This is a genomic window from Micromonospora purpureochromogenes, assembly GCF_900091515.1.
In the GTDB taxonomy this organism is placed as follows: Bacteria; Actinomycetota; Actinomycetes; order Mycobacteriales; family Micromonosporaceae; genus Micromonospora; species Micromonospora purpureochromogenes.
The window spans coordinates 4066152-4176342 of the sequence record NZ_LT607410.1 but is presented as its reverse complement, the minus strand read 5'-3'; the positions used below and the strand labels follow the sequence as shown (position 1 = coordinate 4176342).

120 protein-coding genes and 5 pseudogenes (1 of these 125 running past the window's edge) are annotated in these 110191 nt (G+C 72.9%); 67 read left to right on the top strand and 58 right to left on the bottom strand.

The features are described 5' to 3' along the window. Positions 1–736, top strand: partial view of a zinc-dependent alcohol dehydrogenase gene (locus tag GA0074696_RS19425; protein ID WP_088962410.1) — the 3' portion only. It extends 437 nt beyond the left edge of the window; 736 of the gene's 1173 nt are visible here — the last part of the coding sequence; its start codon lies off the left edge, out of view; the stop codon is at positions 734–736. A gap of 42 nt (positions 737–778) precedes the next feature. Here GA0074696_RS19425 and GA0074696_RS19420 read toward each other — a convergent pair whose 3' ends face one another. Next, positions 779–2257: a glutamate--cysteine ligase family protein gene (locus GA0074696_RS19420; protein ID WP_088962409.1), complete on the bottom strand. Its 1479-nt coding sequence runs from the start codon at positions 2255–2257 to the stop codon at positions 779–781. Positions 2258–2421: 164 nt separating this feature from the next. On the opposite strand from GA0074696_RS19420, the gene GA0074696_RS19415 reads away from it, so the two are divergent. Beyond that, on the top strand, positions 2422–2760 hold the full coding sequence (locus GA0074696_RS19415) for a DUF3817 domain-containing protein (protein WP_088962408.1): 339 nt from the start codon (positions 2422–2424) through the stop codon (positions 2758–2760). On the opposite strand, the gene GA0074696_RS32655 is transcribed toward GA0074696_RS19415, so the two are convergent. From GA0074696_RS32655 to GA0074696_RS19405, 3 genes are read right to left on the bottom strand one after another with little or no spacing between them, the layout of a single operon-like run. Then, positions 2757–3140: an alpha/beta fold hydrolase gene (locus GA0074696_RS32655; RefSeq protein WP_231925081.1), complete on the bottom strand. Its 384-nt coding sequence runs from the start codon at positions 3138–3140 to the stop codon at positions 2757–2759. The two genes, GA0074696_RS19415 and GA0074696_RS32655, sit on opposite strands and share 4 nt — an antisense overlap. A 45-nt stretch (positions 3141–3185) precedes the next feature. Continuing rightward, positions 3186–3626, bottom strand: coding sequence for an alpha/beta fold hydrolase (locus GA0074696_RS32650; RefSeq protein WP_231925080.1), 441 nt, complete (start codon positions 3624–3626; stop codon positions 3186–3188). A 39-nt stretch (positions 3627–3665) separates the two neighbouring features. Continuing rightward, positions 3666–4220 (bottom strand): hypothetical protein, encoded by a 555-nt coding sequence (locus GA0074696_RS19405; protein WP_172894681.1) that lies wholly within the window; start codon positions 4218–4220, stop codon positions 3666–3668. Positions 4221–4364: 144 nt separating this feature from the next. On the opposite strand from GA0074696_RS19405, the gene GA0074696_RS19400 reads away from it, so the two are divergent. Genes GA0074696_RS19400 through GA0074696_RS19390 form a run of 3 tightly spaced genes read left to right on the top strand, consistent with a single transcriptional unit; the run spans position 4365 to position 8340 of the window. After that, the gene (locus tag GA0074696_RS19400; RefSeq protein ID WP_088962407.1) at positions 4365–5483 is read left to right on the top strand and encodes a baeRF2 domain-containing protein; all 1119 of its coding nucleotides are present in this window, start codon (positions 4365–4367) and stop codon (positions 5481–5483) included. After that, a complete protein-coding gene (locus tag GA0074696_RS19395; RefSeq protein WP_088962406.1) occupies positions 5476–7236 on the top strand; it encodes a thiamine pyrophosphate-binding protein in 1761 nt (586 codons plus the stop codon). The genes GA0074696_RS19400 and GA0074696_RS19395 overlap by 8 nt, the downstream gene beginning before the upstream one ends. Positions 7237–7287: 51 nt before the next feature. After that, the gene (locus GA0074696_RS19390) at positions 7288–8340 is read left to right on the top strand and encodes an iron-containing redox enzyme family protein (RefSeq protein WP_088962405.1); all 1053 of its coding nucleotides are present in this window, start codon (positions 7288–7290) and stop codon (positions 8338–8340) included. Between the two features lie 88 nt (positions 8341–8428). On the opposite strand, the gene GA0074696_RS19385 is transcribed toward GA0074696_RS19390, so the two are convergent. Next, on the bottom strand, positions 8429–8659 hold the full coding sequence (locus tag GA0074696_RS19385; RefSeq protein WP_088962404.1) for a CDGSH iron-sulfur domain-containing protein: 231 nt from the start codon (positions 8657–8659) through the stop codon (positions 8429–8431). Between the two features lie 234 nt (positions 8660–8893). Between GA0074696_RS19385 and GA0074696_RS19380 the strand changes: the two genes are divergently transcribed. Next, entirely contained in the window at positions 8894–10264 is a 1371-nt protein-coding gene (locus tag GA0074696_RS19380; protein WP_088964678.1) for a hypothetical protein, read from the top strand. 280 nt (positions 10265–10544) lie between these two features. Then, entirely contained in the window at positions 10545–11696 is a 1152-nt protein-coding gene (locus GA0074696_RS19375) for a SigB/SigF/SigG family RNA polymerase sigma factor (protein WP_088962403.1), read from the top strand. A gap of 185 nt (positions 11697–11881) precedes the next feature. On the opposite strand, the gene ctaD is transcribed toward GA0074696_RS19375, so the two are convergent. The 5 genes from ctaD to GA0074696_RS19350 all read right to left on the bottom strand — a co-directional run bounded on the left by ctaD (position 11882) and on the right by GA0074696_RS19350 (position 17631). Then, positions 11882–13885: an aa3-type cytochrome oxidase subunit I gene (gene ctaD, locus GA0074696_RS19370; protein WP_088962402.1), complete on the bottom strand. Its 2004-nt coding sequence runs from the start codon at positions 13883–13885 to the stop codon at positions 11882–11884. Positions 13886–13972: 87 nt separating this feature from the next. Then, a complete protein-coding gene (locus GA0074696_RS19365; RefSeq protein ID WP_088962401.1) occupies positions 13973–14701 on the bottom strand; it encodes an ATP-binding protein in 729 nt (242 codons plus the stop codon). A 91-nt stretch (positions 14702–14792) separates the two neighbouring features. After that, entirely contained in the window at positions 14793–15257 is a 465-nt protein-coding gene (locus GA0074696_RS19360; RefSeq protein ID WP_088962400.1) for a DUF4383 domain-containing protein, read from the bottom strand. A gap of 99 nt (positions 15258–15356) precedes the next feature. Further along, a complete protein-coding gene (locus GA0074696_RS19355) occupies positions 15357–16514 on the bottom strand; it encodes a glycosyltransferase (protein WP_088962399.1) in 1158 nt (385 codons plus the stop codon). A gap of 103 nt (positions 16515–16617) precedes the next feature. After that, on the bottom strand, positions 16618–17631 hold the full coding sequence (locus GA0074696_RS19350) for a glucosyl-3-phosphoglycerate synthase (RefSeq protein ID WP_088962398.1): 1014 nt from the start codon (positions 17629–17631) through the stop codon (positions 16618–16620). 219 nt (positions 17632–17850) lie between these two features. On the opposite strand from GA0074696_RS19350, the gene GA0074696_RS19345 reads away from it, so the two are divergent. The 7 genes from GA0074696_RS19345 (at position 17851) to GA0074696_RS19315 (ending at position 26553) form a co-directional block, all read left to right on the top strand. Beyond that, positions 17851–18864 carry a Gfo/Idh/MocA family protein gene (locus GA0074696_RS19345; protein WP_088962397.1) on the top strand — a complete coding sequence of 338 codons (1014 nt, stop codon included), beginning with the start codon at positions 17851–17853 and terminating at the stop codon, positions 18862–18864. Continuing rightward, positions 18857–19945: a zinc-dependent alcohol dehydrogenase gene (locus GA0074696_RS19340; RefSeq protein ID WP_088962396.1), complete on the top strand. Its 1089-nt coding sequence runs from the start codon at positions 18857–18859 to the stop codon at positions 19943–19945. Before GA0074696_RS19345 ends, GA0074696_RS19340 begins: the two co-directional genes overlap by 8 nt. 55 nt (positions 19946–20000) lie before the next feature. After that, positions 20001–21749 carry an ABC transporter ATP-binding protein gene (locus GA0074696_RS19335; RefSeq protein ID WP_088962395.1) on the top strand — a complete coding sequence of 583 codons (1749 nt, stop codon included), beginning with the start codon at positions 20001–20003 and terminating at the stop codon, positions 21747–21749. Positions 21750–21859: 110 nt separating this feature from the next. Next, positions 21860–24151: an accessory Sec system translocase SecA2 gene (secA2, locus tag GA0074696_RS19330; protein WP_088962394.1), complete on the top strand. Its 2292-nt coding sequence runs from the start codon at positions 21860–21862 to the stop codon at positions 24149–24151. 176 nt (positions 24152–24327) lie between these two features. Next, positions 24328–25068 (top strand): GAF and ANTAR domain-containing protein, encoded by a 741-nt coding sequence (locus tag GA0074696_RS19325; protein WP_088962393.1) that lies wholly within the window; start codon positions 24328–24330, stop codon positions 25066–25068. Positions 25069–25145: 77 nt separating this feature from the next. Continuing rightward, entirely contained in the window at positions 25146–25649 is a 504-nt protein-coding gene (locus GA0074696_RS19320) for a DUF2231 domain-containing protein (RefSeq protein WP_088962392.1), read from the top strand. A gap of 145 nt (positions 25650–25794) precedes the next feature. After that, positions 25795–26553 (top strand): class I SAM-dependent methyltransferase, encoded by a 759-nt coding sequence (locus GA0074696_RS19315; RefSeq protein WP_088962391.1) that lies wholly within the window; start codon positions 25795–25797, stop codon positions 26551–26553. A 6-nt stretch (positions 26554–26559) separates the two neighbouring features. On the opposite strand, the gene GA0074696_RS19310 is transcribed toward GA0074696_RS19315, so the two are convergent. Both GA0074696_RS19310 and GA0074696_RS19305 read right to left on the bottom strand, forming a co-directional pair. Next, complete coding sequence (locus GA0074696_RS19310) at positions 26560–27504, bottom strand: DUF3500 domain-containing protein (protein WP_088962390.1); 945 nt, start codon at positions 27502–27504, stop codon at positions 26560–26562. 9 nt (positions 27505–27513) lie between these two features. Continuing rightward, positions 27514–27720, bottom strand: a complete 207-nt coding sequence (locus tag GA0074696_RS19305; RefSeq protein ID WP_231925079.1) for an ankyrin repeat domain-containing protein — start codon at positions 27718–27720, stop codon at positions 27514–27516. A 66-nt stretch (positions 27721–27786) separates the two neighbouring features. On the opposite strand from GA0074696_RS19305, the gene GA0074696_RS19300 reads away from it, so the two are divergent. The 9 genes from GA0074696_RS19300 (at position 27787) to GA0074696_RS19255 (ending at position 33780) form a co-directional block, all read left to right on the top strand. After that, positions 27787–28161 (top strand): cupin domain-containing protein, encoded by a 375-nt coding sequence (locus GA0074696_RS19300; RefSeq protein ID WP_088962389.1) that lies wholly within the window; start codon positions 27787–27789, stop codon positions 28159–28161. Positions 28162–28266: 105 nt separating this feature from the next. Then, a complete protein-coding gene (locus GA0074696_RS19295; RefSeq protein ID WP_088962388.1) occupies positions 28267–28716 on the top strand; it encodes a cysteine dioxygenase in 450 nt (149 codons plus the stop codon). A gap of 53 nt (positions 28717–28769) precedes the next feature. After that, on the top strand, positions 28770–29264 hold the full coding sequence (locus GA0074696_RS19290; protein ID WP_088962387.1) for a rhodanese-like domain-containing protein: 495 nt from the start codon (positions 28770–28772) through the stop codon (positions 29262–29264). Positions 29265–29283: 19 nt separating this feature from the next. Further along, entirely contained in the window at positions 29284–29880 is a 597-nt protein-coding gene (locus tag GA0074696_RS19285; RefSeq protein WP_407940492.1) for a winged helix-turn-helix domain-containing protein, read from the top strand. A 280-nt stretch (positions 29881–30160) separates the two neighbouring features. Then, positions 30161–30769, top strand: a complete 609-nt coding sequence (locus GA0074696_RS19280; protein ID WP_088962385.1) for a winged helix-turn-helix domain-containing protein — start codon at positions 30161–30163, stop codon at positions 30767–30769. A gap of 118 nt (positions 30770–30887) precedes the next feature. Beyond that, entirely contained in the window at positions 30888–31607 is a 720-nt protein-coding gene (locus GA0074696_RS19275) for a nucleoside/nucleotide kinase family protein (protein WP_088962384.1), read from the top strand. 116 nt (positions 31608–31723) lie between these two features. Continuing rightward, a complete protein-coding gene (locus GA0074696_RS19270; protein WP_088962383.1) occupies positions 31724–32122 on the top strand; it encodes a TraR/DksA family transcriptional regulator in 399 nt (132 codons plus the stop codon). 51 nt (positions 32123–32173) lie between these two features. Next, complete coding sequence (locus tag GA0074696_RS19265) at positions 32174–33046, top strand: DUF72 domain-containing protein (protein ID WP_088962382.1); 873 nt, start codon at positions 32174–32176, stop codon at positions 33044–33046. A 305-nt stretch (positions 33047–33351) separates the two neighbouring features. Further along, entirely contained in the window at positions 33352–33780 is a 429-nt protein-coding gene (locus GA0074696_RS19255; RefSeq protein WP_088962380.1) for a DUF2267 domain-containing protein, read from the top strand. A 61-nt stretch (positions 33781–33841) separates the two neighbouring features. On the opposite strand, the gene GA0074696_RS19250 is transcribed toward GA0074696_RS19255, so the two are convergent. Together GA0074696_RS19250 and GA0074696_RS19245 are read right to left on the bottom strand one after the other, a co-directional pair. Then, positions 33842–34591, bottom strand: coding sequence for a DUF72 domain-containing protein (locus GA0074696_RS19250; RefSeq protein ID WP_088962379.1), 750 nt, complete (start codon positions 34589–34591; stop codon positions 33842–33844). 9 nt (positions 34592–34600) lie between these two features. Beyond that, the gene (locus GA0074696_RS19245) at positions 34601–35347 is read right to left on the bottom strand and encodes a PIG-L deacetylase family protein (protein WP_088962378.1); all 747 of its coding nucleotides are present in this window, start codon (positions 35345–35347) and stop codon (positions 34601–34603) included. 221 nt (positions 35348–35568) lie between these two features. Here GA0074696_RS19245 and GA0074696_RS19240 point away from each other — a divergent pair, with 221 nt between their 5' ends. Together GA0074696_RS19240 and GA0074696_RS19235 are read left to right on the top strand one after the other, a co-directional pair. Then, positions 35569–35859 carry a hypothetical protein gene (locus GA0074696_RS19240; protein ID WP_088962377.1) on the top strand — a complete coding sequence of 97 codons (291 nt, stop codon included), beginning with the start codon at positions 35569–35571 and terminating at the stop codon, positions 35857–35859. 7 nt (positions 35860–35866) lie between these two features. Further along, entirely contained in the window at positions 35867–37135 is a 1269-nt protein-coding gene (locus tag GA0074696_RS19235; protein ID WP_088962376.1) for a cupin domain-containing protein, read from the top strand. 74 nt (positions 37136–37209) lie between these two features. On the opposite strand, the gene GA0074696_RS19230 is transcribed toward GA0074696_RS19235, so the two are convergent. The 5 genes from GA0074696_RS19230 to GA0074696_RS19210 form a co-directional block, all read right to left on the bottom strand. Continuing rightward, positions 37210–37875 (bottom strand): hypothetical protein, encoded by a 666-nt coding sequence (locus GA0074696_RS19230; RefSeq protein WP_088962375.1) that lies wholly within the window; start codon positions 37873–37875, stop codon positions 37210–37212. Beyond that, entirely contained in the window at positions 37872–40556 is a 2685-nt protein-coding gene (locus GA0074696_RS19225) for an FtsK/SpoIIIE domain-containing protein (protein WP_088964677.1), read from the bottom strand. Before GA0074696_RS19225 ends, GA0074696_RS19230 begins: the two co-directional genes overlap by 4 nt. Then, a complete protein-coding gene (locus tag GA0074696_RS19220; protein ID WP_231925078.1) occupies positions 40549–41466 on the bottom strand; it encodes a hypothetical protein in 918 nt (305 codons plus the stop codon). Before GA0074696_RS19220 ends, GA0074696_RS19225 begins: the two co-directional genes overlap by 8 nt. A gap of 10 nt (positions 41467–41476) precedes the next feature. After that, entirely contained in the window at positions 41477–41737 is a 261-nt protein-coding gene (locus GA0074696_RS19215) for a hypothetical protein (RefSeq protein ID WP_088962374.1), read from the bottom strand. Between the two features lie 214 nt (positions 41738–41951). Then, positions 41952–42347, bottom strand: coding sequence for an NYN domain-containing protein (locus tag GA0074696_RS19210; RefSeq protein ID WP_088962373.1), 396 nt, complete (start codon positions 42345–42347; stop codon positions 41952–41954). Between the two features lie 122 nt (positions 42348–42469). On the opposite strand from GA0074696_RS19210, the gene GA0074696_RS19205 reads away from it, so the two are divergent. Genes GA0074696_RS19205 through GA0074696_RS19200 form a run of 3 tightly spaced genes read left to right on the top strand, consistent with a single transcriptional unit; the run spans position 42470 to position 45551 of the window. Then, positions 42470–45022 (top strand): ATP-dependent Clp protease ATP-binding subunit, encoded by a 2553-nt coding sequence (locus GA0074696_RS19205; protein ID WP_088962372.1) that lies wholly within the window; start codon positions 42470–42472, stop codon positions 45020–45022. A gap of 14 nt (positions 45023–45036) precedes the next feature. Further along, positions 45037–45201: a hypothetical protein gene (locus GA0074696_RS30880; RefSeq protein ID WP_157746027.1), complete on the top strand. Its 165-nt coding sequence runs from the start codon at positions 45037–45039 to the stop codon at positions 45199–45201. After that, the gene (locus tag GA0074696_RS19200) at positions 45201–45551 is read left to right on the top strand and encodes a DUF3140 domain-containing protein (protein ID WP_088962371.1); all 351 of its coding nucleotides are present in this window, start codon (positions 45201–45203) and stop codon (positions 45549–45551) included. Before GA0074696_RS30880 ends, GA0074696_RS19200 begins: the two co-directional genes overlap by 1 nt. A 65-nt stretch (positions 45552–45616) precedes the next feature. Here the strand turns inward: GA0074696_RS19200 and GA0074696_RS19195 are convergent, their stop codons facing one another. The 3 genes from GA0074696_RS19195 to GA0074696_RS19185 form a co-directional block, all read right to left on the bottom strand. Then, positions 45617–45856 (bottom strand): hypothetical protein, encoded by a 240-nt coding sequence (locus GA0074696_RS19195; protein WP_088962370.1) that lies wholly within the window; start codon positions 45854–45856, stop codon positions 45617–45619. A 19-nt stretch (positions 45857–45875) separates the two neighbouring features. Beyond that, complete coding sequence (locus GA0074696_RS19190) at positions 45876–46856, bottom strand: LysR family transcriptional regulator (RefSeq protein WP_088962369.1); 981 nt, start codon at positions 46854–46856, stop codon at positions 45876–45878. A gap of 67 nt (positions 46857–46923) precedes the next feature. Beyond that, positions 46924–47541 (bottom strand): hemerythrin domain-containing protein, encoded by a 618-nt coding sequence (locus tag GA0074696_RS19185; protein ID WP_088962368.1) that lies wholly within the window; start codon positions 47539–47541, stop codon positions 46924–46926. A 189-nt stretch (positions 47542–47730) separates the two neighbouring features. Between GA0074696_RS19185 and GA0074696_RS19180 the strand changes: the two genes are divergently transcribed. Together GA0074696_RS19180 and GA0074696_RS19175 are read left to right on the top strand one after the other, a co-directional pair. Beyond that, positions 47731–49059: a M20/M25/M40 family metallo-hydrolase gene (locus GA0074696_RS19180; protein WP_088962367.1), complete on the top strand. Its 1329-nt coding sequence runs from the start codon at positions 47731–47733 to the stop codon at positions 49057–49059. Between the two features lie 49 nt (positions 49060–49108). After that, positions 49109–49768: a hypothetical protein gene (locus GA0074696_RS19175; protein ID WP_088962366.1), complete on the top strand. Its 660-nt coding sequence runs from the start codon at positions 49109–49111 to the stop codon at positions 49766–49768. Between the two features lie 87 nt (positions 49769–49855). Here the strand turns inward: GA0074696_RS19175 and GA0074696_RS19170 are convergent, their stop codons facing one another. Next, positions 49856–50047, bottom strand: a complete 192-nt coding sequence (locus GA0074696_RS19170; protein ID WP_053655860.1) for a DUF5703 family protein — start codon at positions 50045–50047, stop codon at positions 49856–49858. A gap of 181 nt (positions 50048–50228) precedes the next feature. Between GA0074696_RS19170 and GA0074696_RS19165 the strand changes: the two genes are divergently transcribed. Both GA0074696_RS19165 and GA0074696_RS19160 read left to right on the top strand, forming a co-directional pair. Then, on the top strand, positions 50229–50699 hold the full coding sequence (locus tag GA0074696_RS19165; protein WP_157746025.1) for a GNAT family N-acetyltransferase: 471 nt from the start codon (positions 50229–50231) through the stop codon (positions 50697–50699). A 78-nt stretch (positions 50700–50777) separates the two neighbouring features. After that, the gene (locus GA0074696_RS19160; protein ID WP_088962364.1) at positions 50778–51521 is read left to right on the top strand and encodes a hypothetical protein; all 744 of its coding nucleotides are present in this window, start codon (positions 50778–50780) and stop codon (positions 51519–51521) included. 267 nt (positions 51522–51788) lie between these two features. On the opposite strand, the gene GA0074696_RS19155 is transcribed toward GA0074696_RS19160, so the two are convergent. Next, a complete protein-coding gene (locus tag GA0074696_RS19155; protein ID WP_088962363.1) occupies positions 51789–52820 on the bottom strand; it encodes an SseB family protein in 1032 nt (343 codons plus the stop codon). Then, on the bottom strand, positions 52817–53236 hold the full coding sequence (locus GA0074696_RS30875) for a YbaB/EbfC family nucleoid-associated protein (protein ID WP_157746023.1): 420 nt from the start codon (positions 53234–53236) through the stop codon (positions 52817–52819). The genes GA0074696_RS19155 and GA0074696_RS30875 overlap by 4 nt, the downstream gene beginning before the upstream one ends. Before the next feature lie 100 nt (positions 53237–53336). Here GA0074696_RS30875 and GA0074696_RS30870 point away from each other — a divergent pair, with 100 nt between their 5' ends. The 3 genes from GA0074696_RS30870 to GA0074696_RS19140 are packed head-to-tail and all read left to right on the top strand — an operon-like array spanning position 53337 to position 55670. Beyond that, complete coding sequence (locus GA0074696_RS30870) at positions 53337–53669, top strand: hypothetical protein (protein ID WP_157746021.1); 333 nt, start codon at positions 53337–53339, stop codon at positions 53667–53669. Further along, positions 53666–54730, top strand: a complete 1065-nt coding sequence (locus tag GA0074696_RS19145; RefSeq protein WP_088962361.1) for a WXG100 family type VII secretion target — start codon at positions 53666–53668, stop codon at positions 54728–54730. Before GA0074696_RS30870 ends, GA0074696_RS19145 begins: the two co-directional genes overlap by 4 nt. A gap of 22 nt (positions 54731–54752) precedes the next feature. Further along, the gene (locus GA0074696_RS19140; RefSeq protein WP_088962360.1) at positions 54753–55670 is read left to right on the top strand and encodes a hypothetical protein; all 918 of its coding nucleotides are present in this window, start codon (positions 54753–54755) and stop codon (positions 55668–55670) included. 29 nt (positions 55671–55699) lie between these two features. Here the strand turns inward: GA0074696_RS19140 and GA0074696_RS19135 are convergent, their stop codons facing one another. Next, positions 55700–56671: an aldo/keto reductase gene (locus GA0074696_RS19135; protein WP_088962359.1), complete on the bottom strand. Its 972-nt coding sequence runs from the start codon at positions 56669–56671 to the stop codon at positions 55700–55702. Positions 56672–56871: 200 nt separating this feature from the next. On the opposite strand from GA0074696_RS19135, the gene GA0074696_RS19130 reads away from it, so the two are divergent. From GA0074696_RS19130 to mshC, 11 genes and pseudogenes are all read left to right on the top strand, one after another. Further along, positions 56872–57924, top strand: coding sequence for an LLM class F420-dependent oxidoreductase (locus GA0074696_RS19130; protein WP_088962358.1), 1053 nt, complete (start codon positions 56872–56874; stop codon positions 57922–57924). Next, positions 57921–58757, top strand: coding sequence for an undecaprenyl-diphosphate phosphatase (locus GA0074696_RS19125; protein WP_088962357.1), 837 nt, complete (start codon positions 57921–57923; stop codon positions 58755–58757). Before GA0074696_RS19130 ends, GA0074696_RS19125 begins: the two co-directional genes overlap by 4 nt. A 964-nt stretch (positions 58758–59721) precedes the next feature. Next, positions 59722–60399 (top strand): NAD(P)-dependent oxidoreductase, encoded by a 678-nt coding sequence (locus GA0074696_RS19120; RefSeq protein WP_088962356.1) that lies wholly within the window; start codon positions 59722–59724, stop codon positions 60397–60399. 98 nt (positions 60400–60497) lie between these two features. Beyond that, entirely contained in the window at positions 60498–60971 is a 474-nt protein-coding gene (locus GA0074696_RS19115; RefSeq protein ID WP_197700756.1) for a DUF1772 domain-containing protein, read from the top strand. Continuing rightward, complete coding sequence (locus tag GA0074696_RS19110; protein WP_088962355.1) at positions 60955–61614, top strand: alpha/beta fold hydrolase; 660 nt, start codon at positions 60955–60957, stop codon at positions 61612–61614. Before GA0074696_RS19115 ends, GA0074696_RS19110 begins: the two co-directional genes overlap by 17 nt. 200 nt (positions 61615–61814) lie before the next feature. Further along, a complete protein-coding gene (locus GA0074696_RS19105) occupies positions 61815–62306 on the top strand; it encodes a MarR family transcriptional regulator (RefSeq protein WP_088962354.1) in 492 nt (163 codons plus the stop codon). A gap of 33 nt (positions 62307–62339) precedes the next feature. Next, positions 62340–62429 (top strand): annotated as a pseudogene (locus GA0074696_RS32645) (IS5/IS1182 family transposase); the annotation flags it as partial. A 193-nt stretch (positions 62430–62622) separates the two neighbouring features. After that, on the top strand, positions 62623–63336 hold the full coding sequence (locus tag GA0074696_RS19100; protein WP_088962353.1) for a histidine phosphatase family protein: 714 nt from the start codon (positions 62623–62625) through the stop codon (positions 63334–63336). Positions 63337–63448: 112 nt separating this feature from the next. Then, the gene (locus GA0074696_RS19095) at positions 63449–64030 is read left to right on the top strand and encodes a DUF3090 domain-containing protein (protein ID WP_088962352.1); all 582 of its coding nucleotides are present in this window, start codon (positions 63449–63451) and stop codon (positions 64028–64030) included. Continuing rightward, the gene (locus GA0074696_RS19090; RefSeq protein WP_088962351.1) at positions 64027–64845 is read left to right on the top strand and encodes an SCO1664 family protein; all 819 of its coding nucleotides are present in this window, start codon (positions 64027–64029) and stop codon (positions 64843–64845) included. Before GA0074696_RS19095 ends, GA0074696_RS19090 begins: the two co-directional genes overlap by 4 nt. A 68-nt stretch (positions 64846–64913) precedes the next feature. After that, the gene (mshC, locus tag GA0074696_RS19085; RefSeq protein ID WP_088964676.1) at positions 64914–66152 is read left to right on the top strand and encodes a cysteine--1-D-myo-inosityl 2-amino-2-deoxy-alpha-D-glucopyranoside ligase; all 1239 of its coding nucleotides are present in this window, start codon (positions 64914–64916) and stop codon (positions 66150–66152) included. A gap of 140 nt (positions 66153–66292) precedes the next feature. Here mshC and GA0074696_RS19080 read toward each other — a convergent pair whose 3' ends face one another. Both GA0074696_RS19080 and GA0074696_RS19075 read right to left on the bottom strand, forming a co-directional pair. Continuing rightward, a complete protein-coding gene (locus GA0074696_RS19080; RefSeq protein WP_088962350.1) occupies positions 66293–67084 on the bottom strand; it encodes a GntR family transcriptional regulator in 792 nt (263 codons plus the stop codon). A gap of 126 nt (positions 67085–67210) precedes the next feature. Further along, positions 67211–68080 (bottom strand): PAC2 family protein, encoded by an 870-nt coding sequence (locus GA0074696_RS19075; RefSeq protein ID WP_088962349.1) that lies wholly within the window; start codon positions 68078–68080, stop codon positions 67211–67213. 260 nt (positions 68081–68340) lie between these two features. Here GA0074696_RS19075 and metH point away from each other — a divergent pair, with 260 nt between their 5' ends. Continuing rightward, positions 68341–71856: a methionine synthase gene (metH, locus tag GA0074696_RS19070; RefSeq protein ID WP_172894335.1), complete on the top strand. Its 3516-nt coding sequence runs from the start codon at positions 68341–68343 to the stop codon at positions 71854–71856. Between the two features lie 200 nt (positions 71857–72056). On the opposite strand, the gene GA0074696_RS19065 is transcribed toward metH, so the two are convergent. The 5 genes from GA0074696_RS19065 to GA0074696_RS32300 all read right to left on the bottom strand — a co-directional run bounded on the left by GA0074696_RS19065 (position 72057) and on the right by GA0074696_RS32300 (position 76852). Next, the gene (locus tag GA0074696_RS19065) at positions 72057–72575 is read right to left on the bottom strand and encodes a hypothetical protein (protein WP_088962347.1); all 519 of its coding nucleotides are present in this window, start codon (positions 72573–72575) and stop codon (positions 72057–72059) included. 325 nt (positions 72576–72900) lie between these two features. Further along, complete coding sequence (locus GA0074696_RS19060; RefSeq protein WP_088962346.1) at positions 72901–73242, bottom strand: hypothetical protein; 342 nt, start codon at positions 73240–73242, stop codon at positions 72901–72903. 502 nt (positions 73243–73744) lie between these two features. Further along, entirely contained in the window at positions 73745–74638 is an 894-nt protein-coding gene (locus GA0074696_RS19055; protein WP_088964675.1) for a helix-turn-helix transcriptional regulator, read from the bottom strand. A gap of 275 nt (positions 74639–74913) precedes the next feature. Continuing rightward, a complete protein-coding gene (locus GA0074696_RS19050) occupies positions 74914–75933 on the bottom strand; it encodes a zinc-dependent alcohol dehydrogenase family protein (RefSeq protein ID WP_197700755.1) in 1020 nt (339 codons plus the stop codon). A 787-nt stretch (positions 75934–76720) separates the two neighbouring features. Then, complete coding sequence (locus GA0074696_RS32300; RefSeq protein ID WP_269458682.1) at positions 76721–76852, bottom strand: hypothetical protein; 132 nt, start codon at positions 76850–76852, stop codon at positions 76721–76723. Positions 76853–77379: 527 nt separating this feature from the next. Between GA0074696_RS32300 and GA0074696_RS32745 the strand changes: the two are divergent. Beyond that, positions 77380–77671, top strand: a pseudogene (locus tag GA0074696_RS32745) (IS701 family transposase); the annotation flags it as partial. A gap of 12 nt (positions 77672–77683) precedes the next feature. Here the strand turns inward: GA0074696_RS32745 and GA0074696_RS19040 are convergent. Next, positions 77684–77977 (bottom strand): helix-turn-helix domain-containing protein, encoded by a 294-nt coding sequence (locus GA0074696_RS19040; protein ID WP_088962345.1) that lies wholly within the window; start codon positions 77975–77977, stop codon positions 77684–77686. A gap of 76 nt (positions 77978–78053) precedes the next feature. On the opposite strand from GA0074696_RS19040, the gene map reads away from it, so the two are divergent. Beyond that, complete coding sequence (gene map / locus GA0074696_RS19035) at positions 78054–78872, top strand: type I methionyl aminopeptidase (protein WP_088962344.1); 819 nt, start codon at positions 78054–78056, stop codon at positions 78870–78872. Positions 78873–79274: 402 nt separating this feature from the next. Here the strand turns inward: map and GA0074696_RS19030 are convergent, their stop codons facing one another. Continuing rightward, the gene (locus tag GA0074696_RS19030) at positions 79275–79631 is read right to left on the bottom strand and encodes a hypothetical protein (RefSeq protein ID WP_088962343.1); all 357 of its coding nucleotides are present in this window, start codon (positions 79629–79631) and stop codon (positions 79275–79277) included. A gap of 350 nt (positions 79632–79981) precedes the next feature. Here GA0074696_RS19030 and GA0074696_RS19025 point away from each other — a divergent pair, with 350 nt between their 5' ends. Beyond that, on the top strand, positions 79982–80563 hold the full coding sequence (locus GA0074696_RS19025; protein ID WP_088962342.1) for a hypothetical protein: 582 nt from the start codon (positions 79982–79984) through the stop codon (positions 80561–80563). Positions 80564–80594: 31 nt separating this feature from the next. Here the strand turns inward: GA0074696_RS19025 and GA0074696_RS31935 are convergent, their stop codons facing one another. From GA0074696_RS31935 to GA0074696_RS19005, 4 genes are all read right to left on the bottom strand, one after another. Continuing rightward, positions 80595–80933: a hypothetical protein gene (locus tag GA0074696_RS31935; RefSeq protein WP_088962341.1), complete on the bottom strand. Its 339-nt coding sequence runs from the start codon at positions 80931–80933 to the stop codon at positions 80595–80597. Then, positions 80933–81142, bottom strand: a complete 210-nt coding sequence (locus GA0074696_RS19015) for a hypothetical protein (RefSeq protein WP_157746019.1) — start codon at positions 81140–81142, stop codon at positions 80933–80935. Before GA0074696_RS19015 ends, GA0074696_RS31935 begins: the two co-directional genes overlap by 1 nt. Further along, positions 81105–81776: a DUF402 domain-containing protein gene (locus GA0074696_RS32640; RefSeq protein ID WP_407940613.1), complete on the bottom strand. Its 672-nt coding sequence runs from the start codon at positions 81774–81776 to the stop codon at positions 81105–81107. The genes GA0074696_RS19015 and GA0074696_RS32640 overlap by 38 nt, the downstream gene beginning before the upstream one ends. A 410-nt stretch (positions 81777–82186) precedes the next feature. Further along, a complete protein-coding gene (locus GA0074696_RS19005; protein ID WP_088962338.1) occupies positions 82187–82672 on the bottom strand; it encodes a carboxymuconolactone decarboxylase family protein in 486 nt (161 codons plus the stop codon). A gap of 170 nt (positions 82673–82842) precedes the next feature. Here GA0074696_RS19005 and GA0074696_RS19000 point away from each other — a divergent pair, with 170 nt between their 5' ends. From GA0074696_RS19000 to GA0074696_RS31925, 4 genes are all read left to right on the top strand, one after another. Then, positions 82843–83784 (top strand): RNA polymerase sigma-70 factor, encoded by a 942-nt coding sequence (locus GA0074696_RS19000; RefSeq protein ID WP_088962337.1) that lies wholly within the window; start codon positions 82843–82845, stop codon positions 83782–83784. Positions 83785–83883: 99 nt separating this feature from the next. Continuing rightward, the gene (locus GA0074696_RS18995; RefSeq protein WP_088962336.1) at positions 83884–84648 is read left to right on the top strand and encodes a hypothetical protein; all 765 of its coding nucleotides are present in this window, start codon (positions 83884–83886) and stop codon (positions 84646–84648) included. Positions 84649–84881: 233 nt separating this feature from the next. Continuing rightward, positions 84882–85466, top strand: a complete 585-nt coding sequence (locus GA0074696_RS31930) for an IS110 family transposase (protein WP_231925077.1) — start codon at positions 84882–84884, stop codon at positions 85464–85466. Continuing rightward, positions 85427–86044, top strand: coding sequence for a transposase (locus GA0074696_RS31925; RefSeq protein ID WP_231925076.1), 618 nt, complete (start codon positions 85427–85429; stop codon positions 86042–86044). The genes GA0074696_RS31930 and GA0074696_RS31925 overlap by 40 nt, the downstream gene beginning before the upstream one ends. A 39-nt stretch (positions 86045–86083) precedes the next feature. Here the strand turns inward: GA0074696_RS31925 and GA0074696_RS18985 are convergent, their stop codons facing one another. After that, positions 86084–86476 carry a hypothetical protein gene (locus GA0074696_RS18985; protein ID WP_088962335.1) on the bottom strand — a complete coding sequence of 131 codons (393 nt, stop codon included), beginning with the start codon at positions 86474–86476 and terminating at the stop codon, positions 86084–86086. Between the two features lie 298 nt (positions 86477–86774). On the opposite strand from GA0074696_RS18985, the gene GA0074696_RS18980 reads away from it, so the two are divergent. Next, positions 86775–87746: a hypothetical protein gene (locus tag GA0074696_RS18980; RefSeq protein ID WP_088962334.1), complete on the top strand. Its 972-nt coding sequence runs from the start codon at positions 86775–86777 to the stop codon at positions 87744–87746. Between the two features lie 154 nt (positions 87747–87900). Here GA0074696_RS18980 and GA0074696_RS31920 read toward each other — a convergent pair whose 3' ends face one another. From GA0074696_RS31920 to GA0074696_RS18955, 6 genes and pseudogenes are all read right to left on the bottom strand, one after another. After that, positions 87901–88377, bottom strand: a complete 477-nt coding sequence (locus GA0074696_RS31920) for a GNAT family N-acetyltransferase (RefSeq protein ID WP_331716501.1) — start codon at positions 88375–88377, stop codon at positions 87901–87903. Positions 88378–88715: 338 nt separating this feature from the next. Then, positions 88716–88910 carry a hypothetical protein gene (locus tag GA0074696_RS31195; protein ID WP_172894107.1) on the bottom strand — a complete coding sequence of 65 codons (195 nt, stop codon included), beginning with the start codon at positions 88908–88910 and terminating at the stop codon, positions 88716–88718. A 107-nt stretch (positions 88911–89017) separates the two neighbouring features. Then, a pseudogene (locus tag GA0074696_RS32635) lies at positions 89018–89338 on the bottom strand (low temperature requirement protein A); the annotation flags it as partial. A 249-nt stretch (positions 89339–89587) separates the two neighbouring features. Next, on the bottom strand, positions 89588–90091 hold the full coding sequence (locus GA0074696_RS18965; RefSeq protein ID WP_088962333.1) for an O-acetyl-ADP-ribose deacetylase: 504 nt from the start codon (positions 90089–90091) through the stop codon (positions 89588–89590). A gap of 96 nt (positions 90092–90187) precedes the next feature. Beyond that, positions 90188–90481 (bottom strand): hypothetical protein, encoded by a 294-nt coding sequence (locus GA0074696_RS18960; RefSeq protein ID WP_088962332.1) that lies wholly within the window; start codon positions 90479–90481, stop codon positions 90188–90190. 49 nt (positions 90482–90530) lie between these two features. Continuing rightward, a complete protein-coding gene (locus GA0074696_RS18955; protein WP_088962331.1) occupies positions 90531–91271 on the bottom strand; it encodes a class I SAM-dependent DNA methyltransferase in 741 nt (246 codons plus the stop codon). 142 nt (positions 91272–91413) lie between these two features. Here GA0074696_RS18955 and GA0074696_RS18950 point away from each other — a divergent pair, with 142 nt between their 5' ends. Continuing rightward, positions 91414–91992 (top strand): dienelactone hydrolase family protein, encoded by a 579-nt coding sequence (locus tag GA0074696_RS18950; protein ID WP_088962330.1) that lies wholly within the window; start codon positions 91414–91416, stop codon positions 91990–91992. Positions 91993–92043: 51 nt separating this feature from the next. Here GA0074696_RS18950 and GA0074696_RS18945 read toward each other — a convergent pair whose 3' ends face one another. Further along, on the bottom strand, positions 92044–93120 hold the full coding sequence (locus tag GA0074696_RS18945; RefSeq protein ID WP_088962329.1) for a sigma-70 family RNA polymerase sigma factor: 1077 nt from the start codon (positions 93118–93120) through the stop codon (positions 92044–92046). A gap of 69 nt (positions 93121–93189) precedes the next feature. Here GA0074696_RS18945 and GA0074696_RS18940 point away from each other — a divergent pair, with 69 nt between their 5' ends. The 3 genes from GA0074696_RS18940 to GA0074696_RS18930 are packed head-to-tail and all read left to right on the top strand — an operon-like array spanning position 93190 to position 94764. Continuing rightward, positions 93190–94023 (top strand): alpha/beta fold hydrolase, encoded by an 834-nt coding sequence (locus tag GA0074696_RS18940; RefSeq protein WP_088962328.1) that lies wholly within the window; start codon positions 93190–93192, stop codon positions 94021–94023. A 19-nt stretch (positions 94024–94042) separates the two neighbouring features. Further along, on the top strand, positions 94043–94372 hold the full coding sequence (locus GA0074696_RS31445) for a DUF6959 family protein (RefSeq protein ID WP_197700753.1): 330 nt from the start codon (positions 94043–94045) through the stop codon (positions 94370–94372). Positions 94373–94404: 32 nt separating this feature from the next. Further along, positions 94405–94764: a hypothetical protein gene (locus GA0074696_RS18930; RefSeq protein WP_088962327.1), complete on the top strand. Its 360-nt coding sequence runs from the start codon at positions 94405–94407 to the stop codon at positions 94762–94764. Positions 94765–94777: 13 nt separating this feature from the next. Here the strand turns inward: GA0074696_RS18930 and GA0074696_RS18925 are convergent, their stop codons facing one another. Next, positions 94778–96025: a hypothetical protein gene (locus tag GA0074696_RS18925; protein WP_088962326.1), complete on the bottom strand. Its 1248-nt coding sequence runs from the start codon at positions 96023–96025 to the stop codon at positions 94778–94780. Between the two features lie 121 nt (positions 96026–96146). Here GA0074696_RS18925 and GA0074696_RS18920 point away from each other — a divergent pair, with 121 nt between their 5' ends. Further along, a complete protein-coding gene (locus tag GA0074696_RS18920; RefSeq protein ID WP_231925073.1) occupies positions 96147–96638 on the top strand; it encodes a nitroreductase/quinone reductase family protein in 492 nt (163 codons plus the stop codon). A gap of 10 nt (positions 96639–96648) precedes the next feature. On the opposite strand, the gene GA0074696_RS30860 is transcribed toward GA0074696_RS18920, so the two are convergent. The 5 genes and pseudogenes from GA0074696_RS30860 to GA0074696_RS18900 all read right to left on the bottom strand — a co-directional run bounded on the left by GA0074696_RS30860 (position 96649) and on the right by GA0074696_RS18900 (position 99562). Then, positions 96649–96819: a hypothetical protein gene (locus GA0074696_RS30860; protein WP_157746017.1), complete on the bottom strand. Its 171-nt coding sequence runs from the start codon at positions 96817–96819 to the stop codon at positions 96649–96651. Between the two features lie 38 nt (positions 96820–96857). Then, on the bottom strand, positions 96858–98099 hold the full coding sequence (locus GA0074696_RS18915) for an RNA polymerase sigma factor (protein WP_088962324.1): 1242 nt from the start codon (positions 98097–98099) through the stop codon (positions 96858–96860). Beyond that, positions 98099–98503 carry a YciI family protein gene (locus tag GA0074696_RS18910; protein WP_088962323.1) on the bottom strand — a complete coding sequence of 135 codons (405 nt, stop codon included), beginning with the start codon at positions 98501–98503 and terminating at the stop codon, positions 98099–98101. Before GA0074696_RS18910 ends, GA0074696_RS18915 begins: the two co-directional genes overlap by 1 nt. A 78-nt stretch (positions 98504–98581) precedes the next feature. Then, a pseudogene (locus GA0074696_RS32630) lies at positions 98582–98698 on the bottom strand (DUF397 domain-containing protein); the annotation flags it as partial. A gap of 65 nt (positions 98699–98763) precedes the next feature. Next, positions 98764–99562, bottom strand: a pseudogene (locus tag GA0074696_RS18900) (helix-turn-helix domain-containing protein). Between the two features lie 403 nt (positions 99563–99965). On the opposite strand from GA0074696_RS18900, the gene GA0074696_RS18890 reads away from it, so the two are divergent. Both GA0074696_RS18890 and GA0074696_RS18885 read left to right on the top strand, forming a co-directional pair. Further along, positions 99966–100184 carry a hypothetical protein gene (locus GA0074696_RS18890; RefSeq protein WP_088962320.1) on the top strand — a complete coding sequence of 73 codons (219 nt, stop codon included), beginning with the start codon at positions 99966–99968 and terminating at the stop codon, positions 100182–100184. Next, the gene (locus GA0074696_RS18885) at positions 100181–100429 is read left to right on the top strand and encodes a flavin reductase (RefSeq protein ID WP_231925072.1); all 249 of its coding nucleotides are present in this window, start codon (positions 100181–100183) and stop codon (positions 100427–100429) included. The genes GA0074696_RS18890 and GA0074696_RS18885 overlap by 4 nt, the downstream gene beginning before the upstream one ends. On the opposite strand, the gene GA0074696_RS18880 is transcribed toward GA0074696_RS18885, so the two are convergent. Next, positions 100392–101189, bottom strand: a complete 798-nt coding sequence (locus GA0074696_RS18880; RefSeq protein WP_197700752.1) for a class I SAM-dependent methyltransferase — start codon at positions 101187–101189, stop codon at positions 100392–100394. The genes GA0074696_RS18885 and GA0074696_RS18880 overlap by 38 nt on opposite strands. A 96-nt stretch (positions 101190–101285) precedes the next feature. Here GA0074696_RS18880 and GA0074696_RS18875 point away from each other — a divergent pair, with 96 nt between their 5' ends. From GA0074696_RS18875 to GA0074696_RS18855, 5 genes are all read left to right on the top strand, one after another. Further along, positions 101286–101501 carry a hypothetical protein gene (locus GA0074696_RS18875; RefSeq protein ID WP_088962318.1) on the top strand — a complete coding sequence of 72 codons (216 nt, stop codon included), beginning with the start codon at positions 101286–101288 and terminating at the stop codon, positions 101499–101501. Next, on the top strand, positions 101498–101701 hold the full coding sequence (locus tag GA0074696_RS18870; protein WP_088962317.1) for a hypothetical protein: 204 nt from the start codon (positions 101498–101500) through the stop codon (positions 101699–101701). Before GA0074696_RS18875 ends, GA0074696_RS18870 begins: the two co-directional genes overlap by 4 nt. Positions 101702–101720: 19 nt before the next feature. After that, on the top strand, positions 101721–102236 hold the full coding sequence (locus GA0074696_RS18865; protein ID WP_157746015.1) for a hypothetical protein: 516 nt from the start codon (positions 101721–101723) through the stop codon (positions 102234–102236). A 101-nt stretch (positions 102237–102337) separates the two neighbouring features. Continuing rightward, positions 102338–103096 carry a neutral zinc metallopeptidase gene (locus GA0074696_RS18860; protein ID WP_088962315.1) on the top strand — a complete coding sequence of 253 codons (759 nt, stop codon included), beginning with the start codon at positions 102338–102340 and terminating at the stop codon, positions 103094–103096. A 124-nt stretch (positions 103097–103220) separates the two neighbouring features. Beyond that, positions 103221–103868: an HAD family hydrolase gene (locus GA0074696_RS18855; protein WP_088962314.1), complete on the top strand. Its 648-nt coding sequence runs from the start codon at positions 103221–103223 to the stop codon at positions 103866–103868. A 59-nt stretch (positions 103869–103927) separates the two neighbouring features. On the opposite strand, the gene GA0074696_RS18850 is transcribed toward GA0074696_RS18855, so the two are convergent. The 4 genes from GA0074696_RS18850 to GA0074696_RS18835 all read right to left on the bottom strand — a co-directional run bounded on the left by GA0074696_RS18850 (position 103928) and on the right by GA0074696_RS18835 (position 110150). Further along, positions 103928–106477, bottom strand: coding sequence for an ABC transporter permease (locus GA0074696_RS18850; RefSeq protein WP_088962313.1), 2550 nt, complete (start codon positions 106475–106477; stop codon positions 103928–103930). Continuing rightward, entirely contained in the window at positions 106477–107244 is a 768-nt protein-coding gene (locus GA0074696_RS18845) for an ABC transporter ATP-binding protein (protein WP_088962312.1), read from the bottom strand. The genes GA0074696_RS18850 and GA0074696_RS18845 overlap by 1 nt, the downstream gene beginning before the upstream one ends. A 492-nt stretch (positions 107245–107736) precedes the next feature. Then, a complete protein-coding gene (locus GA0074696_RS18840) occupies positions 107737–109776 on the bottom strand; it encodes a glycogen debranching N-terminal domain-containing protein (protein ID WP_088962311.1) in 2040 nt (679 codons plus the stop codon). Beyond that, positions 109773–110150 carry an SCP2 sterol-binding domain-containing protein gene (locus GA0074696_RS18835; protein WP_088962310.1) on the bottom strand — a complete coding sequence of 126 codons (378 nt, stop codon included), beginning with the start codon at positions 110148–110150 and terminating at the stop codon, positions 109773–109775. The genes GA0074696_RS18840 and GA0074696_RS18835 overlap by 4 nt, the downstream gene beginning before the upstream one ends. Positions 110151–110191 lie beyond the last annotated feature (41 nt).

Sequence of the window (110191 nt, the reverse complement as noted above, 5' to 3'; positions counted from 1 at the left end):
GTTCGCCGACGTCGGCCCGATCAAAATCCCCGACGAGGTGCCCGACGACCAGGCGCTGATGCTCGCCGACATCTTTCCGACCGCCTACATGGGGGCCGAGATGTGCGACATCGCCCCCGGCGACGTGGTCGCGGTCTGGGGTGCCGGGCCGGTCGGCCTGCTCGCCGCCGCCAGCGCCCGGCTGCTCGGCGCGGAGCGGGTCATCGTCATCGACCGGTACCCGTACCGGCTGCGGCTCGCCGCCGAGCGGGCCGGCGCGGAGACGATCAACTACGAGCAGCTCGACGTGCTGGACGAGCTGAACCGGCTCACCGCCGGCCGGGGTCCGGACGCCTGCATCGACGCGGTCGGGCTGGAGGGGCACCACGGCAACGCCGCGATGTACGCCTACGACCGGGTGAAGCAGGCCGGCCGGCTGGAGACCGAGCGGCCCTTCGCTTTGCGCGAGGCGATCCTGTCCTGCCGCAGCGGGGGAGTGGTCTCGGTGATCGGGGCGTACGGCGGGTTCGTGGACAAGTTCCCGATGGGCGCGTTCATGAACCGCTCGCTGATCATGCGGACCGGGCAGTGCCACGTGCAGCGCTACACCCGGCCGCTGCTGGAGCGGATCGTGAAGGGCGAGATCGACCCGAGCTTCGTCATCAGCCACCGAATGCCGCTGAAGGACGCCGCCAAGGGCTACAAGATCTTCCAGAAGAAGCAGGACGACTGCACCAAGGTGGTGCTCAAGGTCTGACGGCGCGGGCCGCGCGACGATCCGTCACCCTGGCTGATCCGCTCAGGGCAGCGGCCACTCGTGCACCGGGCGGTTGCTGTGCATCAGGTCCACGTAGTGGCGCACCACCTCGCACAGCGCCGCCGGCCGGTCCAGGTGGTCGGCGGACTCCAGCCGGTGCAGGGTCTCCACCTGCCAGGTCGCCCCGTTGCGCCCGGTCAGGCAGCGCTGCTCGATGATGCTGAGCAGCCGGTCGCGCTCGGCCGGCTCCAGCCCCCACCGGTCCAGCCCGTGGTACGCCAGCGGCAGCAGCCGCCGCAGCACCAGCTCGGTCACCGGCAGGTAGCCCAGGCCGGGCCAGTAGACCTGCGCGTCGATGCCGTGCCGGGCGCAGTTGGTGAAGTTCTCCTCCGCGGCGCTGAACGACATCTGCGACCACAGCGGACGGTCGGACTCCGCCAGGGCCCGGACCAGCCCGAAGTAGAACGCGCCGTTGGCGACCGTGTCCAGCACCGTCGGCCCGGCCGGCAGCACCCGGTTCTCCACCCGCAGGTGCGGGCGGCCCTTGAGCACGTCGTAGACCGGCCGGTTCCACCGGTAGACGGTGCCGTTGTGCAGCCGCAGCTCGGCCAGCTTCGGCACCCCGCCGGCGGCCAGCGCCTCGGCCGGGTCCTCCGGGTCGCAGACCGGCAGCAGCGCGGGGAAGTAGCGGACGTTCTCCTCGAACAGGTCGAACACGCTGGTGATCCAGCGTTCACCGAACCAGACGCGGGGGCGTACCCCCTGGGCCTTGATCTCCTCGGAGCGGGTGTCGGTGGCCTGCTGGAAGAGCGGGATGCGGGTCTCCCGCCACAGCTCCCGGCCGAAGAACAGCGGCGAGTTCGCGCCGAGCGCCACCTGGATGCCGGCGACCGCCTGGGCGGCGTTCCAGTAGTCGGCGAACTGTGCCGGGCTGACCTGGAGGTGGAACTGGGTGCTGGTGCAGGCCGCCTCCGGGGTGATGGTGTCCGCGGTGGTCGCCAACCGCTCCACCCCGTTGATCGAGATCCGCAGGTCCTCGCCCCGGGCGGCGAAGATCTGCTCGTTGAGCAGCTCGTAGCGCGGGTTCTGCGACAGCGTCGCGGCGGTGAGGTGCTCCGGGCGCAGGGTGGGCAGGATGCCGATCATCACCATGTGCGCGCCGACCGTGCGCGCCTTCTGCTCCGCCGCGTTCAGGCTGGCCCGGACGTGCTCCTCGAACTCGGCGGTGCCGGTGCCGGCGAGCCGGCGGGGCGCCACGTTGATCTCGACGTTGAACTGCCCCAGCTCGGTCTGGAAGCTGGGGTCGGCGACGGCGGCCAGCACGTCGGCGTTGCGCATCGCCGGCATCGACTCCTCGTCGACCAGGTTCAGCTCGATCTCCAGCCCGGTCATCGGCCGCTCCACGTCGAACCGCGACTCGCGCAACATCTCGGCGAAGACGTCCAGGCAGCGGCGTACCTTCTCGCGGTAGCGGGCCCGGTCCTCTCGGCTGAAGGTCCGCGCGCCGACGTCTTCGCCCATTGGTCACCACCCTGTCACCCTTGGTTCCCCCAACCTCGCACGTTCCGGCGCGGGCGGGGAAGACCCGAAGGACTCTTACCTACCCATTCGCGGCCTGCGTGATCCCCGTCCCTGCGCTGCCGTTCCGCCCCGGGTCGAGCGACCCGGCTGGTTAACATGGCGCGATGCGTGAGAAGACGACCCGGCTGTTCGTGGCAGCGGCGATCGCCGAGGCGTGCTCCTGGCTGGCCCTGCTGGTCGGCATGGCCGTCAAGTACGGCCCGCCGGCCAACGAGATCGGCGTCAAGATCTTCGGGCCGATCCACGGCGGACTCTTCGTCGCCTACGGGCTGCTGGTGCTGGTGATGGCCCGGACCCACCGGTGGAGCCTGCCGGTCACCGCCGTCGCCCTGGTCAGCGCCGTGCCGCCGTTCGCCACGCTGTTCTTCGAGCGCTGGGCCCGGCGGCGGGGCATGCTCCGCACCATCCCCGAGCCGGCCCGTCCGCTCACCCCGGTCGGCTAACCGCCCCCGGCCGTCAGGAACGCCCCCAGCACGGCGGCGAGCTGCTCCGGCGCCTCCTCGGCCAGGTGGTGCCCGGAGTCGACGGCCGCCACCCGCAGGTCCGGGGCCCACTCGCGCCAGATCGCGGCCGGTTCGCCGTACAGCTCCGCCAGGTCGTCGCGGGTGGAGAAGCAGAACAGCACCGGGCAGCCGATCCGCCGCCCGGCGGCCCGGTCGGCCTCGTCGGCCGCCCGGTCCGGCCCGAGGCCGGCCCGGTAGTCCTCGCACATCGCGTGCACCGTCGCCGGGTCGTGGATGGCCCGGTGGTAGTCGGCGTACGCCTCCGCACCCATCTCGTCAGGGGAGCCGCCGTACCAGGCGTCGGGGTCGGCGTTGATCACCCGCTCGGCCGGCTTGTCCGACTGGGCCAGGAAGAACCAGTGCCATCACCGGGCGGCGAAGCGGGCGTCGCACCGGGCCAGCGCCTCGCCGATCGGCACCCCGTCGAGGACGCCGAGCCGGCTCACCCGGCCCGGGTGGTCCAGCGCCGTACGCATCGCCACGTAGCAGCCCCGGTCGTGGCCGACGACCGCCGCCCGGTCGTGGCCGAGGGCGTCCAGCAGGCCGACCACGTCGGCCGCCATCGCCCGCTTCGCGTACCCGGCGTGGTCGGGACCGGCCGGCGGCTTCGACGAGCCACCGTAGCCGCGCAGGTCCGGGCAGATCACGGTGAACCGCTCGGCGAGCAGCGGCGCCACCCGGTGCCAGGTGGCGTGGGTACGCGGGTGCCCGTGCAGCAGCACCACCGGCGGACCGGACCCGCCGTGCCGTACCCGCAGCCGGACGGGGCCGACGTCGATCTGTTCCAGGGCGAATCCGGCAAACATGGCATCCCCGGTGCCCGGTGCGGCGGGCGGGGAAACTCCTCAGCCGGTGACCACCGAGCAGGCCGCCACGCCGGCGAGCAGCAGCGCGCCGAGCAGCGCCTGGAGCAGCAACGGCGGCCCCAGGTGCGACCAGACGGTCGCGGTGCGCGGGGTGAGCAGCTGCCCGGTGGTGACGTTGACGATCCGCTCCACCCGGGGCGGCAGGTCCGGGTCGGGCTGCCGGCGCAGGGTCAGCTGCACGTGGTCGGCCGGGTGCAGCGCGCTCTGCGGCAGGTGGCCGTGCAGCTCCACCTCGTAGAGCAGGCCTGCGGCGTCGCGCACCCGCAGCGGGGTGACCAGGAACTCCGGGCCCTTCTTGAGGTCTTTCCAGCCGCGCCGCGAGCCGCCGCCCCCGCCACCGGTGGCGAGCAGGCTGCGCACCAGCAGCATCAGCAGCCCCACCACGCTCGCCGCGGTCAGCACCGCGACCAGCACCGGCTGGCCGACCCGCACCTCGCGGGGATATCCCTCCAGCAACCGGACGACCCGCCCGGTGAGGATCCGCTGCGTCGGATGCACGACGCGGAGCCGGAGATCGCTGTCCATGGCCACCACCGAGAGTCCGGATACGTGCACTGATGGTAGCGGTCCCCCCGGTCGAACGACGTGAATGAACCCCGGTCACGCGGTCGTGCCGGCGAGGTGACATCCCCGGCGGCGCGGGTAAGCGTGCGGCCGAGCTGGAAAGGGGTCTCGAGCATGCAGCTGTCCTTCCTGCGCCCGCTCTACGACCGTCCCGGGCCGTGGTGCTCGGTCTACCTGGACGCCTCCAGGGACACCCACGACGCCCACCCCCAGGTGGACCTCCGCTGGCGGGACCTCAAGGGGCGCCTGCTGGAGCAGGGGGCCGACGCGGTGACCGTCGAGGCGATCGGGCAGGTGGTGCGCGGACACGATCCGATGCCCGGGGACTACGGCGTGGCGATCTTCGCCGCCGGTGGGCGGGTGGTGCTCACCGAGTACCTCAGCGCGCCACCGTTCAAGAACCTGGCCGTCTGGTCCGCCCTGCCGCACACCATGCCGCTGGTCGCCCAGCGGGGCGAGCAGATCGCGTGGGTCCGGGTGCTGGCCGACCGGACCGGCGCCGAGGCGATCGCGATCAGCGCCGGTGGGGTGCCCCGCCGGGCCCAGGTCGCCGGCCGGGAGAGCGGCCAGTTGCGCCGGGTCCAGCCGGGCGGCTGGTCGCAGTCGCGCTACCAGCGCTCCTCCGTGGAGGCCTGGCACCACAACGCCGGCGACGCCGTCGCGGCCACCGTCCAGCTGGCCGAGCAGGTCGGCGCCGAGGTGGTGGTGGTGGCCGGGGACGTCCGGGCCACCGGCATGATCGCCGCGCAGCTGCCGGAACGCTGGCAGGACGTGATGGTGCGTACCGACGCGGGCGCGCGCGCCGGCGGTGCCGACCCGCAGCTGATGGACGACATCACCGTGCAGGCCATCGCCGAGGTCGCCGAGCAGCACATCAACGCCGCCCTCGACCGCTTCGGCATGCAGGAGGACGTGGGTGCCGGGCTGGAGGCCGTGGTGGCCGCCCTGCAGCGCAACCAGGTCGACACCATGCTCATCGTCGACGACCCGTCGGCGACCGGTCAGCTCTGGATCGGTCCGGAGCCGACCGACATCGCCATGGAGCCGGGGCACCTCGCCGCGGTGCGCGACCCGCAGCAGGTCCGCGCGGACGCGGCCCTGGTCCGCGCCCTGGTCGGCACCGACGCCGAGCTGGCCGTCCTCGGCCGGGACGAGGCACCCGACCTGACCGACGGCATCGGCGCGGTGCTGCGCTACGTGGACGCCGGCACCCCCGGGCGCGGCAATGGCTGACCGGACGGTCGCGGACCTGGTGGTGGACCGGCTGCGGGCCTGGCGGGTGCCGCGCGCCTTCGGCTACCCGGGCGAGGCCATCGCCCCGCTGGTCGAGGCGCTGGACGCCGCCGGGGGTGACCCGGAGTTCGTGCCGGCCCGCCACGAGGAAACCGCCTCGTTCATGGCCACCGGGCATGCCAAGTTCACCGGTGGGATCGGCGTCTGCCTGGCCACCCAGGGCCCCAGCGCGGTGCACCTGCTCAACGGCCTGTACGACGCCAAGCTGGACAGCAAGCCGGTGGTGGCGATCGTCGGGGAGGACGTCACCGGTCCGCTGGGCGGCGCGCACGAGGAGATCGGGCTGAGCCGGCTCTTCGGCGACGTGTGCAACCAGTTCGTCCGGTACGGCCGCGCCCCGGGGCAGGTGGTGGTCCTGCTGGACCAGGCGTTCCGGACCGCCGCGGCCACCCGCAGCCCCACCTGCGTGGTGCTGCCCCGGGAGCTGCAGGAGACCGCCGTACCCGATCTCCAGCCGCAGGCGGCCGGGGTGCTGACCGCGACGCCGGGAGAGCCGCTGGCCCGGGTGCTGCCGCACGACGCGGACCTGGACGCCGCCGCGTCGCTGCTCACCGTCGGGCAGCGGGTGGCGATCCTGGTCGGTCAGGGCGCCCGGGGCGCGGAGGACGAGGTCGTGGCCCTGGCCGACCGGCTCGGCGCCGGGGTGGCCACCTCGCTGCTGGGCAAGCCGGTGCTCGACGAGCGGCTGCCGTTCCACACCGGGGTGCTCGGCGAGGCCGGCACCACGGCCGCCGCGCAGCTGATGGGCGGCGCCGACACGCTGCTGCTGGTCGGCACGAACGACCCGTGGACCGACTACTTCCCGATGGCCGGGCAGACCCGGACCGTTCAGATCGACATCGACGGGCGGCGGATCGGCACCCGCTACCCGGTGGACGTGCCGCTGGTCGGCGACGCCGCCGAGACGCTGCGCGCGCTGCTCACCCGGGTGCACGACCAGCCGAACCGGCAGTGGCGCGCCACCGTCGAGGGCTCGGTGGACCGCTGGCGGCAGGAATCGATCGCCCGGGCCGGGGCGCCAGCCCAGCCGGTCAACCCCCAGCTGGTGCTGCACGAACTCTCCCACCGGCTGCCCCGGCGCGGCTCGGTGGCCGTCGACGTGGGCTCGGTCATCTACTGGTACGCCCGCCACCTGGAGCTACCGCCCGGGGTGAACGCGCAGCTCTGCGGCACGCTCGGCTCGATGGGCTGCGCGCTGCCGTACGCGCTTGCCGCCAAGCTCGCCCATCCCGACCAGCCGGTGCTCGCGTTGCTCGGCGACGGCGCCATGCAGCTCAACGGCCTCGCCGAGCTGATCACCGTGGCGCACCGCTGGCACGAGTGGGCGGATCCGCGGTTGGTGGTGCTGGTGCTCAACAACCGCGACCAGTCCGGCATGGGCGGCGGCCGGCAGGTCACCGACCCCACCCACCGCCGCCCGGACGTGCCGTACGCGGGCTGGGCCCGGCTGCTCGGGCTGCACGGGGTTCGGGTCGACCGGCCGGACCTGGTCGGGGCGGCCTGGGACGAGGCGCTCGCCGCGGACCGGCCGTGCGTGCTGGAGGCGGTCGTGGACCCGGAGGTGCCGCTGCGCCCGCCGGAGCCGGCGCTGGCCGACCTGCGGGGGGTCTTCGCCGACGGAGACGCCGCCCGCCGGGTGCGCGAACGGATGCTCGCCACCCGGATGACCGTGGAGGCGGAGGACCTCGTTTAGGGCAACCGGGGCAGGGCATCAGGAGACCCCCAGCCGTTACCGGGAGGTTCCATGTCCGACTCCGTCGACCGCCGCTACGGCCCCGCGCCGCTGCCGCAGCCCCGGGGCACGGTCTCCACCGCCGTCATCGAGGCGCTGGTCCGGCCGCCGCACGAGCTGCCGGCCGGGCTGGGCGCGGAGTTCGACCCGGCGGACCCGGTGGTCGACGAGGACCTCCAGCTCACCCTCTTCCTCTGCTACGAGCTGCACTACCGGGGCTGGCAGGGGGTGGACGAGGACTGGGAGTGGCAGCCGTCGCTGCTGGCGCTGCGGTCGGCCGCCGAGCGGCCCTTCGAGGCGACGCTGCGCCGGCTGGTCGGCCCGCTGCCGGCGGTGCTGCCCGGCGGGGTGCCGCGCGCGCTGGCCGACCTGGTGGCCGCCGACGACGGCCCGTCGCTGGCCGCCGCGCTGCAGCGCCGGGCGACGCTGGCCCAGTTCCGCGAGTTCGTCGCCCACCGGTCGATCTACCACCTGCGGGAGGCCGACCCGCACAGCTGGGGGCTGCCCCGGCTGGCCGGTCCGGCCAAGGCCGCGCTCGTGGAGATCCAGATGGACGAGTACGGCAACGGCCGGCTGGACCGGATGCACGCCGAGCTGTTCCGCCGCACCCTGGGCCGGCTCGACCTGGACACCGGGTACGCGGCGTACCTGGACCGGGTGCCCGCGGTCACGCTGGCCACCAACAACCTGATCTCGCTGTTCGGCCTGCACCGGCGGCTGCGCGGCGCGCTGCTCGGTCACCTCGCCGCCTTCGAGATGACGTCCTCGCTGCCCAACCGCCGGTACGGCAACGGCCTGCGCCGCCTCGGGCTGGACGACACGGCCACCCGCTTCTACGACGAGCACGTCGAGGCCGACGCGGTGCACGAGCAGATCGCCGCACACGATCTCTGCGGCGGGCTGGTCCGCACCGAGCCCGGCCTCGCCGCCGACGTGCTGTTCGGTGCGGCGGCCGCCCTGGCGGTGGACCGGCTCTTCGCCGGCCACCTGCTGGACAGCTGGGCGGCCGGCGGCTCGTCGCTGCGGGCCGTCGCCGAACCCTCCCGGCTCGCCGTGGCCGCCTGAGCCGTCCCGGCGGCACGCCGCGCAGCCGTCCCGGCGGCAGGCCGCGCCGGTTGCACCGTTGAGCGGGCGGTGCCCTCCCGGCGGCGGGTCAGCACTCCCGGTCGGTGCCCGCGCGGAAGTTGATCGCCTTGTGCGTGCCGTCGCAGAACGGCTTCAGCGCCGACTTGCCGCACCGGCACAGCGCCACCGTGCCCCGCCGGGCGTCGATGCTGCGTCCGTCCGGGGTGACCAGCGCGAAGTCTCCCCGGACCAGCAGCGGTCCGTCCTCGTAGGGGGTGATGGTGGCCGCCGCGTCGGCGGCGGGGTGCTCGGCGCTCATGGGACCGGATGTGCCCCTGCCGGCCCGGCCGAAACCCCCTGGCATGGCCGGACGCCGGTGGGCGGCGACTCACCCGAGCGCCCCGGACCGGCGTACCGCCGCCCAGCCGAGCATTGCCCCCAATGCCCGTTTAGACCCCATCCGGACGGGAAGCCGGGCCGCGTGGTGAGCGAACGAGGCAAGGTGGGGCCGGTGCCCAAGGTGCAGAAGGGGCTGACGGCGGACGGCGCCGGCATGGCCGGCGACCGGGTCGTCGCCGTGGGCAGCACGGCCCGGGTGCTGGTGGCGGCCACCGCCCGGGCCCTGCGCGGCGACGACTGCGGCGACCTCGGCCAGTCGACGCCGCTGTCCCGGTTCACCGCGGCGCCCGAACCGGTCCGCCGGGCCGCCGCCGCGCGGGCCGCCAGTCGGGTCGCGCTCACCCCGGACCAGACGGCCGAGGTCGACGCCGAGCGGGTCGCCCGGTGGATCGTCGACCAGTACCCCCGCCGCCGGTACCCCGGGGTGGTGCTGGGCTCCCCGCACGCCTCGGCGATGCACCTGGCGGTCGCCCTGGGCGTACCGTGGCTGCCCGCCGCCTTCGAGATGAGCGCGCACTGGACCCGTGGCGCGGTGGACCGGCCGCGCGCGGCCCTGGACCACGGCGCGGCGCTCGCCGCCCGGGTGCTGGCCGGCAACCCCGAGCTGCACCTGCGGCAGGTGCACTGCCCGGCCAGCCGGGGCGCGCTGGCCGGGTCCACGGTGTCGCTGGTGGCCCGCTGGCAGGCCCTGCCCCAGGCGTACGCCCGCTTCCTGGCCGACCGGCTGGAGCCCGCCGCGTCGCTGCTGGTGGTCCGGGACGCGCGCACCTGGCCGGTCAGCGACGAGGGGCAGGGGCACAGCTTCCAGCTCGGCTGCCCGGGCAGCGGCCTGGAGCCGGTGGACTTCCACCCCGACTCGCACGCGCTGCGCCAGGTGCTCCGATCGGCCGGCGGCGACGGCGGGCACTGGGAGCCGCCGGAGGTCTCCGCCGCCGGCGAGCACGCCGAGCACGGGGTGGAACCCGGCTTCGTCGACGGAGCGCGGCGCTGGGGGGGGCGCCACGGCCACGGGCTGCACGAGGTGCGCGTCCCGCAGCCCACGGCCCTGAGCGCCGCCGTCGCCGACCTGTACCGGCGCTGGCTGCGGCGGGCCGGCAAGACCGGCGACCGGCTGGTGGTCGAGTGCGGCCGGCTGCTCGACCCGTGGCAGGTGGTGCGGGCGGGGCTGGTGCCGTACTGGTGCGAGAACGCCACCCGGCGCAGCGTCGACGGGGTGGAGTTGTGGCTGGCCGGCAGCGAGCCGTTCAGCTCGGTGGACGTGCTGCCCGAGTCGCCGGGGATGCGCTCGCCCGCCCTCGCCGGGCTGCCCCAGTGGCTCGCGGTGGCCGCGTTCGGCCGCCGCCGCCGGGCGCTCGACCGCACCGCCGCCCGGGGCTACCCGGTCGCCTCGGTGCCCACCCGCCGGGCCACCGAGGTGCTCCGCAACCAGCCGTACGACCTGCCGGTTCCGCCGCCGCTCGGGGTGGCCGAGGCCCTCGCCGCGCTGCGGGAGGACGGTGCTCCGATGGGCCTCGCCGTCTCCTGAATCCGGCGGGAAATCGGACGCCCGGCGGTTTCCCGTCGACCCGCCGGACCGAGCTGCCGAAACATCCTCGCGAACCCGGGGTCGCGTGATTGAGTACCTACGGAGCGGGAACACCGCTCGCTGCGACGGACCGAGCACGCCGCGTAGCGTGCTGTCGTCGCTCTCGCGCGTCCGGTGACACCGGCGCGGCACGTGACCCAACTTCCGGCCCGGTGCGTGGCCCGACCACGCGCACGACCGGCTCCCATCCGGGCGGGGGACCTTCCTGAGGGAGGCGCGGATGTTAGGACAGACCACCACAACCACCACCACAACCACACCACCGCCGACGGAACGCGGCCTGGAGGACCTGGACGCGGCCGCGCTGGCGTACGCGGCGCGGATCGCGGGCCTGCCACCCGAGCGTCGGCAGGAGGCCCGGGACGACCTCGTCCGGTTCGCCCTGCCCTTCGCCGGCCGGCTGGCCCGCCGCTACCGGGGGCGCGGCGAGCCGCTGGAGGACCTGGAGCAGGTGGCCCGCCTCGGCCTGGTCAACGCCGTCGACCGGTACGACCCCGAGCGGGGTTCGTTCACCGCCTACGCGGCGATCACCATCGTCGGCGAGATCAAACGGCACTTCCGGGACCGCACCTGGGGGGTGCACGTACCCCGCCGGCTGCGCGACCTGATCCTGGAGGTCGGGCAGGCCACCGCGGCGCTGACCAGCGAGCTGTCCCGGGCGCCGAGCGTGGCGGAGCTGGCCCAGCGGCTGGAGACCCCGGAGGAGGAGATCCTCGCCGCGCTGGAGTCGGCCGCCGGCTACAGCCCGGCCTCGCTGAACGCGCCGGTGGGCGGGGAGAGCTCGGCCGAGTTCGGCGACCTGGTCGGCGAGTCCGACAACGCGCTGGAGTCCGTCGACGACCGGGTGACGGTCAGCGGACTGCTGCACCGGCTGCCCTGGCGGGAACGGCGCATCCTGGCCATGCGGTTCTACGGCAACCAGACCCAGGCGGAGATCGCCGCCCGGTTCGGCATCTCCCAGATGCACGTCTCCCGGCTGCTGTCCCGGGCGCTGACCTGGCTGCGCCAGGCGATGCTCGCCGACGCGCCGCCGCCCTGGCAGAACGGCGCCGCCGAGTGCGAGACCGGCCGGAACCGGATCGCGCTCAAACGCACCGGCGACCGGGTGGTGGTCGAGGTCGGCGGCGAGATCGACCGGGACGGCGCCGACCAGCTGCGCCGGGTGATGCTGGAGGCGGTCACCGGCCAGCCCCGCGAGGTGGTGGTCGACCTGGACGGCGCCGGCGGGGTCGACGCCGGCGGGATCGCCGCCCTGATGGCCGGCCGCGACGCGGCGGCGCGCACCGGCGTCCCGCTGCGGCTGACCCGGGTCCAGCCCGCGGTACGCCGGTCGCTCACCGCCGCCGGCCTGCCCGCCACCGCCGACGCCTGATCATCGCCGCCCGACCCCGGCACGGTTCCCTCGTGCCGGGGTTGGCGGCTGCCCGCTTCCCGCGACAGTTGTCGCCGCATCGGCCGGCCGCGGCGCGAGGGCGCCACGGGGGCGACACGGTGCGGCCGCCACCACCTAATCGCGGTGATGGCGGCCACGTGCCCGTCGGCGCGGCGAGCGCCCGGTCAGTGCTCCTCGGGGTCGCCCTTGGTGTGCGGATGCCGCCAGCGCTCGTCCGGCTCCGGGCGTTCCTGGGAGCCGAGCGGGTTGCCCTCCGGCTCGTTGGTCTGCTCGAAGCTGGGCCGGCGCACCACCTCGGGCTCCGGTACCTCGACCGGCCTGGCCCCGGACTGCGGGGCGGGCTGGTACTCCACCGCCTCCCGCGCGCCGTGCGCGCCCTCGGCCGCCGGCGACTCCGGGACGTGCCGCTCGTGGTGCAGCTCCTCGCGGAACTCCTGGGGCGGGCGGGTGGTGCGCTGCGGCAGGTCCCGGCCCAGGTCGGCGACGTGCGGGCCGTACTTGGCGTCGAACGCCGGGCGCTCGGAGCGGATCCGGGGCATCCGGTCGAAGTTGCGCAGCGGGGGCGGGCAGGTCGTCGCCCACTCCAGGGAGTTGCCGAAGCCCCACGGGTCGTCCACGTTCACCATGGCCCCGTACCGCCAGGACTTCCAGACGTTGTAGATGAAGAACAACGTGGACGCGCCGAGGATGAACGAGCCGATGCTGGAGACCGTGTTCAGCGTGGTGAAGCCGTCCTCCGCCAGGTAGTCGGCGTACCGGCGGGGCATACCCTCGTTGCCCAGCCAGTGCTGGACCAGGAACGTCATGTGGAAGCCCAGGAACATCGTCCAGAAGTGGATCTTGCCGAGCCGCTCGTCGAGCAGCCGGCCGGTCATCTTCGGGAACCAGAAGTAGATCCCGCCGAAGAACGCGAAGACCACCGTGCCGAAGAGGACGTAGTGGAAGTGGGCGACCACGAAGTAGGTGTCGGTCACGTGGAAGTCCAGCGGTGGACTGGCCAGTTGTACGCCGGTGAGGCCGCCGAGCAGGAAGGTGACCAGGAAGCCGACGGCGAAGAGCATCGGCGTCTCGAAGGTGATCTGGCCCTTCCACAGGGTGCCGATCCAGTTGAAGAACTTGACCCCGGTGGGCACCGAGATCAGGAAGCTCAGCACGCTGAAGAACGGCAGCAGCACCTGCCCGGTGCCGAACATGTGGTGCGCCCAGACGGTCATCGACAGCACGGTGATCGCGATGGTGGCGAGCACCAGACCGGTGTAGCCGAAGATCGGCTTGCGGGAGAAGACCGGAACGATCTCTGAGATGATCCCGAAGAACGGGATCGCGATGATGTAGACCTCGGGATGGCCGAAGAACCAGAACAGATGCTGCCACAGCATCGGCCCGCCGGTGGTCGAGTCGAAGACGTGCGAGTCCAGGATCCGGTCAGAGGCCAGCGCGAGCAGCGCGGCCGCCAGCAGCGGGAAGACGAACAGCACCAGGACGCTGGTGAGCAGAATGTTCCAGGTGAAGATCGGCATCCGGAACATGGTCATCCCGGGCGCGCGCAGCGTGAGGATGGTGGTGACCAGATTGACGGCGGTGAGGATGGTGCCCAGACCGCCGATGACCAGCCCGACCACCACCATGTTCGCCCCGACGCCGGGGGAGTGCTCCAGCGTGCTCAACGGCGGGTAGGCGGTCCATCCGAAGTCGGCCGACCCGCTTGGCGTGGCGAAGCTGCCGTACAGCATCAGGCCGCCGAACAGGAACAGCCAGTAGCCGAACGCGTTCAGTCGGGGAAACGCGACGTCCGGGGCGCCGATCTGGATCGGGACGATGTAGTTGGCCATTCCCAGAGCCGCGGGTGTGGCGAAGAGCAGCAGCATTGCCAGCCCGTGCGTGGTGAAGAGTTGATTGTACTGCTCGGACGAGAGGAGCTGCAGCCCTGGCCGGGCCAGTTCGCCTCTGATCAGCATCGCCTCGATCCCGGCGACCAAAAAGAAGAAGAAGGCGGTGACCAGGTACATCAGGCCGATCTGCTTGTGGTCGGTGGTGCCGAGCAGCTTGATCAGGTGGTTGCCCGGCAGCGCCGTGCGGACCGGGCCGGGGAAGCCGCCGAACCGGGCCGGCGCCAGGATCGCCGGCCCCCGGTCTCGTGCCGGCTCCGTGGTTACCCGTCTGGGCATGGCTTCTCACCCCGTCATGACGACAGAAAGGACGAGCGCGACTACCCGTCCCTCCGCCATGTAACCAGGCGAGAGCGGTAATTTCGGTCAATTCGCCTGGACGAGTGCCCAGACCACCTTGCCGTCGACCAGCGGCGAACTGCCCCAGCGCTGCGCCATCTCCCGAACCAGCAGCAGGCCGCGGCCGCCCTCGGCGCGCAGCCCGGGACTCGCCGCGTGGGCGGCCGTCCGGCTGCCGTCGGTCACCGCCACGTGCAGGTACGGCCGGCGCAGGGTCAGCGTCACCTGCATCGGCGTGTGCGCGTGCCGCACCACGTTGCCGACCAGCTCGCTGAGCACCAGCGAGGCCGGGCCGACCAGCTCCGGCGCGTTCCACCGGCCGCAGGCCTCGCCGACCAGCTCCCGGGCGCGCCGGCAGGCGCTCGCCACCGGCTCCAGCCGGGCCCGCAGCCGCGGCGTGGCGACCTGGCCGGCCAGCCGGGTCGCCTCGGCGCAGTCCCGGTGCACCGGCACCACCCGGCAGGTGGTGGACGCGGCGAGCCAGGCGGCCGCCTCCGACGGGGGAGCGCAGACCAGCAGCGGCACGGCCGGCCACCCGTCGGCCTGGCGGGCCGTGGCGGCGAACACGGACAGCGCGAGCCGGTCGGCGACGGTGACGTCCTCCAGGTCCACCACCAGCGCGTCCGGCTGGGCGGAGAGGCAGCGGTCCAGCACGGTGTGCACCGACCGCATCGTGCCGAGGTCGAGCTCGCCGTGCAGGTGGACGACGGTCACGGGTGACTCGTCGCGCACCTCGCAGGTGATCCGGCTCGCCATCGGCCCCTCGATTCCGCTCGCATGCCCAGATCCAGCCAGGTACCCGGGGGTTCTCCGGGTGAAACCGGACCGACCGGATACGGTGGCCGGGTCAGTGGCGATCCCCGTCACGGCGGGCGAGCACGCCGAGCGCCAGCATTCCCACGCCGAGCGCGAGGTGCAGGACGTCGTCGGCGGGGTTGACCGGGATGACGTTCGCCGCGCTGCGATGGTCGACGGCCAGCCCGTAGAGCCACAGCACCAGGTAGACCGCCCCGCCGCCGACCAGATAGGCGCGCGCGAGCCCGACGGTGCGCGACAGGGCCAGCCCGGCCACGCCGAAGGCCAGGTGCAGCAGGTTGTGCAGCACCGACACCTGGAACAACCCGAGCAGCAGGGCACCGGACTGATGCCCGGCCAGCCGCAGGTCGGCGTAGTCGCTGGTCACCCCGGGCACGAACCCCAGGGCCCCGATCAGGAGGAACACGGTGCCGACCGTGGCGGCGGCCCGGCGTACCGGCGCGCGGCCGTCCGCCGGGTTGCGCCGGGCCCGGGAGTGGGCCATCGGACCGGCCATCGCGCGCTCCCTCCGTCGCGGCGTGGCGTTCCCGCCTCCCGGTGAGACAAACGGGCCCGGACCGCGCCGGTCCGGGCCCGTGAGAGCAGGGGGTACGCCTCAGGCGACCTGCAACTGCCGGGCCCGGGCGCCCTGGCGGACCCGCTCGTACAGCTCGACGTAGCGCTGCGCCATCAGCGCCGGGGTGAACCGGGTCGCGGCCTCCCGCCGGCACTCGTCCGCGTCGAGCAGGCTGGCCGCCAGCAGCAGGTCGCCGAGCTCGTCCTCGTCGGTGGTGAGCAGGCCGGTGCGTCCGTGCTCGATCAGCTCGGGCAGGCAGCCGCGGGCGGTCGCCACGACCGGGGTGCCCAGCGCGAGGGACTCCACCACGGCCGTGCCGCCCGGTTCCTCCCAGCGCAGCGGAAACAGCGAGGCCTTCGCCCCGGCCAGCAGGTCGTCGCGCTCCTGACCGGCCACCGTGCCGACCCAGCGGACCAGCTCGCCGTCGACGTGCGGGGCCACCTCGTCGTAGAAGAAGCGCACGTCGGGGTTCTGCCGGGCCTCGTCCCCGGCGGCGGCCAGGTCCTCCGGCCGGTGGTACGGCCCGACCGGCCCGGCGAGCACCAGCGGCACCCCGACCCGCTGGGCCAGCCGGGCGCCCACGTCCTGCCCCTTGCCCGGGTTGATCCGCCCCAGGATGATCGCGTAGTCGCCCTTCTCCGGGCGCGGCGCGCGGTCCGCGCCCACGGCCAGCGGGGTGGACAGGTGCACGTGCCCCACCGAGTGCTCCCGCAGCGCCCGGGGAGCGCGGGCCAGCTGGGAGGCGGAGACGCCGTTGACCCGGACCCGGTCACCGGCGTCCAGGTTGCCGTAGAGCTCGGGGTGCTTGGCCAGGTCCCAGTGCAGGGTGTGCAGCACGGGCGGGCCGTCCGGCCCCATCGCGGCCAGGGTGGCCAACCCGACCGCCTCCACGTGGTCGTGCACCAGGTCGATGTCGTCGCGGTGGTGCAGCTGCCGGATCACCCCGTTGAGGTGGGCCTGGGAGACGCCGCACACCTGGTTGTAGGGGCGTTGCAGGGCGTGGAACTGCCCGTCGGGAAAGACCGAGAACTTCTCGTCCACCGGCAGGGTGCTGCTCTCCACCGAGGCCAGCACCACCCGTACGCCCAGGCGCCGCAGCTCCGGCACCAGGGTGGCGATGACGTTCTCGATCCCGCCGTAGCCGGGAGGCGGCACCGACAACCACGGGCCGGCGTTCATCAGGACGGTGAGGCTCATCGCGCTGTGGTCCTTCCCTCGGCGGCGAGCCGGTCGGCCCTCCGCTCTCCGCCCCCGGCCGGCTCGTGCCGGCCGTCGGGTACCCGTCGCGGCGACCCGCCGCTCACGCCGCCACCCGCCGGCGCGGCACCCGGTGCCGCAGCTCGGCCAGCGGCGGGCGCTCGGCCACCGAGACGTCGCTGACCACGATCTCCCGGTCCAGGTTGGGCAGCGCCTCCGAGCCGCCCCGGCGGAACTGGGTCAGCATGGTGGCTGGCATGGTGCCGGGGCTGGCCCAGCCGCGGCGCTGCAACCGTGACCAGGCGGTGTGCATGATCTGCGCGGACATCCGGCCCAGCGCCGCGGTGTCCTGGTGGCGGTGCTTGCGCTCGCCGAGATCGACCTGGGCGAGGGCGTCGAGGCCGACCAGCTCCAGCAGGTCGATCAGCATCGCCGTCTCGACCCCGTAGCCGGAGACGAACGGCACCTGCTCCAGCACCTCCCGGCGTCCGGCGTACTCGCCGGCGAGGGGCTGCACGAAACCGGCCAGCTCCGGCCAGAAGAGGTTGAGCAGGGGGCGGGCCATCAGCTCCGTCACCCGCCCGCCACCGTCGGCCTCCACGCTGCTGGCGCCGACCAGCGGCCGGTGGTAGAAGCCCTTCACGAAGTCCACCGACGGATCGGTCAGCAACGGTCCGATCAGTCCGGTCACGAAGTGCGGACGGAACTCGCGCAGGTCGGCGTCGATGAAGGCGACCACGTCGCCCTCGGCGGCGGCCAGGCCGGCCCAGAGCGCGTCGCCCTTGCCGGTCAGTCGGGGCAGCCCCCGGGTCATCGCGTCCTGGCTGACCACCTCCGCGCCCGCGGCCCGGGCCACCTGCGCGGTCCGGTCGGTGGACCGGGAGTCCACCACGATCAGCTCGTCGACCAGGGCGACCCGGTCCATCAGGTGTTCGCGGATCGTCGACACGATCGCGCCGACGGTGACCTCCTCGTTGCGCGCGGGCAGCACCACACTGACCCGGGTGTCACCCTTGGCCCGCATCAGCCGCCGCGTCGGCCAGTCGTCGGCCGAAGTCGTCCGGTAAGTCGCCCATGCCTCCACCACTGGTGAGACGATCGAATCTGTATCCCGCACTGGCACACCCCCAGATCGTGGCGGAAAACGCGGAGTTGGTTTTCCCATCTCCGGCCGCGCGCTAACCGGATCATGCTTAACAGCTTGATCACGGACCGTGCACCAGCCGGTTCCCGGCAGATGAACGGTTCGTTGCCGAACGCCCGGGGTTTCGCGTTCGGGCGGTGCGGGGAGTGCTGTTCCCGCGAGTCGGAGAACAGCGTCGAGAGGGTCGGTGGAATGCGCAGGTGCCGGGTGGGACTGGTAGGGGCCGGTGGGGTGGCACAACGCCACGCCCGCGTGTTGAGCGGTTTCGAGGACGTGGAGCTGCTCGGGGTGCACGACGTGTCCCGGGACGCGGCCGCGGAGCTGGCCGGCGCGTACGGCGGCCGGAGCTTCGTCGACGTGGACGAACTGCTCGCCGCCGGACCGGACGCGGTGTACGTCTGCGTGCCGCCGTTCGCGCACGGGCCGGTGGAGGAGGAAATCATCGCCGCCGGCGTCCCGATGTTCGTGGAGAAGCCCGTCGCGGTCGACCTGGACACCGCCGAACGGATCGCCGCCCTGGTGCAGGAGAAGCAGCTGCTCACCGCCGTCGGGCACCACTGGCGCTACCTGCACGTGGTGGAGCAGGCCCGCGAGCTGCTGGCCGACACCCCGGTGCGGATGGTCAACGGTTCCTGGCTGGACAAGGTCCCCCCGGTGGCCTGGTGGGCCGTGCGGGACCGCTCCGGCGGCCCGGTCGTCGAGCAGGCCGCGCACGTGCTGGACCTGGTGCGGTCGCTGGTCGGCGAGGTGGTCGAGGTGACCGCGTACGGCGACGGCAACCCGCCGCCGGTCGAGGGCGCCGACATCGACTCGGTGACCGCGGCCGCGCTGCGCTTCGCCAACGGGGCGGTGGGCACCCTCGCCGCGGCCTGCGTGCTGACCTGGAAGCACCGGGCGGGGCTGGAGATCCTCGCCGACGGCCTGGCGCTGTCGCTGGCCGAGGACGGCCTGGTGATCCGCGACGCCGACGGGGAACGCCGGATCGAATCCGACCCGGACGGTGCCCGGATCGCCGTCGACCGGGCCTTCATCGACGCGGTGACCGGCGTCGGCGACGACGTCCGGGTGCCGTACGCCGAGGCGATGCGGACCCAGCGGCTGGCCCTCGCGGTCGCCGAGTCGGCCCGTACCGGGCGCGCCGTGACCCTGCCGACCGGCCCGGCGTCCCGGCCGCTGGCCACCACGGCGGTGAGTGTCGATGCGTGACAAGGTCGTGGTGGTCAGCGGCCCCGGCGCGGTCGAACTGGCCGAACAGGACGCCGCGGAGCTACGCGAGGGCACCTTCCGGGTGGAGACCCTCTACAGCGGCATCTCCGCCGGCACCGAACTGAGCTTCGTCAAGGGCACCAACCCGTACCTCAACGTCACCTGGAACCCTGACCTCTGTCTGTTCCAGCCCGGTGCGGCGAGCACCCCGTACCCGGTCAACCGGCTCGGCTACATGCAGGTCGGCCGGGTGGTGGAGAGCCGCACCCCGGCCGTCGCCGTCGGCACGGTGGGCGCCATGACCTACGGCCACCGCACCGGCTACGTCGCCGACCCGGTCGCCGAGCGGTTCGTCCCGCTCCCCGACGACCTCGATCCGCTGCTCGGCATCTACGTCGCGCACATGGGCCCGATCTGCGCCAACGGCCTGCTGCACGCCGCCGCCGACCTGTGCGGCACCGACGTGCGCTCGCTCGGCGACGGGGTGCGCGGCCGGCGGGTCGCGGTGGTCGGCAGCGGCGTCGTCGCCCTGCTCACCGCCCTCTTCGCCAAGCGGCACGGCGCCGCCTCCGTGGTGGTGCTGGACCCGACGCCACAGCGCCGCCAGGTCGCCGAGGCGCTCGGCCTGGAGACGCTCGACCCGGAGGCCGACGACCCGGCGGTGGTGCTCAAGACCCGGTGGAACCACGCCGCCGGGGACCGGGGCGCCGACGTGGTGTTCCAGTGTCGCGGCCAGGCCTGGGCGCTGCACCTGGCGCTGCGCCTGCTGCGTCCGCAGGGCACCGTGATCGACCTGGCCTTCTACCAGGACGGCGCGGACGCCGTCCGGCTCGGCGAGGAGTTCCACCACAACGGGCTGTCGCTGCGCTGCGCCCAGATCGGGCGGGTGCCGCGCGGCCTGACGCCGACCTGGGACCGGGAACGGCTCTCCGCCGAGACGATCGAGCTGCTGCGGCAGTACGGCGACGTGATCCGCAAGCACCTCGTCTCGGCGGTGGTGCCGATGGAGGAGGCGCCCGCCCTGCTGACCGACCTGGCCGAGCGTCGCCGGCAGGAACTCCAGGTGGTGCTGACCGGCTGAGTCGGGCACCCGGCACCCGGCACCCGGCTGGGCGCGGGCGGCTACGGTCGGGCCCATGACCACCGTCGCCGCCCGCCGACCCGCCGGCCTGGCCGCCCTGCTGCCGTACCTGCGCGCCCACCGCGGCACCCTCGCCGTGGTGGGCGCGTTGTCGTTGGCCGGCGCGGGCGCCGCGCTGGCGCAGCCGCTGCTCACCCGCCAGGTGCTCGACCGGATGGCGGCGGCCCGCCCGGTCGCCGGCCTCGTCGCGGCGCTGGTGGCCCTGGTGGTGGCCGGCGCCGCCCTCGGCGGCCTGCGCGACTTCCTACTGCAACGCACCGCCGAGGGCGTCGTGCTGGGCACCCGGCGCCGGCTCGCCGGGCACCTGCTGCGGCTGCCCATCGTCGAGTACGACCGGCGCCGCACCGGCGACCTGCTCTCCCGGGTGGGCTCGGACACCACCCTGCTGCGGGCCGTGGTCACCTCCGGGCTCTTCGAGACGGTCACCGGCGCGGTGATGGTGGTCGGGGCGGCCGGCGCGATGGCGCTGCTCGACCCGGTGCTGTTCGGGGTGACCCTGCTGGGGTTGGCCGCCGGCGTCGGTTTCGCGCTCACCGTGGCCCGCCGGGTGCGCGGGCTGTCCCGCGCCGCCCAGGAGCGCGTCGGGGAGATGACCTCCGCCGTCGAGCGGGCCATCTCCGCCGCCCGGACCATCCGCGCCGCCCGGGCCGAGCACCGCGAGGCCGAGGCCGTCGGCTCCAGCGCCGCCCAGGCGTACGCGGCGGGGCTGCGGGTGGCCCGGGTGCAGGCGGTGGTCGGCCCGGTCAGCACGGTCACCATCCAGGGCGCGTTCCTGCTGGTCCTCGGCGTGGGCGGGGCCCGGGTGGCGGCCGGGGCGATCACCGTGGGCGACCTGGTGGCCTTCGTGATGTTCCTGTTCTTCCTGGTCCTGCCGCTGGGCCAGGCGGTGCACGCGTACACCCAGTTGCAGACCGGGCTGGGCGCGTTGCAGCGGATCGAGGAGGTGCTGGCCGTACCCGCGGAGGACGCCGGGGACGGCGCGGACCAGGCGGCGACCCCGCCCGCCGGCCGGCCGGCGGCGATCGAGTTCGACCGGGTGGGGTTCGGCTACCCGGACGGTGCCCCGGTGCTGCACGAGGTGAGCTTCACCGTGCCGGCCGGCAGCCGCACCGCCCTGGTCGGCCCCTCCGGGGCCGGCAAGTCGACCCTGCTCGCGCTCGTGGAGCGCTTCTACGAGCTCGACTCCGGGTCGCTGCGGCTCGACGGGGTCGACGTGCGCCGGCTGCCCCGCGACGCTCTGCGGGCCCGGCTCGGCTACGTCGAGCAGGAGGCCCCGGTGCTGGCCGGCACGCTGCGGCAGAACCTGCTGATCGGCGCCCCGGACGCGACCGACGCCGCGCTGCTCGCCGTCCTCGACGAGGTCAACCTCGGCCACCTCGCCGAGCGCACCGACGCCGGGTTGGACGTGCAGGTGGGGGAGGGCGGGGTGCTGCTCTCCGGCGGCGAGCGCCAGCGCCTGGCGATCGCCCGGGCGCTGCTCGCCGGCCCGCCGGTGCTGCTGCTGGACGAGCCGACCAGCAACCTCGACGCGCGCAACGAGGCGGCGCTGCGCCGGGCCATCGACGCGGTGGCGGTGCGGCGCACCCTGCTGATCGTCGCGCACCGGCTCGCCACCGTCGTCGACGCCGACCAGATCGTGGTGCTCGACGGCGGCCGGGTGGTCGCGGTCGGCACCCACGACGAATTGACCGTCACCAGTCCGCTCTACCGCGAGCTGGCCGCCCACCAGCTGCTGGTGAGCTGACCCGACCCGCCGCCCCTGACCTGCCCGGACGTGCCGGGACGGGGACACCCGGGACGCCCCGGACGAGCCGGGCAGCGCCGGCCCGGCCGGTTCGCGTACCGTTGCCGCTCATGGGTGTGTCGCAACGGTTGAAGAGCAGGTTCCGGCGGTTCCTCCAGCGCCCGGGGACGACGGTCGACCTGGCCCCGCTGGAGAAGTTGCTGCCGCAGATCGCCGCGCGCGAGGACGAGCTGTCCGCCCTCGACGACGCCGAGCTGACCGAGGCCGCCGGCACCGCCACCGAGTACGCCGAGATCTGCGCGATCGGCCGCGAGGCCGCCCGCCGCGGGCTGGACCAGCGGCCGTACGACGTGCAGCTGCTCGGAGCGATGGCGCTGCTGTCGGGCAAGGTCGCCGAGATGGCCACCGGTGAGGGCAAGACGCTCACCGCCACCATCGCCGCGTACGGGCACGTCCGGCTGGGCAACGGGCCGGTGCACGTGCTCACCGTCAACGACTACCTGGCCCGCCGCGACGCCGAGTGGATGGCGCCGGTCTACCGGCTGCTCGGGCTGAGCGTGGGCTGGGTCAACGAGGCCTCCACCCCCGAGGAGCGGCGCGCCGCGTACGCCTGCGACGTAACCTACGTCGCGGTCAGCGAGGCCGGTTTCGACTTCCTCCGCGACCAGCTCGTCACCGACCTCGCCGACCGGGTCCAGCCGCCGCTGAAGACCGCGATCGTGGACGAGGCCGACTCCATCCTGATCGACGAGGCCCGGGTGCCGATGGTGCTCGCCGGCGCGGTCGCCGGCGAGCAGGACCCGGCGCACGCCGCCGCGGCGCTGGTGCGCGGCCTGCGCAAGGGCAAGCACTACACCGTCGCCGAGGACGGCCGCAGCGTGGCGTTCACCGCCGCCGGCCTGGCCACCGTCGAGGCCAAGCTCGGCGGCATCGACCTGTACGACACCGAGCACGTCGGGCAGCTCTCGGCGGTCAACGTGGCGCTGCACGCGCACGCCCTGCTGCACCGTGACGTGGACTACATCGTCCGGGACGGCTCGGTCGAGCTGATCGACGAGATGCGCGGCCGGGTGGCCCAGCGCCGCCGCTGGCCGGACGGCCTGCAGGCGGCGGTCGAGGCCAAGGAGGGCCTGGACGCCACGGCCGAGGGCGAGGTGCTGGGCACCGTCGCCGTGCAGGCGTACGTCGCGCTCTACCCGACCGTCTGCGGGATGACTGCCACCGCCGTGCTCGTCGGCGACCAGCTGCGCGAGTTCTTCGGCCTCGAGGTGGCGGTGATCCCGCCGAACACCCCCTGCGTGCGGGAGGACGAGCCGGACCGCATCTACGCCACCCGGGCGGAGAAGGAGGAGGCGCTGATCGACGAGATCACGCGCTGCCACCGCGCCGGCCGGCCGGTGCTGGTCGGCACCCTGGACGTCAAGGAGTCCGAGGGGCTGGCCGCCGGCCTGCACGCCGCCGGGGTGCCCTGCGTCGTGCTGAACGCGAAGAACGACGACGAGGAGGCGGCGATCATCGCCGAGGCGGGCGCGTACGGCGCGGTCACCGTCTCCACCCAGATGGCCGGCCGGGGCGTGGACATCCGCCTCGGCGGCAGCGACCAGAGCGACCGGGACCGGGTGGCCGAGCTGGGCGGCCTGTACGTGATCGGCAGCGGCCGGCACGACAGCCGCCGGGTCGACGACCAGCTGCGCGGCCGGGCCGGCCGGCAGGGCGACCCGGGTGGTTCGGTCTTCTTCGTCAGCCTGGAGGACGACCTGGTGGTCCGGCACGCCGGCGACATCGTGCCGGCCTCGCCGCGGATGAACGCCGACGGCCTGGTCACCGACGAGCAGGTGGACTACGCCGTGGAGCACGCCCAGCGGGTGGCCGAGGGCGTCAACCACGAGATCCACCGCAACACCTGGCGGTACAGCGTGGTGATCGAGCAGCAGCGCAAGGCGCTGGCGGAGCGCCGCGAGCGGCTGCTCACCAGCGACGTGGCCGCGCTGATGCTGCTCGACCGGGTGCCGGACAAGGCCGGCGAGATGGACGAGGACCTGCTCGCCCGGGTGGCCCGGTCGATCGCCCTCTACCACCTCGACCGGCTCTGGGCCGAGCACCTGGCCGAGCTCTCCGAGGTCCGCGAGGGCGTGCACCTGCGGGCGCTGGGCCGCCTCGACCCGCTGGACGAGTTCCACCGGTCGGCGGTGCCGGCGTTCAACAACCTCGTCCCCGAGATCGAGACCCGCACCATCGCCACCTTCACCGAGACCGAGTTCGACGCCGACTGGGAGCCGGACGCCGCCAAGCTGGTGCGGCCGACCGCCACCTGGACGTACCTGGTCCACGACAACCCGTTCGGCTCTGAGCTGGACCGGCTGATCGCCTCGATCGGCCGGCGGCTCTCCGCCGCGCGCTGAGCGGTCACCGGGGTCCCTTCCGGCGCGGGTCCACGCCGGGAGGTCCCCTTTACGCGGTTTCGATCCTGGTTTGCGAGGGTAGAAGCCCGGGGCTCATGAGTCAGGGGAGATCACACGATGGGACAGGCAATGGGGCCGGACGACGGGGTCGGTCGGCGCGCGGGGGCCGTGCGCCGGTGAACCTGGACATGCGGGAGCCGATGATCGACACCCTCGGCGTGCTGGAGACCGCCGGCCTGCTGCGCGAGCTGACCGCCGGCCTGATCGCGGCCGACAACTTCGACGAGGCGCTGGCCCGGCTGGTGCGGATCGCCCGGGACGCCGTACCGGACGTGACCTGGTGCGGCTTCACCGCGCTGCGCGCCGGGGAGCCCGCCGGGGTGGCCGCCTCCGACCCCGGCCTGGCGGAGCTGGACGACCTGCGGCACGGCCCGGAGTCGCCGGCGATGAGCGCCATCGGCCGCCGGGAGATGACCTTCGCCCCGGACCTCGCCGTCGAGGAGCGCTGGCCGGGCTGGACGGCCCGGGCGCGGGGCCTCGGGGTGCGCGGGGTGATCTCCGCGCCGGTCGACGTCGACGAGCAGGCGATCGGAGTGATCAACCTCTACACCGACTCCGCCGGCACCTTCACCACCCGGCACCAGCTCACCGCGATGCTGCTCGCCGAGCACGCCGGCCTGCTGCTGGCGGCGGTGCGCGACCGGGTCAAGCAGGCCGAGCGCGCCGGTGAGCTGGACGAATCGCTGCTGGGGGAGGGCGTCGTGGGCCAGGCGGTCGGGGTGATCATGACCCAGCGCGGGTGCCCCGCGCCGGAGGCCCTCGACGTGCTGCGCAACGCCGCCTCCTCGCTGGACATCCCGCTGCGCGAGGTGGCCGAGCGGCTGGTCGCGACGGTGTCGCGTCCCCGGGAGGGTTGAGCGCGTCGTTTCGCCGGACTGGTGGCCGGGTAGCACCCTGGTTTCGTGAGCTGACACGAAACCTGGGGGAGGAACCGATGGAGAGCCGGCTGCGGGTGCAGGGGCATCCGATCCAACCGATGCTGGTGACGTTCCCGTTCGGGCTCTTCGTCAGCGCGGTCCTCTTCGACCTCGCCGACGTGGCCGGCGGGCCGGCCTTCCTCGGCGAGGTCGGCTACTGGACGGCGGTCGCCGCCCTGGTCGCCGCCGCGCTCGCGGGGGTGGCCGGCATGGTCGACCTGTGGGACGTCCGGGCCGGCCGGACCCGCCGCACCATGGTCACCTTCAACCTGGTCAACGCCGGCATGGCCGCGCTGTTCCTGCTGGCCTGCCTGATCCGGGCCGACGCGCCGCAGCGCGGCGCCACCGCGGTCCTGGTGATCACCGAGCTGGTCGGCCTGGCCGTCGGTGCGGTCGGGGTCCGGTTGGGCGCCCGCCTGATGCGCCAGTTCGACGCGGGCCGCCGTGAGCCGGGCGGCTTCGACGCCCTGGCGGGCGTGCCCGCCGCCGCCACCGTGGAGATCATCCGCCCCCGCGCCTGATCCCGCCGCCCGCGCCGGGCCACCGGCCCAGGTCGGCGACGGGGCGGTGTCCCCCCGGGGCGGCGGGGCGACTCCCCGACCTGGAGTCGACGCGGCCGGCGGAATCCGGTTGTCGGCCAGCCCTCGGGTCCGGCAGGGTGGCCGGATGGCAGAGCGGGCCTTCGCCGAACTGGTCGCCGAGGCGGCGGCCGCGCCCGTGCACGGTTGGGACTTCTCCTGGCTCGACGGCCGGGCCACCGAGGAACGCCCGCCGTGGGGCTACGCCCGGTTGGTGGCGGCCCGGCTGGCGGCGGTCTCCGCCGCCCTGGACGTCGACACCGGCGGGGGAGAGGTGCTGGCCGAGGCGCCCGCCCCGCCACCGCTGCTAGTCGCCACCGAGGCCTGGCCGCCGAACGTGGCGGTCGCCCGGCGTACGCTGCGCCGGGTCGGCGCCACCGTCGTCCAGGTCGGCCCCGCGTCCGGACTGCCGTTTCGGGACGCCTCCTTCGACCTCGTCACCAGCCGGCACCCGGTCGCCACCGGCTGGGCCGAGATCGCCCGGGTGCTGCGCCCCGGCGCGGCGTACCTGTCCCAGCAGATCGGCCCGGGCACGATGCGGGAGCTGAGCGAGGCGATCCTCGGCCCGCTGCCGCCGGCGACCAGCCGGCAGCCGGAGCGGGCCGTGGCCGCCGCCCGGGCCGCGGGCCTGTCCGTGGTCCGCCTCGAACAGGCCACCCTGCGGGCGGTCTTTCACGACGTCGGCGCGGTGGTCTGGTTCCTGCGCAAGGTCGTCTGGACGGCGCCGAGCTTCGACGTGGACCGGCACCGGCCGCAGCTCGCCGCGCTGGACCGGCGGATCCGCGCGGAGGGGGCCTTCGTCGCCCACGCCCGCCGGTTCCTGATCGAGGCGGTCCGGCCGGCCTGACCGGCGTCAGTGGGCGCGGGCGTGGTGGGCGGCGAGCACGTCCGCGCCGAAGTCGCCGGCCGGGCGGCGCAGCACCGTGTGCGCGTGGTTGCCGTCCTCGGTGGTGTTGTCGTACTCGATCAACAGGTCGTCACCCTGCACCCGGTAGTAGTGCCGCCCACCCGGCCGGGTCGACCCGGCCCAGGCGAAGTGCAGCTCGCCGCCGGCGAGCCGGTCCGCCTCGCGGACCGCCAGCTCGCCGGGGAGCCGGTCCAGGTAGAGCGCCACCAGCTGGTCGAGCAGGGCGCGGCCGGTGACGCCGAGCCGGTCGCCGGGCACGCCCAGCGGGGTGAGTGGCCCGTCGACCGCCGGTCGGGTGGCGCTCACGATGTCCGCCGGGGCCTCGTCGGCGATGATCGCGGCGGCCCGCCCGGCCGGCCCGATCGCTTCCAGCAACTCCCGGCCGAGGTCCTCCTCGATGCCGAGCGGGCGGGAGACGGGCCGTCCGGCGTGCCGGACGGTGGCCGGGTTGGCGCCGAGGAAGAGCGGGGCGGGAGAGACCTCGTCGTCGACCACCGTCATGCTCACCGACAGGTGGTGCCCCTCGAACCGCCACGCCCAGCGGTCGTCGCGGGCCGGGTCGCCGTAGAGCGCCACCCAGTAGTCGCCGCTGTGCCGGCCGCGCCGCCACTCCTCGGCCCGGTCCAGCACCTCCTCCAGCGCCACCACCGTCATCGCCTGGGCGTACGCGGGTGGGCTCAGCGCGGTGGCCAGCAGCCGGTGCGCCGCCTTGCGCCCGGCGCGGTCCAGGTCGGCCAGGCACACCCCCGGGCGGGGCCGGGGCCGGTACTCCAGCCACCGCCGGCCCTCGTCGTCGAAGGCGTGCCCGGCGGCGGCGCGGGCCGGCTCGTCGAGCGTGGCCAGCAGCGCGCCGGCCGCCGTGCGCATCCGCTCCGGTACGGGATCGTCCATGGTGTCGCCTCAGCGGGAGGTGAGCAGGGCCGCCACCGTCGCCGGGTGGGCGTGGTAGGCGGCGAGGATGAGCAGGGTGTCGCCCCTGTCGTTGGTCATGTTCACCGGCGGGCCGGCCTCGACGTGGCCGCTGAGCTCCTCGGTCTGACCGGCGCGGGCCAGGTCGAACATCCGATGGGCGAAGGCCAGCGTCTCGGCGTCCAGGTCGTCGGTCACCCGTCCAGGCTAGTCGGCCGCCGCGCCCGGCGGACTGGTAGCTTGCCTGCCCACGACGGGAGGGCCATGGACGACGTGTACGTCGGCAACGCGGGTGTGGAGGGTGCCACCAACGCCGGTTGGCTGCTCGGGCACTTCATGCCCGCCGGCGATCCCCGGCACAGCGCCGAGGTCGAGGTGAAGTGGGGCGTGCACCCGCCGGGGGAGGCCCGCTCGCGGTGGGCCACCCGGGAGCGGCGGATCGCGCTGCTGGTTCTGGTCAGCGGCCGGTTCCGGGTGGAGTTCCCGGACCGGACGGTGGTGCTGGGCACGCCGGGCGACTACGTGGTGTGGGGCCGCGGGGTGGACCACTGCTGGTACGCCGAGCAGGCGTCGGTGGTGCTGACCGTGCGTTGGCCCTCGGTGCCGGGCTACCGGGTGGACCCGCCGGTCTCGCGCTGATCCCCGGTGGATCCGGTCCCCGTCCCAGCATCCGGTATTACCTACTAAACCTATAGGCTTTGCCTCCTATAGTGGTGGCCGGACGCATCACCACGGGAGACCGCCATGACCGACCCGCACACCGACCTGCTCGCCGTCGCCGCCTCGTACGCCGACCCGGCCGGCTGGCCGGTGCCGCTGCGCTTCGACCCGGTCGAGCGCTGGTACGCCCGGCTCGCCGGCACCGACACGCACGAGGTCTGGGCGTTGAGCTGGCTCCCCGGCCAGGGCACCGACCTGCACGACCACGGCGGCTCCTCGGGCGCCTTCCTGGTCGTCGCCGGTGAACTCACCGAGGAGACGGTGTCCGGTGCCCGGCTGCGCCGGCATCGCCTCGCCGCCGGGACCGGGCGACGGTTCGGCCCGCGGCACGTGCACGTGGTGACCAACCGCGCCCACCAGCCCGCGGTCAGCGTCCACGTCTACCGGCCCGCGCTGCGCCGGATGACCCGCTACCGGCTCGACGCCGGCCGGCTGCGGGTCGCCGACGTGGCCGAGGCCGGCGTCGCCTGGTGACCCCCACCGCCCCCACACCCACCCGCCGGCTCGTTCCTGGAAGGACCGCGAGGATGCCGCAGCAGCACCACCCGAGTACCGACAGCCCGCCGGTGCCACCACCGGGATCCCGGGGCATCGACGAGATCCTCGCCGCCGCCCGCGCCCGGCTGCGCCGGCTCGACCCCGAGGCGGCGCACCTGGCGTACCGTGCCGGGGCCCTGCTGGTCGACATCCGGCCGGCCGCCCAGCGGGCCGCGCACGGCACCGTGCCGGGCGCGCTGGCCATCGAGCGCAACGTGTTGGAGTGGCGGCTCGACCCGCGCTGCCCGGCCCGGCTGCCCCACGCGGTCGGCTACGACCTGCCGGTCGTCGTGATCTGTCAGGAGGGCTACACGTCCTCACTGGCCGCCGCCGCGTTGCAGGACCTCGGCCTGCACCGGGCCACCGACGTGGTCGGCGGCTTCGTCGCCTGGCGCATCGCCGGCCTGCCCGCGCTCGGCCCGACCCCGCCGGCCGGCTCCCCGGCCACCGCGCCCCCGGTGACCGCCGGCCGGGCGCCGCGCTGACCGCCACGCTCCACCGGGCGTGGCGGACGACCCGTCATCTCAGGAGGCACCGATGTCCGTCGTCGCCATCACCTCGCGCCCGCACCCGCCGGGCCGCTCCGACCGGCCCGGGCCGCCCCGGCCCCGGCCCGCCCCGACGCTGACCATCACCCTGGACCTGGCCGCCGCGCCGCTGACGCCCCGGCTGGCCCGCCTGGTCGACCTGCTCGGCGAGCTGGCCGAGGCGGGGGAGGGCGTGGTCCGGCTGGCCGAACCGGTGCCGGTACGGGCGGTCCCGGCCGTGCCCGCGCCGGCCCCCGCCGACCAGCACCCCGACACGCTGCGGATCCTGGCCGGCTCCCGGGTGGTCCGGCAGGGCGACCGGGAGATCCCGCTCACCCGGATCGAGTTCGACCTGCTGCTCTTCCTCGCCGAGCACCCGCACCGGGTCTTCACCCGGCTTCAGCTGCTGGGCAGCGTCTGGGGCTACGAGCACGCCGTGGCCCGTACCGTGGACGTGCACGTGCGCCGGCTGCGCGCCAAGCTCGGCGCGGACACCCCGCTGGTGACCACCGTGTACGGCGTCGGCTACCGGCTGGCCGACGAGACCCGGGTCCGGGTCGACCGGTTCCGCTGACCGGTCGCCGGCGCGGCGCGCCCCGGGGACCGTCCGCGCTGGTGCGTCGGGCCGGACCGGCCAATGTGAACCGGAGCGGGTACCCCCCGTATCCGGCCGCCCCGGCGACTCTGCTGTAATCATCTGGCTCGTACGCAGAGCGAGGGTTCGGCTGCGATGTGTTCGTCAATTGTCACATTCATGCAACGTAGCCGCCCCTTGACCCTCGCTCAGGGGCCGGGAAGCATCGATGAAGCGGCGTCCCGGGCCGTGGGTTTACCCGGACCAGCCAAGGAGGACCATGTCGGTCAGCCCCGCCTCGTCGCGCGCCGGATGGCATACGTCCCAACCTGCGGTTCCCGGTCGTCCCCCCGGCGGCCAGCGCCGACCGGCGAACACGGCCGCACCCGTGCTCACCGTGACCCTGTCCATCCCGTTGGCGTGTGAGGAGTCGTTGACCCCGCCGGCCCGCCGGCTGCTGGAGGCAGCCCGCGAGATGTTGGAACGCGGTGAGGGCACCATCACCACCAACGGTGTCCCCGCCGAGCGGTGGCCCGAGCCGCTGCCCGGCGGCCGGTCCCCGGCCCGGTCGCTCGCGCCGACCATCCCGGCGCTGCACATCCTGGCCTCCTCCCGGTCCGTGCTGCGCGACGGCGAGCCGCTGCCGCTGACCCGGCTGGAGTTCGACCTGCTGCTGCACCTGGTCGCCCACCCGCGCCGGGTCTTCACCCGGTTGCAGCTGCTCAACGCGGTCTGGGGTTACGAGCACGCCGGGGTCCGCACCGTCGACGTGCACGTGCGCCGGCTGCGCGGCAAGGTCGGCGTGGACGTCCCCCTGGTGACCACCGTCTACGGGGTCGGCTACCGGCTCGCCGACGACGCCCGGGTCACCATCGACCGCACCGGCTGACCGCCCGAGCCACCCTCGCCCGCACCGGCTGACCGCCCGGGGCAGCACTGACCGCACCGGCTGAGCGGCCGGGGCATCATCGACCGCACCGGCCGACCGGCCGGGGCACCATGGTCGGATGCGCGTCCGACCCATCTCGCCCGAGCGGCTCGTCGCCGAGCTGACCGAGCGGCTCCTCGCCGCCGCCCCCGAGCCGGGCCTCCCGGCCGTGACCGGTGCGGGCCCCGACGCTGCGGCCGACCGGCCCGGCCGACTGCGGGTCGCCCTCGACGGCCCGCCGGCCGCCGCACCGCAGCGCCTCGCCGAGGCGCTGGTCGACCCGCTGCGCGCGCTCGGCCGCCCGGTGCTGCACGTGCGCGCCGAGGATTTCCTGCGGCCCGCCTCGATCCGCTTCGAGCAGGGCCGGACCAACCCGGACGCGTACTACGAGAGCTGGACCGACGAGGCCGGGCTGCGCCGCGAGGTGCTCGACCCGGCCGGCCCGGGCGGCTCCGGGCAGGTGCTGCCCTCCCTCTGGGACCCGGCGACCGACCGGGCCAGCCGGGCGGCGTACGTCCCGCTGCCGCCCGGCGCGGTGCTGCTGGTCAGCGGGGCGCTGCTGCTCGGCGGCGGGCTGCCCTTCGACGTCGCGGTGCACCTGGCGCTCTCGCCGGCCGCCCTGGCCCGGCGTACCGACCCGGAGCTGCGCTGGACCCTGCCCGCCTTCGCCCGGTACGCCGACGAGGTCGACCCGACCTCCTTCGCCGACGTGGTGGTCCGGGCCGACGACCCGCGGCACCCGGCCCTCGTCGAGCCGGACGAACCGGTCGACCGAGGCCGGAAAAACTCGTCGGTTTGATCCACTGCGGAGGTGGGTATTCGCCCGGCTCACAGAGCACGGGTGATCTCGCCCGTGCGGACCGTATCCGGGCGACCGGCCCGGCCGGGCCGGAGCCCCACGAAAGGCAGGCAGCGATGCTCGTCCACGACACCGTCGGAACGGGCCGATCCCAGGCGGAGATCGACCAGATCCGACTCTCCCTGCAGGCCCGCTACGACGAGCTGTCCGCGGAGTACGAGCAGGCCGTCGCGCAGAGCCAGGTGCTGCGGCTGGTGGAGGTCGGTGACACCGCCGGCGACGACCAGGCCGACAGCGGCACCAAGACCGCCGAACGGGACACCGCGCAGTCGTTGCTGCGCACGATCCTCGATCGTCGCGCCCAGTTCGAGCACGCGCTGACCCGCCTGGAAGAGGGCACCTACGGCTTCTGCGAGGGCTGCTCGGCGCCGATCCCGGTCGAGCGCCTGGAGATCTTCCCGTCGGCCACCTCCTGTGTGGCCTGCAAGCAGACGCGGGAGCGGCGGGCCGCCTGAGCGGCGTGCGTCGCGGTTGCCGGTCAGCTCCGGGCGCGGTGAACTCCTTGCATGGGTGACATCAAGGTGGGCACCGCGTCCTGGACCGACCGGACCCTGCTGGAGTCCGGGTGGTACCCGCAGACCGCGGACACCCCGGAGAAGCGCCTCGCGTACTACGCCCGGCGCTTTCCGCTGGTCGAGGTGGACGCCACCTACTACTCGCCGCCGGCCGAACGGACCGCCCAGCTGTGGGCCGAGCGCACCCCGGCGGGGTTCACCTTCAACGTCAAGGCGTTCAGCCTGCTGACCGGGCACCCGACGAAGGTGTCCGCGCTCTACAAGGACCTGCGCCCGGAGACGGAGAAGAAGAACCTCTACCCGGACGACCTGCCCGCGCAGGCGTACGAGGAGGTCTGGACCCGGTTCCTGTCCGCGCTGGACCCGCTGGTGGCGGCCGGCAAGCTCGGCGCGGTGCTGTTCCAGTTCCCGCCCTGGTTCACCATCAAGCGGGAGAACAAGGAGTACCTGCTGGAGGTGGAGCGGCGCTGCCGCCCGCTGCGGCCGGTCTTCGAGTTCCGGCACGCCTCCTGGTTCGACGGCGCCAACGCCGACGAGACCGTGGCCTTCCTGCGCAAGCACCGGCTGCCGTACGTCTGCGTGGACATGCCGCAGGGGCACCGCTCGTCCGTACCCCCGGTGCTGGCCGCCACCGCGGACCTCGCGGTGGTGCGCTTCCACGGGCACAGCGACAAGTGGACCAGCAAGGACATCCACGAGAAGTTCGGCTACCACTACTCCGACCGGGAGTTGCGGGACTGGGCGCCGAAGCTGCGCGAGCTGGCCGACTCGGCCGGGCAGACCCACGTGCTGATGAACAATTGTTACCGCGATTTTGCCCAGACCAACGCCGCCACCCTGGCCGGGTTCCTCGACGCCGGCTGACGCGGTCGCCGGAGTTCACCCGGTCGGGGTGACGCCGGGTCACCCGTTGGCCGCGCAGCATGGTGGTGTCTGCGGTCCGTCGACCGACGGAACGTGAGGCCGACAGCGACGGAGGTGTCCCATGGCGGTTCGGGTCGTGACGGACAGGCGACGCGGCGGGGTGCTGCACGTGGTCGGTACGGCCGACGGCAACGCCCGCGCGCGACCCGGGCGGTTCCGGCCGACCCGGCTCTGGCGGGGGCCGAGCGGGCCGCCGCGCCGCGCTGACGACCGACGGTGGGAAGACGACGCACGGGGGTGGACAGATGGCTGAGCAGCTGAAATCGGCGTTCGAGTCCTCTTTGGAGAAGACGAACCTGATGCTCAAGGACATCGAACAGGCATACGGTTGGCCGAAGGAGCAACGCAACCAGTCCTACTGCGCGCTGCGCACCGTTCTGCACCTGCTGCGCGACCGGATGCCGGTGCAGGAGAGCGTGGAGTTCGCCGCGCAGTTGCCGGTGCTGGTCCGCGGGATCTACTTCGACGGCTGGAAGCCGATGGACGTGCCGATCAAGCTCAATCGGGACGACTTTCTTCTCGAGGTCCGGCGGCACTTTCCGTACGACGTCGAGGGCGGCACCGAGCGCGTGGTGCAGGTGGTGCTGGACGCCCTGAGCCGGCACGTGACCCAGGGCCAGTGGGACGACGTGAAGGACACCATGCCCAGTGACCTGCAACGGATGATGCCGTGACCCATGGCCCGTCCCGCCCCTCCGGCGGGGCGGGCCGCCGCGTGCTCCGGGCCCGGGCACCTCAGGCCGTCCGGCTGACCGGGCGCCCCGCCCGGCGGGCCAGCCCGGCGAACGCGACGGCGTCGACCACCGCCGCCCCGCCCGGGTCGTTGTTGAAGTAGACGTACGCCGGCTCGGCGTCGTCGAAGGTCTCGGCGAGGCGGCGTACCCAGGAGGCGAGCGCGGCCCGGCCGTAGCGCGGCCACGGCTGCGCGCGGCCCTCGTGCAGCCGCAGGTAGCCGAAGTCCGTGGTGCGCCACAGCGGCGTCACCGGCCGGCCCCGCCGGTCCGCCCAGACCAGCGCGGCCCGCCGGCGTTCCAGCACCTGCCGCACCGGCGCCGTCCACCAGGACGGGTGCCGGGGTTCCACGGCCACCCGCACCTCGGCCGGGAAGAGGCGCAGGGTGGCGTCCAGCGCCGCCGGATCGGCGGGCAGGTTCGGCGGGAGCTGCACCAGCACCGGCCCGAGCCGGTCGCCGAGCGCGGTGGCCCGGCCCAGGAACCGGGCGACCGGCTCGGCCGGGTCGCGCAGCCGCTTGATGTGGGTCAGGTAGCGGCTCATCTTCACCGCCACGCAGAAGTCCTCCGGGGTACGCGCCCGCCAGGCGGCGAAGGTCTCCCGTTCGGGCAGCCGGTAGAAGGCGTTGTTCACCTCGACGGTGGCGAACCGGGTGGTGAAGTGCTCCAGCCAGAGCCGCTGCGGCAGCTTCGGCGGGTAGAAGCGCTCCCGCCAGTCGCGGTACTGCCATCCCGAGGTGCCGACCAGGATCATCGCTGCCGCCTAGTGCAGGCCCAGCGGGAAGACCTCGAACGCGGCGCCGTAGCGGACCCCGAGCCGGGTGCCGACCGGGCGGCTGATGCTCTCCAGGAACTCCGCCGGGTCGAACCCGCCGTCGCCGAGCCCCCGCAGGTAGGCGTCGTGCGCGCGCAGCGAGGCCAGCCCGGCGGCGAAGGTGGCGGTGACGTCCACCCCGTGCCGGGACAGCGGCGAGGCCGCGGCCCACACCTCCCGGACCCGGTTCCACGGCCCCACACCGCCGGTCAGCTGCTCCGGAAAGATCCACCGGTTGCCGGCGTCGCGGGCCGCGTCGAGCACGGCCCGCCCGGTCGCGATGTGGTCGGCCTGGTTGAGCGCGTACGCCCCGTCCCAGGTGTCGCGGAAGTTGTTGGTGATCACCACGTCGGGGCGGTGCCGCCGGATCACCTCGGCGATCGCCCGGCGCAGCGGCACGCCGTACTCCAGCCCGTCGGGCCGGCCGAGGAACTCCACCGTGCTCACCCCGACCACGGCGGCCGAGGCGCGCTGTTCCTCCTCGCGCACCACCCGGGCCCGCTCCGGGGTCGTCCCGTCGATGCCGGCCTCGCCGCTGGTGACCAGGCAGTAGACGATCTCCTTGCCCTGCCCGGTCCACCGGGCGACGGCGGCGGCCGCGCCGAACTCCAGGTCGTCGGGGTGGGCCACCACGGCCAGGGCCCGCTGCCAGTCCTCGGCCAGCGGCGTCAGCGGTGCGGGCTGCGGCTGCCCCATGGTGACCTCCCTGCCGGACGGGCCGTCCCCCCATCCTGGCACCGCCGTCGCCGCCGCGCCCGGTTCGCGGCGCGCCGGTGCGCCCCGGCGGGGCCGGGCGAACTGTCCCGCCCGCCGGGTCCCGCCGTCTACGGTGTGGTTAGAGAAGATCGCGCGTGGGGTACCACCCGCTGCACGACGGACCCCGCCTGCGGCGGGGCGGCACACCCGAGGGAGCACCCATGGCACTCAACGACGACGACATGCAGACCACCAGCGGCGGCGGCCTCGAAGGCCCGGCCGACGGTGGCGCGACTCCCGGTCACCAGGACGGCGGCGCCGACGGCGGCGCGGACCGTGGTGCGGAGCGCGGCGCCGACCAGGGCGCCGACCAGGGTGCCGAGGGTCCGGCCGACGGTGGCGCCACCCCCGGCCAGCAGGACGGTGGCGCCGACGGTGGTGCCGAGGGTCCGGCCGACGGCGGTGCGACCCCGGGCCAGCAGGACGGCGGCGCCGACGGCGGCGCGCGCTGACGACGTCATGACGATCATCGACCCGCCGGGCGGCCACGGCCGCCCGGCGGTTCCGTCCGCCGCCGCGGCCCTGGCGCGCTGCGCCAGCGTGGAGCCGGCGAAGTTCGCCGCCGCCCACTGGGGACGGGCCCCGCTGCTCTCCCGCGCCGACGAGCTGCCCAACCCGGACGGCTTCACCGACCTGCTCAGCCCCGCCGACGCCGACGAGCTGCTCAGCCGCCGGGGTCTGCGTACCCCGTTCCTGCGGGTGGCCAGGGACGGCCAGCTCGTGCCGGCGGCGCGCTACACCGGCGGCGGCGGCGCCGGCGCCGAGATCACCGACCAGGTCCTCGACGAGAAGGTGCTGGAGCTGTACGCCTCCGGCGCCACGCTGGTGCTCCAGGGACTGCACCGCACCTGGCCCGCCCTGGTCGACTTCGCGCGCGACCTCGGCACCGCGCTGTCCCAGCCGTTGCAGGTCAACGCCTATCTGACCCCGGCCGGCAGCCAGGGCTTCGCCACCCACTACGACACCCACGACGTCTTCGTGCTCCAGGTCGACGGCCGCAAGCACTGGCGCATCCACCCGCCGGTGCTGCCCGACCCGCTGGAGCAGCAACCCTGGGGCGGGCGGGCCGACGAGGTCGCCGCCACCGCCGACGGGCCCGCCGCGCTGGACGTGGTGCTCGCCCCCGGCGACGCGCTCTACCTGCCGCGCGGCTGGCTGCACAGCGCCCGGGCGCAGGAGTCCAGCTCGCTGCACCTGACCGTCGGCATCCGCGCGCTGACCCGGTACGCCATGGTCGAGGAACTGCTCACCCTGGCCGCCGAGGATCCCCGGCTGCGCGCCGGGCTGCCCTTCGGCACCGACGTCGCCGACCCCGACGCCGTCGAGCCCGAGCTGACCGAGACCGTCGAGGCGCTGCGGGACTGGCTGCTGCGGGTCGACCCGGCGGCGGTCGCCGCCCGGCTGCGGCAGCGCGCCTGGCCCGCCGCCCGGCCGGCCCCGATCCGGCCCCTCGCCCAGGCCGCCGCGCTCGCCGCGCTCGACGCCGACAGCCGGATCGCCCCGCGGGCCGGGCTGCGCTGGCAGCTCACCGCCACCGACGACCACCGGGTGGCGCTGCGGCTGCCCGACCGGACTCTCACCCTGCCCGGCACCTGCGAGCCGGCGGTGCGCACCCTGCTCACCGGCACCGTCACCCGGGTGGGCGACCTGCCCGGCCTGGACGACGACGCCGACCGGCTGGTGCTGGCCCGCCGGCTGCTGCGCGAGGCCGTCGCGGTCCCCGCCTGAGCCTCGACCCGTCCACCGAGCCGACCGGGCGGCCCGCCGCCCGGTCCCGCCTCAACCCGGCCGGACCGCCGGGTTCAGCGGGTCAGCACCAGCAGGGCCACCGTGGTCGCCACCCCGGCGACCAGCACGATCGCCATCGGCCGCGGCCCCAGCAGGGCGTGCCGCCGGTCGGCCAGCCGCTTCGCCGGCGCCAGGCCGGCCAGCGGTCCGAGCAGCGTCACGACCAGGGCCAGCACCGGCATCCCCACCGCCAGGTCACCGCCGTAGCGGTGGCCGAGCGCGCGGGCGCCCGCCCCGAGGCCGTACGCGACCAGCGCTCCCGCCGCCCCGCAGAGCGCCAGCAGCGGGTTCACCGACCCGGGCAGCTCACCCGGCTGCCCGGCCCGGTCCAGCAGCTCCCGCACCCCGCGCAGCGACGACACCGGGTCACCGGCCGCGTCCCGGGCCGGCCCCGGCGCCGGGCCGAGCCGCCGCCCGCCCAGTCCCAGCCGGCCCCGCAGCTCCGCCCAGAGGTGCCCGACCTCGGCGTCGACCCGCTCCACCATGGACCGGGCCTCGGCGACCTCGGCCTCGGCCCGGCGCAGCTGCGCGGTCGCCTCGGCCACCACCCGTTCGGCGGCGGTGCACTGCTTGTCGTGCCAGGCCTGCGCCTCGGCCCGCTGGGCCCGGACCCGGCCGGTCAGCTCGGCCAGGCGGCGGACGTGCGCGGCGTACGTGTCACTGGCGACCGGTTCGTTCATCGCGACGGACCATAAGGGATGATCACCTGTCCGGTGCGGTGCACCGCCCGGTCGAAGAAGAGCCCGCGCCACGGGCGGGGGTACCAGTCCGGGCCGCCGGTGCCCGGGTAGAGCGAGGAACCCAGCTCCGCGCCCTGCACGTCGAGGGCCACCCAGGCCCCGATCTGGTCGGTGCGGGCGGCCGGCCCACCGAGGTCCACCCGCATCCGGGCGATCCCGCGCCACCAGGCCAGCACGTGGGTACGCCGTTCCGGCCCGTCGTGCAGGATCCGGCGCAGCTGCTCCAGCCCGCTGCGCCCGCCGGCCGGCGCGGCCAGCCGCCCGGCCGCCGCGTCGACGGCGAACAGCAGCAGGTAGTGCGGGGTGCTCGGGGTGCCCGGCCGACTCAGCGCCTCGGCCGTCTCGGCCATCAGCTCCGGCACCGTCTCCTCGTCGTACCAGGCCGCGTCGTCGGCCAGGTCCTCGTAGAGGGCGCGGGCGGCCGGGTCGGCGTCCGGGTCGAGGCAGGCGATGGAGAACCGGGCGGTACCCGGCCGGTGCTGGCGGGCCAGCGACCGGGCGGCGGCGTCGAGGACCGCGCACGCCTCGTCCACCCGGGTACCCAGCACCGCCAGGTTGCGCCCGGGGGCGCGGGGCAGCCGCAGCGACGCCGAGCGGGCCTGCACGTCGATGATCTCGCCGAGCAGGGCGACCGGCCCCCGGGGCGGCGGGGTGTCGCCCTGCGGGGTCAGCGCGCGGTAGTCGGGCGCGTCGACCAGCCGGGGGACGGCGTCGCCGTCGAAGAGCCGCGCCGGCGCGGCGTCCTGCGGCCGCATCCGCCACAGCCGGTGCTGCAGTTCGCTCCAGGTCTCCCAGTCGCTGGCCGACGGGATCCGAGCCACCTGGTTGCCCTCGGTCATCCCGGACTCGGCGTTGACCACCGCGTGGTGCCGGGGCAGCGCCTGTGCCGCGTCGTTGCGCTCGGCCAGGATGCGCAGCGCCTTGGGCAGCGCGATCCGCAGGGTGAACTGCGCGACCAGCGCGGGCCGCCCCCACAGCGCCTCGATGCCCCGCACGTCCTGCGAGGCGAGCACCAGGTGGATGCCCTGCGACCGGCCCCGCCGGGCCAGGTCCTCCAGCAGGTCGGCGGCCTCCCGGGCCACCACGTCCCGGCCGGCCAGCAGCGCCTGGAACTCGTCGACCACCGCCACGATCCGCGGCCAGTGCCCGGTCGGGTCCACCGCCCGCAGCTCGGCCAGCTTGGTGACCTCGTGTTTCTTGGCGGCGTCGGCCCGGCGGCGCAGCTCCTCGGCGAGGAACCGCAGCAGGGCCAGGCCGAACTCCCGGTCGGTGTTGACGTTGATCCCGACCAGCCGCATGTGCGGCAACCAGCTCGGGTCGCGCCGGCCCTGGGCGAACCGGGCGAAGGACACCCCCTCCTTGAAGTCGAGCAGATAGAACTCCAGCTCGGCGGGGGAGTAGCGAGCGGCGAGCGCGCCGATCCAGGCGAAGATCAGGTTGGTCTTGCCGGTGCCGGAGGGGCCGCCGATCAGTGCGTGCGGCGGGTAGTCGCCCAGGGTCAGCAGGACCGGTCGCCCGTGCGGGCCCTCGCCGATCGGCGCGCTCAGCCCGTGCGCCGAGTCCTCCTTCCACATCTGCTCCGGCGGGGGCAGCAGGTCGGTGAAGGGCGTCGGGGGCGGGCCGGCGTTGACCCGGGAGGCGATCTCCCGGCAGGTCTCGGTGACCAGCGTGGCGGGCGGCGGCGGGTCGAGGCGTACCGGCAGGCCGGGCGGGGCGCCGACGCGGGCGTCGCCCGGCTCGGCGACGATCCGGGTGACCGTCGGGTCCTCCGGCAGCGGGATGCCCCGCACCACCAGGTGCACCCCGCACGCCGCCCCGGCGCGGACCACCCGGTCCAGCTGGCCGCGTTCGTGCCGGGACAGCTCGTCCCCGCCGAGCAGCACCGCCACCCGCCACGGCTCCGGTCGGCGGCCGGTCGCCGCGGCCAGTTCGCGCAGCGAGGCGTACTCGCCGGCCAGCACCGTCTCGTTGATCCGGCGGATCTGCTCCACCAGGTCGTCGAGCAGCCGGCCGAGCCCGCCCGGACCGACGAAGGTGAGCAGCCCGGCGGTGCCCAGCGGGGCGAAGCCGGCCAGCCCGCCGCCCAGGTGCTCCGGGTCGTAGCCGTACAGCCGCACCGCGCCCGGGTCGGCCCGGCCGACCCCGCGCAGCAGCAGCGCGCCGACCACCGCGTCCGCGCCGTCCCGGTCGCCGCCGGAGAGGTGCACGTGGCCGGCGTCCAGCAGCGGGACCAGCGCCGGGACCGGTTCCGCGCCGGCGATGCGCAGCGTGCCGACGCGTACCGGACCGACCGGCTGCCCGCGCCCGGCCGGCGCCGCCCGCCAGTCCGTCCACGACGCGGACGCCGCGCCCGGCGCCTCCCGCAGCGCGGCGGCGGCGGCCCGGCGGGCCAGCTCGGCGATTCGCGCCGCGTGCCGGTCGTCGATCTCGGCCAGTCGGCGGTCGCGTTCCGCGCCGACCCGCTGCGGCACCGCCGCGGCGGCCCGCCGCACCCGGACCAGCCGTTCGCGGGCGGCGGTCAGCTCCGTCTCGGCGCCGGCCAACCGGGTACGCGTCGCGCCGAGGGCCTCGGAGAGCATCCCCCGTACCCGCGTGACCAGTTGGCTGCGCAGGTCAGCCACGGTGCCCACCGTCGGGCCGGCGCCCGGCGACCGGCGCGGCGGCGGCCGGTGCCCGGCGGGCGTCGGGCTCGTCGCGGGGCAGGTCCCGACCGAGCCGGGCCAGCAGCACGCCGGTCACCACCCCGGCGGTGACCGCCGGGTCCGCGGCGTGCGGCTGCTCGCCGACGCGGGGCGGGGGCATCCGGCAGACCCGGGTGAGCAGGGTGTCCAGCACCGGCGGCGGCAGCCCGGGGAGCAGGTCGCGGACCCGGCCGTCCAGCTCGCGCCGCAGCCGGCCCAGGTCGTCGGCGCGGGGCGGGTGCCCGAGCAGTTCCCCGGCCAGGTCGCGCAGCAGCGGCGGGGCCACCGCGGCCAGCCCGAGGCCGACGTCGGCGTGTGCCGTGCGCAGCTCCCGGTGCAGCCGGTCCCGGTCGCCGGAGCGGACCCCGGTGACCACCCGGCGCAGCAGCTCCCGGGAGTCGGCGATCCGCTCGTCCGGCTCGTCCGGCGGGCCCTCCCGGCCTCCGGTCAGCTCCGCCACCCGCACCGACCACCACCGCTTGACGGTCGGGTCGGCCGGCGGCTGCGGTGCCGGTCCGGCCGGCGGTACGGCGTCCGCGCGGGGCGCGTCGTGCTTCGGCTCCCGGCGGCCCGGCGCGGCCGGGGGCGCGCCGTCGGGGGCCAGCCCGATCGCGGCCAGGTACGCCGACAGCTGCTCCTGGGCCACCCGCAGCGCGTGCCCGGCGGCCTCGGCGTGCTCGGTGGCCGCAGCGAGCTCCGGTACCCCCATCGGGTTGGCCGACTCCTGCCGGACCCAGCGCAGCCGCTCGGTGGCCTGCCCGAACTTTTCCAGCGCCTGGGCCAGCGGCGCCAGCGGCAGCTCCTCGGCGGCGGCGCGCACCTGCGCCCCCACGTCCTCGATGATGGACACGGCCGCCGGCTCAGAGCGTCGAGACGTAGAGCTGCGCCTGCTCGACCGCGACGAGGGTCGCGGCGAGGCACTCCTCCAGCTCCTGGCCGGCCTGGGTCAGCGAGGCCTGCGCGCTCTCCACCGTCTCGTGCCCGCTGCCCTCCAGCGCCCCGGCCAGGGTCTGCTGCGCCTCGGAGAGCTTCTCACCGGCCGCCTGCACGGCTGTCTGCCCGTCACCGATCTGTTGGAGGGCGACCTCGATGGCTGCCTTCAGCTCGGCGACGCTCGCCACGGTGACCTCCTGGGGGCGGGGAGAGGTCCATTACAACGTATACCCGCCGGGTAGAGAACATCCGCCCTGTCGGTGTTCCCGCCCCGGTGTCCGGTTACCCCCGTGACGTGCGGGAAAGCGTTCACCGCCGGTGCGCCCGGTCCCGCCAGGGGATGCGCCGGTCCTGTCGGCGGGACCGCTCCGGCCCGCCGCCCGCGGACCGGAAACCGGCCGGTCAGCCGCTCGGGTGGGTGTGCTCGCGCAGCCAGCGCGGGCCGTGCAGCTCCGCGCCGAGGGCCGCCACCCGGTCGCGCAGCTCCCGGTCGGAGGTGACCACCAACCGGCGCCGGTCCGGTGCGTCGCGCACCAGCGCCACGATGGCGTCGTCGCCGGAACCGGGCGCCGGCACCGTGTGCACCCCGGCCACCCCGGGCACCTCCCGCGCCGCGCCCTCCACCACCAGCACCACCTCCACCGGCGGCGGCAGCTCCGGCGGCAGCCCCCGGTCGGCCAGCGGCGCCAGGGCGTCGCGCAACCGGACCGCCGCCCCGGCCCGGTCCCGCCACCAGCCGTCCGGGCGGGAACCGACCACGTTGGCACCGTCGACGATCAGCAGCGGGCGGGAGTCCATGCCCCCAGCCTGCCATCCCCTGGCGTTTGTCGCGCCGGCCGCCGGGTAGCCACCGGCGACCGTGCCGCGCCCGCGGTGTCGCTCCCGGCGACCGTGCCGCGCCCCGACTGCGGAGGACAGAGATGATGGGACCCGGTGACTACGGCTCCGACCCCTGGGACGAGTTCCTGGCCCGGTACTTCGGCCGGGGTGAGGGCGGACGCCGACCGGCCCACCGGGTCGACATCACCCGGCTGATGACCGCCGACGCCCGGGAGATGCTGGCCGACGCGGCCCGGCGGGCCGCCCAGAAACACAGCAACGACCTGGACACCGACCACCTGCTCTGGGCGGCGCTGCAACGCGAGCCGCTGCGCGACCTGGTACGCCGGGCCGGCGCCGACCCGGACGCCCTGGTCAACGCCCTCGGCGGGCGGGGCGACGGCGCGCCCGGGGGCGAGGTGCCGCCGAACCTGTCGCTCACCCCCGCCGCCAAGCGGGCGCTGCTCGACGCCCACCAGCTGTCCCGGGCGATGGGGGCGAACTACATCGGCCCCGAGCACATCCTGATGGCGCTGCCGCTCAACCCGGAGTCGCCCGCCGGCCGGATGCTGGCCGCCGGCCGGATCCAGCCCGAGTCGTTGCAGGCGGCCAGCGCGGAACGCGGACCGATGGGCGGGCCGAGGCCCGACCGGGGCACCCCGACCCTCGACCAGTACGGGCAGGACCTCACTGAGCTGGCCCGGATGGACCAGATCGACCCGGTGATCGGGCGGGCCGACGAGATCGAGCAGGCCGTGGAGATCCTGTCCCGGCGGACCAAGAACAACCCGGTGCTGATCGGTGAGGCCGGCGTCGGCAAGACCGCGATCGTGGAGGGGCTGGCCGAGCGGATCTGCGACGGCGACGTGCCGCAGACCCTGCTCGGCAAGCGGGTGGTGCAGCTCGACCTCGCCGGCCTGGTCGCCGGCACCCGCTACCGCGGCGACTTCGAGGAACGGCTGAAGAAGGTCATCGACGAGATCCGGGCGCACCGGGACGAGCTGATCATCTTCCTGGACGAGATCCACACCCTGGTCGGCGCGGGCGGCGCCGGCAGCGAGGGCGGCATGGACGCGTCCAACATGCTCAAGCCGGCGTTGGCCCGCGGCGAGCTGCGGGTGATCGGCGCGACCACGCTGGACGAGTACCGCAAGAGCATCGAGAAGGACGCCGCGCTGGCCCGCCGCTTCCAGCCGGTCCTGGTGCCCGAACCCAGCGTCGAGGACACCGTCGCCATCCTGCGCGGCCTGCGCGACCGGTACGAGGCGCACCACCAGGTCCGCTTCACCGACGAGGCGCTGGTCGCGGCCGCCGAACTCTCCGACCGGTACGTCACCGACCGCTTCCTGCCGGACAAGGCGATCGACCTGATCGACCAGGCCGGCGCGCGGGTACGGCTGCGCACCCGCACCCCCGCCGCCGACGTGCGCGAGCTGGAGCAGCAGCTCGACGAGGTGCGCCGGGACAAGGAACAGGCGGTCGCCGACGAGCAGTACGAGCGGGCCTCCGCGCTGCGCGACCGGCTCGCCGAGATCGAGGCGCAGATCCGCCGCGCCCAGGGCGACGAAGGCACCAACGGCGTCCCCTCGGTCGGCCCGCAGGAGATCGCCGAGGTGGTCTCCCGCGCCACCGGCATCCCGGTCAGCCAGCTCACCGAGGAGGAGCGGGACCGGCTGCTGCGGCTGGAGGGGCAGCTGCACGAGAAGGTCGTCGGCCAGGACGACGCGGTCACCGCGGTGGCCGAGGCGGTGCGCCGATCGCGTACCGGGCTGGCCGACCCGAACCGGCCGATGGGCAGCTTCCTCTTCCTCGGCCCGACCGGCGTCGGCAAGACCGAGCTGGCCCGGGCGCTGGCGGAGGCGCTCTTCGGCGAGGCCGACCGGATGGTGCGGGTCGACATGAGCGAGTTCCAGGAGCGGCACACCGTCGCCCGGCTGGTCGGGGCGCCCCCCGGCTACGTCGGGTACGAGGAGGCCGGCCAGCTCACCGAGGCGGTGCGCCGCCGCCCGTACGCGGTGGTGCTGCTCGACGAGATCGAGAAGGCGCACCCGGACGTCTTCAACATCCTGCTCCAGGTGCTCGACGACGGCCGGCTCACCGACAGCCAGGGCCGGACGGTGAACTTCAAGAACACCGTCCTGATCATGACGAGCAACCTGGGCTCGGAGTTGATCACCGGCACCACCCGCGCGGTGGGCTTCGGCCTCGGCGAGCCTGGCGGCACCCAGGAGAGCGACGAGCTGCGCGAGCGGCTGATGCGCCGCCTCCAGGAGAACTTCCGCCCGGAGTTCCTCAACCGGATCGACGAGACGATCATCTTCCGCCGGCTGGAGGCCCAGCAGCTGCGGCAGATCACCGAGCTGCTGCTGAAGGAGACCCGCCGCCGGCTGCACGCCCAGGACGTCCAGGTCGAGTTCACCACCGCCGGCGTCGACTGGCTCGCCGAGCACGGCTACCAGCCGGAGTTCGGCGCCCGGCCACTGCGCCGAGTGATCCAGCGGGAGGTCGACAACCGGCTGTCCCGGATGCTGCTGGAGAACCAGCTCGCGCCGGGCCAGAAGATCACCGTCGACGCGCGGGACGGACAGCTCACCTTCGACGTGGCCGCGGGAGAGCGGGGCTACACCCCGGCCTCGACGTCCCACCCGCGATGACCCGGAGGGCGGAGATGACCGAACCCGAGGAGAGCGACGAGGAGACCGACCGCACCGAACCGATCCTCGCGCCGCCGACGGCGAACCCGGCCCGGGTGCAGGTGCCGCCGGAGGGCCTGAAGCAGGAGACCGACGACGGGAACCCGGCGCCGTCCGGGCCACCGGAAGAGGAGGCGTGATGGTACGCGAGCAGCGACTCGACCCCGAGGTCGAGGTGATCTGGGACGACTTCCACGCCGAGGTGAACGTCCCCTCCGAACAGCTGCGGCAGTGGCTGTTGACCCGCGGCTCGGGGGAGGAGTCGTTCGGTCCGAACCCGAACATGGACCTGCCCGAGCCGGGCCGGCAGATCCTGCGGGTGCTCAGCAAGCGCAAGGTGGACCTGACCCCGGAGGACATCGAGGTGATGCGGGAGGCGATCGACCGGATCCGGGCGCTGACCGCGGAGAAGCCGCCCGGCGGCAACGCCGACAACGAGTGGCGGCACTCCCTGCTCGACCTGGGCCACGACGTCCTGGTCGAACGCTGACCCGCACGGGCGGCGGCACCCGGGACGATCTCCCCGGTGCCGCCGCCCGTCGTCGTCGGCTCGCGCTACGGCTCGGTGCCGAGGCTGGGCAGCTCCAGGCCGGCGGCGGTGGCGGCGGCCTGCCGCTCGGCCCGGGTCTGCTCCTCCCGGGTGAGCAGGTTGGCGTACTCGGTGATGTCGGCCGGGTCGGGCACGTCCGGCAGCCGACGCAGGAACGCCTCGAGGTCCCGGACGGCGGCGGAGTGCGCGGCGGCCGCCTCACGCAGCAGTTCCCGCTCGTCGAGGTCGGGGTAGCGATCGGTCATGGGGTCCAGGTACCCGCCGTCAGGCGATTCGCACCCCGCGGGCCGGCCGGGCCCCGAACTCCGGGTGGCGCAGCAGCCAGGCCAGGTAGTCGGGGTGCGGCGCCAGCGAGTCGGTGTACGCCGCCACCGCCGTCTCCAGCACCGCCTCGGCGACCCGGCCGGCGGGCGACTCGGGGTGCCAGCCGAGCAGCAGCCGCCAGCGCAGCGGCACGCCGGCCAGCCGGCGGGTGACCAGACCGTCGACCGGGCGGAAGGTGGCCTGGCACAGCGCCACCGCCTCGCCGGCGTCGACCAGGTCCACGCAGCCGCGCACGTCGGTCTCGTACACCTTGCGGGGGGTGAAGCCGGCCCGGGCGCAGGCGGCGGCGAAGCAGTCGCCGAAGCAGCCGTCGCCCGGCGCGGCCACCCACTGTTCGCGGCGCAGCTCGGCCAGGTCGATCTCCTCCCGGCCGGCCATCGGGTGGCTGGTCGGCAGCAGCACCAGCACCGGGTCGACCGCGACCTCCCGCCAGCAGAGCCCGAACTCCGGGGACGGCGTGGCGTCGCCGCAGACCCCGGTGAGCGCGAAGTCGAGCCGCCCACCGGCCACCAGCCCGGCCAGTTCCCCGGCCGACCAGGAGGCGTACGTGGTGATCTGCGCCTGCGGCTGCTCGGCGACCAGCCGGTGCACCAGCCGGCCGAGGATCGGGCTGTTCACCCCGCCGAAGCGGTACCGGCCCAGGCTGTCGTCCGCCCCGGCCAGCCGGGCCGCCTCGTCCTGGAGCCCCTTCATCGCCGGCAGCAGCACCCGGGCCCGGGCCAGCACCAGCTCGCCCAGCGCGGTGGGCCGGGCGCCGCGCCGGTCGCGTTCGAACAGCGGGCCGCCGAGGGTGCGCTCGATGCGCTGGAGCTGCGCGGTCAGGGCCGGCTGGGCCAGGCCCAGGGTGGAGGCGGCCTTGGTCACGCTCCCCGTCTCGGCGATCGCGCAGACGACCCGCAGGTGTCGCAGCTCCAGATTCATAACGTGACGGTAGGACCACCGCACGGGCCGGCGGAAGGGCCTGGGCGGATCGGCGTCGGACGATGGATCAGTCGCCCGCGTCCCGCTTCAGGTCGGCCAGGTACGTCCGCCGCCCGGTGACCGCGTCGCGCACCTTGTCCACCACGCCCAGCGCCGGCTCGACCACCCGGTTCCACGGCGGGGTGGCCGGCGTACCCGGGTGCGGGCGGGTGGGGGCCGCCTCCTCGGCGATCTCCCACCGGTTGCCCAGCCGGATCAGCTCCGCGTCGGTGGCCACCTCACGCAGCGGGGTGATCAGCGCCGACACCGCCTCGACGTGCCGGCGGACCCGCGCGGCGACGTCCGCCAGCGCCGGGTCGTCCGGCCCGGCGAGCACCTTGAGCGCGCCCAGCAGCGCCGCGTCGGCCGCCAGTTCCCGGTCCACCCGCTCGGCGCTCTCGGGCAGCGCCGCCCGCGCGGCGGGCAGCAGGTACTGCTCCTCGGCGGAGAGGTGCCGCGAGATCGCCGCGGTCAGCACCTCGGCCACCTCCCGGCGCCGCTCGGGGCTCAGCCGCTGGTCGGTCACCTGGTCGGCCAGGCCGAGCAGTTGCCGGTGCTCGGTGTCGGCGATGTCGGCCATGCTGCGCCCGCCGGGCCGGTAGGCGTCGTCGGCGGTGGGCGGCAGGGGCGGCAGCGGGACGGTCATGGGGCCCTCCTCGACGGGCGGCCGGAGCCTGGGGACGGCCGGCGCGACGGGCGGTGCGGGGTCGCCGACGCGGTACCCGTACCGCAAGATCGTGAAACGGGCACGGCCCGGGAGTGCCGCGCGGACCCCGACGCGCGCGAGCGCCGGCCGGGCCGCCGCGACAGCCCGCCCGACTGGTAGAAAGAGCCGATGACGAGCGACCCCGCCTCCGCCCGACCCGACCCCACCGACGAGGTCGTGGAACTCTGCCGCGACCTGCTGCGCATCGACACCACCAACACCGGTGACAACGCCACCAGCGCGGGGGAGCGGCTGGCCGCCGAGTACGTCGCGGAGAAGCTGGCCGAGGTCGGCGTCGAGTCGCAGATCCACGAGTCGGCGCCCGGGCGGGCCAACCTGGTCGCCCGGATCCCCGGCACCGATCCGGGCCGGGACGCCCTGCTGGTGCACGGCCACCTGGACGTGGTGCCCGCGGACGCCGACGAGTGGTCGGTGCACCCGTTCTCCGGGGAGATCCGCGACGGCTACCTGTGGGGCCGGGGCGCGATCGACATGAAGGACTTCGACGCGATGGTGCTGGCCGTGGTGCGGGACTGGCAGCGCACCGGCGTCCGCCCGCCGCGCGACATCGTGCTGGCCTACACCGCCGACGAGGAGGCGGGCAGCGACTACGGCGCGCACTTCCTGGTACAGCGGCACCGGGAGCTCTTCGACGGCTGCACCGAGGCGATCGGCGAGGTCGGCGGCTTCTCCTACGCCATCGACGACGCGTCCCGGCTCTACCTGATCGAGACGGCGGAGAAGGGGCTGGACTGGCTGCGGCTGCACGCCAAGGGCCGCCCCGGGCACGGGTCGTTCATCCACGACGACAACGCGGTCACCGCGCTCGCCGAGGCGGTCGCCCGGATCGGGCGGCACCGCTTCCCGGTCACCGTCACCCCGACCGTGCGGGCCTTCCTCGAGGAGGTCTCCGACGTGCTCGGCGTCGAGCTGGACCCGGACGACCCGGAGGCGGCGATCGCCAAGCTCGGCCCGATCGCCAACATCATCGGGGCGACGATCCGCAGCACCGCCAACCCGACCCGGCTCGCCGCGGGCTACAAGGACAACGTCATCCCCGGCCGGGCCACCGCCACCATCGACTGCCGCAGCCTGCCGGGGCAGTCGGAGATGCTGGAGCGCCAGCTGCGCGAGCTGGTCGGACCGGACATCGACATCGAATACATCCAGCGCCAGCCGGCCCTGGAGACCACCTTCGACGGTGACCTGGTCGAGGCGATGTCGGCGGCGCTGCGCGCGGAGGACCCGGGCGCCCGCCCGGTGCCGTACATGCTCTCCGGCGGCACCGACGCCAAGGCGTTCTCCCAGCTCGGCATCCGCTGCTTCGGGTTCGCGCCGCTGCGCCTGCCGGCGGATCTCAACTTCTCCGCCCTGTTCCACGGCATCGACGAGCGGGTACCGGTGGACGGACTACAGTTCGGCGTGCGGGTCCTCGACCGGTTCCTGCGCACCTGCTGACCGGGTCCGTCGCCGGACCGCATCCTCCCCATCGCGAAGGGACTCCCTCATGACCGACCAGCACGGTGAGCTGGACGCTGCTCTGGAGCGCGTGATCGACGCCGCCCGGGCCCACCTGACGGCCGTGCGCGCCGCCCAGGGCCGGATCGACGACGACGGCGTCTGGCAGGCGTACGTGGCGTTGAACAACGCCTCGTACGCCTACGACGAGCAGCTGCTCGACGCGTTCGGCGAGGTCACGCCGTGGGACGTCGAGTCGATCGACCCCGACGAGGCCGACGAGCGGTTCGGCGGCGCCGAGGGTGTCGAGGCCAGCGACCCGCACCCGGCGGTGATCTCGGTGCGGCAGCGCCGCGACTACCGGGTGCCGAGCGTGTCCGCGCTGATCCGGATCGCCGAGGCGGCCCGCCGCGAGGGCACCCCGGAGGAGGACGAGCCGGCGCCCGTCGAGGGGGTCGGCGAGGCGGTGCTGGAGCTGCTGCAGAGCGGGGACGGCTCGCTGAGCGCGCTGGACGTGCCGGAGCTGGAACCGCTCGACGGCGTGGTGATGGTCAGCGAGGTGGGCACCCCGGTCGACCTGGAGTCCTTCGACGACGACGACCCGGTGGGCCCGTTCCAGCCGGCCGCCGACGACCGTCTCGTCGGGCGGCTCGACGAGCACCCGTTCCTCGACGAGGACGACCACGACCACGCCGGACACCACCACTAGGCCACGACGCGCCCGGGGCCCGACCGAGCGGTCCGGCCCCGGGCGCGTGGGCCCCCGACCCGGGTACGCCGGGCGGCGTGCCCGCCGTCAGTAGGACAGACCCGGCTGCGGCTGGTTGACCCGCCGACGGCGCAGCACGACCTGCCGCGTGCCGTCCCGGAACAGCCGCACCCGGGCCAACTCCCAACCGGAGAACTCCGCCTGGATCGCCAACTGCGCCGCGGCGGTCAACCGGTCGACGTTCGGCGGCAGCCGCAGCGGCGCGTATTCGTAGTCCATGGACCTATGCTGCCCAGCCCGCAGGCCGTCCGCCACCCCCTCCCGCGTGACCCGCGCCGCGTGTCGGCCACCCCCGGCGCCGCCACCGCCCGGCCCGGCACCGCTCGCCCGGTTTCCACGGGTATGCGTGCGGCGTCCCTCGGGGCACCCGGCCGCGCCGCCACGCCCCTATGGTGCGCTCGTGACGACCGTCCGGCTGGAACCGATGACCGAGGCGCAATACGCCCGCTACCGCGAGCGGGCGGAGGCCGACTACGCCGACAGCATCGCCGCCAGTGGTCTCCTGCCCCCGCCCGAGGCGCGGGACAAGGCGCGCCGGGACTACGTCCGACTGCTCCCCGACGGCCTGCGCACCGAGGGCCACCGGCTGTGGACCGCCTACGCCGGTGACGACGAGATCGGCGTGCTCTGGCTGCACCTCGAGCGACGCTCGGACGGCCTGCACGCCTTCGGCTACGACTTCGAGGTCCGCGCGGACCTGCGTCGGCGCGGCCACGGCCGGGCGATGGCGCGGGCGGCGGAGCAGCTCTGCCGGGAGCTCGGCGTGGTGTCGATCGGGCTGAACGTGTTCGGCCACAACTTGGGCGCCCGCGCCCTGTACGAGCAGCTGGGCTACGAGGTCACCTCCGTGCAGATGGCCAAGCGGTTGTGACGGGCACCGCCGCGTCGGCCGCGGCCGGTCGGTACCGACGGGGTCTCCCCCCGCCGCGCCCCGCCGTACCATGCGCCGGTGCCGCTCACCATGATCGTGACCCGACCACGCCGTCGCCGCGTCGCTCCGCTGTTCCCGCGAGTCGTCGCCGCGCTGGTCGTCCCGCTGCTCCTCGCCGGCTGCGGCCTCGTCGTCCGGCCCCGCCCCGCCGCCGCGCTGCGGTTCGAGTTCGCCGCCACCACCGGGGACGGGTACATGAACCAGGTACTCACGATCGTCAACGACGGCAACCGGGTGCTCGCGCCGACGCTGGAGTTCACCGCGCTGGACGCCGCCGGGCGCACGCTGCCCAGCGTGCGGGTCGCCTCGGTCTTCGGCAGCGACCGGGGGCGGCTGGTCGTCCCGCCGGGCGCCAGCATCGACGTGCTGACCTTCACCGGTGCCGGAGCCCGGGCGGCCGCGGACGTGACCGTCTCGGTGCGCACCGCGGAGCCGGTGGACGCCCCGGCCGTGAACGTCGAGCCGGTGGTGACCCCGGTGGACGACGACGGCCGCGTGCTCGACCGCAGCAGCCGGTTCACGGGGGTGTCCCTGCGCAACGACGACAGCGAACAGATGAGCGTCCGGCTCGTGTACATCATCTGGACCGACCCGCCCGCCGACGAGCGGCAGCAGGCCGAGCGGGTGGTGCCGGTCGGCGACCTGATCGTCCTACCGCCCAAGCACACCACCCTGGTGCCGGTGACCGGGGAGGCGCGGGCCGCCGTGGCGGATGCGGCGGGCCGTGTCCCGACCAGCATCAAGGCGTACCTGTCCCGTTAGCCCCTCCGGTCCGGCCGCCGCTCGCCGCGTGGACCGGCCGGCTGCTGCCCGGCAGCGGTGCGGATATCACGCCGACGAGGCGGCGCGGTTGTGCGCGCCGAGGGCGAGCCGTGACCCCTGCTCGGCCGACCACGGCCGGGAGCACCGCCGGTCGGGGTGCCGACGGTGGGGTCACCGGCCGGTCGGGTGCCGACGACGCGACCAACGCGAGCGTCCGGCAGGCGACCGCGCCGATCCGGCGGGTCCGAGGTGCGGCGGGGACGCCGGTCAGCGGCCGGTGCTGCCGGGTTCCTCGACGGTGACCGGGGCGAGCGGCCCCCGCGGATCGGTCAGGTCGTTCGCGGCGAGCAGCGCGGCCAGCGCCGGGGCGGTCAGCGTCAGGCCGTGGGCGGCGCCCGGGTCGACGGCGAGGCCCCAGCCCGGGTCCGGCCAGTCCGCCAGCAGGTCGGCGGCGGACAGCGCGACGAACGGCACCCCGACCCCGGCGAAGGCGGTCAGCGCGTCCGCCGAGGTGAAGACCGGCAGCAGCGGCGCGCGGTCGGCCCCGAGGACGACCGTCCACGGAAAGTCCCGGTCGGGCGACGGCTCGCCGGCCAGCGGTACGCAGACCGGGCCGGCGGCGAGCACCCCCAGGTAGCGGGGCAGGTCGTGGGCGGCCGCCGCCCGCGCGAGCAGCTCGGCCGGCGCCGGCTCGGACGGGCGCGACCCGCCGCCGTCCGCGACCGCGCTCCCGGGCACGGCGCCGTCGACGGTCACCGCGTCTGCCCCCACCTGCGCGGGGACGCCGGCCTCGACCGGCGCGGGGACGCCGGCCTCGACCGGCACGGGGACACCGGCCTCGACCGGCACGGGGACACCGACGCTGGCCGGCACGGGGACACCGACACCGGCCGGTGCGGGCGCGCCGACACCGGACCCGGCTGCGCCGGTCACCTCGACGCCGGTCGCCGTCGGCGGCTCCGCCCCGCCGTCGGGCGGGAGCACCCGGCAGGAGAGCACGGCCGGGTCGGCGGTCAGCGCGACGGCGGCGGTCCGGGCGGCGAAGCCGCTCCACCAGTGCAGGCCCTCGGCGGTACGCGGGGTGGCGTACCACCAGTCGCTGTCGTCGCCGGGCCGCCAGCCCAGCTCGGCCAGCCGCTGCCCCTCGTACCCGGGGCAGTGGCCCTCGACGGTGTCGCGGCGCACGGACAGCCGGAGCCGGCGCGACCCGGCGCTGAGTTCCACGTCGGTGTCCCGGTCGCAGGCGACGAGCGTGCGGTGCAGCCGGGCCACGATCTCCGGCCAGCCGGTCGCGGTCACGCCGGCGGCCTCGGCAGCCGGGCGTCCAGGGTGCCGAGTCGGGCGACGGCCTCCTCCAGGCGGCCCAACGCCGCGAAGTCGCCCGGCTTGCCGAACAGCTCGGTCAGGCCCGCCCCGAGCGTCGCGTCGAGACCCTCGGTGCGCTCGTCGAGCTGGGCGGTCGCCGCCGCCCGGGCCCGCCGGTACGCCGCCAGCACCATCGCCGCCAGGTCGGTGGTGCCGGACCGCAGCGCCGCCGGCTCGAAGGTCAGGTCGGTGAGCCCGCCGGTGGCGTCCACGGTGGCCGACACCAGGCCCGTGTCGTCGGTGGCGGTGCCGTCGACGTCGTCGAGGCCGGCGTGCAGGCCGGCGAAGCGGCGTTCGATCTCGGCGAGCCGGCCGGCGAGCGCGTCCAGACCGGACAGCGGATCAGTCATGCGGACTTCCTCCCCCTTGGTTCCTCCTCGGGCCGGGGTGGCGGCCGGAGGCCGGGGAATCGTATCTTCGACCCGCGTCGGATGTGGGGGAGGAACGGCGATGGCAGCTGACATCGAAGTGGACGTGACGGCCGTGAAACGGCTGGAGGCGGCCGCCACCGGAGTGGCCAACGCGCTGGGCGCGCTGGAGAGCCGGGTGGTGGCCGCGGGTGACCTGCCCGACGGCGCCTTCGGACACCTGCCGTTCGCCAGCGACATGCTGCGCGCCAAGTACGCCGAGCAGGTCGCCGACGGCACGACGCTGTTCCGGGCCGGTCAGGACGCGTTCACCCGCGTCGGGGCGGCGCTGGGATCCACCGCCGAGTCGTACGAGCGCAACGAGCAGGACATCGACTCCGGTTTCCGGACGCTGCGCGAGGGGATGGGCCGGTGAGCGGGCCCGCCGGCAGCGCCGTCCAGCTCTGGAACGGCATCGACAACGCGCTGTCCGGTGTGGAGGACGTGGTCGACAGCGTCTGCCGGACCCTGGCCTGGCCACTCATCCAGCTGGTCGACATGGTCGACGGCGAGCCGGAGGCGCTGCGCGCCCGGGCCGGTGACTGGGACGCCCTCGCCGCCCAGTTGCGCGAGCTGGCGCTGAGCCACCGCGGCGTCCGCGAGGCCGAGCAGCCGGGCTGGCGGTCGCCGGCGGGTGAGGCGTACGGCAAGCGCCTCGCCGAGGTCGAGCAGCAGCTGTTGGACGTGGCGGGGCAGTTCACCGCCACCGCCGAGTACCTGCGCGGGGTCGCCGAGGCCCTGCAGATCGTGCACGAGGTGCTGGTCGACCTTTGCGTCGAGTTCGTCAACTGGATGCTGGTCACCCTGGTGACCGCCCTGCTCATGGCGCCGTTCACCGCCGGGGCGTCCTGGGCGGCCGGCATGGCGGTCACCGTGACCCGCGGCATGATCGTGCTCACCCGGTCGCTGAAGATCATCCGTCCGCTCGCCACCCACCTGCAGAAGGTCATCCGGCTGCTCCAGCGGGTCATGCTCTACCTGCGCAAGCTGCGCAACCACCTGGACAAGCTGGTGGACAAGCAGAAGGCGCTGCGGATGGGGCAGAAGGCGATCGACAAGCGGCGCGCCGCCGGCAAGGCCGACAAGTGGTTCCACAAGATCACCGACCCGGCGAAGGGCACCTTCAAGCTCGGCAAGTCCGGGTCGCCGTTCGACATGGGGACGCTGGAGCGGGCCGGCGCCCTACGCGCGCACGGCCTGGCCGACGGCGGTCGGATGATCGCCCGGAACTGGGCCACCAACCTGCCCTGGAACGTGCCGAACTCGGTCGTGCACGGAGCGGTGTGGGGCGGCACCGCCCTGGTCAGTGGCCTGTCGGTGCCCGGCTCCGACCTGGTCCAGGACGAGATCGGCGACGTGGTGCAGGGCGGCGCCGACTGGATCGACCAGAATGTCTTCGGGCAGCCACCCGCCGAGCAGCAGCCGGCGGGTCGCTGACCGGCGACGGAGGAGGTACGGCGTGACGGGTGCGTGGGGACGGCTCGGGCGGCTCGGCGACGCGGTGCGCGACGGCGCGCGGGTGGCGCGCGACCGGGCCCGCGCGCTGCGCGACGAGTTCCGCACCTCCGACGAGCCGGAGCGGGCCCTGGTCGCCCCCCTGGTGACCGGGCAGGAGCTGCGCTACGTCGGCCTGGCGCCGGTGCGGGCGCACGAGACGCACCGGGCCGGCAGCCAGTTCGTCGACCACGTCGGCACCGAGGTCGCCGAGGCGCTCGACCCCCGGGCGCTGTTCGGGCTGCTGAACATCGTCAACCCGGTGGTCTGGGTGGAGGCGGTGCTGACCCCGGTCCGGATCGTCGCCGGGGTGCTGCTGCTGCCCGGGAAGGCGGCCGCGCTCGCGGCGGGGCTGCCCGAGGCGGCCGGTCGGGACGTGGACGTCGAGCCCACCCCGGCGGTCCCGCAGCCCCGGCCGGTGCTGCCGCTCACCGCCGAGCAGGAGGCCTTCCGGGCGCTGTTCCGGCTCAGCCGCCACCGCCCGCTCGCCGACCAGCTCGTCGAGATCGCCTACCGCCGCCGGTACGTCTTCAGCGGCGACCTGGCCACCCTCGCCGGCAGCCTGCTGCTGTTCCTGGAGCGCTACACCGGCACCCCGCTCGCGGTCACCGACACCCACCTGCACCTGCTGCGGATGGGCCGCCGCCCGAACGAGGGCCGGCCGGACCGGCGCGAGCCCCGGCTGCTGTGGAGCGTCGAGCGGCGACGGATCACCCGGATCGACTGCGACCACGGGTCCGCGCGGCTGATGCAGTTCCCGGCGACCCTGCACTTCGACGACGGCTCGTGGATCCGGATCGTCAACCCGGCCACCCGCGACGACCAGGCCCGCTTCCTGGCTGCCGTCCGGGAGATTCCCGGCGACCGCCCCACCCTCGACTGATCCGCCCGCCGGTGCCCCCGGCCGCAGCCTCAGCCGTCGCGTTCCGGGTAGCCCACCGGCACCGCCGAGACGTCGTCCAGCGCCGTGGTGATCTCCGCCGGCAGGGTCATCCGCTCCACCTGGAGCGCGCCGAGGAGCTGCCCGATCGTACGGGCGCCCAGGATCGGCGCGGTGACGCCCGGCCGGTCCCGGATCCAGGCCAGCGCCACCTCCATCGGCGACACGCCCAGCCCGCCGGCGGCGGTGGCCACCGCCTCCACGATGCTGGAGCAGCGCGGCTCCAGGTAGCTGGCGACGAACCGTTCGAAGTGCGGCGAGGCGGCCCGCGAGTCGGCCGGCCGGCCGTGCCGGTACTTGCCGGTGAGCACCCCACGGCCCAGCGGGGACCAGGGCAGCACACCCAGCCCGAGCGCGCCGCAGGCCGGCAGCACCTCCCGTTCGACGCCCCGCTCCAGCAGCGAGTACTCCACCTGCGCGGCGATCACCGGGGCGCGCCCCGGCCAGGCCGCCTGCCATGCGGCGGCGCGGGCGGTCTGCCAGCCGGAGAAGTTCGACACGCCGACATAGCGGACGCGGCCGCTGGCCACCGCGTGGTCCAGCGCCGCCAGGGTCTCCTCCAGCGGCGTGTCCGGGTCGTACCCGTGGACCTGCCACAGGTCGACGTAGTCGGTCGCCAGGCGGCGCAGCGAGGCGTCCAGGGTGCGCAGCAGATGCCCGCGCGAGCCGTCCCGGCGCCGGCCGCTGCCCGGCCGCAGCCCCGCCTTGGTGGCGATGAGCAGCTCGTCGCGGGGGACCAGGGCGCCCAGCAGCGAGCCGAGCACCGACTCGGCGTCACCGTCGCCGAAGACGTCCGCCGTGTCGACGAAGTTGCCGCCCGCGTCGAGGTAACTCTTCAGCTGGGCGGCCGCGTCGTCGGCGTCGGTGTCCCGGCCCCACGTCATGGTGCCGAGCGCGAGCCGGGAAACCGCCAGCCCGCTTCGGCCGAGCGGTCGCTGTTGCATGGGTGAACCTTATTTCGAACCTGGCGTCACGGATATCCTCGCTCCCGTCATCTCTGCCGGCCACGTCGCCGATCCGACCGTGGCCGGGCCCCGCGCTGGTCGCCGGGCAACCCGGCGGGGCCCGGGTGAGCCGGTGATCGGGTCCACCGGCGGCATTGCGTACCCTGGTGCGACCTGTGGTGCGGATGGGGGAGGATCCAGTGCGACTCGGGCTCAGCCTCGGATACCAGACGGCGTGGAGCACGCCCGCCGACCACCTGGCACTTGCCCAGGAGGCGGACCGGCTCGGTTACTCGGTGGTGTGGGCGGCGGAGGCCTACGGCTCCGACTCGCCCAGCATGCTGGCCTGGATGGCCGGCCAGACCCAGCGGATCGACGTGGGCAGCGCGGTGATGCAGATCCCCGCCCGGACCCCGGCCATGACCGCGATGACCGCGGCCACCATCGACGCGCTCTCCGGCGGCCGGTTCCGGCTCGGCCTGGGCGTCTCGGGGCCGCAGGTCTCGGAGGGCTGGCACGGTGTGCGGTTCGCCAAGCCGCTGGCCCGCACCCGCGAGTACGTCGACATCGTGAAGCTCGCGGTGGCCCGCAAGGAGGTGGCCTACGACGGCGAGCACTACACGCTGCCGCTGCCCGACGGCCCCGGCAAGGCGCTGCGGCTGGGCTTCCACCCGCCCCGCGAGCACATCCCGATCTACCTGGCCGCCGTCGGCCCGAAGAACCTGGAGCTGGCCGGCGAGATCGCCGACGGCTGGCTGGCCGTCTTCTACGCCCCGGAGTTCGCCGAGGAGCAGCTCGCCTCGGTGCGCGCCGGCCGGGCGAAGGCCGGCAAGGAACTGGCCGGCTTCGACGTGGTCCCCTCGGTGCCGGTGGTGGTCGGCGACGACATCGCCACCTGTGCCGAGCTGGTCCGCTGGTACGCCGCGCTCTACGTCGGCGGGATGGGCAGCCGCCAGCAGAACTTCTACAACCAGCTCGCCACCCGGATGGGCTACGGCGACGCCGCCCGTGAGGTGCAGGACCTCTACCTGGCCAAGCGCCAGCGCGACGCGGCCGCCGCGGTGCCGATGGAGTTCATCGACCGCACCTCGCTGCTCGGCCCGAAGGAGCGCATCGCCGAGCGGCTGCGCGAGTACGCGGCGGCGGGCGTGACCACCCTCTCGGTGACCCTCTTCGTCGCCGACCGGGACAGCGGCGTGCAGACCCTGCGTACCGTCGCCGAGGCGCTGGAGCTGTCCGGGGTCGGCGAGTGACCTGGGTCGAAGCCATCGTCCTGGGCATCGTCCAGGGACTCACCGAGTTCCTGCCGGTCAGCTCGTCCGGACACCTGCGGATCACCTCCGCGATCTTCTTCGACCGGGACGCCGGCGCCTCCTTCACCGCGGTGACCCAGCTGGGCACCGAGGCGGCGGTGCTGATCTACTTCGCCAAGGACATCTGGCGGATCACCCGCACCTGGCTGTTGGGCCTGCGGGACCGCTCGGTGCGCGCCAGCCTCGACTACCGGATGGGTTGGTACGTGATCGTCGGCTCGATCCCGATCGGGCTGTTCGGCTTCCTGTTCAAGGACCAGATCCGTACCGCCGGCCGCAACCTGTGGGTGGTCGCCACCACCCTGATCGTGTTCGCCTTCGTGCTGGCCTTCGCCGAGTACTGGGGGCGGCAGACCCGCACCCTGGAGAACTTCCGGCTGCGCGACGGCGTGGTGATGGGCTTCGCCCAGGCGATGGCGCTGATCCCCGGGGTGTCCCGCTCCGGCGGCACGCTCACCGCCGGACTGCTGCTCAACCTCACCCGGGAGGCGGCGGCGCGGTACTCGTTCCTGCTGGCCATCCCCGCGGTGGTGATGTCCGGGATCTTCAGCGTCGGTGACGTGTTCGAGCCGGCCGCGCCGGGCACCTCGGTGCCGAGCGGGGCGCAGATGGTGGTGGCCACCGCGATCGCCTTCGCCATCGGCTACGCCGCGATCGCCTGGCTGCTGCGCTACGTGGCCCACCACACCCTGTACGTCTTCGTGCTCTACCGGGTGGCGCTCGGCACGTTGGTGCTGTCGCTGCTGCTGACCGGCACCATCAACGCCACCTGACCGCCCGACCGATCGACGGCCCCCGCCACCGCCCTCCCCGGGCACTGGCGGGGGCCGTTCGCTGTCCGGGCTCGGCGGTTCTCCGGATACGCCACTGGCCAGCGCCCCGGGATGGGGTGCCGGCCAGCGGTCTTGCTGTCGTGCTGCCGTTCGGTGGTGCGGGTTGTCAGCTGTTCCAGTGCTTGGCGACGAGGTCGGCGGCCTGCTGCTTTCACTGCGCGTAGGCATCCCACACGGCCAATCGGGGGAACGGCCTCAGCGGGTGTAAGGACCTCGTCCGCGCTTGCAGGAAAACCAAGGGGGAAAGTCTTCGGGTTCGGCGACTTCACGGGCGGGGCCTCGTGGCGCCGGATCTGTATAACGACCGCCGGCCGGGCATCATTCCGGGCCGGGCCCACCCATCGTGTGGGTGCTGGTGCGGTCGTTCGGGGATGTGTAACAAAGCCGGGCCGGCCCCGATTCCGCCGCCGGGATGCCCCCGGTCACACCCCAGACCCGCCAGACCGGGCCGGACAGTGCCCGGGCGGGACATCGACCTCACCCACGCATATCGGACAGGCCACCCACACGTGACGGGACCCCAGTCGGGCACTTAAACCCCTGACAATCGCTGTCACGGCCGTTGGGGCCGGTCAGGCCGCCGGCGACCAGCGAGCGAGGAACACGCGGCTCTCGGCTCCAAGCTGTTACTTACGTCATCTTGCTTCAATCTCGAACCCCATAATATGGTTTCCATATCGTACGGGAAACGGAAAGATGCTCGAGTCAATGCCGGTGCGCCGAGGGGGCATCCTCACGATCTTGATTACCGGGCGACGGGCTACGTCGGCCGGGAAGGTCGTCAAGCAACTGCTTCGGGCCGCCCACCGACACCGTGGAACTGGTCCTCCGTCCCGCGCACTCACCCAGGCCGAACGGGCCGCCGAGCACGCCGCAAGTTTCCACAACTGACAGGAGCAAATTCATGAGGCTAACGATCTTCGCAGCCACCGGCGGCATCGGCCGGCACCTGCTCGAACAGGCCGTCGCCGCGGGCCACGACGTCACCGCGGTCGTACGCAACCCCAAGAGCCTGCCCCGGCAGGCCGGACAGGTGCGCGTCATCACCGCCGATCTGACAGCGGCGGACCCGGCGGTGCTCGCGTCCGCGGTTGACGCAGCCGACGCGGTCCTGTCAGGACTCGGACCGCGCAACCCGAGGACCGAGGCGGGCATCGCCTCGCAGGGCACGCGGGCCATCGTGGCCGCGATGCAAGCCACCCACGTACGACGCATCGTCGTGGTCAGCGCCGCACCGGTCGGCACGGTGCCCTCGCCCGGCCGGCCGAACCCGCCGAAACATGATCCGGGAGACGGGTTCTTCATGCGGCACCTGGGCGCCCCGTTTGCGGGAGCCATGTTCCGCGCGCACTACACCGACCTCGCGCTGATGGAGGACATCCTTCGCGACAGCGGGCTGGACTGGACCATCTCCCGACCGCCGAAACTGACCGACAAGCCCCTGACCGGCGTCTACCGGACGGCGTACGGCCAAAACATCCGAGGTGGTTTCTCTGTCTCGCGCGCCGACGTCGCGCACCACATGCTCCGCGTGCTCGGCCAACCAGAAACGATCAAGCACGTCATCGGCATAGCCCACTAGAGAAGAGAAACCATGGCCGACAGCGTGCTTGCTACCACCGTCCGTTTCGTGAGCCTACTCTTCGGGGGTCTTTCGCAGGGTTTCTCATCACTGTCCTCGTGATCGAGTCAACCCTGCCGAACTCCGATTCCCAGGTCTACACCCAGGTTCGTCACGTGGAGCTCGTCCATCTGGACGGCCTCGCCACCGCCACCCTCGTTCCGACGCTGATAGCCACGGCGGTCCTGGCCTTTCTCGCTGCCCGTATGAGGGGACGCGCGTTCTGGCTGACACTGACAGCGCTCGTGCTACTGGTGACCGTCCTCGCCACGTCGCTCGTAGTCAACGTTCCGATCAATCACGACCAGCTCACGTGGAACGTGCAGGCACCTCCGACGGACTGGGCGAGCGTGCGGGATCGCTGGCAGATCGCCCACGCCTTCCGAACCGGCGCCGCCCTGCTCGCGTTCGGATGCCTGGCAGTGGCGGCGCTGGGACGGGTCCGATCCAGGAACAGCCGGCCGCCGGGGCGTGGGTGTGGCACCGACACTGCCACTGGGCGCGCATCGTCACCCGATGCACGCCGCCGCTGACCTGTCGCTGCCCGGGACAGCTCGGCTGGTCGCGGAGTTCCTTGACCGCCTCGACCTGCACGACGTCACCCTCGTGGGCAATGACACCGGCGGGGCGCTCGTCCAACTGCTCATCTGCGACGGCGCCGCACGCGTGCGACGCGTTGTGCTCGTGTCCTGCGAGGCGTTCGACAACTTTCCACCAGGGCTGACCGGCAGGACGCTCATGTTTGCCGGCAAGCTCTGGCCCTGGGCGTTCGGGGTGTTCATGCAGCAGATGCGGCCCCGGCCGCTTCGGCGACTCCCGATAGCGTTCGGATGGCTCACCATGCGGGGAGACGCTGCCACCATCCGACGGCTCAAGCCGGTCATGACCAGTCCTGAGATTCGCCGCGACGCGGTGCGAGCACTGCGAACAGCATTCGCCGACACGCACCTGATGCTGAAGGCGGCCGAATACCTGCCGACCTTCAACCGTCCTGCCCTAGTCGTCTGGGCACGCGGCGACCGTGTAATGCCACCTGAGCACGGCCGGCGCCTCGCCGACCTCCTGCCCCAAGGACGACTGGTCGAGGTGGACGACAGCTATACGCTCATCCCTTTGGACCAACCCGCGAGGCTCGCCCGGATCATTCAAGACTTCACCATCGAGATGCGTCCGTGAAAGAAGCGATGCGACCCTCAACACGCGAAGACCTCGCCCGGGCCCCGCCGCAGGAGGAGAAATCCGCCAGCCCGGGTACGGGGCGGTACCCTGTGCCGGGCGAGGTGGTGCCCCGCCCCGCGCGACGTGTACCCCGCCTCCTGTGTTCAACAGCCAGTACAATACGGGGACCGGAAGATACGACTTCGAGGCAAGGCCAGATGACTCCCGCGACACCGGATGGTGCCCCCGCCAAGCGACGTCGGCGGCGACTGGCCACCGAGATCAAGGAGTTACTGCGCGAGCTGAGCATCCAGCTGTCCCTGCTCAACCACCAGGTCGGCGCCCACGTCGACCTCAGGCAGGTCGACCTCGCGTGCCTCGATCTGATCAACCGTCACGGCCCGCTCAGCCCGAGCGCCGTCGCCCGACGTGCCGGGCTGCACCCCGCCACCATGACCGGCATCCTCGACAGGCTCGAACGCGGCGGCTGGATCACCCGTGAGCGCGACTCGACCGACCGCCGCGCAGTCGCTCTCCGCGCCCTGCGCGACCGCAACGCTGAGCTGTTCGGCCTCTACTCAGGAATGAACGGCTCGATGGACCAGATCTTCGCCGAATACGAGGAAAACCAACTCGAACTACTCGCCGACTTCCTGCGCCGCACAACCGACGCCGGGCGGGCCGCCACCGACGATCTTGCCGGCGACTGAGGGCGAGGTGTGCCGGCGTCCCCCTCGCCCGACGGCGGAAACCCCACTCAGCTGCTCCCGCTGATCGCCAAGGTCCCGCCAGTGCGCGGCAGTCGCGGACGCCCGCGCAAGCGGCCCGGCGAGACCCAGCGGCGGGCCGAGTGGTGAGCCTGCACTTCTTCAACCCGGCGCGTCGCCGGCGGTGCCGTGCGGGCTGCAACCGGACATTCGGGCGGTACCGGCCTCGCGCCCGAGTACCGAGGTCAGGTTGAGGCGTGGACCGACTCGTGTGGCCGGGTGCGGCGTGGCCGGCGGTGGCGCGAAGGGAGGCCCTAGGGTGGTCAGCGTGGCGACCCTTCTGCTTCTGCGACACGGCCGGACGACGGCGAACGCCGACGGCGGGCTGGCCGGCCGCCAACCGGTCGAGCTGGACGACACGGGCCGGGCCCAGGCCACCGCGGTCGGCGAGCGGCTGCGCGCCCTGCCCCTGGCCACCGTGGTGACCAGCCCGCTGATCCGCTGCCGGCAGACCCTGGAGCTGGCGTTGCCGCAGGTGCAGCCGGTGGTCGAGGAGGGCCTGATCGAGTGCGGCTACGGCGCCTGGGAGGGGCAGCCGCTGAAGAAGCTGGCCAAGGAGCCGCTCTGGCCGGTGGTGCAGCAGCACCCGAGCGCGGTGGTCTTTCCCGAGGGCGAGTCGATGGCGGCGATGGCGGCGCGGGCGGTCGCCGCGGTGCGCACCTGGGACGCCGCGGTCACCGCCGAGCACGGGCCGGAGGCGGTCTGGCTGGCGTGCAGCCACGGCGATGTGATCAAGGCCATCGTGGCGGACGCGCTCGGCGTACACCTGGATCTGTTCCAGCGCATCGTCGCGGACCCGGCGTCGGTCACCGCGATCCGCTACACGCCGCTGCGGCCCTTCCTGGTCCGGCTCAACGACACCGGCGGTGACCTCGCCGGGCTGGTGCCGCCGCCGCGCAAGCGGCGCCGGCGGGCGACCCGGCCCACCGACTCGGACGCCGCGGTCGGCGGCGGCGCGGGGGCGGCCGGGTGACCGGACCCCGCCACGCCCGGCGCGGCGCGAGCGGCCGGCGGCGTTTCGCCCTCGGCTGAACCACCCTCGGTGCGGTGCGCGACGCCTCCGTGTGCCGGATAGGGTCGTGGGTATGACCCACCAGGTGCACGCTTTCGAGCCGCCGGAGCGGTTCGTCGCCGGGACCGTCGGGCCGCCGGGGGAGCGTACGTTCTTCCTCCAGGCGCGCGGCGGTGGCCGGCTGGTCAGCGTCGCGCTGGAGAAGGTGCAGGTCTCCCTGCTCGCCGAGAAGCTGGAGGAGCTGCTCGCCGAGGCCCAGCGCCGGTTCGGCGTCGACCTGCCCGAGGCCGCGCCCACCCTCGTCGGCGACAACGACCCGCTGGACACCCCGGTCGACGAGGAGTTCCGGGTCGGCACCCTCGGCCTGGCCTTCGACGTCGACAGCGCGACCGTGGTGATCGAGGCGATCGCCGCCGGCGAGGCGGAGGTCGAGGTCGAGCTGGGCGACGAGGAGGACGACGACGAGGACGACGTCGAGGAGCCGGACGAGGACCTCGACCGGCTCCGGGTGCGGCTGACCCCCGAGGCGACCCGGGAGTTCATCGAGCGGGCCCGCCGGGTGGTCAACGCCGGCCGCCCGCCCTGCCCGCTCTGCGGCCAGCCGCTCGACCCCGCCGGGCATCTCTGCCCGCGGCACAACGGTTACCACCGGTGACCTCGTCGGAGTTGCAGCCCCGCCAGGACGGCAGCGCGGCGCTCCGGCTGCTGCGCGACGGTGAGCTCGCCCTGGAGGGGCGGCTGGTCGACGCCTCCAACACCACCCTGCGCGGGATCCTGACCCTGGGCGGGCGGACGGCCCGCTGCGTCTACAAGCCGGTGCGCGGTGAGCGGCCGCTCTGGGACTTCCCCGACGGCACCCTGGCCGGCCGGGAGGTCGCCGCCTACCTGGTCTCCCGGGCCACCGGCTGGGACCTGGTGCCGCCGACCGTGCTCCGCGACGGCCCGTTCGGCCCCGGTTCCTGCCAGCTTTGGATCGACGAGCCGGACGACGCCGAGCCGCTGGTCGGCTTCGTACCCGCCGAGGCGGTGCCGCCGCGCTGGTTCCCGGTCGCCGCGGCCCGCGACGACGACGGCGCCGCGTACGCCCTGGCGCACGCCGACGACCCGCGGCTGGCCCGGCTGGCGGTGCTCGACGCGGTGCTGAACAACGCCGACCGCAAGGGCGGCCACGTGCTGGTGGGCGCGGACGACCGCCTCTACGGGGTCGACCACGGCGTCTGCTTCCACGTCGAGGAGAAGCTGCGCACGGTGCTCTGGGGTTGGGCCGGCCGGCAACTCCCGCCGGACGCGGTGGAGATGCTCGACGTCCTGGCCGGTCGGGTCGCCGGTGAGCTGGGCGAGGAGCTGTCCGCCCACCTGACGATCGGGGAGATCGCCGAGCTGGCGGCGCGGACCGACCGGCTGCGCGAGGCCGGGCGCTACCCGCAGCCCCCGCAGGACTGGCCGGCGATGCCCTGGCCCCCCATGTGAGTCGCTGTCACGTTGATCACCCGTGGGGGTGCCTGCCCCCCACCTGACGGCTCGTTAGGCTGATGGTCATGGAGTCTTGGGCGGGACACGAGGTGCCACGGCTGCCGGGCGGCGGCGGGCCACTGGGCTTGTACGACTCGGCGCGGCGCGGCGTCCACCCCAGCCGCCCCGACGGCGCGGCCACCATGTACGTCTGCGGCATCACCCCGTACGACGCCACCCACCTCGGCCACGCCGCCACCATGGTCACGTTCGACCTGGTGCAGCGGATGTGGCGCGACGCGGGGCTGGATGTCCGGTACGTGCAGAACGTCACCGACATCGACGACCCGCTGCTGGAGCGCGCGGCGCGCGACGGCGAGGACTGGAAGGTCCTGGCCATGCGGGAGACCGCGCTGTTCCGGGAGGACATGGAGGCGCTGCGGATCATCCCGCCGGCGCACTACGTCGGCGCGGTGGAGTCGATCCCGGACATCGCCGAGAAGGTTCTCGTCCTGCTCAAGGACGGCGCCGCGTACCGGCTCGAGGACGGCACCGGCGACATCTACTTCGACGTCAACGCCGCGCCGGAGTTCGGCTACGAGTCGAACCTGACCCGCGAGCAGATGCTGGAGATCTTCCCGGAGCGCGGCGGCGACCCCGACCGGGCCGGCAAGCGCGACCCGCTCGACCCGCTGCTGTGGCGCGGCGCCCGCGAGGGCGAGCCGTCCTGGCCCGGCGGTGAGCTGGGCGCCGGCCGCCCCGGCTGGCACATCGAGTGCGCGGTGATCGCGCTGAACCTGCTCGGCGACCGGATCGACGTGCAGGGCGGCGGCAACGACCTGCTCTTCCCGCACCACGAGTGCTCCGCCGCGCACGCCGAGCGGCTCACCGGCGAGGCGCCCTTCGCGGCCCACTACGTGCACGCCGGCATGATCGGCCTGGACGGCGAAAAGATGTCGAAGTCCCGGGGCAACCTGGTCTTCGTCTCCCGGCTGCGCGCCGACAAGGTCGACTCGATGGCGGTGCGGCTGGGCCTGATGTCCGGGCACTACCGGGCCGACCGCGCCTGGACCGACGACCTGCTCACCACCGCGCAGGCGCGCCTGGACCGCTGGCGGCGGGCCGCCGCCGCGGCCGCCGGGCCGTCCGGGGCGGATTTCCTGGCCGGGGTACGCGCCCGCCTCGCCGACGACCTCGACACCCCCGGCGCCCTGGCGCTGGCCGACGACTGGGCCGACCGCGCCCTGGCCGGTGCCGGCGACGACCCGCAGGGGCCGGCCCTCTTCGCGGACACCGTCGACGCCCTGCTCGGCATCCGCCTCTGAGCTGGCCGGGCGCCGGCCGCCCGGGCTCGCAGCTCCATGATCCAGTCGCATTCACCGACACCGCCGACGGCGTGTCGTCTGGGTGAATGCGACTGGATCATCAGCTCACCACTGCTGAACCGGCCCCGCCATGCTCACCGTCAGCCGAGTACCAGGCCGGGGTCCGGGTCCTGGTCCGGGGCGGGGGCGGGGATCTTGTACTCCTCGGTGAGGGTGGTCATCGGGCCGGGCCAGGTGGCCTGGGCGACCTCGATCGGCTTGCGCTTCTCGTCGTAGGCGACGTGCAGCAGGTGCAGCACCGGGGTGTCCGGCCGGATCTGCAGGGTCTCGGCCTCTTCCCGGCTGGGCTGGCGGGCGCTGATCGTGTCGGTGGCCGAGACGTACCGGCGGCCGGTGGCCTCCTCGGCCTCCTGGTAGAGCGGGCGGCCGAACGCCTCGGCCCGCTCCAGCGAGGTGCCCGCGGTGTCGGCCGGGAGGAACCAGGAGGCGCCCACCTCCACCGGCGAGTCCTCGGCGCGTACCAGGTGCCGGCGGCAGAGCAGCTCGGTGCCGTCGGGCACCCCGAACGCGTCGGCGACCTCCGGCGGGGCGGGGGAGCGGCCCACGGAGACCAACTGCTGCCGGTACCGCGCGGCCAGGTCGGTGTGGTAGCCGCGGAAGCCGCCGTAGCGGCCTCGGGAGAGCCGGTTGAGCCGGCGCCGGGTGCCCCGCACGTACGTACCCGAGCCGGGCCTGGTGATCAGGATGCCCTCGACCCGCAGCTGGTCGACGGCGCGCTGCACGGTCTGCTTCGCCACGCCGAACATCTCGGCGATGGCCGGGATCGACGGCAGCCGCTCGCCCGGCGCCCAGTCGCCGCGGCGCACCTGGGTCTTGAGCTGCGCGGCGATCTGCCGGTGCGGGAACTCGGCTGCCCCCGGGTTGATCTGCACACCCGCCTCCTCATACCACTAGGTTCCTAGGATGCCCTAGAGGACGTGACCGCCGCCACCCCCGACACGCACGCAGATCGGCCCCGGACGCGAACGTCCGGGGCCGATGCGACGAGGATGGGGCTGTTACCAGGAACCGGCCGTGGGGCCGGCGGAACCACCCCGGCGGCGCAGGTACTTCTCGAATTCCTGGGCGATCTCGTCCCCGGTCAACGGGGTGATGCCGGCGTCGCCGACCCGCTCCTCCAGCTCGCGGACGTACTCACCGAGCTCGGCGTCCTGCTCGGCGGCGCCGCGCACCCGCTGCTCCCACTCGGCGGCTTCCTCGGCCAGGTCGGTCATCGGCACCGGCAGGTCGAGCACGTCCTCGACCCGGTGCAGCAGCGCCAGGGTGGCCTTCGGGCAGGGCGGGTTGTTGGCGTAGTGCGGCACGTGCACCCAGAACGACACCGCGTCGACCTCGGCCCGGGTGCAGGCGTCCTGCAACACCCCGACGATGCCGGTCGGCCCGTCGTAGCGGGTGGGGGTGAGCTGGTAGCGCTGGGCGGCCTCGGCGTCGGAGGCGCTGCCGCTGATCGGCAGGGGACGGGTGTACGGCACGTCGGCCAGCAACGCGCCGAGCAGCACCACCCGCTCGACCTCCAGGCTGTGGCAGATCTCCAGCACCTGCTCACAGAAGGTGCGCCAGCGCATGCTGGGCTCGATGCCACGGATCAGCACCACGTCCCGTTCGGTGCCCTCGGGGCTCGCCACCATGAACTTCGTGGTGGGCCACTCGACCCGCCGGGTCTCACCCTCGGCCATCGTGATGGTCGGACGGCTGACCTGGAAGTCGTAGAAGTCCTCCGGGTCCAGCTCGGTGACCGGGCGGGCCTGCCAGACCTGCTCCAGGTGTTCCAGGGCGGCGGTGGAGGCGTCCGCGGCGTCGTTCCAGCCCTCGAAGGCGGCGATCGCCACCGGGGACCGCAGCACCGGCAGCCCGTCGAACTCGGTCACGCCGTCACCCCACCCTGCTCGTCTCCGACGGCGCCGGGCGCCGACCCGGTTCTCCGCCCGCCGTGCACGGTGGCGTCCCTGATGTCCTTCACGTCCGCCAGCCTACGTGGCGGCGCCAGGTGCGGCCCGTCGGCCGCGCCGGTCCGCCGCGCCGGCGGACCGGCGAAAGGGTACGAAAGGGATGCGCGTTCCCGCTGGCAGAATGTGGGACCGGCTACGGCTGCTGACCGACGGGCGCATCGTCGCATTAACCTGAACCCGTGCGGACTTCGTTGCTGGATGTGCTGGCCGACCGGATCCTCGTCGCCGACGGGGCGATGGGGACGATGTTGCAGGCTGCCGACCTGACCCTCGACGACTTCGAGGGGCTGGAGGGGTGCAACGAGATCCTCAACGTCACCCGCCCGGACGTGGTGCGCGGCGTGCACGAGGCGTACCTGGCCGCCGGGGCCGACTGCGTGGAGACCAACACCTTCGGCGCCAACCTCGCCAACCTCGGCGAGTACGACATCCCGGAGCGGATCCGGGAGCTCTCCGCGGCCGGCGCCCGCCTCGCCCGGGAGGCCGCCGACGCGTACGCCACTCCGGAGCGGCCCCGGTTCGTGCTCGGCTCGATCGGGCCGGGCACCAAGCTGCCCACCCTCGGGCACACCGCGTACGCGACGCTGCGCGACGCGTACCAGGAGAACGCCGCCGGGCTGATCGAGGGCGGCTCGGACGCGCTGATCGTGGAGACCTGCCAGGACCTGCTCCAGGTCAAGGCCGCGGTGGTCGGCTGCCACCGGGCGATGGCCGAGCTGGGTCGGAAGGTGCCGATCATCTGTCACGTGGCGGTGGAGACCACCGGCACCATGCTGGTGGGCAGCGAGATCGGGGCGGCGCTGGCGGCCATCGAGCCGCTGGGCGTGGACCTGATCGGGCTGAACTGCTCGACCGGCCCGGCCGAGATGGGCGAGCACCTGCGCTACCTGTCCCAGCACTCCCGGATCCCGCTGTCGGTGATGCCGAACGCCGGCCTGCCGGTGCTGACGGCGGACGGGGCGTACTTCCCGCTGACCCCGGTGGAGCTGGCCGACGCGCTGGAGCGGTTCGTCGCCGAGTACGGCGTGGCGCTGGTCGGTGGCTGCTGCGGCACCACGCCGGAGCACATCCGGGTGTTGGCCGAGCGGCTGCACGGCGCGACCCCGACGCCGCGCGAGCCGCGGCACGAGGCCGGCGTCTCCTCGATCTACCACCCGGTGCCGTTCGCCCAGGACGCCTCGGTGCTGATGGTGGGGGAGCGGACCAACGCCAACGGCTCGAAGGCGTTCCGCGAGGCGATGCTCGCCGCCGACTGGCAGGCGTGTGTGGAGATCGCCCGCAGCCAGGCCCGGGACGGCTCGCACCTGCTCGACCTCTGCGTCGACTACGTCGGCCGGGACGGCACGCAGGACATGCGCGAGCTGGCCGGGCGCTTCGCGACCGCCTCCACCCTGCCGATCATGCTGGACTCCACCGAGCCGGCGGTGATCGAGGCGGGGCTGGAGATGCTCGGCGGCCGGTGCGTGGTCAACTCGGTGAACTTCGAGGACGGCGACGGGCCGGAGTCCCGCTACGCCCGGGTGATGCCGATCGTCAGGGAGCACGGCGCCGCCGTGGTGGCGCTGCTGATCGACGAGGAGGGGCAGGCGCGGACCGCCGAGTGGAAGGTCCGGATCGCGGCCCGCCTGATCGAGGACCTCACCGGACGGTGGGGGCTGGACCGCTCCGACATCCTCATCGACGCGCTGACCTTCCCGATCGCCACCGGGCAGGAGGAGACCCGGCGCGACGGCATCGAGACGATCGAGGCGATCCGGGAGATCGCCCGCCGCTACCCCGGCGTCAACTTCACCCTCGGCATCTCCAACGTCTCGTTCGGGCTCAACCCGGCGGCCCGGCAGGTGCTCAACTCGGTGTTCCTGCACGAGTGCCAGCAGGCGGGCCTGACCAGCGCCATCGTGCACTCCAGCAAGATCCTGCCGGTCAGCCGGATCCCGGACGAGCAGCGGGAGGTGGCGCTGGACCTGATCTACGACCGGCGCCGCGAGGGGTACGACCCGGTGCAGCGGTTCATCGAGGCCTTCGAGGGCGTGGACGCGGCGTCGGCGCGGGCGGGGCGGGCCGAGGAGCTGGCCGCGCTACCGCTGGACGAGCGGCTCAAGCGGCGGATCGTCGACGGCGAGCGCAACGGCCTGGAGGCCGACCTGGACGCGGCGATGGCCGGCGGCCGGTCACCGCTGTCGATCATCAACGACCTGCTGCTCGACGGCATGAAGGTCGTCGGCGAGCTGTTCGGCTCGGGACAGATGCAGCTGCCGTTCGTGTTGCAGTCCGCCGAGGTGATGAAGACGGCGGTGGCCTACCTGGAGCCGCACATGGAGACGGCCGAGGACGGCGGCAAGGGCCGCATCGTGCTCGCCACCGTCCGCGGCGACGTGCACGACATCGGCAAGAATCTGGTCGACATCATCCTGTCCAACAACGGCTACGAGGTCGTCAACATCGGCATCAAGCAGCCGATCAACGCGATCCTGGACGCAGCCGAGCAGCACCGCGCCGACGCGATCGGGATGTCCGGCCTGCTGGTCAAGAGCACCGTCATCATGAAGGAGAACCTGGCCGAGATGGCCTCCCGCGGGGTCGCCGAACGCTGGCCGGTGCTGCTCGGCGGGGCGGCGCTCACCCGCGCGTACGTGGAGGACGACCTGCGGTCGATGTTCCCCGGCCAGGTGCACTACGCCCGCGACGCCTTCGAGGGGCTGTCCCTGATGGACCGGGTGATGACCGCCAAGCGCGGTGGCGCGCCGGTCGTCGACCCGGAGCGGGAGGCCGCCCTGGCGGCCCGGCGGGCCCGCCGGGAGCGGCAGCGCACGATGGTCACCGAGGCGCTGCCCGAGCTGCACGACGCCTCGGTCCGCTCCGACGTGGCCACCGGCGTGGAGGTGCCCACCCCGCCGTTCTTCGGCACCCGGGTGGTCAAGGGGGTGCCGCTGGCCGACTACGCGGCGCTGCTCGACGAGCGGGCCACCTTCCTCGGGCAGTGGGGGCTGCGCGGCGCCCGGGGCGGTCAGGGCCCGTCGTACGAGGAGCTGGTGGAGACCGAGGGCCGGCCCCGGCTGCGCTACTGGCTGGACCGGCTGATCGCCGACAAGGTCCTCGAGGCGGCCGTGGTGTACGGCTACTTCCCCGCGTACGCCGAGGGCAACGACCTGGTGGTGCTCGACGAGAACGGCAGCGTCGAGCGGGCCCGGTTCTCCTTCCCCCGGCAGCGGCAGGAGCGCCGGCTCTGCCTGGCCGACTTCTTCCGCCCCAAGGGCGACCAGCTGGACGTGGTGGCGTTGCAGCTGGTCACCGTGGGGCAGCCGATCAGCGAGTACACCGCGAAGATGTTCGCCGCCAACGAGTACCGCGACTACCTGGAGGTGCACGGGCTCTCCGTGCACCTCACCGAGGCGCTCGCCGAGTACTGGCACCGGCGGGTGCGCGCGGAGCTGACCCTGCCCGGTGGCCGTACCGTCGCCGTCGACGACCCGGCGGACCTGGCCGGCCTGCTGCGCAACGACTACCGGGGCTGCCGGTACGCGTTCGGCTACCCGGCCTGCCCCGACCTGGAGGACCGGGCGAAGATCGTGGAGCTGCTGGGCGCGGAGCGGATCGGGGTGCAGCTGTCGGAGGAGTTCCAGCTGGTGCCGGAGCAGGCGACGGACGCGATCGTGGTGCACCACCCGGAGGCGAACTACTTCAACGCCAAGTAGCTGCTTCTGGCACACTGCGATGTGTCACGCGGGTCGTGAGGTCGGACATGTCGGCAACCTGAGTGTCGGGTCTCAGGATGTCCGTGACAGATCAGTCTCGGGACATGTGACACTTCCGGCTAGTTAATCTTTCGCTGACGGGACCTTGCCGCCGCCCACGGCGCGGAAGCCGAGGCGAGAGACAGGCGACCGACGTAGTCTTAGCCATCGAGCGCGTGTTGGCGCCACTCCTGACTGGGTGGGTCGAACTCCAGACCGTTCTCGTCCAGGGCGTTGTAGACCGTCAGCTGTCCCTCGGTGAAGGTGAAGGCGACACCGACACTGCCGGCTGCCATCGTGCCGCCGATCCACTCCAGTAGTTCGGCGTGGTCGAGCTGCTGCCCGTGAAGCGCAGCCAGCTCTGGTAGGGGATCGGCACGCCAGGCAAGCGAGAAGCCATCGGAGGTTGGCCAGACAATCGGCTGAGCAGGGTCGATGCTGCTGAAGGTGACAGAGAGATCGTCGGTCTTCTGGTGGTTGATTTCGACCTGATCGTCGTCGAACGCGAGGACCACTGGACAGTCGGGGAACCACTCGTCAGCGTCGAGGTCCCAGACCAGCCAGACGTGATGCAGGGTCTGACCGCCTAGGGCAGCCAAGCGGCGACCGTGTGCCGCGGCGACCGCACTACGGGCTTGCACCCACTGCGGCTGGTAGCCGGAGATACCGAAGTCGAACACGGGGTGATTGTGCCCGCCGGAGCCTGTGTCCGGCACCTGCCTTTGCACTGCCCCTCAGGCGGCTGTTGCTCCGGCCCGCCAGCGCGTCGGTGATAGCCCGCCGGCGGCGCGACATACGACGAAGCCCCGGGCCGCCAAGGGTGATGCAGATCCGGGCTTGGTGTTGATCGGGACGGAGAAGGGCAGTGCCTCCTGCGGGGTCCTCGGGCACTCCGCGATGGCTAGGAGGCGTACCGGGGGAGAGCCGGCGCGGGTCGAGTGGGTGACGAACCGGGTGACGACCGCGACGGACGGCGTCCGGCGGAGGGGGAGCGACGACTGCTTCCTACACGGGGCATCCAGTCGGAAGCGAGCTCGCGTGTACGGCGGCTGCGGCGAGCAGCACAAGCGCGGGAACAATACTGATTGCCCAGCCGGCCAACACAGCGAGCCAGCCCTGTCTGTTGGCTCGGAGAACGATCCACAGCAGCGGTCCGGTCAACAGCACATCGACCGTGACGGCCGTTGTCAATGTCCCGACTCGCCCGTCGTGGGGGTCGCATCCCTCCATGTTCAACAGGACGATGGCCGCGAAAACCATCCCGGCGACTGTGTGGACCAGCATGCCGGTGACCAGGCCGGACAACAATGTGCCCAACTGACGAGGATGGCGGCTGGCGAAGCCCACAAGGCCCCCTCTCAAGCAGGGTCGCGAGTTGTGATCCTAGATCTCCGACGCCACCAACGGTGCTAGCCGCATGGTTCAAGATCATGCCGTCTCCAGGCCGTCCATGGGGAGCCGACAGTGACCATCGTTGACCATCCATGACAGGTAGAGCCGCAAGTCAGCGCCGCACTCGTCCGGTTTGATCGACTGTGCCCCCGGCCTAGATCAATACAACGCCAAGCGACGCCACCGCCCTGTTTGAGCTGCGCAAAAATCCTCCGGCTACCTACCCGGGCCGTCGCCGGGCCGTTGCGGTTGGAGGCCCTGCGAGACGCCGGCGGCTGGCGGCTGTGGACGGCCGATCTGTTCGCCGTGGTGCGTGTCCATGTCCGGCCAGACGCCTGCCGTTGAAGGCTGCTACCCGACCGATTGCGAACAAGGGGTCTGTCGGAGTCGGTGGGCGGTGGGTACTCGCTTCGGCAAGATGGCGTGTGTTGCGCGGCGAGCACCCACCTCGCGGCCATCAACGCGTGGCTGTGCTCGACTTGGAGGCAGACCCTAGGTGCTTGGCGTCGAATTCCTGGCTTGCTGCCCAACTTGCGAGCAGTGTGAACTTGTCGGCGGACTCGGAGCCTTCATCGACGCTGTAGGTGCCGATGGACAGGCCCGTTTCGCCAGGCATCTCGAACACGTCGAAGGTGATCTCGATCTCGCCGACCTCGGGGTGGCGGTAGACCTTCCGGCCGGTGCGGTGCTCGTGCACATCCTGGCGGGCCCAGTCTTTCCGGAACTGCGGGCTGCGGGTTGATAGTTCCCCGATGAGTGCGGTGAGGTCGCTGTTGAGGGGGTCTCGTCCGGCTTCGAGTCGCAGCATCGCGGCGGTCATTCGACGGGCCAGGGGCCAGTCGATGTAGTAGTCCTTGGCGCGGGGGTCGAGGAAGATGAATCTGGCCATGTTCGGCCTCTCGGCCTCGAAGTGCGGGGAGAACAACGCGCGGCCCATGAGGTTTGAGGCGATGAGGTCTTGTTGCGCGTTGTACACGACGGCCGGGACGGCCAAATTGTCCAGGACACGCTGCACCGATGCGCGCAACGAGCGCTTTGCCGCCTTCCCGCTGCGTGTCGCCGACGCCACCGCGGCGGTGCGGGCCAGGTCGAAGAGGTGCTCTCGCTCGACGTCGTTCAGCTGCAACGCCCGCGCGATCGCATTCAGCACGCTCTCGGAAGCGCCACGGATATTGCCACGCTCGAGACGGGTGTAGTAGTCGAGGCTGACCCCGGCGAGCATTGCCACCTCTTCGCGTCGCAAGCCCGGCACGCGTCGGTCCCCGCCGTAGTCGGGAAGGCCCGCTTGCTTGGGCGTCACCTGCGCGCGCCGGGAGACCAGGAACTTCCGGACCTCGTCCTTCGTACTCATCGCCTCCACGGTAGCCACGTGTCGAAGTCACTGGGGAGTCCCGTCGGACCCCCCCCACGGCCTCAACCGGCGCACGTGGGGCTGACTCAAAGGCCGACGATCCAGCCGCCGAGACGACGAGGGCGTGTCCGATGGTGAACGCCGGGATCGGAAGGGCGACCACAGCGCGGCTTGGGCGTCCAGGTGGTCGTGAGGGTTGCTGCCGGATTCGAGACAAGGCATCGCCCGCCCCGCTATGGCGATGCGGGGCGGGCGGAAGTGGGCGACGGATGGCGTCAGACGGTGAGGAGCACCTTGATGGCGCGCCGCTCGTCCATGGCCGTGTAGCCCTCCGCAGCCTGGTCGAGCGGCAGGGTGAGGTCGAAGACCTTGCCGGGGTCGATCTTGCGGTCCCAGATCATTTGGATCAGGTCGGGCAGGAACCGGCGCACCGGGGCGGGCCCGCCGTGCAGATGAATTTCGGCGAAGAACAGCTCCAGGCCGGGCAGCTCGACCTCGTGGGCGACGCCGACGAAGCCGAGGTGCCCGCCGGGGCGGGTGGACCGGAGGGCCTGCGTCATCGACTCCTGCGTACCGACCGCCTCGATCACGCTGTGCGCACCCAGTCCGTTCGTGAGCTCCTTGATCTTCGCCACGCCCTCGTCGGCACGCTCTTCCACGATGTCGGTCGCGCCGTAGAACCGAGCCAGCTCCTGCCGCTCAGGGTGGCGGGACATCGCGATGATCCGCTCCGCGCCCAGCTGCTTGGCAGCGAGAACGGCCATCAAGCCAACCGCGCCGTCACCGACGACCGCGACCGTCTTGCCAGGGCCGGCCTCAGCGGCGACGGCACCGAACCAGCCGGTGCCGAGCACGTCGGACGCGGCCAGCAGCGACGGGATCAGCTCCGGGTCCGGCTGCGCGGGCGTGGGAACCAGGGTGCCATCCGCCAGCGGGATTCGAGCCTTCTCGGACTGGGTGCCGATCGTCGACACGAACGTGCCGTGCACGCACTTGGACTGGTAGCCGGACTGGCAGATGTCGCACGTGTTGTCGGAGATGACGAACGACCCGACGACGAAGTCGCCGACCTTGAGGTTCTTCACCTCGGAACCGATCTCCTCGACGACCCCCACGTATTCGTGACCCATAACCTGATGGTCGACGGCCTCGATACCCCGGTACGGCCACAGATCGGACCCGCAGATACAGCTGGCGGTCACCCGGATGATCGAGTCCGTGGGCTCGATGATCTTCGGGTCCTCACGCTCCTCGACGCGGACGTCGCCGGGGGCGTACATGATCACTCCACGCATGGGGTGTTTCTCCTTGCTCTGGACGTAGCGCGGTGGAGCCGCGTCTTGAAGGCCGCAGCACTCGCGTTCCTGACCCATGGAACTCCTGCCGACGGCCCACTGGGAGGGCGCAACAGGACCCCTCAGGCGTCTTCCTGCGCTGCCCCGCCCGCTCGCGGCTCAGCTACTGAGTCTGCCACCGGCTGGACTCCCGCCGGACCGCCTCTGTGAGATCACGCCACGTGCCCGCCGAGGATTCATCATCCGGCCGACACGTTCGATCGGCCGGCCACGCCGAGGTGCAGACTCACACGCCCTGTTCGGCATCAACTTCTGCCAGAGTTCGGGCTTCCCGGAGACCATCGAGATCGGATCTCTCGACCTTTGGAGCGTCAGCTAGGGTAGTAGCGCCTCGCGGTCAGTCATTGCGGATAGTTCGAAGAGTGTCACATAGAAGAGGTGTATCCCGCCCGGTATTGTCCCACGGTCTGGGTCACCCTCGTCCTCTGCGAGAACTTCCGCCTCGTCAGCCAGTTGCGAGCAAATTGTGGGCGGCCACCCGGTCCCACATCCCCGATCAGCAGCCCCCGGCCGCCCGGCCGGGCCGTTTTCCGTCGAATCAGCTCTCGCTGGCCAGTCACCCGGCGGTGATACGCCGATGCGGGTCGAAGACGCATTCCTCGTCCGCGACCCGCATGGCCTTTCTCTCACACTTCCAGATGCTCCGCGCGATGCCCGCTCGTCGCTTGTGTCACCGCGATTGTCGCGCTGCTCGCTGGCACTGTTGCCTCGGCCGGAGCGGGAACGATCAGTAATCTTCCCAGCAGGTCATGTAGCCGTAGCCCCACCCGTGGGTGGGAACCCAGATCTTGATCCAACCGTTGGCGTAGCTGACTCCGCAGGCGGTGTACCGGTCGCCCAAAGTGTAGTATCCGAGCAAGCACTCCTTTATGTTCCCCAGTGGCGCCCACTGAAGAACTGTCGACGTTATCGACGGACTCACGCGAATGGGATTGTTGGTGGCCAGTGAGCGAACCGTGCCCTCAGGGCAGTTTCGCGTAAAAGTCGCAGTGGCGGTGGCCGAGGCGATGCCCGTGCTGGCCGAGACACGGTCGATGGCGGTCCGGTCGGGACTGGCCGAGGCGGCGCCTCCTGGAGCGGCGACCACTAGTCCAAGTACGGTCATCATTGCGAGCACGGCCCTGGTCAGTTTCGTTCTCACGCTTTACCCCCGCTTTCGAGCACTTTGAACTGGCGTTGGAGTCGCCAGCAGGCATAGACCTGACTCGAATTAGATCACGGGTCCGACGGGACCTGTCAAGATCCGGCGGCTTGTTGAGGACGCAATAGATGGCGTTGACTGCCCCTGCCGGGGCGCTTGCCCGAGAGGGTCCCGACCGGCAGCAGAGAGGGGTGCCTCCGGCGGAGTCTCGGGCACTGCGGGATGGCTAGTACTCCAGCAAGCCGAAGACCGGCCTCGGTCTCGACCAGCACCAGCACCGCCGCTGGAAAGCCTGGCACCGCTGGACCACCCTGGTCATCGCCGCCCACGCGTTCCTCGCCGCCGGAACAGCCGTCACCACCAGCAGCCCGGACGGCCCGATCGCGATCGCTGTCAACGAACTACGCCGGCTCTTCCACGCCCTGCTCATCGACCCGGCACGGCGGGCCGCCGACATCATCGCCTGGTCCCTCTTCCGACGCAGGCATCAAGCCGCCGCCAAGACCAGCCATGACCCGGCAAGCCTTCACGGAACCTGAAACGGATCTCCTACCCGAGTACTTGGGCGGCTGGTCTCCAGGATGCCTGGCGGATGGGCATGTCGGCCAGCCAGACGTCGGCCAGGTCGCTGAGGGGGACGTCGAGGGCCTGGCTGAGGCAGACCACAGTGCCGAACGCCGGTGCGGGTAGGCGGCCCGCCTCGATCTTGCGCAGCGTCTCGGGGGAGATGCCGGCTGCCAGGGCCACCTCGACGAGGCTGCGGCCGGCCCGCGCGGCCCGGAGAGCGGCTCCGAGGCGCTGGCCCGCTGCGATCTGTTCGGCGGTGAGTGGTTGGCGAACCATGCCAGCAGGATATCCCTCCGGAGCATCGCCGACCTTGCGTGGTATAAAAATACCGGATCCGGAGGGGGAGGCTGTCGTGATCGAGCTCAAGTCCGCCGAGGAGATCGGCCAGATGGCGGTGACCGGTCAGTTCGTCGGCGAGCTGCTCGCCGAGCTGAGCGGTGTCGCCGCAGTCGGCGTCAACCTGATGGACCTCGAACACCACGCCCGCCGCCGGATCAAGGAACGCGGCGCCAAATCCTGCTACTGGGACTACGCCCCTTCGTTCGGCCGCGGCCCGTTCCGCAACGTCCTGTGCCTGTCGGTCAACGACGCGGTGCTGCACGGCCTGCCGCACGACTATGTGCTGCGGGACGGTGACCTGCTCAGCGTCGACATGGCGGCCGGCATCGACGGCTGGGTCGCCGACTCCGCGCTCTCCGTCATCGTCGGCACCCCCGACCCGGCCGACCTGAAGCTGATCGAGGCCACCGAGGTCGCACTGGAGGCCGGCATCACCGCCGCCCAGCCCGGCGGCCGCCTCGGCGACATCTCCGCTGCGATCGGCGAGGTCGCCCACTCCTACGGCTACGGCGTCAACGCCGAGTTCGGCGGCCACGGCATCGGCCGCACCATGCACGAGGCCCCGCACGTCTCCAACAACGGCCGCGCCCGCCGCGGCATGAAACTCCACCCCGGCCTCACCATCGCCATCGAGCCCTGGTTCTGCCGCTCCACCGACAAAATCACGTTCGACAACGACGGCTGGACGATCCGCTCCGCCGACGGCTCCCGCACCGCCCACTCCGAACACACAGTCGCCATCACGGCTTCCGGCCCCCAGGTCCTGACCCGCCGCCCCACTCACGGCGCCACCTCGGCGGACCCCACCAAAAAGCCCGCCACAGCCTCCTGACCCACTGCCCGCCTTCGGCGTAAGGCGTTCCGGGATGGGGCCTGCCGCAGCTTCCTGAGCAAGTCCCAGTAGCACGTCGCAGCCCACCGCACGGGCATGCGTGCCGTTCGGCTGGCCCCTTCAGGGGCCAACTGTTGAGGCCGGTCGTCGCGCGGCCGTCTGCTTCCCTGTCGGCCGGCATCTCGGCCGCCCACTTCGAGCAGGCTCACCCTTTCCGCCAGCCTCTCACCATTCGATCTTTCGCATCTCGCGAGAAGCGTGCCTCGATCGGTCCATCAACTCGCCGAACAGCTCAGACCATCGCTGAGCGTCCACTCAGTAGGCGGCAGCCACCGCCGCCACCGACTCAGGCAGCGGAACATCCCAGGCCTTGCCACCCCTCGGCGGCGCGAAGAGCAGGCGCTACTTCGGATCGTCGGTCTGCCAGGGGCGGAGGAACTGCTCGGGCCGCAGGTTCCATGCTTCGAGGGCCGCGACGAGTTGGGCCTCGCCGATGACGGTGGTGGCTTGCACGAGGATCACGCCGATGTCGTAGTCGAAGCCGGTGATCTGGTCGGCGTCATAGTCCCAGTGCTCCAACTTGAACGTGCGATCACGGTCGGATCGGGTCCAGCCCTGCCGTCGGGCGTCGGCGTCGGCGGCGGCCGTGATGGGTCGAACGTCGACGAACGCTCGCCGGCCCGGCCTGGAGGCGGGTACCTCGGCCACCAGACGCCGGCCGAGGCGCAGCGGGGTTGGGCCACTGCGGCCGGTTGCCACCCATGGTCATCCTGCGACCTGCTCGTCGGCGGGGCGCTCGACGAGGTGACTGCCGACGAACGGGGCAACACGTCGCTGCCCGTCCTCGGCGACTACGGTCAACACCGGCGTGCCTTCCCGACCGGCGCGCCAACGTCGGCCATGCTCGAGACCTACACGAGTCGATCACCGGAAGGTACGCCCCTTCCAGGCCGATCCACAGGTCCTGAGCATTGCTCGGCCACGATGGTGGACTGACACCGCCATCGGGTCGGCTGCTGAAGTTCGCACTTGTCGGGTCTCCGGACCTGCGTGACAGCTCCGGCTAGACGATCTTGTCTTTGCTGCTCGGGCCCGTACCGTCTCCGCCCATGGGCAGCAGCTATCAGACGGTCCTCGCCACGGGCAATCTCGTCGACGTCCGTGCGGCGGTTTCTGTGTCGCAGCAGGTGGCCGTGATCATCCCGGTCGCCGAAAGTCGGTGGGCGGTGGTGCCGTTGCAGGAGGACGGCATCTACGCCGAGGCCGAGAATTTGGCGGAGCTGCTGAGCCTCGCCCAGGGCAGCGTGGCTGCCTCGTTCGACGTGTTCGACTCCGATGTCATGGTGGCCAAGCTGTTCCGCGATGGTCGTAGCTGCCACGAGTACCTGTCTGATCAGGCTTATCTCGTAGAGACATGGGACGACGACGACAACGAGATCCTGTTCGACCTACTCGGCCGGCCGTACCCGCCGGGCGTGAGCCCGTCCTCGGGCGCCTATGGTGCCGACCCGGCTGTATTCGCGGCGCTCGGTGTCGTGCCGATCGACGAGACGGAGCTAGGCGTCGCGCTCAGCCGGTCGGGACTCAGGGCAGAGGAGCAGCATCATGCGATCCTGCATGCGCTGAATCTCAACTGCGGTCCGCTGACGATGTCTTTCAAGGAGGCTGAGGCATCGGGTTTAGGCGTCTAGGCCTCATCTCCACCAACACTCGGCGGCGCTGTCAGTCAGGTTCGTACGTCTCGCGGCCAGGATCGGTCTCGGCCAGCTCGACCGACTTGGCCGGCGGGAAGCGCTCCGGCAGCTGCCCGAACCTGCGTCGGCGCAGGCCGTCGTACTCCTCGTCTGTCGGGTCATCCGCCGCACGCCTGCCGCCGTACGACTCCTCGAGGTAGTCGAGCCCCATTCCGAAGTAGTAGCGGTGCTGTTCGACGAGTTCGATGTCGAGCAGCATTGGGTTCAGCTTTCCGCTGTGGTCCTGCGCGGCTCGGAGGGCCTGGTCGATGCCCTTGCTGGCGGCTTCGATCGTGTTGAGCGCATCGAGGATGTCCCTGTCGCCCACTACTGACCACCTTCGGTCGTGTCGGTCAGGCGGACGGTACGGAAGTGGTCCCAGGCCAAGGTCTCTTCTCTGCGGAGATTGTTCAGGTGCACCAGGTCGAGCGGGGCACTGATTCGCTGGAAGACAGGCTTCACCGCGGCTTCGAGACGAGATCGGGCATCGAGCCAGACTTCAAGTGCCTGCGCCACCGGGTCCGCGTCCTGACCCATCACTTGCGTAGTACCGCTCGCGCTCGGCGCGCCTTGGCGACGGAAGCAGTCGATGATCCGGCGCTGAACTTCTTTCCATGAGTGTTGCCTTGCCACGTCGAGGCCCCTTCACGGGTCTGGCTGACTGCACTGTGCTACGCCGCCGAAGCAAACGCCACCTGGAAATGACCGGCTGCCGGCCTGGTCCGACCACTGATCGGCGGCAGATCTCCGTCAACTGATATGCGACAGGTCCCAGTCGTCCAGGTGGCAACTGGCCGCAATGCCCTGTCATAGCCGATGAGTGTCCGGGATCCGAGTCCTCACGTCTGTTGAGAAAGCATCTGCCATCCGCGCTCCTGCCAGGGCTCGTCCCGGCGCCGGAGTGCCCGGCACGATCTTCGGCCGTGGACTGTGCGAGCTTGGCGTCATCCGCGCTCATCCAGCCGTTGCGGCACGACTGTTCGTACTCGTCCCAGTCCTGGATCTCGACACTCGCATCCCGTTCGTGGAGCACTGGGTCCAGTTCGAGATCGATATACCGCCAGCCTGCTTCGGTACGCTCCGGCGGGAGGCACACGTCGATCTCAAGCCGCCGATCAGCAGGATCGCCGACCCACCACGCCGCCCACGGACGGCCCGCCGCGAGCAACACCACGACGGGTACCGGAAGAGCGCCACTGTCATGCGGAGCACCCCATGGTGAACCGGCCGGGCCCCGCAGCCACGTCCCGTCACGGTCCTGAAGGACCTGCTGGAGATCAAACCAAAAGACGCCTCCGGGGCGTTTGATCTTGCACAGACGTACGCTTCCGCTGTTCTGAACCACGCCCACGGGAGCACGCTAGGGGCAAACGGAGTACGCCGCGACCCGGCGAACCCATGCGGCGTTGGCATCTGCCGCGTCCCGTCGACGGCAGAGCCGAGCGCAGGTCCGGGGCGATTCGGCCCGATTAAGGCCGGTACGCCGAGGGCCTTCCGCATCGCTACGCCAAGTGACGTCGGAAATGCGCGGGCCCGGCCCAGGATCGGATGATCCTGGGCCGGACCGGATTCGTCTGCCGGTCAGTTGAAGGCGGCGGCGAACATGCCGGGCTCGTAGGAACCCCCCTGCTGGTGCACGATCACGGCGAGCCGGTTGGCCGCGTTGATCAGGGCGACCAGGGAGACCAGCGCGGCGATCTGGTCGTCGTCGTAGTGCTTGCGTACCTGTGCCCAGGTCTCGTCGGACACGCCGTGGTGGGCGTCGGCGAGCCGGGTGCCCTCCTCGGCGAGCGCCAGAGCGGCCTGCTCGGCCTCGGTGAAAACGGTGGACTCGCGCCAGGCGGCGACCAGGTTGAGCCGAACCGAGCTTTCCCCGGCGGCCGCGGCCTCCTTGGTGTGCATGTCGATGCACCAACCGCAGCCGTTGATCTGGCTGGCGCGCAGCGACACCAGCTCCTGCGTGGACTTCGGCAGCGGCGACTGATGGATCACCATGCTCGCGTTGGCGAACCGCTTGAAGAACTTGACGGCGATCTCGTTGTCGAGCATGTTGAATCGAGCGTCCATGATTTCGCCCTTCCTCGTGGTGTGGCACTGGACGAACACGAGATGCCGGCGATCAGATCCCTGTGACAGCGTGATGACGTGACCCCCGCCACAACGAGGTCTCGGTGTCACACAACTGCCGGGCCCGGCATCTGATGGGTGACACAGTCGCGAGCGAACAGGAGTCACCCATGGTCGGCACGCCGCAGACCGCACCCGACGATCGTGGCAGGGGCAGCGGCCGCGACGACCGCCCGGACCTCGCCACCGAGGCGTTCCTCGCCCACCGCAACCTGCTCTTCACCGTCGCGTACGAGATGCTCGGCTCGGCCGCCGATGCGGAGGACGTGCTGCAGGAGACCTGGTTGCGGTGGGCGGGCGTCGATCTCGGCGCGGTGCGGGATCAGCGTGCCTACCTGGTCCGGATCACCACCCGCCAGGCACTCGCCCGGCTGCGTACGCTCGGCCGCCGCAGGGAGTCCTACGTCGGTCCCTGGCTGCCCGAGCCGCTGCTCACCACGCCCGACGTGGCCGAGGACGTCGAGTTGGCCGACAGCGTCTCGATGGCGATGCTGCTGGTGCTGGAGACGCTCACGCCGACCGAGCGGGCGGTGTTCGTGCTGCGCGAGGTGTTCGATGTCGGGTACGACGAGATCGCCGAAGCCGTCGACAAGAGCCAGGCCGCCGTCCGCCAGATCGCGCACCGGGCACGGGCCCACGTTGCGGCGCGCCGGCCGCGCGGGGTCGTTTCCGCGGCCGAGACCCGAGACGCGCTCGAGGCGTTCCGGCGGGCGGCCGAAACGGGCGATCTGCAGAGCCTGCTCGACATCCTCGCACCGGATGTCGTCCTCCTGGGTGACGGTGGCGGAGTCAAGCAGGCCGTCCCGCGTCCCATCGTGGGGGCCGACAAGGTAGCGCGCCTGCTGGTTGCCGGGCTGGGCAGGATTGCCGACACCGCGTCGCTGCGGCCGGCACAGGTCAACGGCTACCCGGCGCTGATTTTCTGGCAGGCCGGCGAGATCGACACCGTCGTGGCGGTGCGCATCGACGACGGGCTCATCACCGGGCTCTACGCCGTGCGCAATCCCGAGAAGCTCTCGCACATGGGGCGGGAGACCGCCCTGCGCCGCTGAGGCGTGCGGTGAGCGGCATGACAGTACGTCGCCGATGGGCTCGTGGGATTCTGTGCCGTGGACTCGTTGACCTTGCACACGGCGGCACGTCGGTGGTTGATGGAGCGATACGACGAGCTGACGCGCAAGTACGCAGCGCTGCCAAACCAGGGCGGCGTCAAGGACGGGTTCCGCTACCAGCCCGAAGCGTGGCGGCTCTTTCCTCGTTACCACGTGGTCGAGGCGATCCTGGTGGAGATCGAGCGGCTGGATCCGGATCTGCTGCCGGAGCTGGCCGGTCTGGTCGATGCCCTGGTCGCGGCGGCCGACGGGGCCCACTCGCCGCTCACCCAGCCGGCCGGTAACGAGGTGGAGGCCGAAGCGATGGCCGCTGAACGTCGGCTCTTCCGATCGACGGTGAACGGCTGGCTGGCGGGCGGCGACCTTCGAGTGGAACCGCTGGCCTACCGGCGGGTGTTGACGCCGGCCGAGGCGGCCGCACGGCAGGACCAGCTGCGGCGGTGGTGGGGGCTGGTGGACAGGTGCTGGTATCCGCTACTGGCCGAGCCGATCCCGCCGGACGTCCTGGTGCTGGCCGAGGCGGCGATGTGGGACGAGCAGGGCATCGCTCACGTACGCCGCGAGTTGCGCGAGATGGGCGGGCGGCGGGTGATGGAACTGCGCGAGGACGGCACCGACTACCTCGTTGACGTGGACATTGTCGCGCCCCGCTATGCCGGCGTCGAGGGTGTATGGAGCGACGACACACTGAGCTGGATCGCATACGCCTCGCACGAGGGAACCGTCACGTTCGGCGGCCACCTTGCCGTCGCCCTGCACACGACGTGGGCCGACCTCGACCGATGGCGCTCGTCACCGGACTGACACGCCAAGCGGCTACCTGTTGACTGGTGCTACGACCGCAGCCAGGCCAGGCTTGGTCGAGGTGACCGGCGGAGTCGCTCTCATCGCGGCTGCCCACCGCAGGTTGGTGTGGCTCTCATCTGGCGTGCGCCCCGCCGGTCACCGCGGCGGTGAGAGGCTCAAGAGGGGACTGCCCGGCTCAAGGTAGCGCTGCCCTCCCGTCCACGAACACCGTCGGATCGAGGGAGGACACGATGGCCCAGGTCATCATCGGCGTGGACCCGCACAAGCGTTCCGCCACCATCGAAATCATCAACACCCGGGAGAAGGCCCTCGGGCAGGGCCGCTTCGGCACCGACCGCGACGGCTACCAGGCCATGCTGAGCGCCGGCCGCAAGCACAAGGACCGCCGGTGGGCGGTCGAGGGCTGCAACGGCATCGGCCGGCACGTCGCTCAACGCCTGGTCGCCGACGGCGAGACCGTCGTGGACGTTCCCGCGAAGCTGTCCGCCCGGGCCCGCGTGTTCGCCACCGGCCAGGGCCGCAAGACCGACCCGGTCGACGCCCGCAGCGTCGCTGTGGTCGCCCTGCGCACCGAAGGCCTGCGGCAGGTCGTCACCGACGACACCACAGTCGCGTTACGGCTGCTCGTCGACCGCCGTGACCAGCTCGGCCGGGCCCGCACCGACGTGGTCTCCCGGCTGCACCACCTGCTACTCGAACTGGTGCCGGCGGCGCGAAAAAGGACCTGTCCGCCCAGCAGGCCCGCGCCCTGCTGGGCACCGTGCGCCCGCGCGACGTGGTCGGCAAGACCCGCCGCCGGCTGGCCTCCGAACTGATCGGCGAACTCGTCGTCATCGACAAGAAGATCACAACCGCGAAACAGGAACTCACCGACCTGGTCAACAACACCGGAAGCCGGCTGATGGACCTGACCGGCATCGGCCCTTCCGGCGCCGCCCGCCTGATCGGCGACATCGCAGACATCGCCCGGTTTCCCAGCCGCGCCCACTTCGCCTCGTGGAACGGCACCGCACCGATCGACGCCTCGTCCGGCGACCAGAACCGCCACCGCCTCTCCAGAGCCGGGAACAGGCGCATCAACCGCGCGCTGCACATCATGGCCATCGTCCAGCTACGCCGTGACACCGAAGGCCGCCGCTACTACCGGCGCAGACTGGCCGCGGGCAAAACCCCGATGGAGGCCCTACGGGCACTCAAGCGGCGCCTGTCCGACATCGTCTACCGGCAGATGACAGCCGACGCGAAGCTGGTCAGGACGGGTCCGGGAGGACACGCGGGGGCGACTCTGCAATCCAGCGCGGCCGACCTGAACCCCGAGATCGACACTTCGGAAAAGTCACTTCCCGGACCCGCCACACCCCAGCCTAGAACATCCCTCTTGATCATCACTTGACACAGAGGGGTGCCAGAAGCGGACGTACGGTCAGCGACCTCAACGGCGCGCTGTAAGGGGCGCGAGGACGAGGACGGCAACGCCAAGTGCGGTGGCGCCGACAGCCCACCACCAGAAGAACCCCGAAAAGACCGAGGCGATCAGGAGCCCCATGCCGAGGCCGGCCAGCACGCCGAGTCCGAACAAGGCCCGTGGGGGCAGCGCGAGGTACGGCAGGCGCCGTACCACGAGCACTTCCAGCCAGGTGCCGCCCAACGCCAGCAGTGCCGCGCCGACCCCGTCTACGGCGGACAGTCCGTGACCTTCGCTGATCGGCACGAGGACTCGGCCCTCGTCACCGGCGGGGACGAAGAGGATGAGCGTGCCGGCGACGATGAGCAGAGCAGTGATTGCTATCTGGGCGCGTGGCGCACCCCCGATATCGTGAGACATCGCTTCAGTCTTGGTCCTCCGGCAGTCTCTCGGCAGGAGCCGAATCGCCGAACATCGAAAGGCCGACGGTAGCGCCGTATCGTGATTCCGCCTTCCTCGCCCGACCCGGCGCGATCCGTCGGCACCCACCAGCGGCAGCTGAGGACGGCCTGCCTGCCCCTGCTCGCGGGTACCGACTATCTAGGTCCCGCAGCCGCAGGCCGAGTTCGACGTGACGCCCGCCCACCCACGTCCGCGGCGGACTTCACGAAGACACCCTGACGCGCCCTCGGGCCTTGCGGGTCGGCAGGATGACGCCGTGACCTCACCTGCTGTCTCGTACCGCAGCCTGGACCTGTTGGCCGACGCTGGACGCTGGCATGACCTGCTGAATTTCGCTGCCACAGTCGATGGGGCGCCATTGGACGAGCGGCGGGAGGTGGCCCACGTCGTGGCACTGGAAGCGCCGGCCGGGATCGCCGCTGCCGCTGCGGAACTGTTCCCCGACGACGACAAGGGTTACCCGGGGCCGCTGTGGGAGGTGGTAGCGCAGCACCGTACGTGGCGAGAACTATCCCCACATCTGACCAACCCGCGTACGCGGCACCTGGCGGCCCAAACTCGCGTGCTGCACGGCGAGGACCTCCGCGCCGCCATCGACCTGGACTCACAACTGCTCGGTGCCCCGCTGTGCCTTCACCAGTGGGAAGCTGCCACCTGGTACAGCACATTGGACATTCCCGAGTACGACCGGACCGGCATGTCGGGCTGCACCATATGGGCCTATCCGAACCACCTGGCCGACCCGATGCCGCTGCCCACGACCACCGTACGGCCGGCACAGAATGACGCGGTGCCGATCCTGGACGGTTTGTCATCGGCCGCCCAGGCATACGCGTTCCACGGCACTGCGTGGGAGGCAGCCTCGATGGTCGCCACTGACCAGGCCACGATGCCTAGGGGCCAACGGTGGCAGGGCCGGCGGGGCCACGAGGGATCCCAGGTGCTCTTTGCCGATGTCTACCCCAGCTTGGTGCACCTGGCCGCCGGTGAACGGGCCTACCAGCGGCGAACCGGACAGGCGCTGGGACGGGCAGCTCTCTGGAAGGCACTCGCCGCAATGGCTGGGTTGACTCCTCCCGCAGATCCGGAGATCGTCACAGCGTTTGTCGAACGCCTGCACTGCGTTGCCTGGCAGGAGCCCGACGACGAGATCTGGTACCTGCACCTCGCGATGGAAGACCCAGAGCAGGGCATCGCTTGGGTCCTCACCGGCAACGACTTCGATTGATCAGACAACCGCCGTCTGTCAACGCCTCACACCAGTGCACGCCCGACAGACCGAGTCTTCCGTAGCACTGTCGTTGGCACGACCGGTCGCCGGCTCGGTCCGGTTGTGGTGACACTGCGTAGGGCGCGGTCGGCGGCAGATCCGGATGCCTGGATCAGAGTCCGAACCAGGCTCGGCAGCTGTCCAAGCCGTCGACCGTGACGGCTGGCTGCTTGTGCTGGCGCCACCGCTGCAGGGTCAGACGCAGGCGGTCGGAGACGACGGCCTCACCGTCGCGCGCATCGACGGAAATCCCGCCGTGCCCGTAGCCGAGTTTGCGCGATACGCCCTGGGAGGAGTGGTTGTCCTGGAACACCTCGGTCAGTGCGGCGGTGGCGCCGAGATGATCGAAAGCGAGGGTGAGCAGTCCGGCTCCCGCTTCCGTTCCATAGTCTCTGCCCTGATGATCGACGCCGAGCCAGGCCGAGGTCGTCACCTGTCTGACCACCGGGAAGTCTCGTGCGCGAAAGCGTGACCTTGCCGATCGGCTGGCCCGCCCGGAAGACGCCCATCCCGAGCCGCCACGCTGCCACGTCCCAGGAGGCGAGCTGGTCCCAGTGTTCCTGCAGGACGAACCGCGCCCGGTCGGCATGGCTGCCGTCGGTCCACGGGGTCAGGAACGGCCGCTCGCCGGGGCGATGCACGCCCTGGTTTGCGAGATCGGCTAGCGCAGCCAGTTCCTCCTCGCCTGGCAGGCGCGGCTGCAGGTGCGGTGTGACGATGGTGAGACCGGACAGCGGCCACAGATCGGCGAGCATGTCCCGCATCCTGTCGGTCAAGATTCGCCCGGGCAAGCGAGATACATCGACGCCCTGGCCTCGGCAGAAGTGGATGACCAGCCCGTAAGTGGCGGGAGGTCGCGCCCTCAGCTGCCGACGTCGGCAGGAGTTGCGCCGTAGCATCCACGCGAACGCCGGACGCCTGCCGGCGTCAGGGTCGGTCTTCCGGGCGACATGGCGGGCGTTCGCCCTCATCCGGGGCCGCAGACCCGTCCGCGCGCTGCCGTCTGACGAACTCCACCGCCGCGACTCCCAGCAGGACGATGGTGGTGCCGAAGCCCAGGACCAGGTTCGACAGGTGCGGGGCGGCCGGCGCGATGCCGACGGCGGCGAGCACGCCGACCACGTGCGAGAGCGGGATGCGTCCGAGGACCTCGTGGTCGAGGGTGGCCCGCCGACCAGGAACAGCGCGGCGCCGCCCAGGATGAGCGCGGTCAGAGTGTCGTCCGGCCGCTGCGTGGGATGTTCGATGATCCGCATGAATCCGGCGGCGACGCCGACCACGCCCACCACCATGAGCCAGTGGACGTACGGGTTGGTCTGGACGAGCCGCTCCCGGTGCGGGGACCGCTCGATGGCGGTACTCAGCCGGGCGCCGGCTCCCCGGGCGTAGCTCCACCACAGCAGGACCGCCGCGACGAACGCGGTGGCGAACGCGGTGATCCGGCCGGCGCCGAACGGCATGTCGCTCAGGGTGAGGACGGTGACCAGGATGAGCTCGCCCAGGGTGAGGACGTAGATCTGCTGGTACCGCTCGGCCAGGTGCTCCGGCACCACGTCGTACCTGGGCAGGGGCGGTCGGCCGGGGATCGGGAACCGCAGGCCGACAGGGCAGGTTCGGTGCTCCCGCGCGGCTTCACACCGCCCCGCTCAACGCCAGTCGACGCGACGTGGGGCGACCGGCGATTGTCGAACTGCGTACGCGAGGCCCGCAGGGCGCAGCGACCCCGGGCGGCCGCGCCACGACGACGCGCCGTTGCTCAGCGGATCGATGTGACCGCCGGCCTCACCGCCGGTCGCGGTTCACGCCCGCGCCGCGGTGGTCAAAAGTTGGTACGTCGCTTCGTCGAAGGCGACCAGGCGGACGCGCTCGACCTGGGTCGGCGTGGCCCTGATGGTCGAGAGCGCGATCGTCGCCGCCTGCTCGGGCGGGAACCCGTACACGCCGGTGGCGATGGCGGGGAAGGCGACGCTGCGGGCGCCGATCTCGTCGGCGACGGCGAGGCTGCGCCGGTAGCACGAGGCCAGGATCTCGGCCTCGCCGTGGCCGCCGCCCTCCCACACCGGGCCGACGGTGTGGATGACGTGGCGCACCGGTGGGTCGAGGTCGAACGCCGGTGTGGCGACGGCGTCGCCGGCCTCGCAGGGCGCCAGCGCGGCACCCGCCCGGGCCAGTCGCGGTCCGGCCGCGCGGTGGATCGCCCCGTCCACACCGCCGCCACCCAGCAGCGACTCGTTGGCCGCGGTGACGATGGCGTCGACGTCCTCGTCGGTGATGTCACCGAGCACCACTTCGATCGCGGGCATGCCCCATCATGTCACCGCGGTACGCCGCAGGTGGTCCGAGCGGCTCGGGAGGCACAAGAGCAGGTGCCGCCGACGTCCCGGGCGACGTCGTCCAGCTCAGACCCGCCGGATGTCCAACGCTCGCAACGGTGCCGTCCAGGTCTGCCAGTAGGCGCGCACCGGGCACGACACCTCCAGCGCCACCGTCTCCTCGTCACCCACCCGGACGGTCAGCGCCTCGCTGCGCGTCCAGTCCAGACTCGCCTGGACGACGTGCTGACCGCTCTCCACGCTCACGCTCGCCGACCGGCCCGGGCGTAGCCCGGCAACCTGGCGTCCGTCCACCGTCACCCGGATCCGCCGAAGCAGGGCGGAGTCGTGCGGCGGTCGGCTGAGGATCAGGGTCGCCATCGGATCTCCCCGCTCACCCGGACGGGTATCCGTCAGGATCGCACAGCGCTCAGTCGGCGGGCTTCTCCCAGACCGAGACGTGCTGGCGACTTTCGCTCGTGAACGGTGCCCGGTTCCACCCGTCCCAGCGGTCCCGCAGTCGCAGCCCGGCGAGCTGGGCCATCAGGTCGAGTTCCGCCGGCCACACGTACCGGAAGGGGATCGACCGGTACTCCCCGCGACCGTCGACGATGCGGACGTAGTTGGAGCTGGTCGCCTGGGTGGCGACGTCGTAGATGTCGTACGCCCATTCGGTCGGGGAGACGTGGAAGGGCACCACGTTCTGGCCGGGCGGGAGCCGGCGCAGCTCGGGGACCAGGACCTCGATCACGAAGCGGCCACCGGGGGCCAGGTGCGCGGCGGCGTTGCGGAAGCAGGCCACCTGGGCCTCCTGGGTGGTCAGGTTCATGATCGTGTTGAAGACCAGGTACGCCACCGAGAACGTCCCGTCCACCCGGGTGGTGGCGAAATCGCCGATCGTCACGCCGATCGCGTCGCCGCCGGGCTTGGCGCGCAGCCGGTCGACCATCGCCCGGGACAGGTCGACGCCGTGCACCGGCACACCGCGGGCGGCCAGCGGCAGCGCGACGCGTCCGGTCCCGACGCCCAGTTCCAGGGCCCGGCCGGCGCCGGCGAGTTCGGCCAGCACGTCGACCGTGGCCGCCACGACGGCGGGATCGGACATCTCGCTGGTCCGGTCGTCGTAGGTCGCCGCCACCGCTTCGCCGAAGTAGCCGTCCGCATCCCGCATCGCCGGACCGTACCGCCGGATCCGGCGGCAGCGCCCGTGATTTACCGGCCGTCCAGGGCCGTGCCGCTCACCAGAATGTCGGGCGTGCCAGGCATCATCCTGGACGTCGCGCACGAGCAGATTCCACGGAGAGGGACGTCGCATGGCTGAGGTGCTGTTGTTCCACCACGCGCAGGGGCTGACACCGGGGGTCCGCGACTTCGCCGACCGGCTGAGGGCAGCCGGGCACACGGTGCACACCCCGGATCTCTACGACGGCAAGACCTTCGACACCCTGGGGGAGGGCCTCGACTACGGCCGGACGGTCGGATTCGACGTTATCCTGGAGCGCGGCCGGCTCACGGCCGAGGGGCTGCCCGACGGTCTGGTGTACGCCGGGTTCTCGCTCGGGGTCATGCCGGCCCAGTTGCTGGCCCAGACCCGACCGGGCGCGAAGGGCGCCCTGCTCTTCCACAGCTGCATCCCGACGTCCGAGTTCGGCGGGGAGTGGCCGGCCGGCGTGCCGGTCCAGGTGCACGGGATGGACGCCGACGAGTTCTTCGTCGACGAGGGTGACCTCGACGCGGCCCGCGCCCTCGTCGCGGCGGCCCCGGACGCCGAACTGTTCCTGTACCCCGGCCCGCAGCACCTGTTCGCCGACAGCAGCCTGCCCTCCCACCACGAGCCGGCGGCCACGCTGCTCACCGAGCGGGTGCTGGGCTTCCTCGACCGCATCGGCTAGCTGCGCGGCGGCCCGCGTCACCGGCGGGACAGCGCCTTCGTGCCGCCCTGGTCACCGGGGCCGCGAGATGCTGCCGTCCTCGCCCTCCGGTGGCAGCGAGCCCGGCAGCCCGAACCCGGCGAAGTGCTCGGCCCCCAGGAACGAGGTGATCCCGGCGATCCGGCCGTGCCCCAGCGTCAGCACGTTGATCGACCAGGCCAGGTAGTGGCCGGTGTCCTGCGTGCGCAGGTACGAGGCCACCGCCGGCTGCCCGTTCGCGCCGGTCGTCCGGTGCCGCCAGCTCCCGCACCGGGTCATCGGCAGCTCGCGGGCGAAGTCGGTGACCGCCGCCAGCCCCCGGTACCACTGCGGCAGCGGCGGCATCGACCAGGTGACGTCCTCGGTCAGCAGCGCGACCAGCGCCTCGGTGTCGCCGTTCTCCAGGGCGGTCGCGTAGCCGGTGACGATCTCCCGCAGCCGGGTGTCGTCGACGCGACGCAGGGTCCGCTGCTGGCTGACCGGCGGCACCCGGTCGGCCACCAGCCGTCGGGCGCGCGCCAGCGCGGAGTTCACCGAGGCGACCGAGGTGCGCATCATGGTGGCGATCTCGGCGGCGGAGAAGCCGAGCACCTCGAAGAGCAGCAGCGCCGCCCGCTGGTTGCCCGGCAGGTGCTGCAGGGCCGCGACGAAGGCCAGCTCGACGGCCTCGCGCTGTTCGTAGCGTACGTCGGGGGCGGCCGGACCGTCGGCGAGCCCGGCGTCGGGGTAGGGGCCCAGCCAGGCGACGTGGCCCGCCGGGGCGCTGTCCAGCACCGCCCGCTCGCTGGCCGGGCCGAGGTCGACCGGGAGCGCTCGGCGGGCGCGCCCGGCCACCGCGTCCAGGCAGGTGCGGGTGGCCACCGTGTACAGCCAGGAGCGCAGCGAGCTGCGCCCCTCGAAGCGCGGCAACCCGCGCCACGCCCGCAGCAGCGCCTCTTGAAGGGCGTCGTCGGCGTCGTGGGCGGAGCCGAGCATCCGGTAGCAGTGCGCGTGCAGCTCGCGACGCAGTGGCGCCACCAGGTCGGCGAACGCGGCCTGGTCGCCCTCGCGCGCCCGGTCCAGCCCGGCGTCGCGGGCGTCGTCGGCGACGCGCGGAGAAACAGCCCTCACGAGCGATGATTCTGCCGTACGACGGAAGTCTCCACTCCGAACGCGCACGCCACGACCCGGGAGGACCCGATGAGCAGCACATCCACCGCACCTGTCACCACCGCGACCCTGGCGGTCCCCGACGGGCGACTGCACTACGAGGTACGCGGACAGGGGCCGCTGGTGGCGCTGGTCGCCGCCCCGATGGACGCCGGGGCGTTCGCGCCGCTGGCCGATTTGCTGGCCGTCGACCACACGGTGCTCACCACCGACCCGCGGGGCATCAACCGCAGTCTGTTGCACGATCCGCACCAGGACTCGACCCCACAGCTGCGCGCCGACGACGTCGCCCGGCTGATCGCCCACCTCGACGCCGGCCCGGCCGCCGTGCTCGGCTCCAGCGGCGGCGCGGTGACCGTCCTCGCCCTCGCCCAGGCCCACCCGGAGCGGGCGCACACCGTCATCGCGCACGAGCCGCCGCTGATCGGCCTGCTCGACGACCGCGAGGACCGCTTCGCCCGGGAGGACGCCATGATCGCCACGTACCTGGCCGGGGACCGGCTGGGCGCCGGGCGGCAGTTCCTCGCCAACGCGAACATCGAGCTGCCCGAGCCCGTGGTCCAGGGCATGTTCGGCGGCGAACCCGCCCCGCAGGCCGCCGCCGACGAGCACTTCCAGTACGTCCACATGATCCGGGGGACCACCCGGTTCCAGCCCGACGTTGCCGCGCTGCGGGAGGGCCCGACCCGGGTCGTCGTGGGCCTGGGCGAGGAGTCGACCGGCCAGGTCTGCGACCTCACCTCCCGGGCGCTGGCCGAGGCGCTCGGCGCCGCGCCGGCGATGTTCCCCGGTGGCCACATCGGCTTCGTGGAGGACCCGAAGCGGTTTGCCGCCCGGCTGCGGGAGGTCCTCGCCGAGGGCTGACGGCGGCTACGGTCGGCGGGTGGAACGCATCGAGGTCGACCTGCACGACCGTGGCAACGCCGCCGTGCTGCGCCTGCCCCCGCGCCGTTTCCCCGGCGTGCTGATCCAGGGCGACAGCCTGTCGGTGCTGCGCGAGGACGTCGAGCTGGTCCGGGCGGCGTTGCGCGCCGGCGACCTGGTGACGGCCCGGGAGTGGGCCGACCACCTCGGCGCCGAACTGGACGCGCTGCTCGGCCACTACGTCGCCGTGCTCGACCGGGACGGGATCACCCTGCCGTTCGTGCGGCCCCCACCGCCACCCGGCCCGACCGCCGGCCCGGCCCCGGACTGGGCCGGCGACGGCGGGTGACGCCCGGCCCCGTGGACTACCGTGCGCGGTATATGGACGACTGTTGGACCCATGAGGCCTCGGTGCTGACCGGCCGGCCCCAGCTCGACGGCGTGCGGATGCTCTGGTGCCAGGAGTTCTACGACGGGCCGCTCGACGGCCTGGCCGAGTGGCGCGGCGGCGAGCACTGGTACGTCGCGGTCGGGCCGGTGTGGGCGGAACGGCCCCGCCGGTACGCGCTGCACCAGCTCACGCCCGCGCAGGCGGCCGCGGCGTGGCAGCGGCACCACCTGCTCGACGGGTACCAGCGCGCGGCGCAGGCGGGCGCGGACGTCGCCGAGCAGTGGGACCGGGCCTGGGCGGAACGTCCCGATCATCGGGGCGCGCCGATCCTCGGCTGGTTCACCGACTGACCGCTCGGCGGCCTCATCCGTCCAGGCGCTCGGCGGCCGCGGCCCGCACCTCGGCCGTCTCGATCGGGTCGTCGCGCAGGTACCGCAACCGTTCGCGGGCCGGGCCGTCGAGCGCCACCCGCCGGGCGGACAGCAGCCGCACGTCCGCCTCGCAGTCCCACAGGCCTTCGGCGAAGCGCCGTTGCACCCCGGCCGGGTCCAGCGCCGCGTGCGCCCGCAGGTAGGCGGCACGTTCGTAGGAGTGCGGGCTGAACCAGAGCCGACGCAGCCTGGGCAGGACCTCCCGTGCCTGCGCCCCGCCGATCCGGGCCAGCCCCTCGACGAGCTGGTCGTAGCCGCACCGGTCGTCGTGCGTGTCCAACCAGTCCAGGCCGGACAGCAGCGCCGGGACGTCGCCGGCGTCCCCGTGGGCGGCGAGCAGTCGCAGGGCCGGCCAGGTCAGCGGGTGGGCGTCGGCGCGTACCCACGCGCGGGCGGCCGGCAGGGCCGGCGGGCCGACGGCGAGCAGCGGCCGGCTCAGGGGACCGGCCAGCCCGGCGGCGGCCAACTCCTCCGCCATGTCGAGCAGGGCCGGTTCGGGTGGGCGGAAGCCCAGTTCGCGCAGGACCATCCGCCACTGGGCGGAGCGGTCCCGGTCGCGCAGTATCTCCAGCAGCACCGCCGACGGCTCATCCCGCCCCGGGCGGTGCGGCCGCCGCGGTCCGTCGTCGCGCACCGCGTCGGCGATGCGCGGGTCGCGTTCCGCCCAGGCCCGCCAGGGCAGGCACCGCCGCCACTCGCGGGCCTGTTCCAGCGCGTCCGGCCGGCGCATCACCGCCGGGTACAGGTCGTCCCACCACGCCCCGGGCCACGTGCGCGCCACCTGCGTGAGTGCCTCGTTCCATCGGGGCCCCTCCCGGACGTACCGGCGCACCCCCTCGACCGCCTCCTCGGCGCCGGCCCGGCCCAGCACGTCGAGGACCTCCAGGGTCGCGGTGAAGGCGTTGTCGTCGTCGTGCTCCCCGTCGGGCGAGTCGTACCAGTCGCGCAGGATCGGCTCCAGCGGCAGTGCGAGGTCCCGCACCAGGCGGGCCAGGTAGACGGCGCGCTCGTCCACCACCCACCAGAACCGCCGGTCGCGGCGCAGGCAGTCGCGTACCAGGTCGGGGGCTGCCGGGTCCACCATGGCGCGGTGCGCGCCACGGCCCAACCCCCGCTGCAACGCCCCGGCGAGGGTTCTGGACGGGGCGTAGTACCAGCCGTGCTCGTCGCCGTCGCTCATCGGGCGACAGTGTGCCGCCTGCGTACGGTGGCGACATCCGGATTACCCGGCCGGGACCAACGCCCCTGCCCGCATCGGTCGGCGGCGCGCAGACTCGACGGTGGGACCGCAGGAGGTGGACGTGCGTCGCGTGATGGAGCTGCTGTACGAGGCCAAGCGCCGGCTGTACCCCGGCGACCGCCCCAACCGGCTGGCCCGGCTGATGAACCGGCTGGACGCCGCCCAGTTCGCCACCGGGGTGCTCGCCCCGCGCCGCGCGGTCACCCTGGAGGTACCTGGGCGGCGCACCGGCCAAAGTATCGCCGTGCCGGTGGTGGTGGCCGACCTCGACGGTGACCGCTACCTGGTCTCCATGCTCGGTGAGAACGCCAACTGGGTACGCAACGTGCGGGCGGCCGGCGGCCGGGCGGTGCTGCACCACGGCGGGCGCGAGCAGGTGCTGCTGCGGGAGGTCGACGTCGCCCGGCGTGCCCCGATCCTGCGCCGCTACCTACACCTCGCCCCCGGCGCCCGGCCGCACCTGCCGGTCGACCGGCGCGCCCCGCTGGCGGAGTTCGAGGCGGTCGCCGCCCGGTACCCGGTGTTCCTGGTGCAACCCGCGCCGCGACCCTGACCGGTCTCGATCAGGTCGACTCGTGCGTCGGATCGCGCCGTTGCTTGACGGCGTCGCCGGCCTCGGCGTCGCTGTGCCCGAGGCGGTCGGCGACCCGACGGAACCGGGAGCGGACCGAGTTGGTCGCCGTCGAGCGGGGCGCCGGGAGTCGCCGGATCCTGACCACGCTGCCCCACGCCACCAGGGTGCTGGTGCCCGGCCGGCAGTGGTGAGACCAGCTCAGCCGGCGTCGGCCAGGCGGGCGGCGCGGGCGTAAAGGTAGCGCTGCTGCGGCAGGTTCATCGACCGCCGCGCCGCCTCCTCGTACGCCGCGCGCGCCGCGCCGAGGTCGCCCGTGCGTTCCAGCAGGTGCGCGCGGGCGGCGGGCAGCCGCGGGTCGGCGGCGAGCCGGGGGTCGGCCGCCAGCCCGGCGAGCAGGTCGAGCCCGGCGGAGGCGCCCTGGGCCATGGCTACCGCGACCGCGTGGTTCAGCGCCACCACCGGGTTGTCGGACAGGCCGGTGAGCACCGTGTAGAGCGCCTCGATCTGCGGCCAGTCGGTCTCCTCGGCGCTCGTCGCCTCGTCGTGCAGCGCCGCGATCGCCGCCTGCACCTGGTACGGCCCGACGTCGCCGCGCGGCAGCACCGCGCTGACCAGCGCGAGGCCCTCGGCGATCTGGTCGGTGCGCCACCGGCTGCGGTCCTGCTCGGCCATCGGAACCAGCTCGCCGTTCGGCCCGACCCGGGCCGGCCCCCGGGCGTCGGTGAGCAGCATCAACGCCAGCAGCCCGGTCACCTCGTCGTCCTCGGGGAGCAGCCGGTGCAGCATCCGGGTGAGCCGGATCGCCTCGGTGGACAGGTCCACCCGGCGCAGCAGCGGCCCGGCGGTGCTGGCGTACCCCTCGTTGAAGATCAGATAGAGCACGTGCCGGACGGTGGCCAGGCGGGCCGCCCGGTCCGGGCCGGTGGGCAGGCCGAACGGCACGCCGCTGTCCCGGATGCGCTGCTTGGCGCGGGTGATCCGGCGGGCCATCGTGCCCTCCGGGACCAGGAACGCCCGGGCCACCTCGGCGGTGCTCAGGCCGCCGACGGCCCGCAGGGTCAGCGCGATCTGCGCGGCCGGGGGCAGCTCCGGGTGGCAGCAGAGGAAGAGCAGCACCAGGCTGTCGTCCTCCGGGGTCCGGCGGTCCGCCGGGGGAGCGAGCCACTGCTCGGGCGGCAACCGCCGGGCGACGTCGTCCTCGCGCCGCCGCCGGGCCTGCTCGCTGCGGAGCAGGTCGGTCAGGCGCCGCGCCGCGACGGTGATCAGCCAGGCGCGCGGGTCATCGGGTACGCCGTCGACGGGCCACCGGGTCGCGGCCGCCAGCAGCGCCTCCTGGGTGGCGTCCTCGGCGGTGTCGAAGTGCCCGTAGCGGCGCACCACCGCACCGAGGACCTGCGGCGTCAGGCGGCGCAGCAGGTCCTCGACGGCGTCGGCGGTCATCAGCCGTTGAGGTCCTCGATGCCCTCGGCGACCGGCCGCACGTCCACGTACTCGCCCTCGGCGTCCGGGTTGACGAACCGCGCGGCGATCCGGGTGGCCCGGTCGAAGCTGTCACACTCCACGATCGTGAAGCCGGCCAGCACCTCCTGCGTCTCCGGGTAGGGGCCGTCGGTCACCACGGGCGCACCCTCGCGCACCCGGACCCGCCGGGCGTGCACCGGGGCGGTCAGCCCCCGGCCGTCGACCAGCTCGCCCGACTCCGCGATCTCCTTGTGCACCGCCTCCATGTGGGCGTGCATCGCCGCTACCTGCTCCGGCGACATCGGCGGCGGGTTGTCGCCGGGGCGGCCCGCCATCGCGTCGTAGTCGCGCTGCGAGCCGTACAGCATGATCATGTACTTCATGATGTCGCTCCTCTCGGCCGCGGGTGGGCCGTCACCGGCAACGTCGGAGCCGGCCGGCCGAGCCGGACAGCGAGGCGGTCAGGGCCGCGCGGTGATGTGGGCGACGAACGCGTGCCAGGCGTGGGGAGCGAAAGCGAGAGTCGGTCCGGTGGAGTCCTTGGAGTCGCGCACGGCGACCACGCCGGGGAGGTTGTCGGCAACCTCGATACAGTTGCCGCCGCTGGTACCGCTACGGGTGGACTTTCTCCACCGTGCACCAGTTAGGTCCATTGATTCGCTACTTCCTTGATCAGGTCCAGTGACTGCCGCCGCGACAGTGCCTCGTTGCGTACGCTCTCCCACCGCTGGAAGAGCGTATCCAGGTCGGACGGCCGATCTACGACATCGCCGCCCAGTTGGCTCTCCAGGTGGCCGACCCAGCTCGTCGGCCAGGTGTGCCAACGACAGCGGGCCGGACAGGCCCGCGTGAAGGCCGACCTCCGGCGGAATGACGTGAATGCTGATGTTAGGTCGCTCGGCGCAGGCTACAAGCTTCAACATCTGCTCACCCATCAGTTTCTCGCACCCGTCCCCGACGCGTCGGACAGCCGCCTCGTCAACGACCACGACGAGTTGAGGCGGTGACTCCCCGCCCAGGATCGCCTGCCGCTCGATGCGCGCGGCCACCCGGCGTTCGACCTCGTCGTCGCTGAGGCGTGGATCCAGCCGCAGTACGGCGCGGGCGTACGCCTCGGTCTGCAGAAGACCCGGGATCAGGTTCGGCTCGAAGTACCGGAGCTGCGTCGCCCCGCGCTCGGCGTCGAGCCACGGCAGGAACCACGACGGTGCACCGAGCTTGGACACCAGGCGCTCGAACAAGCCGCCGCTGGTCAGCGCGCGATCGGCTCCCTTGATGAAGTCCATAGTCAGGGCGCGAGTGCCGCCTTCAACGGCGCTGACATGTGACGCGCTGAAACCCGCAGCTCGGCCGAATGCCTCCTGTGTCAAGCCGGCGGCCCCACGGGCCCGGCGGATCTCGCCCACGATGAAGGCGGCGAGCGGACTCGGAACATCTGCCATTCAGGGTGCCCCAAACTGGTGATCAACTAATCATGCCGCCACAGGTCTGATGGTCGTTCCGCCAGCTCAGCCCGGACCTGCGAGACGCCTTCCGAGCGTAGTGCCCTCCACAGCAGAGTGTCACCAGCGCTACCGCTGGCGTAGTCGGAGCCGTCAGCGGAACTTGTTTGGGGCCGCCTCGACGATCAAGCGGGGCCGCCCCCGATATCCCGAGGAGGCCCCCTGTGCTGTTCCGTTTCCGGCGCCGCAAGCCCGCGACCCCGATCCCGCCTTCGTGCCTGGTGCCGGGCATCGTGCGAGCCAGGCGGGCGAAGCCGTCGAGCGTCTTGTTCGCGACCGCGGACCAGACCCGGGTGGGCAACCAGACCCCGGCAAGCCGCTGGCGGGCGAACGGAGGCCGCTGGTGACCGTCGGCGACGTGATCACGGTCCCCGAGAATTTCTACCGCTTCGGCAGGAGGCCGCTCGTCATGCATGTCAGCGAGGTGCTCGACCGGCGCGAGGTCGATGGCGCGCTCTGGGTCGAGCTGGTTGGCCGCGACGTACGGCCGGACGGCTCTGTCGATCTGCGGGAGCGTTTCGCGCTCGTCCGGCTGGACCGGACAGTGGTGGTGGCCAGGTGAGCCGCGCGTCTCGACCGCACCTGCCGATGCGCCCCCTGTGGCGGTGTCGGGCCTGCGGCGCGGAGTGGCCCTGCCAGCCGGCGCGGCTGGCGCTGCTGGTCGAGTACCGCGAGGACCGCACCGCGCTGCTGATCTATCTGAGCACCCTGATGGCCGAGGCCGGCGCGCAGCTCTCCCAGCTCAACGGGCACGCGGTGCCGGAGAACCTCACCGAGCGCTTCCTGACCTGGGCCCGGGCCCGTTAGTCGGCACAGGTCGGCTCACGACACCGGAGGCGAGCAGCGCGGCGGTGGGCAGGGCGAGCAGCCCGTCGGCATCCCGGTAGCGGGCGGACAGTTGCAGGTAGCGGCGCCGCAGCGCCTCGCGGGTCGCCGGCGGCTGCCGCTGCAACAGCAGCCCCGGAATGCCGAGGCCGCTGGCCGGGCCGGTCCACCACTCGTCCGGGTCGGCCCGGTGCGTCCAGGTCAGCGTCCGGCACTGCACGTCGTCCAGCCCCGTCCGGGCGAGCAGACCCGTCAGCCCCTCCTCGGTGCGCGGGAAGTCCCGCTCCGCCGCCACCCTCGGCAGCTCACCACCGTTCACGTCGGCGAACACCTCACCCCAGAGTCGTTGCAGGGGCGGCTGCGGCGAGGGCCAGACGGTGACGGCGATCCGGCCACCGGGGCGTACCGTGCGGCGCAGCCCGGCCACCGCGGCGGCCGGGTCGCCGACGTGGTTGAGCACGAAGTTCGCCACGGCGGCGTCCACTGCGCCGGTGGTCACCGGCAGGTGCGGCAGCGCGGCGCGGACCAGCCGGGCGTCGGGCACCCACCGGCGGGCGCGGGCCAGCATCGACGGCTCGGCGTCCACCGCGACCACCGTCGCGCCGCGCCCGGCCGCCAGCGCCGCGACCGTGCCGGTTCCGGTGCCCACGTCGAGCACCCGCATGCCGGCCCCGGCGCCCGCCGCGTCCAGCAGCGCCTCTGCCGGGTACGCGCAGAGCCGGGCGAAAGTGCGCTCGTACACCGCCGCCCGTCCCGGTCCAGCGTGCCCGCTCGTGATCGTCGAAGCTGGTCCCCGTCATCGGTGCGCAGCCTAGCGATCCGGGTCTACCGTGGATCCATGACGACGACCTGGGGGATCCTCGGGGTGTTGGGCGCAGTCCTGGCGGCGGCGGTCGGTTGGGTCGCCTGGCGGGACCGGGAGCGGACCGCCTCCGCGGAGAACCGGATGGCCGGGCAGGCTGCGCTTGCGGAGCAGCAGCGATACGAAGCAGGCCGGCACGCCACCCAGGGCCACGTCACCCATCACGGCCACAATTCCGGAGGATCCTTATGACGGTGTGGGTGATCCTCGGGGTGGCCGGCGCGGTCGTGGCGGCGGCGGTCGGCTGGGTCGCCTGGCGCGACCGGGAGCGGACGGCCTCGGCGGAGGACCCGGGCGCCCGGCGGGCGGCGGTGGTGGAGCAGCAGCGCTACGAGCAGAACCGGCACGCCTCGCAGAGCGACGTCATCCGTCGAGGCGACGGACGCTCCTGATGATCGTTATCATCCGCCGGTGACGAGATGGACCCGTCGGGTGCCGTGGCTGCTGGCCGCCGTTCCGATCCTGGTGCTGCTGGCCGCCTGCGGCGGCGTCGCCTGGCTGGTCGGCGAGGAGGTCGCCGCCGATCGGGCCTGTCCCGACCAGTTCGCGGCGGACAAGGCCAGGATCCGCACCGAGCGCGGGTTCCCCGCCGAGCAGGTGCCCGGCCTCGGTGACTTCCTCGACGTGCACTGGCAGGTCGACACCGAAGCGAACCCATGCTCCCGGGCGCCCGGGCCCACGGACTGGATGTACCAGGGAGTGGTGCGGCTGCGCCCGGCCGACGCGCGGGCGCTGGCCGCCGCGTACCCCTGGAAGGCGGCGGGCACGGAGCCGACGGTCTGGCCCGGCTTGTCCCCGTACGTGCCGGCGGGCGTGCGGTGGCGGCACAGCGCGGCCTACGACGAGGGTGCTGCCGGCAGCCGGCACCTCCAGCTGCACCTGGACCCGGACAGGGCGGTGGCGCTGTTTCACCTCCGGGACAGCTGAGCCGGCCGTCCGCCCGTGGTCCCGGCGGCCGTCGCCCGGCATGATCAATCCACGGCCGGGGTACACCGACCGCATCGGCCGCGACGCCTGGGAGGGCAACAGTGACGGCACGCTCGGGATCGCAGTCGCGCGGCTCGCTCGCCGCGGCGGTGGTGGCGCTGGTGGTGGCGGCCGGTTGCGCCGTCGGCGGGGTGGGGGAGAGCGGCCCGCAGGAGCCGCGCGAACCGGCGCCGGGCCAGTCCCGGCAGGCCTCCTCGCCGGGCGCGGAGACCACCCGGGCCGACGGCACCACCAGCGTCGAGGAGTTCAAGACCGACATCGGCGACGCGGTGAACATCGCCGAGGACTACTGGGGCGCCCAGTTCAAAGCCTCCGGCCAGCAGTTCCGCCCGATCCGCCGGATCGTGCCCTACCAGCGCGAGGGGGAGGTCGCCTGCGGCGGCCAGGCGCTGCCGCGCAACAACGCCGTCTACTGCTCCCAGGGTGACTTCATCGCCTACGACGTCAACTGGTCGGTGGCCGCGTTCCGCCAGGTCGGCGACGCGTTCGTGTTCTACCTGCTCGGCCACGAGTACGCCCACGGCATCCAGGTACGCCTCGGCATCCGCTACAACTTCACCATCCAGCAGGAGTTGCAGGCCGACTGCATGGCCGGGGCGTACCTGGGTGACTCGGTCCGCTCGGGCGTGCTGAAGCTGGACACGGGCGACCTCGACGAGTTCCGCGAGGGGCTGCTCGCCGTCGGTGACGACCCCGACCAGCCCTGGTTCGCGGAGGGCTCCCACGGCACGGCCGAGCAGCGCACCGACTCGTTCTTCCGCGGCTACGAGAACTCCCTCGACGCCTGCGACCTCGGCTGAGCGGGATCGCCCAGGTCACCTTCCGGCGGGGAGGGCGGCGGGCCGTCCGGGCCGGGCTGAGAGGATCGCCCCGACACACCCCAGCCGGAGGAGGCCCCCGCTGAGCAGCCCACACCCCGCCGCCGTGCTCTTCGACATGGACGGCACCCTGGTCGACAGCGAGAAGCTGTGGGACGTCGCGCTGCGCGAGTTGGCGGCCGAGTACGGCGGCTCGCTCTCCGACTCCGCGCGGCGCGCGGTGATCGGCACGAGCATGGCGGAGTCGATGCGGATCGTGCACGACGACCTCGGCCAACCGGAGCGGGACCCGCAGGCCAGCATCGACTGGATCAACGCCCGGATCCTGGAGCTGTTCCGCACCGGGCTGCGCTGGCGGCCCGGCGCGCTGGCCCTGCTGCGGGCGGTACGCGCCGCCGGTATCCCCACCGCGCTGGTCACCTCCAGCGGGCGACCGCTGGTCGAGGTGGCCCTGGACACCCTCGGGCGGGACAGCTTCGACGCGGTGGTCTGCGGCGACGAGGTGGACCTGGCCAAGCCGCACCCGGAGCCGTACCTGACGGCGGCGCGGCTGCTGGACGTGCCGATCGGCCGGTGCGTGGCCATCGAGGACTCGCCGACCGGGGTGGCCAGCGCGCTCGCCGCCGGCGCGGCGGTGCTGGCGGTCCCCGCGGAGGTGCCGATCGCGCCGATCGACGGCGTACACCAGGTGGAGAGCCTGACCGCGGCGGACCTGGAGCTGCTGGCCGCGCTGCTCGGCGAGCCGCCGGCCTGAACCACGCGCGAAGGGGCCCCGCCGGTCGGCGGGGCCCCTTCGTCGCGGCGTGCCTCGGGTCAGTCGTGCGCGATGGCGCCCAGCACGTTGATCCGCGCGGCGCGCACCGCGGGCAGCACCGCGGCGATCACCCCGATGATCGCGGCCAGCCCGAGGAAGATCCCCATCTGGCCCCAGGGCAGGATCAGGTCGGTGATGCCCTCGTCCTTGAGCGCCTCGACCACCGCCGCGCCGAGGCCGGTGCCGACCACCACGCCGAGCAGCGCGCCGAAGACCGAGATCACCACCGCCTCCACGGTGATCATCCGCATGGTCTGCGCCCGGCGCAGCCCGATCGCCCGCAGCAGGCCCAGCTCGCGGGTCCGCTCCAGCACCGACAGGGCCAGGGTGTTGATGATGCCCAGCACCGCGATCACGATGGCCAGCGCCAGCAGGATCTGGATCATCCGCAGCGGGGTGTCCAGCTGGCTGGTCTGCTGCTCGATGAAGGCGGCCCGGTCGGCCACCGACACCTCGGGGCTGTCGGCGAGCAGCGTCTCGACCTGCGGCTGCACGTCGGCGACCCGGGTGCCGGGGGCGAGCTGCAGGAAGCCCTGGATCGGCTGCGGGATGGCGAAGTCCTTCGCCGCCTGCGGCGGCAGCACCACCGGGTTGGTCAGCTGCGAGCTCTCGTAGATGCCGCTGACCGTGTACGTGCGGGCCTCGCCCCGGGACAGCTGGACGCTGACCTTCGAGCCGACCGACACGTTGCGGGACGTCGCGGTGTCGGAGCTGAACAGCATCTGATCGGGCGCCAGCCGGCTGATGTCACCGGCGGTGGCCTTCGCCCCGAAGATCCGCTCCAGCGACGCGACGTTGCTCGACGCCGCCACCCAGGTGCGCTCGCCGTTGACCACCGCCATGTCGCCGTACTCGCCGTCGACCATCTGGACGCCCGGGATTGCGGCCGCCTTCTCCAGCACCGCCGGGTCGAAGCTCGGCGGGCGGGGACCGCCCTGCACCCCGGCGATCACCAGCTCGGCCTTGATCTGGTCCTCGGCCAGCGCGCTGATGCTGCCCTTGGCCGAGTCCAGGATCACCGTCACGCCGGTGACCAGCGCGATGCCGACCATCAGCGCCGCCGCGGTGATCGCGGTGCGGCGCGGGTTGCGGCCGGAGTTGAGCCGGCCCAGCTTGCCCGGCACCGACCAGGCGAACAGCGCCCCGAGCAGGGACACCACCGGCCGGCTGATCAGCGGGGTCAGCAGCGCCACCCCGATGAAGGCGAACAGCACGCCGCCGAGGATGGTGGCCAGGGTGTTGTCCCCGGCGTTGCCGCTGAGCCCCAGGAAGAGCAGCGTGCCGCCGATCGCGGTGACGATCGCGCCGGCCACCGTCACCTTGGTCAGCGGGCGGTCCGGGGTGGCCACGTCCTGCATCGCCGCGATCGGCGGGATCCGCGACGCCCGCAGCGCCGGCAGCAGCGCCGCCACCACGGTGATCACCAGACCCACCGAGAACGCGCCGATCACCGCGGCCGCCGGCACGCCGATGCCGGCCAGCGCCAGCCCGCCCGCCAGCTTGCCGAACAGGTACGCCAGCAGCGCGCCGACGCCGATGCCGGCGCCCAGGCCGAGCACGGAGGCGATCAGGCCCACCGCCACGGCCTCCAGCACCACCGAGCCGATGATCTGCCGGCCGCTGGCCCCGATGGCCCGCATCAGGGCCAGCTCCCGGGTGCGCTGCGCCACGATGATCGAGAAGGTGTTGAGGATGAGGAAGGTGCCGACCAGCAGCGCCACCGCGGCGAAGCCGAGCAGGATCTTGTTGAAGAAGGAGAGCCCCTCCTTCAGCCCCGCCGAGGCGTCGGCGGAGAGCTGCTCGCCCGTCTTGACCTCGTAGTCGCCGCCGACCGCCGCAGCGATGTCGTCGCGCAGCGCGGCCTCGCCGACCCCGTCGGCGGCCTTAACACTGATGTTGGTGAACACGTCCGGCTCGCCGAGCATCAGCCGCTGCGCCACCGGGGTGGTGAAGGCGATCTCGTTGGCCCCGCCGAGGGAGTCCCGGTCACCGCTGTAACCGAAGACGCCCACCACGGTGAACTCCTTCTTCGGCTCCAGGGTCAGCACGCCGACCCGGTCGCCGACCGTCACCTTCGCGGCCTGCGCCAGCGCCCCGTTGATCACGATCTCGTCGTCGGCTCGCGGCTCGCGGCCCTCGCGCAGCTTGACCAGGTCGCTCTCGCCCACCCAGTTCTCGCCGAGCTGCGGCGGACCGAACGAGGTGACCACCTTGCCGTTGCTGCCGATCAGGCGGGCGCCGTCCGCGGCGACGATCCCGGTGGCCTCGGCCACCCCGCCGACCGTGCGGACCTTCTCCAGCGTCGCGGCCGGCATCGCCGCGGGCACCTGCTCACCCTCGGTCTCGCTGAGGGCGATCTTCGGCTTGGCGGAGACGTTGACGTCGACACCCTCGTACGCGTCGGCGAAGACCGCGTCGAACGAGCGGCCGAGCGTGTCGGTCAGCACGAACGCGCCGGAGACGAACATGACGCCCAGCACCACGGCCAGGCCGGAGAGGATGAGGCGCACCTTGCGCGCCAGCAGGCTCTTCCAGGTTGCGCGGAACATCAGCGCGCCACCTCGGCCGACGTGTCGAGCTTCTTCATGGTGTCCAGCACGGTGTCGGCGGTCGGCTCGATCAGCTCGGAGACGACCTGCCCGTCGGCCAGGAAGATCACCCGGTCGGCGTACGCGGCGGCGGTCGGGTCGTGGGTGACCATCACGATGGTCTGGCCGTGCTGGCGTACCGAGTTGCGCAGGAAGTTGAGCACCTCCGCGCCGGAGCGGGAGTCGAGGTTGCCGGTCGGCTCGTCGGCGAAGATCACCTCGGGTCGGGCGACCAGCGCCCGGGCGCACGCCACCCGCTGCTGCTGACCGCCGGAGAGCTGCGCCGGGCGGTGCCCCAGCCGGTCCCGCAGGCCGACCGTGTCGATCACGGTGTCGTACCAGGCCTGCTCGGGCTTGCGGCCGGCGATGGAGAGCGGCAGCACGATGTTCTCCTGGGCGGTCAGCGTCGGCAGCAGGTTGAACTGCTGGAAGATGAAACCGACCTTGTCCCGCCGCAGCTTCGTCAGGCCGGCGTCGCCGAGCCCGGTCACCGTCGTGTCGCCGATGTGCATCGTGCCCTTGGTGACCGAGTCCAGCCCGGCCAGGCAGTGCATCAGCGTCGACTTGCCCGAACCCGACGGGCCCATGATCGCCGTGAACCGGCCGCGCTCGAACTCGGCGCTCACCCCCCGCAGCGCGGCGACCTGCGCCTCGCCGCTGCCGTACACCTTCCACACGTCGCTGGCCCGGGCCGCGGCCTGCGCCTGCCGGCCTACCGTCGCGGTCACGTCATCTACCTCTTCCGTCTGCTTGCGGTGTCCCCGCCGCCCCCGCTGGTCGGTGGGGCTGCTCCCATCCTCCGTGCCCTGCCCGCCGGATCCGTCCGACCAGGGGCGGACGCGGCGCGGATTTCCCGCTGCGGGTCGGCCCGGAGCCCGGCTCAGGGTTGCCCCTGAGCCGGCGACCGGTCGAACGTGTTTCCACCCGCCGGGACGGCGGCGGAACCGACGCTAGGACCTGACGTCACGTCATGGTCAACCGCGCCGCGCCGTCTTTTGTGACGGTAGGTGACCACGGCAACCGGGCCGTCGCCCCACCGACGGCTCCTCGGGTACGCCCCGTGACGTAGCCGCCGGCCACCGCCCAGGTGTGGCCGGCCATCGCGAGCGAAGCCGACGTCGGCAGCGGTGTTCGTGGTGGGGCGGGGCAGCCGCGGAGCGGGCATGCCGGCTCGTTGTGCGGTCCGACCGGCTGCACGTCCGGGTGCCAGCGCGCAGCGGTCAGCGCCGCTCCGGGCGGGCGCGTCCCAGGGCGCCGGCCCGGCCCCACCGGCCGGGAATGCCGAGCAGTTCGATCCGGCCCATGCCCGGGGGCACGGCCGGCCTGGTCACCAGGTGGTTCCCCCGCGGCTCCATGCCGAGCATGGTGCGCAGCAACAACAGGGGGGTGCCCGTGGACCACGCCTGCGGACTGCACGCCGTGGGGTACAGCACGGGATACCGGGTCAGCGTCCGGTCGTATCCGCCGAAGGCCTCCGGCAGTCTGCCCTCGAAGAACTCGGCGCCGTCGATGATCCCCTCGGCGATGCGGCCCGCTTCCTGGCTGAAGCCGTAGCGGCGTAGCCCCCAGGCGATCAGGGAGTTGTCGAAGGGCCAGACGGTGCCGACGTGGTACCCGAGCGGGTTGTAGCGGCCCTCCCCCTCGGCCAGGGTGCGTACTCCCCAGCCGGAGAAGAGGCGGGGGCCGAGCAGGTGTGCGGCGATCCTGGCCGCCCGGGACTCCTCGACGATGCCGCTCCACAACAGGTGGCCGATGTTGGAGGAGAGGGCGTCGACCTGGTGGCCGTCGCCGTCGAGGGCGAGGGCGTAGTACTCGCCGTCGGTGACCCAGAAGTCGCGGTTGAAGCGCTGCTTGAGCTCGGCCGCTTCGCGTTCGAGCCGGTCGGCGTAGTCGGGGTCGTTCCAGAACTGTCGGGCCAGCCGGGCGCCGCGGATCTTGGCGTCGTAGGCGTAGCCCTGCAGCTCACAGGTAGCGCGGGGCAGACCGGCCAGCCTCCCGTCACGGAAGGAGATCGAGTCCCAGGAGTCCTTCCAGCACTGATTCTCCAACCCGTTCTTCTCGTTGCGGCGCCGGTACCAGACGTAGCCGTCGCCCATGATGTCGCCGTACTCGTCGATCCAGTGCAGCGCGGCTCTCGCGGAGCGCTCGAGCATCCGCACGGTGGCGGCGTCTCCGGTCCACCGCTCGTACTCGTCGAGCAGGATCACGTACAGCGGCGTGGAGTCGGCGCTGCCGAAGTACGGCGAGTGGGGCTGCTCCTCGAAGCCGATCGTCTCCCCGTACCGCAGTTCGTGCAGTATCTTCCCCGGCTCCTCCTCGCGGAAGTTGTCGAGGACGACGCTCTGCAACAGCGCCAGCAGGCGCAGCGTCGTGACCGCCAGTTCCGGCACGAACGGCAGCGCCTGCAGGCTGGTGAAGATGCTGTCCCGGCCGAAGATCGCCATGAACCACGGCAGGCCGGCGGCGGGCAGGGCATGTCCGCCGCCGGTCAGCGGCATGAAGCGCAGCGCGGCGAGATCGGCCAGGCTGCGCCGGTAGGTCATCGCCAACGCGGGGGAGTCGCAGGTAAGACGGGGGGCCTCCGCGAGCCAACGGTCCAGGTCCTGCCGCATCTGCCCGCGGGCCCGACCGGGCGAGCCCTGCAGAGTCTCCCGAAGATCACGTCCGTCCACGCCCAGGGTCTGCACGTGGATGTCGGTGACCCACTCGCCGTGCGGTTCGAGCCGGACGTCGTACGTCAACCCCCGCTCGTCGATGTGCGCCGGCTCCGTGGAGGAAACCAACGTCTCCCGGTGGAACGCCTCCCGCCGATAGCCGAGCCGCAGGCACCCGTCCTCGATCCGGGCGTAGTGCCCGCCCTTCTTGTTGCGCACGTCCTTGATCTCGAAAAGGTCGGCGAAGTCGCTCTCGATGTCGATCCGGATTCGCAGATCGACGGGCCCGGGTTCGTGGTTGATCACGGTCAGCCGCTCGTTGAAGCTCTCGCCGATCGAGCGCTCACGAATGGCCGACACGCTGATGTCCACCAGCGGGGTCAGGACGGTCGGGACGACGAAGAATCGGCTCTCGAAGTAGTCGACCTCCTCAACGGTGAGCGCGTTGACCCGTTCACCGTTGATGGAGAGGATCCATTTCGACAGGAACCGGGTGTCGAACGAGAAGAAACCGGTCGGGATGGCCGGCGACGCGTCGATGTCGCCGGTCTCCTCACTGACCACGAACGTGTTGCCGTCCAGTAGTCGAACGAGTCCGTCGCTCATGCCGGTCCGCTCTCCCGGCGGGCGAACTCCCGTGGGTGGTGCGCGCCGGGTGGCCCCGGCATCACCCGCTGGAGGAAACGGCCAAGCCGCACGTCACCCTCGGCCCTGAGTTCGTTACGCACCCACGCCGCGTAGACGTGCGACCTGCCGGTGACGATCCGGTCGAAGGCCGCTCTGCTGCCCGTGAACACGCAGTCGGCTCCGCTCTCCTCCCGCGAGACGTGGACATCGCCGCGTCTGATCACCACCAACCAGTGGTCGACCTCGTGGTCGTGTTCGAGGTCGAACCGGATGCTGCCGACGGCCTCCTCGAGGAGGGGTTCGTGGCCCCGCCGGCCGAGCGCGTCGAAAAAGTTGGCGGTGGGATTCGACATGAGTCTCCTCCGGTAGGTCCCCGAGCCCGGACGAGCAGCCA

Bases quoted from the DNA above. Each gene is read 5' to 3' on its own strand.
- GA0074696_RS19420 (WP_088962409.1), bottom strand. From the start codon at position 2,257: ATGGGCGAAGACGTCGGCGCGCGGACCTTCAGCCGAGAGGACCGGGCC.
- GA0074696_RS19415 (WP_088962408.1), top strand. From the start codon at position 2,422: ATGCGTGAGAAGACGACCCGGCTGTTCGTGGCAGCGGCGATCGCCGAG.
- GA0074696_RS32650 (WP_231925080.1), bottom strand. From the start codon at position 3,626: ATGTTTGCCGGATTCGCCCTGGAACAGATCGACGTCGGCCCCGTCCGG.
- GA0074696_RS19400 (WP_088962407.1), top strand. From the start codon at position 4,365: ATGCAGCTGTCCTTCCTGCGCCCGCTCTACGACCGTCCCGGGCCGTGG.
- GA0074696_RS19395 (WP_088962406.1), top strand. From the start codon at position 5,476: ATGGCTGACCGGACGGTCGCGGACCTGGTGGTGGACCGGCTGCGGGCC.
- GA0074696_RS19390 (WP_088962405.1), top strand. From the start codon at position 7,288: ATGTCCGACTCCGTCGACCGCCGCTACGGCCCCGCGCCGCTGCCGCAG.
- GA0074696_RS19385 (WP_088962404.1), bottom strand. From the start codon at position 8,659: ATGAGCGCCGAGCACCCCGCCGCCGACGCGGCGGCCACCATCACCCCC.
- GA0074696_RS19380 (WP_088964678.1), top strand. From the start codon at position 8,894: ATGGCCGGCGACCGGGTCGTCGCCGTGGGCAGCACGGCCCGGGTGCTG.
- GA0074696_RS19375 (WP_088962403.1), top strand. From the start codon at position 10,545: ATGTTAGGACAGACCACCACAACCACCACCACAACCACACCACCGCCG.
- ctaD (WP_088962402.1), bottom strand. From the start codon at position 13,885: ATGCCCAGACGGGTAACCACGGAGCCGGCACGAGACCGGGGGCCGGCG.
- GA0074696_RS19365 (WP_088962401.1), bottom strand. From the start codon at position 14,701: ATGGCGAGCCGGATCACCTGCGAGGTGCGCGACGAGTCACCCGTGACC.
- GA0074696_RS19360 (WP_088962400.1), bottom strand. From the start codon at position 15,257: ATGGCCGGTCCGATGGCCCACTCCCGGGCCCGGCGCAACCCGGCGGAC.
- GA0074696_RS19355 (WP_088962399.1), bottom strand. From the start codon at position 16,514: ATGAGCCTCACCGTCCTGATGAACGCCGGCCCGTGGTTGTCGGTGCCG.
- GA0074696_RS19345 (WP_088962397.1), top strand. From the start codon at position 17,851: ATGCGCAGGTGCCGGGTGGGACTGGTAGGGGCCGGTGGGGTGGCACAA.
- GA0074696_RS19340 (WP_088962396.1), top strand. From the start codon at position 18,857: ATGCGTGACAAGGTCGTGGTGGTCAGCGGCCCCGGCGCGGTCGAACTG.
- GA0074696_RS19335 (WP_088962395.1), top strand. From the start codon at position 20,001: ATGACCACCGTCGCCGCCCGCCGACCCGCCGGCCTGGCCGCCCTGCTG.
- secA2 (WP_088962394.1), top strand. From the start codon at position 21,860: ATGGGTGTGTCGCAACGGTTGAAGAGCAGGTTCCGGCGGTTCCTCCAG.
- GA0074696_RS19320 (WP_088962392.1), top strand. From the start codon at position 25,146: ATGGAGAGCCGGCTGCGGGTGCAGGGGCATCCGATCCAACCGATGCTG.
- GA0074696_RS19315 (WP_088962391.1), top strand. From the start codon at position 25,795: ATGGCAGAGCGGGCCTTCGCCGAACTGGTCGCCGAGGCGGCGGCCGCG.
- GA0074696_RS19310 (WP_088962390.1), bottom strand. From the start codon at position 27,504: ATGGACGATCCCGTACCGGAGCGGATGCGCACGGCGGCCGGCGCGCTG.
- GA0074696_RS19300 (WP_088962389.1), top strand. From the start codon at position 27,787: ATGGACGACGTGTACGTCGGCAACGCGGGTGTGGAGGGTGCCACCAAC.
- GA0074696_RS19295 (WP_088962388.1), top strand. From the start codon at position 28,267: ATGACCGACCCGCACACCGACCTGCTCGCCGTCGCCGCCTCGTACGCC.
- GA0074696_RS19290 (WP_088962387.1), top strand. From the start codon at position 28,770: ATGCCGCAGCAGCACCACCCGAGTACCGACAGCCCGCCGGTGCCACCA.
- GA0074696_RS19280 (WP_088962385.1), top strand. From the start codon at position 30,161: ATGTCGGTCAGCCCCGCCTCGTCGCGCGCCGGATGGCATACGTCCCAA.
- GA0074696_RS19275 (WP_088962384.1), top strand. From the start codon at position 30,888: ATGCGCGTCCGACCCATCTCGCCCGAGCGGCTCGTCGCCGAGCTGACC.
- GA0074696_RS19270 (WP_088962383.1), top strand. From the start codon at position 31,724: ATGCTCGTCCACGACACCGTCGGAACGGGCCGATCCCAGGCGGAGATC.
- GA0074696_RS19265 (WP_088962382.1), top strand. From the start codon at position 32,174: ATGGGTGACATCAAGGTGGGCACCGCGTCCTGGACCGACCGGACCCTG.
- GA0074696_RS19255 (WP_088962380.1), top strand. From the start codon at position 33,352: ATGGCTGAGCAGCTGAAATCGGCGTTCGAGTCCTCTTTGGAGAAGACG.
- GA0074696_RS19250 (WP_088962379.1), bottom strand. From the start codon at position 34,591: ATGATCCTGGTCGGCACCTCGGGATGGCAGTACCGCGACTGGCGGGAG.
- GA0074696_RS19245 (WP_088962378.1), bottom strand. From the start codon at position 35,347: ATGGGGCAGCCGCAGCCCGCACCGCTGACGCCGCTGGCCGAGGACTGG.
- GA0074696_RS19240 (WP_088962377.1), top strand. From the start codon at position 35,569: ATGGCACTCAACGACGACGACATGCAGACCACCAGCGGCGGCGGCCTC.
- GA0074696_RS19235 (WP_088962376.1), top strand. From the start codon at position 35,867: ATGACGATCATCGACCCGCCGGGCGGCCACGGCCGCCCGGCGGTTCCG.
- GA0074696_RS19230 (WP_088962375.1), bottom strand. From the start codon at position 37,875: ATGAACGAACCGGTCGCCAGTGACACGTACGCCGCGCACGTCCGCCGC.
- GA0074696_RS19210 (WP_088962373.1), bottom strand. From the start codon at position 42,347: ATGGACTCCCGCCCGCTGCTGATCGTCGACGGTGCCAACGTGGTCGGT.
- GA0074696_RS19205 (WP_088962372.1), top strand. From the start codon at position 42,470: ATGATGGGACCCGGTGACTACGGCTCCGACCCCTGGGACGAGTTCCTG.
- GA0074696_RS30880 (WP_157746027.1), top strand. From the start codon at position 45,037: ATGACCGAACCCGAGGAGAGCGACGAGGAGACCGACCGCACCGAACCG.
- GA0074696_RS19200 (WP_088962371.1), top strand. From the start codon at position 45,201: ATGGTACGCGAGCAGCGACTCGACCCCGAGGTCGAGGTGATCTGGGAC.
- GA0074696_RS19195 (WP_088962370.1), bottom strand. From the start codon at position 45,856: ATGACCGATCGCTACCCCGACCTCGACGAGCGGGAACTGCTGCGTGAG.
- GA0074696_RS19190 (WP_088962369.1), bottom strand. From the start codon at position 46,856: ATGAATCTGGAGCTGCGACACCTGCGGGTCGTCTGCGCGATCGCCGAG.
- GA0074696_RS19185 (WP_088962368.1), bottom strand. From the start codon at position 47,541: ATGACCGTCCCGCTGCCGCCCCTGCCGCCCACCGCCGACGACGCCTAC.
- GA0074696_RS19180 (WP_088962367.1), top strand. From the start codon at position 47,731: ATGACGAGCGACCCCGCCTCCGCCCGACCCGACCCCACCGACGAGGTC.
- GA0074696_RS19175 (WP_088962366.1), top strand. From the start codon at position 49,109: ATGACCGACCAGCACGGTGAGCTGGACGCTGCTCTGGAGCGCGTGATC.
- GA0074696_RS19170 (WP_053655860.1), bottom strand. From the start codon at position 50,047: ATGGACTACGAATACGCGCCGCTGCGGCTGCCGCCGAACGTCGACCGG.
- GA0074696_RS30875 (WP_157746023.1), bottom strand. From the start codon at position 53,236: ATGACTGATCCGCTGTCCGGTCTGGACGCGCTCGCCGGCCGGCTCGCC.
- GA0074696_RS30870 (WP_157746021.1), top strand. From the start codon at position 53,337: ATGGCAGCTGACATCGAAGTGGACGTGACGGCCGTGAAACGGCTGGAG.
- GA0074696_RS19135 (WP_088962359.1), bottom strand. From the start codon at position 56,671: ATGCAACAGCGACCGCTCGGCCGAAGCGGGCTGGCGGTTTCCCGGCTC.
- GA0074696_RS19120 (WP_088962356.1), top strand. From the start codon at position 59,722: ATGAGGCTAACGATCTTCGCAGCCACCGGCGGCATCGGCCGGCACCTG.
- GA0074696_RS19110 (WP_088962355.1), top strand. From the start codon at position 60,955: ATGCACGCCGCCGCTGACCTGTCGCTGCCCGGGACAGCTCGGCTGGTC.
- GA0074696_RS19105 (WP_088962354.1), top strand. From the start codon at position 61,815: ATGACTCCCGCGACACCGGATGGTGCCCCCGCCAAGCGACGTCGGCGG.
- GA0074696_RS19095 (WP_088962352.1), top strand. From the start codon at position 63,449: ATGACCCACCAGGTGCACGCTTTCGAGCCGCCGGAGCGGTTCGTCGCC.
- mshC (WP_088964676.1), top strand. From the start codon at position 64,914: ATGGAGTCTTGGGCGGGACACGAGGTGCCACGGCTGCCGGGCGGCGGC.
- GA0074696_RS19055 (WP_088964675.1), bottom strand. From the start codon at position 74,638: ATGAGTACGAAGGACGAGGTCCGGAAGTTCCTGGTCTCCCGGCGCGCG.
- GA0074696_RS19050 (WP_197700755.1), bottom strand. From the start codon at position 75,933: ATGCGTGGAGTGATCATGTACGCCCCCGGCGACGTCCGCGTCGAGGAG.
- GA0074696_RS19040 (WP_088962345.1), bottom strand. From the start codon at position 77,977: ATGGTTCGCCAACCACTCACCGCCGAACAGATCGCAGCGGGCCAGCGC.
- GA0074696_RS19025 (WP_088962342.1), top strand. From the start codon at position 79,982: ATGGGCAGCAGCTATCAGACGGTCCTCGCCACGGGCAATCTCGTCGAC.
- GA0074696_RS19015 (WP_157746019.1), bottom strand. From the start codon at position 81,142: ATGGGTCAGGACGCGGACCCGGTGGCGCAGGCACTTGAAGTCTGGCTC.
- GA0074696_RS19005 (WP_088962338.1), bottom strand. From the start codon at position 82,672: ATGGACGCTCGATTCAACATGCTCGACAACGAGATCGCCGTCAAGTTC.
- GA0074696_RS19000 (WP_088962337.1), top strand. From the start codon at position 82,843: ATGGTCGGCACGCCGCAGACCGCACCCGACGATCGTGGCAGGGGCAGC.
- GA0074696_RS18995 (WP_088962336.1), top strand. From the start codon at position 83,884: ATGGAGCGATACGACGAGCTGACGCGCAAGTACGCAGCGCTGCCAAAC.
- GA0074696_RS31930 (WP_231925077.1), top strand. From the start codon at position 84,882: ATGGCCCAGGTCATCATCGGCGTGGACCCGCACAAGCGTTCCGCCACC.
- GA0074696_RS18985 (WP_088962335.1), bottom strand. From the start codon at position 86,476: ATGTCTCACGATATCGGGGGTGCGCCACGCGCCCAGATAGCAATCACT.
- GA0074696_RS31920 (WP_331716501.1), bottom strand. From the start codon at position 88,377: ATGCCGACCGGGCGCGGTTCGTCCTGCAGGAACACTGGGACCAGCTCG.
- GA0074696_RS18965 (WP_088962333.1), bottom strand. From the start codon at position 90,091: ATGCCCGCGATCGAAGTGGTGCTCGGTGACATCACCGACGAGGACGTC.
- GA0074696_RS18960 (WP_088962332.1), bottom strand. From the start codon at position 90,481: ATGGCGACCCTGATCCTCAGCCGACCGCCGCACGACTCCGCCCTGCTT.
- GA0074696_RS18955 (WP_088962331.1), bottom strand. From the start codon at position 91,271: ATGCGGGATGCGGACGGCTACTTCGGCGAAGCGGTGGCGGCGACCTAC.
- GA0074696_RS18950 (WP_088962330.1), top strand. From the start codon at position 91,414: ATGGCTGAGGTGCTGTTGTTCCACCACGCGCAGGGGCTGACACCGGGG.
- GA0074696_RS18940 (WP_088962328.1), top strand. From the start codon at position 93,190: ATGAGCAGCACATCCACCGCACCTGTCACCACCGCGACCCTGGCGGTC.
- GA0074696_RS18930 (WP_088962327.1), top strand. From the start codon at position 94,405: ATGGACGACTGTTGGACCCATGAGGCCTCGGTGCTGACCGGCCGGCCC.
- GA0074696_RS18925 (WP_088962326.1), bottom strand. From the start codon at position 96,025: ATGAGCGACGGCGACGAGCACGGCTGGTACTACGCCCCGTCCAGAACC.
- GA0074696_RS18915 (WP_088962324.1), bottom strand. From the start codon at position 98,099: ATGACCGCCGACGCCGTCGAGGACCTGCTGCGCCGCCTGACGCCGCAG.
- GA0074696_RS18910 (WP_088962323.1), bottom strand. From the start codon at position 98,503: ATGAAGTACATGATCATGCTGTACGGCTCGCAGCGCGACTACGACGCG.
- GA0074696_RS18875 (WP_088962318.1), top strand. From the start codon at position 101,286: ATGACGACGACCTGGGGGATCCTCGGGGTGTTGGGCGCAGTCCTGGCG.
- GA0074696_RS18870 (WP_088962317.1), top strand. From the start codon at position 101,498: ATGACGGTGTGGGTGATCCTCGGGGTGGCCGGCGCGGTCGTGGCGGCG.
- GA0074696_RS18850 (WP_088962313.1), bottom strand. From the start codon at position 106,477: ATGTTCCGCGCAACCTGGAAGAGCCTGCTGGCGCGCAAGGTGCGCCTC.
- GA0074696_RS18840 (WP_088962311.1), bottom strand. From the start codon at position 109,776: ATGAGCGACGGACTCGTTCGACTACTGGACGGCAACACGTTCGTGGTC.
- GA0074696_RS18835 (WP_088962310.1), bottom strand. From the start codon at position 110,150: ATGTCGAATCCCACCGCCAACTTTTTCGACGCGCTCGGCCGGCGGGGC.